The organism is Sphingomonas sp. Marseille-Q8236 (assembly GCF_965112005.1).
Genome location: NZ_CBCOPO010000002.1, coordinates 748,874 through 857,116 on the forward strand (window position 1 = coordinate 748,874; position 108,243 = coordinate 857,116).

At 65.5% G+C, this 108,243-nt stretch carries 134 protein-coding genes, 2 tRNA genes and 1 pseudogene (2 of these 137 only partly in view); 94 read left to right on the forward strand and 43 right to left on the reverse strand.

The genetic code is table 11. The features are described 5' to 3' along the window. The 9 genes from ACWPWT_RS15760 to ACWPWT_RS15800 form a co-directional block, all read right to left on the reverse strand. Positions 1–275, reverse strand: the 5' portion of a protein-coding gene (locus tag ACWPWT_RS15760; RefSeq protein ID WP_454280485.1) for a phage head closure protein. 70 nt of this gene lie to the left of the window's left edge; the window shows 275 of its 345 coding nt (coding positions 1–275); the start codon lies at positions 273–275; its stop codon lies off the left edge, out of view. After that, positions 275–835 (reverse strand): head-tail connector protein, encoded by a 561-nt coding sequence (locus ACWPWT_RS15765; protein ID WP_454280486.1) that lies wholly within the window; start codon positions 833–835, stop codon positions 275–277. The genes ACWPWT_RS15760 and ACWPWT_RS15765 overlap by 1 nt, the downstream gene beginning before the upstream one ends. A gap of 4 nt (positions 836–839) precedes the next feature. After that, positions 840–1,025, reverse strand: a complete 186-nt coding sequence (locus ACWPWT_RS15770; protein WP_454280487.1) for a hypothetical protein — start codon at positions 1,023–1,025, stop codon at positions 840–842. An 82-nt stretch (positions 1,026–1,107) separates the two neighbouring features. After that, a complete protein-coding gene (locus ACWPWT_RS15775; protein WP_454280488.1) occupies positions 1,108–2,418 on the reverse strand; it encodes a phage major capsid protein in 1,311 nt (436 codons plus the stop codon). Between the two features lie 26 nt (positions 2,419–2,444). Beyond that, positions 2,445–3,071 carry an HK97 family phage prohead protease gene (locus tag ACWPWT_RS15780; RefSeq protein ID WP_454280489.1) on the reverse strand — a complete coding sequence of 209 codons (627 nt, stop codon included), beginning with the start codon at positions 3,069–3,071 and terminating at the stop codon, positions 2,445–2,447. After that, positions 3,068–4,438, reverse strand: a complete 1,371-nt coding sequence (locus ACWPWT_RS15785) for a phage portal protein (RefSeq protein WP_454280490.1) — start codon at positions 4,436–4,438, stop codon at positions 3,068–3,070. The genes ACWPWT_RS15780 and ACWPWT_RS15785 overlap by 4 nt, the downstream gene beginning before the upstream one ends. Beyond that, positions 4,435–6,207, reverse strand: a complete 1,773-nt coding sequence (locus tag ACWPWT_RS15790) for a terminase large subunit (protein WP_454280491.1) — start codon at positions 6,205–6,207, stop codon at positions 4,435–4,437. Before ACWPWT_RS15790 ends, ACWPWT_RS15785 begins: the two co-directional genes overlap by 4 nt. Before the next feature lies 1 nt (position 6,208). Then, positions 6,209–6,565, reverse strand: coding sequence for a P27 family phage terminase small subunit (locus tag ACWPWT_RS15795; protein WP_454280492.1), 357 nt, complete (start codon positions 6,563–6,565; stop codon positions 6,209–6,211). Positions 6,566–6,784: 219 nt separating this feature from the next. Further along, positions 6,785–6,985: an HNH endonuclease signature motif containing protein gene (locus tag ACWPWT_RS15800; protein ID WP_454280493.1), complete on the reverse strand. Its 201-nt coding sequence runs from the start codon at positions 6,983–6,985 to the stop codon at positions 6,785–6,787. A 149-nt stretch (positions 6,986–7,134) separates the two neighbouring features. Here ACWPWT_RS15800 and ACWPWT_RS15805 point away from each other — a divergent pair, with 149 nt between their 5' ends. After that, positions 7,135–7,326, forward strand: coding sequence for a hypothetical protein (locus tag ACWPWT_RS15805; protein WP_454280494.1), 192 nt, complete (start codon positions 7,135–7,137; stop codon positions 7,324–7,326). A gap of 82 nt (positions 7,327–7,408) precedes the next feature. Here the strand turns inward: ACWPWT_RS15805 and ACWPWT_RS15810 are convergent, their stop codons facing one another. The 4 genes from ACWPWT_RS15810 to ACWPWT_RS15825 all read right to left on the reverse strand — a co-directional run bounded on the left by ACWPWT_RS15810 (position 7,409) and on the right by ACWPWT_RS15825 (position 10,623). Continuing rightward, positions 7,409–8,026 (reverse strand): hypothetical protein, encoded by a 618-nt coding sequence (locus ACWPWT_RS15810; protein WP_454280495.1) that lies wholly within the window; start codon positions 8,024–8,026, stop codon positions 7,409–7,411. 78 nt (positions 8,027–8,104) lie between these two features. Continuing rightward, entirely contained in the window at positions 8,105–8,644 is a 540-nt protein-coding gene (locus ACWPWT_RS15815) for a hypothetical protein (RefSeq protein ID WP_454280496.1), read from the reverse strand. A gap of 180 nt (positions 8,645–8,824) precedes the next feature. After that, positions 8,825–10,057, reverse strand: coding sequence for a DNA-methyltransferase (locus tag ACWPWT_RS15820; protein WP_454280497.1), 1,233 nt, complete (start codon positions 10,055–10,057; stop codon positions 8,825–8,827). After that, positions 10,054–10,623 (reverse strand): hypothetical protein, encoded by a 570-nt coding sequence (locus ACWPWT_RS15825; protein ID WP_454280498.1) that lies wholly within the window; start codon positions 10,621–10,623, stop codon positions 10,054–10,056. Before ACWPWT_RS15825 ends, ACWPWT_RS15820 begins: the two co-directional genes overlap by 4 nt. A 2,049-nt stretch (positions 10,624–12,672) precedes the next feature. Here ACWPWT_RS15825 and ACWPWT_RS15830 point away from each other — a divergent pair. The 52 genes from ACWPWT_RS15830 to ACWPWT_RS16085 all read left to right on the forward strand — a co-directional run bounded on the left by ACWPWT_RS15830 (position 12,673) and on the right by ACWPWT_RS16085 (position 49,468). Further along, positions 12,673–12,915 (forward strand): hypothetical protein, encoded by a 243-nt coding sequence (locus tag ACWPWT_RS15830; RefSeq protein WP_454280499.1) that lies wholly within the window; start codon positions 12,673–12,675, stop codon positions 12,913–12,915. Beyond that, complete coding sequence (locus ACWPWT_RS15835) at positions 12,912–13,277, forward strand: hypothetical protein (protein WP_454280500.1); 366 nt, start codon at positions 12,912–12,914, stop codon at positions 13,275–13,277. The genes ACWPWT_RS15830 and ACWPWT_RS15835 overlap by 4 nt, the downstream gene beginning before the upstream one ends. Positions 13,278–13,279: 2 nt before the next feature. Then, positions 13,280–14,221, forward strand: a complete 942-nt coding sequence (locus ACWPWT_RS15840) for a hypothetical protein (protein WP_454280501.1) — start codon at positions 13,280–13,282, stop codon at positions 14,219–14,221. Further along, positions 14,218–14,721, forward strand: coding sequence for a MarR family transcriptional regulator (locus tag ACWPWT_RS15845; RefSeq protein WP_454280502.1), 504 nt, complete (start codon positions 14,218–14,220; stop codon positions 14,719–14,721). Before ACWPWT_RS15840 ends, ACWPWT_RS15845 begins: the two co-directional genes overlap by 4 nt. Continuing rightward, the gene (locus tag ACWPWT_RS15850; RefSeq protein ID WP_454280503.1) at positions 14,718–14,975 is read left to right on the forward strand and encodes a hypothetical protein; all 258 of its coding nucleotides are present in this window, start codon (positions 14,718–14,720) and stop codon (positions 14,973–14,975) included. Before ACWPWT_RS15845 ends, ACWPWT_RS15850 begins: the two co-directional genes overlap by 4 nt. 11 nt (positions 14,976–14,986) lie before the next feature. Then, entirely contained in the window at positions 14,987–15,721 is a 735-nt protein-coding gene (locus ACWPWT_RS15855) for a hypothetical protein (RefSeq protein WP_454280504.1), read from the forward strand. Then, positions 15,721–15,993 carry a hypothetical protein gene (locus ACWPWT_RS15860; RefSeq protein WP_454278934.1) on the forward strand — a complete coding sequence of 91 codons (273 nt, stop codon included), beginning with the start codon at positions 15,721–15,723 and terminating at the stop codon, positions 15,991–15,993. The genes ACWPWT_RS15855 and ACWPWT_RS15860 overlap by 1 nt, the downstream gene beginning before the upstream one ends. Further along, positions 15,990–16,172: a hypothetical protein gene (locus ACWPWT_RS15865; protein ID WP_454278935.1), complete on the forward strand. Its 183-nt coding sequence runs from the start codon at positions 15,990–15,992 to the stop codon at positions 16,170–16,172. Before ACWPWT_RS15860 ends, ACWPWT_RS15865 begins: the two co-directional genes overlap by 4 nt. Next, positions 16,165–16,461: a hypothetical protein gene (locus ACWPWT_RS15870; protein WP_454278936.1), complete on the forward strand. Its 297-nt coding sequence runs from the start codon at positions 16,165–16,167 to the stop codon at positions 16,459–16,461. The genes ACWPWT_RS15865 and ACWPWT_RS15870 overlap by 8 nt, the downstream gene beginning before the upstream one ends. Beyond that, entirely contained in the window at positions 16,458–16,922 is a 465-nt protein-coding gene (locus ACWPWT_RS15875; protein ID WP_454278048.1) for a hypothetical protein, read from the forward strand. Before ACWPWT_RS15870 ends, ACWPWT_RS15875 begins: the two co-directional genes overlap by 4 nt. Next, positions 16,919–18,853 carry a transposase domain-containing protein gene (locus ACWPWT_RS15880; protein ID WP_454280505.1) on the forward strand — a complete coding sequence of 645 codons (1,935 nt, stop codon included), beginning with the start codon at positions 16,919–16,921 and terminating at the stop codon, positions 18,851–18,853. Before ACWPWT_RS15875 ends, ACWPWT_RS15880 begins: the two co-directional genes overlap by 4 nt. Before the next feature lie 38 nt (positions 18,854–18,891). Continuing rightward, on the forward strand, positions 18,892–19,074 hold the full coding sequence (locus ACWPWT_RS15885; RefSeq protein ID WP_205396630.1) for a hypothetical protein: 183 nt from the start codon (positions 18,892–18,894) through the stop codon (positions 19,072–19,074). A 13-nt stretch (positions 19,075–19,087) separates the two neighbouring features. Next, positions 19,088–19,372, forward strand: a complete 285-nt coding sequence (locus tag ACWPWT_RS15890; protein WP_454280506.1) for a hypothetical protein — start codon at positions 19,088–19,090, stop codon at positions 19,370–19,372. An 83-nt stretch (positions 19,373–19,455) separates the two neighbouring features. Continuing rightward, on the forward strand, positions 19,456–20,421 hold the full coding sequence (locus ACWPWT_RS15895; protein WP_454280507.1) for an AAA family ATPase: 966 nt from the start codon (positions 19,456–19,458) through the stop codon (positions 20,419–20,421). 4 nt (positions 20,422–20,425) lie between these two features. Beyond that, on the forward strand, positions 20,426–20,557 hold the full coding sequence (locus ACWPWT_RS15900; RefSeq protein ID WP_454278941.1) for a hypothetical protein: 132 nt from the start codon (positions 20,426–20,428) through the stop codon (positions 20,555–20,557). Further along, the gene (locus ACWPWT_RS15905; protein WP_454280508.1) at positions 20,554–20,730 is read left to right on the forward strand and encodes a hypothetical protein; all 177 of its coding nucleotides are present in this window, start codon (positions 20,554–20,556) and stop codon (positions 20,728–20,730) included. Before ACWPWT_RS15900 ends, ACWPWT_RS15905 begins: the two co-directional genes overlap by 4 nt. Next, positions 20,727–21,419 (forward strand): regulatory protein GemA, encoded by a 693-nt coding sequence (locus ACWPWT_RS15910; RefSeq protein WP_454278943.1) that lies wholly within the window; start codon positions 20,727–20,729, stop codon positions 21,417–21,419. Before ACWPWT_RS15905 ends, ACWPWT_RS15910 begins: the two co-directional genes overlap by 4 nt. Beyond that, positions 21,416–21,691 carry a hypothetical protein gene (locus ACWPWT_RS15915; protein WP_454278944.1) on the forward strand — a complete coding sequence of 92 codons (276 nt, stop codon included), beginning with the start codon at positions 21,416–21,418 and terminating at the stop codon, positions 21,689–21,691. The genes ACWPWT_RS15910 and ACWPWT_RS15915 overlap by 4 nt, the downstream gene beginning before the upstream one ends. Positions 21,692–21,717: 26 nt before the next feature. Beyond that, positions 21,718–22,047: a hypothetical protein gene (locus tag ACWPWT_RS15920; RefSeq protein WP_454278945.1), complete on the forward strand. Its 330-nt coding sequence runs from the start codon at positions 21,718–21,720 to the stop codon at positions 22,045–22,047. Between the two features lie 65 nt (positions 22,048–22,112). Continuing rightward, positions 22,113–22,700 (forward strand): glycoside hydrolase family 108 protein, encoded by a 588-nt coding sequence (locus ACWPWT_RS15925; protein WP_454280509.1) that lies wholly within the window; start codon positions 22,113–22,115, stop codon positions 22,698–22,700. Next, positions 22,697–22,984, forward strand: coding sequence for a hypothetical protein (locus tag ACWPWT_RS15930; protein ID WP_454278947.1), 288 nt, complete (start codon positions 22,697–22,699; stop codon positions 22,982–22,984). Before ACWPWT_RS15925 ends, ACWPWT_RS15930 begins: the two co-directional genes overlap by 4 nt. Before the next feature lie 7 nt (positions 22,985–22,991). Further along, on the forward strand, positions 22,992–23,363 hold the full coding sequence (locus tag ACWPWT_RS15935; RefSeq protein ID WP_454280510.1) for a hypothetical protein: 372 nt from the start codon (positions 22,992–22,994) through the stop codon (positions 23,361–23,363). Continuing rightward, entirely contained in the window at positions 23,360–23,581 is a 222-nt protein-coding gene (locus ACWPWT_RS15940) for a hypothetical protein (RefSeq protein WP_454280511.1), read from the forward strand. The genes ACWPWT_RS15935 and ACWPWT_RS15940 overlap by 4 nt, the downstream gene beginning before the upstream one ends. Further along, positions 23,578–23,925: a DUF2730 family protein gene (locus ACWPWT_RS15945; protein ID WP_454280512.1), complete on the forward strand. Its 348-nt coding sequence runs from the start codon at positions 23,578–23,580 to the stop codon at positions 23,923–23,925. Before ACWPWT_RS15940 ends, ACWPWT_RS15945 begins: the two co-directional genes overlap by 4 nt. Beyond that, on the forward strand, positions 23,922–24,227 hold the full coding sequence (locus ACWPWT_RS15950) for a VpaChn25_0724 family phage protein (RefSeq protein WP_454278951.1): 306 nt from the start codon (positions 23,922–23,924) through the stop codon (positions 24,225–24,227). Before ACWPWT_RS15945 ends, ACWPWT_RS15950 begins: the two co-directional genes overlap by 4 nt. Before the next feature lie 3 nt (positions 24,228–24,230). After that, a complete protein-coding gene (locus ACWPWT_RS15955; protein ID WP_454280513.1) occupies positions 24,231–24,515 on the forward strand; it encodes a hypothetical protein in 285 nt (94 codons plus the stop codon). A gap of 41 nt (positions 24,516–24,556) precedes the next feature. After that, complete coding sequence (locus ACWPWT_RS15960) at positions 24,557–24,685, forward strand: hypothetical protein (protein ID WP_454280514.1); 129 nt, start codon at positions 24,557–24,559, stop codon at positions 24,683–24,685. After that, the gene (locus ACWPWT_RS15965; protein ID WP_454280515.1) at positions 24,682–24,855 is read left to right on the forward strand and encodes a hypothetical protein; all 174 of its coding nucleotides are present in this window, start codon (positions 24,682–24,684) and stop codon (positions 24,853–24,855) included. The genes ACWPWT_RS15960 and ACWPWT_RS15965 overlap by 4 nt, the downstream gene beginning before the upstream one ends. Beyond that, positions 24,852–25,424: a DUF3486 family protein gene (locus ACWPWT_RS15970; protein ID WP_454280516.1), complete on the forward strand. Its 573-nt coding sequence runs from the start codon at positions 24,852–24,854 to the stop codon at positions 25,422–25,424. The genes ACWPWT_RS15965 and ACWPWT_RS15970 overlap by 4 nt, the downstream gene beginning before the upstream one ends. Continuing rightward, positions 25,421–27,103, forward strand: coding sequence for a hypothetical protein (locus tag ACWPWT_RS15975; RefSeq protein ID WP_454280517.1), 1,683 nt, complete (start codon positions 25,421–25,423; stop codon positions 27,101–27,103). The genes ACWPWT_RS15970 and ACWPWT_RS15975 overlap by 4 nt, the downstream gene beginning before the upstream one ends. A 105-nt stretch (positions 27,104–27,208) precedes the next feature. Further along, the gene (locus ACWPWT_RS15980) at positions 27,209–28,762 is read left to right on the forward strand and encodes a DUF935 domain-containing protein (RefSeq protein WP_454280518.1); all 1,554 of its coding nucleotides are present in this window, start codon (positions 27,209–27,211) and stop codon (positions 28,760–28,762) included. Then, entirely contained in the window at positions 28,755–30,014 is a 1,260-nt protein-coding gene (locus tag ACWPWT_RS15985; RefSeq protein ID WP_454280519.1) for a PBECR3 domain-containing polyvalent protein, read from the forward strand. The genes ACWPWT_RS15980 and ACWPWT_RS15985 overlap by 8 nt, the downstream gene beginning before the upstream one ends. An 82-nt stretch (positions 30,015–30,096) precedes the next feature. After that, the gene (locus tag ACWPWT_RS15990; RefSeq protein WP_454280520.1) at positions 30,097–30,588 is read left to right on the forward strand and encodes a phage virion morphogenesis protein; all 492 of its coding nucleotides are present in this window, start codon (positions 30,097–30,099) and stop codon (positions 30,586–30,588) included. 122 nt (positions 30,589–30,710) lie between these two features. Then, positions 30,711–31,766 (forward strand): phage protease, encoded by a 1,056-nt coding sequence (locus tag ACWPWT_RS15995; RefSeq protein WP_454280521.1) that lies wholly within the window; start codon positions 30,711–30,713, stop codon positions 31,764–31,766. Further along, positions 31,766–32,170, forward strand: coding sequence for a hypothetical protein (locus ACWPWT_RS16000; protein WP_454280522.1), 405 nt, complete (start codon positions 31,766–31,768; stop codon positions 32,168–32,170). Before ACWPWT_RS15995 ends, ACWPWT_RS16000 begins: the two co-directional genes overlap by 1 nt. A 14-nt stretch (positions 32,171–32,184) precedes the next feature. Further along, a complete protein-coding gene (locus ACWPWT_RS16005; RefSeq protein WP_454278962.1) occupies positions 32,185–33,078 on the forward strand; it encodes a Mu-like prophage major head subunit gpT family protein in 894 nt (297 codons plus the stop codon). Further along, positions 33,066–33,779: a hypothetical protein gene (locus tag ACWPWT_RS16010; protein WP_454280523.1), complete on the forward strand. Its 714-nt coding sequence runs from the start codon at positions 33,066–33,068 to the stop codon at positions 33,777–33,779. Before ACWPWT_RS16005 ends, ACWPWT_RS16010 begins: the two co-directional genes overlap by 13 nt. After that, positions 33,779–34,051, forward strand: coding sequence for a hypothetical protein (locus ACWPWT_RS16015; RefSeq protein WP_454280524.1), 273 nt, complete (start codon positions 33,779–33,781; stop codon positions 34,049–34,051). The genes ACWPWT_RS16010 and ACWPWT_RS16015 overlap by 1 nt, the downstream gene beginning before the upstream one ends. After that, on the forward strand, positions 34,048–34,470 hold the full coding sequence (locus ACWPWT_RS16020) for a gp436 family protein (RefSeq protein ID WP_454280525.1): 423 nt from the start codon (positions 34,048–34,050) through the stop codon (positions 34,468–34,470). The genes ACWPWT_RS16015 and ACWPWT_RS16020 overlap by 4 nt, the downstream gene beginning before the upstream one ends. Then, positions 34,470–34,919: a phage tail terminator protein gene (locus ACWPWT_RS16025; RefSeq protein ID WP_454280526.1), complete on the forward strand. Its 450-nt coding sequence runs from the start codon at positions 34,470–34,472 to the stop codon at positions 34,917–34,919. The genes ACWPWT_RS16020 and ACWPWT_RS16025 overlap by 1 nt, the downstream gene beginning before the upstream one ends. Next, positions 34,916–35,125, forward strand: a complete 210-nt coding sequence (locus tag ACWPWT_RS16030) for a hypothetical protein (RefSeq protein ID WP_454280527.1) — start codon at positions 34,916–34,918, stop codon at positions 35,123–35,125. Before ACWPWT_RS16025 ends, ACWPWT_RS16030 begins: the two co-directional genes overlap by 4 nt. A 1-nt stretch (position 35,126) precedes the next feature. Further along, on the forward strand, positions 35,127–36,065 hold the full coding sequence (locus ACWPWT_RS16035; protein ID WP_454280528.1) for a phage tail tube protein: 939 nt from the start codon (positions 35,127–35,129) through the stop codon (positions 36,063–36,065). A gap of 16 nt (positions 36,066–36,081) precedes the next feature. Continuing rightward, on the forward strand, positions 36,082–36,408 hold the full coding sequence (locus ACWPWT_RS16040; protein WP_454280529.1) for a hypothetical protein: 327 nt from the start codon (positions 36,082–36,084) through the stop codon (positions 36,406–36,408). Between the two features lie 86 nt (positions 36,409–36,494). After that, complete coding sequence (locus ACWPWT_RS16045) at positions 36,495–36,761, forward strand: DUF1799 domain-containing protein (RefSeq protein ID WP_197939271.1); 267 nt, start codon at positions 36,495–36,497, stop codon at positions 36,759–36,761. 359 nt (positions 36,762–37,120) lie between these two features. Next, positions 37,121–40,759 (forward strand): TIGR02594 family protein, encoded by a 3,639-nt coding sequence (locus tag ACWPWT_RS16050; protein WP_454280530.1) that lies wholly within the window; start codon positions 37,121–37,123, stop codon positions 40,757–40,759. A gap of 147 nt (positions 40,760–40,906) precedes the next feature. Further along, the gene (locus tag ACWPWT_RS16055) at positions 40,907–43,042 is read left to right on the forward strand and encodes a hypothetical protein (protein WP_454280531.1); all 2,136 of its coding nucleotides are present in this window, start codon (positions 40,907–40,909) and stop codon (positions 43,040–43,042) included. Continuing rightward, positions 43,042–43,623, forward strand: coding sequence for a hypothetical protein (locus ACWPWT_RS16060; protein WP_454280532.1), 582 nt, complete (start codon positions 43,042–43,044; stop codon positions 43,621–43,623). The genes ACWPWT_RS16055 and ACWPWT_RS16060 overlap by 1 nt, the downstream gene beginning before the upstream one ends. Beyond that, complete coding sequence (locus ACWPWT_RS16065) at positions 43,620–46,268, forward strand: hypothetical protein (protein WP_454280533.1); 2,649 nt, start codon at positions 43,620–43,622, stop codon at positions 46,266–46,268. The genes ACWPWT_RS16060 and ACWPWT_RS16065 overlap by 4 nt, the downstream gene beginning before the upstream one ends. Then, positions 46,265–46,642: a hypothetical protein gene (locus tag ACWPWT_RS16070; protein ID WP_454279940.1), complete on the forward strand. Its 378-nt coding sequence runs from the start codon at positions 46,265–46,267 to the stop codon at positions 46,640–46,642. Before ACWPWT_RS16065 ends, ACWPWT_RS16070 begins: the two co-directional genes overlap by 4 nt. After that, positions 46,639–47,406, forward strand: coding sequence for a hypothetical protein (locus ACWPWT_RS16075; protein ID WP_454280534.1), 768 nt, complete (start codon positions 46,639–46,641; stop codon positions 47,404–47,406). The genes ACWPWT_RS16070 and ACWPWT_RS16075 overlap by 4 nt, the downstream gene beginning before the upstream one ends. Positions 47,407–47,408: 2 nt before the next feature. Next, on the forward strand, positions 47,409–47,879 hold the full coding sequence (locus ACWPWT_RS16080; protein ID WP_454280535.1) for a hypothetical protein: 471 nt from the start codon (positions 47,409–47,411) through the stop codon (positions 47,877–47,879). Beyond that, positions 47,879–49,468 carry an SGNH/GDSL hydrolase family protein gene (locus tag ACWPWT_RS16085; protein WP_454280536.1) on the forward strand — a complete coding sequence of 530 codons (1,590 nt, stop codon included), beginning with the start codon at positions 47,879–47,881 and terminating at the stop codon, positions 49,466–49,468. The genes ACWPWT_RS16080 and ACWPWT_RS16085 overlap by 1 nt, the downstream gene beginning before the upstream one ends. Positions 49,469–49,823: 355 nt before the next feature. Here ACWPWT_RS16085 and ACWPWT_RS16090 read toward each other — a convergent pair whose 3' ends face one another. Genes ACWPWT_RS16090 through ACWPWT_RS16120 form a run of 7 tightly spaced genes read right to left on the reverse strand, consistent with a single transcriptional unit; the run spans position 49,824 to position 52,561 of the window. Further along, positions 49,824–50,837, reverse strand: a complete 1,014-nt coding sequence (locus tag ACWPWT_RS16090) for a PcfJ domain-containing protein (RefSeq protein WP_454280537.1) — start codon at positions 50,835–50,837, stop codon at positions 49,824–49,826. Next, positions 50,834–51,040 (reverse strand): hypothetical protein, encoded by a 207-nt coding sequence (locus ACWPWT_RS16095; protein ID WP_454280538.1) that lies wholly within the window; start codon positions 51,038–51,040, stop codon positions 50,834–50,836. Before ACWPWT_RS16095 ends, ACWPWT_RS16090 begins: the two co-directional genes overlap by 4 nt. Beyond that, positions 51,040–51,297: a DUF2312 domain-containing protein gene (locus tag ACWPWT_RS16100; protein WP_454280539.1), complete on the reverse strand. Its 258-nt coding sequence runs from the start codon at positions 51,295–51,297 to the stop codon at positions 51,040–51,042. The genes ACWPWT_RS16095 and ACWPWT_RS16100 overlap by 1 nt, the downstream gene beginning before the upstream one ends. A 13-nt stretch (positions 51,298–51,310) precedes the next feature. Next, positions 51,311–51,628: a hypothetical protein gene (locus tag ACWPWT_RS16105; RefSeq protein WP_454280540.1), complete on the reverse strand. Its 318-nt coding sequence runs from the start codon at positions 51,626–51,628 to the stop codon at positions 51,311–51,313. A gap of 35 nt (positions 51,629–51,663) precedes the next feature. After that, positions 51,664–51,861, reverse strand: coding sequence for a conjugal transfer protein TraR (locus ACWPWT_RS16110; RefSeq protein ID WP_397567759.1), 198 nt, complete (start codon positions 51,859–51,861; stop codon positions 51,664–51,666). After that, complete coding sequence (locus ACWPWT_RS16115) at positions 51,861–52,040, reverse strand: hypothetical protein (RefSeq protein WP_454280541.1); 180 nt, start codon at positions 52,038–52,040, stop codon at positions 51,861–51,863. The genes ACWPWT_RS16110 and ACWPWT_RS16115 overlap by 1 nt, the downstream gene beginning before the upstream one ends. 44 nt (positions 52,041–52,084) lie before the next feature. Beyond that, positions 52,085–52,561: a hypothetical protein gene (locus ACWPWT_RS16120; protein ID WP_454280542.1), complete on the reverse strand. Its 477-nt coding sequence runs from the start codon at positions 52,559–52,561 to the stop codon at positions 52,085–52,087. A gap of 286 nt (positions 52,562–52,847) precedes the next feature. Here ACWPWT_RS16120 and ACWPWT_RS16125 point away from each other — a divergent pair, with 286 nt between their 5' ends. Then, complete coding sequence (locus ACWPWT_RS16125; RefSeq protein ID WP_397567756.1) at positions 52,848–53,150, forward strand: hypothetical protein; 303 nt, start codon at positions 52,848–52,850, stop codon at positions 53,148–53,150. Positions 53,151–53,252: 102 nt separating this feature from the next. On the opposite strand, the gene ACWPWT_RS16130 is transcribed toward ACWPWT_RS16125, so the two are convergent. Next, complete coding sequence (locus ACWPWT_RS16130) at positions 53,253–53,492, reverse strand: carph-isopro domain-containing protein (RefSeq protein ID WP_454280543.1); 240 nt, start codon at positions 53,490–53,492, stop codon at positions 53,253–53,255. Positions 53,493–53,573: 81 nt separating this feature from the next. On the opposite strand from ACWPWT_RS16130, the gene ACWPWT_RS16135 reads away from it, so the two are divergent. The 12 genes from ACWPWT_RS16135 (at position 53,574) to ACWPWT_RS16190 (ending at position 60,571) form a co-directional block, all read left to right on the forward strand. Next, complete coding sequence (locus ACWPWT_RS16135) at positions 53,574–54,143, forward strand: LexA family protein (protein WP_454280544.1); 570 nt, start codon at positions 53,574–53,576, stop codon at positions 54,141–54,143. A gap of 386 nt (positions 54,144–54,529) precedes the next feature. Beyond that, positions 54,530–54,667 carry a hypothetical protein gene (locus ACWPWT_RS16140; RefSeq protein WP_454280545.1) on the forward strand — a complete coding sequence of 46 codons (138 nt, stop codon included), beginning with the start codon at positions 54,530–54,532 and terminating at the stop codon, positions 54,665–54,667. A gap of 406 nt (positions 54,668–55,073) precedes the next feature. Beyond that, entirely contained in the window at positions 55,074–55,556 is a 483-nt protein-coding gene (locus tag ACWPWT_RS16145; RefSeq protein ID WP_454280546.1) for a hypothetical protein, read from the forward strand. After that, complete coding sequence (locus tag ACWPWT_RS16150) at positions 55,549–56,046, forward strand: hypothetical protein (protein WP_454280547.1); 498 nt, start codon at positions 55,549–55,551, stop codon at positions 56,044–56,046. Before ACWPWT_RS16145 ends, ACWPWT_RS16150 begins: the two co-directional genes overlap by 8 nt. After that, entirely contained in the window at positions 56,043–56,327 is a 285-nt protein-coding gene (locus ACWPWT_RS16155; protein WP_454280548.1) for a hypothetical protein, read from the forward strand. The genes ACWPWT_RS16150 and ACWPWT_RS16155 overlap by 4 nt, the downstream gene beginning before the upstream one ends. Then, positions 56,327–57,112 (forward strand): 3'-5' exonuclease, encoded by a 786-nt coding sequence (locus ACWPWT_RS16160; protein WP_454280549.1) that lies wholly within the window; start codon positions 56,327–56,329, stop codon positions 57,110–57,112. The genes ACWPWT_RS16155 and ACWPWT_RS16160 overlap by 1 nt, the downstream gene beginning before the upstream one ends. Then, on the forward strand, positions 57,109–57,426 hold the full coding sequence (locus ACWPWT_RS16165; RefSeq protein ID WP_454280550.1) for a hypothetical protein: 318 nt from the start codon (positions 57,109–57,111) through the stop codon (positions 57,424–57,426). Before ACWPWT_RS16160 ends, ACWPWT_RS16165 begins: the two co-directional genes overlap by 4 nt. A gap of 101 nt (positions 57,427–57,527) precedes the next feature. Then, the gene (locus tag ACWPWT_RS16170) at positions 57,528–58,217 is read left to right on the forward strand and encodes a Lar family restriction alleviation protein (RefSeq protein WP_454280551.1); all 690 of its coding nucleotides are present in this window, start codon (positions 57,528–57,530) and stop codon (positions 58,215–58,217) included. Then, complete coding sequence (locus ACWPWT_RS16175; protein WP_454280552.1) at positions 58,214–58,711, forward strand: DNA N-6-adenine-methyltransferase; 498 nt, start codon at positions 58,214–58,216, stop codon at positions 58,709–58,711. The genes ACWPWT_RS16170 and ACWPWT_RS16175 overlap by 4 nt, the downstream gene beginning before the upstream one ends. Beyond that, positions 58,708–58,848 (forward strand): hypothetical protein, encoded by a 141-nt coding sequence (locus tag ACWPWT_RS16180; protein ID WP_454280553.1) that lies wholly within the window; start codon positions 58,708–58,710, stop codon positions 58,846–58,848. Before ACWPWT_RS16175 ends, ACWPWT_RS16180 begins: the two co-directional genes overlap by 4 nt. Continuing rightward, positions 58,845–59,354 carry a hypothetical protein gene (locus ACWPWT_RS16185; RefSeq protein WP_454280554.1) on the forward strand — a complete coding sequence of 170 codons (510 nt, stop codon included), beginning with the start codon at positions 58,845–58,847 and terminating at the stop codon, positions 59,352–59,354. The genes ACWPWT_RS16180 and ACWPWT_RS16185 overlap by 4 nt, the downstream gene beginning before the upstream one ends. Further along, complete coding sequence (locus tag ACWPWT_RS16190) at positions 59,351–60,571, forward strand: DNA cytosine methyltransferase (protein ID WP_454280555.1); 1,221 nt, start codon at positions 59,351–59,353, stop codon at positions 60,569–60,571. The genes ACWPWT_RS16185 and ACWPWT_RS16190 overlap by 4 nt, the downstream gene beginning before the upstream one ends. A gap of 73 nt (positions 60,572–60,644) precedes the next feature. On the opposite strand, the gene ACWPWT_RS16195 is transcribed toward ACWPWT_RS16190, so the two are convergent. Further along, entirely contained in the window at positions 60,645–60,836 is a 192-nt protein-coding gene (locus ACWPWT_RS16195; RefSeq protein WP_261270626.1) for a hypothetical protein, read from the reverse strand. A gap of 84 nt (positions 60,837–60,920) precedes the next feature. Here ACWPWT_RS16195 and ACWPWT_RS16200 point away from each other — a divergent pair, with 84 nt between their 5' ends. Both ACWPWT_RS16200 and ACWPWT_RS16205 read left to right on the forward strand, forming a co-directional pair. Then, positions 60,921–61,319 (forward strand): hypothetical protein, encoded by a 399-nt coding sequence (locus ACWPWT_RS16200; RefSeq protein WP_261270625.1) that lies wholly within the window; start codon positions 60,921–60,923, stop codon positions 61,317–61,319. Beyond that, positions 61,312–61,515: a helix-turn-helix transcriptional regulator gene (locus tag ACWPWT_RS16205; protein WP_261270624.1), complete on the forward strand. Its 204-nt coding sequence runs from the start codon at positions 61,312–61,314 to the stop codon at positions 61,513–61,515. Before ACWPWT_RS16200 ends, ACWPWT_RS16205 begins: the two co-directional genes overlap by 8 nt. Positions 61,516–61,531: 16 nt before the next feature. On the opposite strand, the gene ACWPWT_RS16210 is transcribed toward ACWPWT_RS16205, so the two are convergent. Then, positions 61,532–62,836: a tyrosine-type recombinase/integrase gene (locus tag ACWPWT_RS16210; protein ID WP_261270623.1), complete on the reverse strand. Its 1,305-nt coding sequence runs from the start codon at positions 62,834–62,836 to the stop codon at positions 61,532–61,534. Between the two features lie 190 nt (positions 62,837–63,026). Beyond that, a tRNA-Ser gene (locus ACWPWT_RS16215) sits at positions 63,027–63,116 on the reverse strand. A gap of 190 nt (positions 63,117–63,306) precedes the next feature. On the opposite strand from ACWPWT_RS16215, the gene ACWPWT_RS16220 reads away from it, so the two are divergent. The 4 genes from ACWPWT_RS16220 to ACWPWT_RS16235 are packed head-to-tail and all read left to right on the forward strand — an operon-like array spanning position 63,307 to position 67,170. Then, complete coding sequence (locus tag ACWPWT_RS16220; protein ID WP_454280986.1) at positions 63,307–64,326, forward strand: lytic murein transglycosylase; 1,020 nt, start codon at positions 63,307–63,309, stop codon at positions 64,324–64,326. Continuing rightward, a complete protein-coding gene (locus ACWPWT_RS16225; RefSeq protein WP_454280556.1) occupies positions 64,310–64,987 on the forward strand; it encodes a septal ring lytic transglycosylase RlpA family protein in 678 nt (225 codons plus the stop codon). Before ACWPWT_RS16220 ends, ACWPWT_RS16225 begins: the two co-directional genes overlap by 17 nt. 31 nt (positions 64,988–65,018) lie before the next feature. Further along, positions 65,019–66,191, forward strand: coding sequence for a D-alanyl-D-alanine carboxypeptidase family protein (locus tag ACWPWT_RS16230; protein WP_454280557.1), 1,173 nt, complete (start codon positions 65,019–65,021; stop codon positions 66,189–66,191). A 4-nt stretch (positions 66,192–66,195) separates the two neighbouring features. Then, entirely contained in the window at positions 66,196–67,170 is a 975-nt protein-coding gene (locus tag ACWPWT_RS16235) for an AAA family ATPase (RefSeq protein WP_454280558.1), read from the forward strand. A gap of 137 nt (positions 67,171–67,307) precedes the next feature. Here ACWPWT_RS16235 and ACWPWT_RS16240 read toward each other — a convergent pair whose 3' ends face one another. Together ACWPWT_RS16240 and purF are read right to left on the reverse strand one after the other, a co-directional pair. Next, positions 67,308–68,018: an SDR family NAD(P)-dependent oxidoreductase gene (locus ACWPWT_RS16240; protein ID WP_454280559.1), complete on the reverse strand. Its 711-nt coding sequence runs from the start codon at positions 68,016–68,018 to the stop codon at positions 67,308–67,310. Then, positions 68,018–69,469, reverse strand: coding sequence for an amidophosphoribosyltransferase (purF, locus tag ACWPWT_RS16245; RefSeq protein WP_261270617.1), 1,452 nt, complete (start codon positions 69,467–69,469; stop codon positions 68,018–68,020). The genes ACWPWT_RS16240 and purF overlap by 1 nt, the downstream gene beginning before the upstream one ends. Positions 69,470–69,613: 144 nt before the next feature. Between purF and ACWPWT_RS16250 the strand changes: the two genes are divergently transcribed. From ACWPWT_RS16250 to ACWPWT_RS16265, 4 genes are all read left to right on the forward strand, one after another. Beyond that, positions 69,614–69,865 (forward strand): DUF7218 family protein, encoded by a 252-nt coding sequence (locus ACWPWT_RS16250; RefSeq protein WP_454280560.1) that lies wholly within the window; start codon positions 69,614–69,616, stop codon positions 69,863–69,865. 66 nt (positions 69,866–69,931) lie between these two features. Beyond that, entirely contained in the window at positions 69,932–70,294 is a 363-nt protein-coding gene (gene hisI / locus ACWPWT_RS16255; protein ID WP_454280561.1) for a phosphoribosyl-AMP cyclohydrolase, read from the forward strand. Next, on the forward strand, positions 70,291–70,797 hold the full coding sequence (locus ACWPWT_RS16260; protein WP_261270614.1) for a hypothetical protein: 507 nt from the start codon (positions 70,291–70,293) through the stop codon (positions 70,795–70,797). The genes hisI and ACWPWT_RS16260 overlap by 4 nt, the downstream gene beginning before the upstream one ends. 44 nt (positions 70,798–70,841) lie before the next feature. Next, positions 70,842–71,252, forward strand: coding sequence for a MerR family transcriptional regulator (locus ACWPWT_RS16265; protein ID WP_261270613.1), 411 nt, complete (start codon positions 70,842–70,844; stop codon positions 71,250–71,252). Between the two features lie 11 nt (positions 71,253–71,263). On the opposite strand, the gene ACWPWT_RS16270 is transcribed toward ACWPWT_RS16265, so the two are convergent. Genes ACWPWT_RS16270 through ACWPWT_RS16280 form a run of 3 tightly spaced genes read right to left on the reverse strand, consistent with a single transcriptional unit; the run spans position 71,264 to position 74,810 of the window. After that, positions 71,264–72,544, reverse strand: coding sequence for a cell wall hydrolase (locus ACWPWT_RS16270; RefSeq protein WP_454280562.1), 1,281 nt, complete (start codon positions 72,542–72,544; stop codon positions 71,264–71,266). Continuing rightward, positions 72,541–73,461, reverse strand: a complete 921-nt coding sequence (gene cysK, locus ACWPWT_RS16275) for a cysteine synthase A (protein ID WP_454280563.1) — start codon at positions 73,459–73,461, stop codon at positions 72,541–72,543. The genes ACWPWT_RS16270 and cysK overlap by 4 nt, the downstream gene beginning before the upstream one ends. Further along, entirely contained in the window at positions 73,458–74,810 is a 1,353-nt protein-coding gene (locus ACWPWT_RS16280) for an MFS transporter (protein ID WP_454280564.1), read from the reverse strand. Before ACWPWT_RS16280 ends, cysK begins: the two co-directional genes overlap by 4 nt. Positions 74,811–74,981: 171 nt before the next feature. Between ACWPWT_RS16280 and pdhA the strand changes: the two genes are divergently transcribed. From pdhA to ACWPWT_RS16300, 4 genes are all read left to right on the forward strand, one after another. Further along, positions 74,982–76,025 (forward strand): pyruvate dehydrogenase (acetyl-transferring) E1 component subunit alpha, encoded by a 1,044-nt coding sequence (pdhA, locus tag ACWPWT_RS16285; protein WP_056432896.1) that lies wholly within the window; start codon positions 74,982–74,984, stop codon positions 76,023–76,025. Position 76,026: 1 nt separating this feature from the next. Further along, a complete protein-coding gene (locus ACWPWT_RS16290; RefSeq protein WP_261270609.1) occupies positions 76,027–77,457 on the forward strand; it encodes a pyruvate dehydrogenase complex E1 component subunit beta in 1,431 nt (476 codons plus the stop codon). An 88-nt stretch (positions 77,458–77,545) separates the two neighbouring features. Beyond that, on the forward strand, positions 77,546–78,238 hold the full coding sequence (locus ACWPWT_RS16295; protein WP_454280565.1) for a squalene/phytoene synthase family protein: 693 nt from the start codon (positions 77,546–77,548) through the stop codon (positions 78,236–78,238). 281 nt (positions 78,239–78,519) lie between these two features. Continuing rightward, positions 78,520–79,008: an EF-hand domain-containing protein gene (locus ACWPWT_RS16300; protein ID WP_454280566.1), complete on the forward strand. Its 489-nt coding sequence runs from the start codon at positions 78,520–78,522 to the stop codon at positions 79,006–79,008. Here the strand turns inward: ACWPWT_RS16300 and trmFO are convergent. After that, complete coding sequence (gene trmFO, locus ACWPWT_RS16305) at positions 78,920–80,311, reverse strand: methylenetetrahydrofolate--tRNA-(uracil(54)-C(5))-methyltransferase (FADH(2)-oxidizing) TrmFO (protein ID WP_454280567.1); 1,392 nt, start codon at positions 80,309–80,311, stop codon at positions 78,920–78,922. The genes ACWPWT_RS16300 and trmFO overlap by 89 nt on opposite strands. A 74-nt stretch (positions 80,312–80,385) precedes the next feature. On the opposite strand from trmFO, the gene ACWPWT_RS16310 reads away from it, so the two are divergent. Beyond that, positions 80,386–80,820, forward strand: a complete 435-nt coding sequence (locus ACWPWT_RS16310) for a DUF488 domain-containing protein (RefSeq protein WP_454280987.1) — start codon at positions 80,386–80,388, stop codon at positions 80,818–80,820. A gap of 3 nt (positions 80,821–80,823) precedes the next feature. Here ACWPWT_RS16310 and ACWPWT_RS16315 read toward each other — a convergent pair whose 3' ends face one another. From ACWPWT_RS16315 to yaaA, 5 genes are all read right to left on the reverse strand, one after another. Further along, on the reverse strand, positions 80,824–82,074 hold the full coding sequence (locus ACWPWT_RS16315; protein ID WP_454280568.1) for a methyl-accepting chemotaxis protein: 1,251 nt from the start codon (positions 82,072–82,074) through the stop codon (positions 80,824–80,826). A 116-nt stretch (positions 82,075–82,190) separates the two neighbouring features. Continuing rightward, a complete protein-coding gene (locus tag ACWPWT_RS16320) occupies positions 82,191–82,496 on the reverse strand; it encodes a DUF952 domain-containing protein (protein WP_454280988.1) in 306 nt (101 codons plus the stop codon). Positions 82,497–82,537: 41 nt separating this feature from the next. Next, positions 82,538–85,288, reverse strand: a complete 2,751-nt coding sequence (gyrA, locus tag ACWPWT_RS16325) for a DNA gyrase subunit A (RefSeq protein WP_454280569.1) — start codon at positions 85,286–85,288, stop codon at positions 82,538–82,540. A 323-nt stretch (positions 85,289–85,611) separates the two neighbouring features. Further along, positions 85,612–86,310, reverse strand: coding sequence for an SDR family NAD(P)-dependent oxidoreductase (locus ACWPWT_RS16330; protein WP_454280570.1), 699 nt, complete (start codon positions 86,308–86,310; stop codon positions 85,612–85,614). Then, the gene (gene yaaA / locus ACWPWT_RS16335) at positions 86,307–87,047 is read right to left on the reverse strand and encodes a peroxide stress protein YaaA (protein WP_454280571.1); all 741 of its coding nucleotides are present in this window, start codon (positions 87,045–87,047) and stop codon (positions 86,307–86,309) included. The genes ACWPWT_RS16330 and yaaA overlap by 4 nt, the downstream gene beginning before the upstream one ends. Before the next feature lie 170 nt (positions 87,048–87,217). Here yaaA and ACWPWT_RS16340 point away from each other — a divergent pair, with 170 nt between their 5' ends. Continuing rightward, on the forward strand, positions 87,218–88,507 hold the full coding sequence (locus ACWPWT_RS16340; protein ID WP_454280572.1) for a hypothetical protein: 1,290 nt from the start codon (positions 87,218–87,220) through the stop codon (positions 88,505–88,507). A gap of 239 nt (positions 88,508–88,746) precedes the next feature. Here ACWPWT_RS16340 and ACWPWT_RS16345 read toward each other — a convergent pair whose 3' ends face one another. Next, a complete protein-coding gene (locus ACWPWT_RS16345) occupies positions 88,747–89,214 on the reverse strand; it encodes an Lrp/AsnC family transcriptional regulator (RefSeq protein ID WP_230480815.1) in 468 nt (155 codons plus the stop codon). Between the two features lie 191 nt (positions 89,215–89,405). Here ACWPWT_RS16345 and ACWPWT_RS16350 point away from each other — a divergent pair, with 191 nt between their 5' ends. Both ACWPWT_RS16350 and ACWPWT_RS16355 read left to right on the forward strand, forming a co-directional pair. Further along, positions 89,406–91,247 carry a sensor histidine kinase gene (locus tag ACWPWT_RS16350; protein ID WP_454280573.1) on the forward strand — a complete coding sequence of 614 codons (1,842 nt, stop codon included), beginning with the start codon at positions 89,406–89,408 and terminating at the stop codon, positions 91,245–91,247. A gap of 8 nt (positions 91,248–91,255) precedes the next feature. Next, complete coding sequence (locus tag ACWPWT_RS16355) at positions 91,256–92,260, forward strand: polysaccharide deacetylase family protein (protein ID WP_454280574.1); 1,005 nt, start codon at positions 91,256–91,258, stop codon at positions 92,258–92,260. Between the two features lie 37 nt (positions 92,261–92,297). Here ACWPWT_RS16355 and ACWPWT_RS16360 read toward each other — a convergent pair whose 3' ends face one another. Further along, positions 92,298–93,341: a mannose-1-phosphate guanylyltransferase/mannose-6-phosphate isomerase gene (locus ACWPWT_RS16360; protein WP_454280575.1), complete on the reverse strand. Its 1,044-nt coding sequence runs from the start codon at positions 93,339–93,341 to the stop codon at positions 92,298–92,300. Between the two features lie 155 nt (positions 93,342–93,496). Here ACWPWT_RS16360 and ACWPWT_RS16365 point away from each other — a divergent pair, with 155 nt between their 5' ends. From ACWPWT_RS16365 to ACWPWT_RS16385, 5 genes are all read left to right on the forward strand, one after another. Beyond that, positions 93,497–94,885 (forward strand): TIGR03013 family XrtA/PEP-CTERM system glycosyltransferase, encoded by a 1,389-nt coding sequence (locus ACWPWT_RS16365; protein WP_454280576.1) that lies wholly within the window; start codon positions 93,497–93,499, stop codon positions 94,883–94,885. Between the two features lie 2 nt (positions 94,886–94,887). Next, positions 94,888–96,906, forward strand: a complete 2,019-nt coding sequence (locus tag ACWPWT_RS16370; RefSeq protein ID WP_454280577.1) for a tetratricopeptide repeat protein — start codon at positions 94,888–94,890, stop codon at positions 96,904–96,906. A 101-nt stretch (positions 96,907–97,007) separates the two neighbouring features. Further along, positions 97,008–97,826, forward strand: a complete 819-nt coding sequence (locus ACWPWT_RS16375) for an ATP-binding protein (protein ID WP_454280578.1) — start codon at positions 97,008–97,010, stop codon at positions 97,824–97,826. A 117-nt stretch (positions 97,827–97,943) separates the two neighbouring features. Further along, positions 97,944–98,020: transfer RNA gene (locus tag ACWPWT_RS16380), tRNA-Pro, on the forward strand. Between the two features lie 489 nt (positions 98,021–98,509). Next, the gene (locus ACWPWT_RS16385) at positions 98,510–98,902 is read left to right on the forward strand and encodes a hypothetical protein (protein ID WP_454280579.1); all 393 of its coding nucleotides are present in this window, start codon (positions 98,510–98,512) and stop codon (positions 98,900–98,902) included. A gap of 10 nt (positions 98,903–98,912) precedes the next feature. Here the strand turns inward: ACWPWT_RS16385 and ACWPWT_RS16390 are convergent, their stop codons facing one another. Continuing rightward, positions 98,913–99,431, reverse strand: coding sequence for a hypothetical protein (locus ACWPWT_RS16390; protein ID WP_454280580.1), 519 nt, complete (start codon positions 99,429–99,431; stop codon positions 98,913–98,915). 112 nt (positions 99,432–99,543) lie between these two features. On the opposite strand from ACWPWT_RS16390, the gene lepA reads away from it, so the two are divergent. The 4 genes and pseudogenes from lepA to ACWPWT_RS16410 all read left to right on the forward strand — a co-directional run bounded on the left by lepA (position 99,544) and on the right by ACWPWT_RS16410 (position 103,530). Further along, positions 99,544–101,355, forward strand: coding sequence for a translation elongation factor 4 (gene lepA / locus ACWPWT_RS16395; protein ID WP_454280581.1), 1,812 nt, complete (start codon positions 99,544–99,546; stop codon positions 101,353–101,355). Between the two features lie 131 nt (positions 101,356–101,486). After that, positions 101,487–102,239 (forward strand): molybdate ABC transporter substrate-binding protein, encoded by a 753-nt coding sequence (gene modA / locus ACWPWT_RS16400; protein WP_454280582.1) that lies wholly within the window; start codon positions 101,487–101,489, stop codon positions 102,237–102,239. A gap of 7 nt (positions 102,240–102,246) precedes the next feature. Continuing rightward, positions 102,247–102,936 (forward strand): molybdate ABC transporter permease subunit, encoded by a 690-nt coding sequence (gene modB / locus ACWPWT_RS16405; protein WP_454280583.1) that lies wholly within the window; start codon positions 102,247–102,249, stop codon positions 102,934–102,936. Beyond that, positions 102,926–103,530 (forward strand): annotated as a pseudogene (locus ACWPWT_RS16410) (ATP-binding cassette domain-containing protein). Before modB ends, ACWPWT_RS16410 begins: the two are co-directional and overlap by 11 nt. Positions 103,531–103,696: 166 nt before the next feature. On the opposite strand, the gene ACWPWT_RS16415 reads toward ACWPWT_RS16410, so the two are convergent. The 5 genes from ACWPWT_RS16415 to ACWPWT_RS16435 form a co-directional block, all read right to left on the reverse strand. Beyond that, positions 103,697–104,473 (reverse strand): hypothetical protein, encoded by a 777-nt coding sequence (locus ACWPWT_RS16415; RefSeq protein WP_454280584.1) that lies wholly within the window; start codon positions 104,471–104,473, stop codon positions 103,697–103,699. Positions 104,474–104,620: 147 nt separating this feature from the next. Continuing rightward, a complete protein-coding gene (locus ACWPWT_RS16420; protein ID WP_454280585.1) occupies positions 104,621–105,511 on the reverse strand; it encodes an EamA family transporter in 891 nt (296 codons plus the stop codon). 197 nt (positions 105,512–105,708) lie between these two features. Next, complete coding sequence (gene rpsI, locus ACWPWT_RS16425; RefSeq protein WP_261270590.1) at positions 105,709–106,251, reverse strand: 30S ribosomal protein S9; 543 nt, start codon at positions 106,249–106,251, stop codon at positions 105,709–105,711. Then, positions 106,251–106,730 (reverse strand): 50S ribosomal protein L13, encoded by a 480-nt coding sequence (gene rplM, locus ACWPWT_RS16430; RefSeq protein WP_037568175.1) that lies wholly within the window; start codon positions 106,728–106,730, stop codon positions 106,251–106,253. Before rplM ends, rpsI begins: the two co-directional genes overlap by 1 nt. A 123-nt stretch (positions 106,731–106,853) precedes the next feature. Further along, a complete protein-coding gene (locus tag ACWPWT_RS16435; protein WP_454280586.1) occupies positions 106,854–107,909 on the reverse strand; it encodes a COX15/CtaA family protein in 1,056 nt (351 codons plus the stop codon). 106 nt (positions 107,910–108,015) lie between these two features. On the opposite strand from ACWPWT_RS16435, the gene ACWPWT_RS16440 reads away from it, so the two are divergent. After that, positions 108,016–108,243, forward strand: partial view of a Fur family transcriptional regulator gene (locus ACWPWT_RS16440; protein WP_261270588.1) — the 5' end (the start) only. The gene runs 240 nt beyond the window's last position; only the first 228 of its 468 coding nucleotides appear in the window; it begins with the start codon at positions 108,016–108,018; its stop codon lies off the right edge, out of view.

Sequence of the window (108,243 nt, forward strand, 5' to 3'; positions counted from 1 at the left end):
TCGCTGCGAGCCGTGATCTGGTACAACCGCCCCTCGAAGCGAACGCGATCTTGAGGCCCCACGTCCGCAACCTTGCTCGACCAGCGTATCCAAAAAGCGGCAGGCTGGCTCGCCGACTGCATAGCCGCAGCAAAGCGCTCCGAACCCCTCCCAGGACGATATTGCGCCCATACCGTTGTAAGGGGCACCCACGCGCCCGCTCGGGTCTGATACCCATCGTCGACCGGCGTCGTCCGCTCAATGGTGATCCGCCGGTCGAGCGCCCCCGCATCCATCAGTCGAAGACCCGGAAGGGGGCCAAGAGGTTTTCGACGGTGGTTGACATCGGCACCTGCGTCATCGCGCCCGCGCTGACCGTCTCCCGGTTGCGGTACAGGTCGCCGACCATCAGCAGGATCGCCGCCTTGATCGGGGCGGGGATGGTCTCATACCCGGCACGGTAGCGGATTCGGACAGCCTCACGCCGGGTGGATCCGCCGAGCCAGGGCCATTCGGCACCGGATGCGACCAAGTCCCGGCCCATGACGTCGACGTCTTCCAGGTCGGCCATCTGCTCGACGCCTGCGGCATCGAGATACGACACGCTGACAAGCTCGATGACTGGGGGGAAGGGGAGGCGGATGCAATTGCCGCAGGTGAGGGTATCGCAGCGCGCCTCAAGGATCTGGATACCGATCGCGCGGCCGAGCCAGCCGTCCGGTCCATCGATATGGGCCGTGGCGGCAGCGACATAGGCCTGGATCAGCGTGTCCTCGTCATCACCTTCCACGCGCAGGTGAGCCTTCACCTCATCGAGTTCGAGCGGCTCGGGAGGGGTGATGACGAAGACGCGCATCGGATCAGGAGCCTGCGCCTTCGCCTTCCGGCTTACTGGATGCAGCCTTGGGCTTGGTGGGAGGCTTGTCTCCGAGCACCTTCAGTTCGACGAGATGCTTCACATCGTTCTCGTCGGCTTCGCGCTTGTCGCCCGGGTTATAGAGCTTGGTGCCGTCGAGGTGCGGCTCCTGCGCATAGAACGTCTTCATGAGGGTTCTCCTTGGTTCTCCGGAACCGTGGGATGAGCGCGGCTCCGGAGAACCGGGCTGGCGTGAACCAGCCCGGCAGGGGTTATGCGTTGGCGAAGGGACCCTTGATCAGGGCCGCAGGGCGCTTCACCGCGAGGCCAAGACGCTCCTCGCACCGCATGGTGAGGAGGTTCTTCTCGAAGTCATCGGCATTCTCCGACGAGATCAGAACCTCGGGCGCCAAGCGGTCGTACAGGGTGGCTGCGACGCGGAACGCGCCGACCAGGAAGGTGCCCTGGGCCATCGACACGGTTGACAGCACGCGCTTGCCCCACAGCACCGGCCCAGCAACACCGGTCGGATTGGCGAAGATGTACCGGCCGTTGCCGTCCTTCGTCAGCTCGATGTCGGTCCAGTCGGTTTCGTGCAGCACGATTGCATCGGCCGGATACAGGCCAAGCGAAGCCTGCAGCATGGCGAGGCGCAGCTTGTCCATCTTGTTCGGCGCGGCGATCGAAATGCCCGAGGGGGCCGAATAGGCGGTTGCCTGGGGGTAGAGGCCCAGCAGGTTCTCGCCGGTGCCGTCGCCCAGCAGGATCTGGCTTTCCTCGGCCAGAGCAAGACCATAGCGCATCTCGGCGTCGACCTCGGCTTGGAGACGCGGGGCGTCGTCGAGGGCCTGACGGGTCAGCTTCGCCAGGTGGGCGATGGTGCGGACAGGCGCGGTGGCGCGGGTCCAGCCGTAGTTGCTGTACGGCTTCGCGTTGCCCTCTGCGACCGGCGCGGCCGCATTGGTGCGGACCGACTGCTTGGGATAATCCACCGAGCCGGTATCGATCGGCATGACCGTGAGCAGGTCGCGCATGATCAGGTCGGGGCGACGCGGTAGGTTCACCGATTCCGTTTCGCGCTGGGAGACGATGAAGCCGCCAGCCGAATTGTTGGCGGTAGTGATCGCCTTCAACTCGATGCGGGCGTACGGGCGCTCCTTGCTGGCGAGCGACTTGATGGCATCGCTTTCGCTGACCTGCTGGCCGAAGCTCTTCACCTCTTCGCCCATGCCAGCGCCGCCCGGGCGGGTCATCTTCTGCTCGACATCGTCGAGGCGCGACTTCAGTTCGTCGACGACGTTCAGGCGGAGCAGCGCCTCGTCGGCCGTGCTCTTGGTCTCTTCGGTCATGGTGCCGAAGCGCTTCACCTCGCCCTCGGCCTTCTCGGCGACCTGGCGGACGGTGCTCAGCGAGCTTTCGAACCAGCCCTTCAGCTCGCGGCCGATGTCACCGGCCGACTTGCCTTCGAGGGTGGGGAAGGCGGGGTGATCAGGACCGCGCATGTAGCGCCCCTTCGAGCGCTCGGCAGCAGTCATCGCGCCGAGTGCGATGGTCGCACCGGCAAACAGCAGTTTCTTACTCATCATTTGCCCTTTCGGCAGTTTGGGGATCAGCCAGCCAGCCCGCGCAACAGGTCGGCTAGGTCGGTATCCGCCTTGACCTCGGGCTCCCCCCGAAGATGCGGCGTTGCCTTGGCGGCGATCGCCGCAGCCAAGGACTTCGAGAAGCCACCGGCGTCCCGCAGGAACTCCTCGAATTCGCGGACAGACGGCATCCCGCCGGCTTCCACGAGGGCCTTTACCTGCGTGATGACGGCGCGATCGTTCATACCGACCGGCACCAGCGACACCTCATGCAGGGATAATTCATGCAACTGTCGGGTCTTGCCCTCGAAGCTATGGCGCAAGGTCTTATACCCGATCGATAGGCCGCTGAGCGCGCGGGCCTCGACCAGTGCATGGGCCTCGCGCCCGGCCTCGCTTTTGATCGCGATCCGACCCTCGACATTGAGGCCGCCGTCAGTTTCATCGAACTTCGACCACGACCCAACGGGCCGCTTGTGATCGTGGAACAGCAGCATCGGCACCGATGCGCGCCCGGCAATCGCCTTGGTCAGCGCGCCCCGCATGATCATGTCGCCGCCGTGATCAACGTTGCCATACCCGGCCGCGATGCCCGAGATGTATCCCGCCTCGTCGATCGATTTGATCTCGAAGCCGAAGCCCAGTTCGTTCATTTGCCATTCTCCAGCCGGGGCCCGCCGTTGTGGCCGAGCAGGGCAGCTTTCACCCGCGCATCAATCATCGTCTCGACGTCCGGGCCGAGCATGCTCATCAGCGCCTTGCCCGCGTCGCGGCCTGTATCCTGAGCCCCAAGCTGGTCGAGGGGGATCAGGTTGGACTGGACCGTGAGCATGTCGGCGCCGGGACTGCTGTCAGGCGGCAGGTTTTCCTTCGCCCGCATCTCATTGCGCTTCATGACGCCGTTCTGGCCCAGCGAGGCGTAGAGCGCCGCGCGCGCCGCACTATCGGCGCGCAGCAGGCCCTCAACGATGTGCTCGGCATAGAACCGGTGCTGCTCTTGCGGCAGGATCAACTGGCAGCGGATCGCTTCCTCGATCCGGGTCAGCTCCGGCCCCAGGCTCAGCGTCAGCCACGCCAGCACCAGTTGCTCAATGCCCGATCCCCACATGGTCTGCCCCTCGGCAGCATGGCCGATCAGGATGGGGAACGTGCCGAACCACCGACAAATCTCTTCGACGGAGAACCGACGGCTTTCGAGCAACTGAGAATCGGCTAGGCTCATTGCCAGCGGCGTGAACTTCATACCGGCGTCGAGCGGCATGACCTTGCCTGCCCGCGACGATCCCGAGAATTTTTCGAACATCGCGATCAGCTGTTCGCGCTGCTCCGGCTTGAGCTGGACGCCAGTCGCCATCTCGACAAACCCGGCGACCTGAAGGCCATTCGCGAAGGTCGACCCGGCGACCTCCTCTGATGCCAGAGCAGTGCCGATGGTCTGGCGACCATAGCTGACCGGCGATAGGCCACTGTCACCGCCAGCGCCGAAGCCGCGCAGATGGAATATCTCGGACGCGGGCAGGTCGTCTTCACGCCGTCCGGTCGTCACGACATAGCGCCGCGATCCATCATCGGCGCGGTACGCGCGCACCGCATCAGGTGACAGCGGCCATAGCGCGACGACTTGCCCGTCCCCGCGCCGCCCAATCCGCGCATACGCGTTGCCGCGCAGGTTGAGGGCTGTGATCTGCCCCTCCCAAAACTCCATCGCGCCTTGGTCGGGATTCGGGCGGTCGTTCAGCACGCGGTACAGGGGGTGCTGATCCGCCACCGAACGGGTGAGGTTATTGCCGCGATCGTACAGTTTCAGCGGCAGCGAGCCGATCGTGCGGGCGTTCAAGCGAACGCATGCCCAAGCGGCCGATAGCTGCATGGTGCTGTCGGGCGTCACTGACTTTCGCGCAAAGGTCGGGCCCGTGCCCCAGCCGATGCTGACATTGTGCTCGCGGTCGGCGGGCGTTCCATCCAGCTTGGCTGGCGCCGTGCCCCCGATCCAACCGGATATGATCGAACGAATGCTCACGCGAGCATCGCTCCGGCAGCGAGGAATGCATCCATGTCCGGCCCCGCTTCCTGAGGTTGAATGGCGATGCCGAACGCGCTGATGAGCGCGACGGGATTGTCGATTTTGTCCTCTTCGCGCGGCTTGCGCGGATAGACGTTGTCCTTGGCGTCAAGCGTCGCGACGACGTTCGACATCTGCCATTCCATGACCGGGCATCCCCCGTGGCGGATCAGGCCCGCCTTGGTAGCCGCATCGAGCTCCTTCATCGGCTCGGAGAAATTCAGCACCGTCGGGCGATATTCGATCACCGGCACGCCCTGCTTTTGCAGCTTGGTTACCAGCATCGTCGCCTGGTGCGGATCGTATGCCAGCTGCTCAATCTGCAGCACATCCGACGCCTCGATAATCGCCTCGTAGATCTCGTCGTAATCGATGATGTTGCCCTCGGTGACGTCGAACAGCGCCTGAGCGTCCCACCCGCCATATGCCGCGACATTGGCGATCCGCTCGGACGGTACGAAATATCGGCCGATACGGATGTAGGGATCGTCCGGCGTGGCCTTGTCGCCCTCAGGGAGGATCAGCAGTTCGAACGCCGCGATGTCGATCTTCGACGCGAGGTCGAGACCGCCTATCGCCCGGCGCCCGCGATACCGCTCCAGCTCGAGCCCATCCGCGGTGCGGATCGGCACGTCATCGGACTTGCAGCGGCGCCACGCCTCGATGTCGAAATACGCCGACTTTGACGCGACCCACAGGTTAAGGTGCTTGGTCTTGAAGATGCCCCGCTTACGCGGGGTGGTGATCGCATCACGCTGCCGGGCGCGAAGATAGTCGCCTCCGACCGACACGTCGAAGTTGGGATTGGCCTTGCGGAGGGTGGCCTCCGCCTTCCAATCGTCGCCCTCGTCGGCCGCGTGCTCAAGGAAGAACGTCTCGTCCTCGATCGGCGGTCCGCCGTTGTGGCCGATCCCGGCGAGCTTCTTCCGCTCGTCCTGGATCATCGCGTAGCACGGACCGGCGAGGTTCTCGCCCGCGGTCGTGATTATCAGCTGCACCGGCTGATCCCGCGCCCCCATGCCGGTCTCCATGGTGGAGACCTGCCCGTCGTCGCGGTGCTCGTGATACTCGTCGTGGATCGCGCAGCTAGGCGACTGCCCGTCCCCAGGATCGCCGATCAGCGTCTCAAACTTGCCGCCGTCCGCCTCGATCGTCAGGTTCTTGGCGTTCACTGTGACGCCAAACTTGGCGCACAGCGCGGGCAGCTTCTGCGCCATCAGCCGCGCGGGCTTCAGCACCTCCCATGCCTGCCCTTCGGTGGTCGCACCCGAGTAGACCTCGGGCCCGGCCTCGCCGTCGGCGCAGAGCATATAGAGACCGATGCCGCCAGCAATCACCGACTTGCCGTTCTTGCGCGGCACAACGACGACGATCAGGCGGAAGCGGCGCAAGCCCTTGCGGTTGCCATCCTTGTGCACCCAGCCAAACGGCACGCCAATCGCAAAGATCTGCCAGGGCTGGAGCGCGATACGTTCGCGACCTGCCGCCCATTTGCCCTTCGTGTGAGGCAGCCGCTCGATGAAGCGGCACACGCGCGCCGCCTTTTCGACGTCGAAGCGGAATGGGAAGACCTTGCGCCGCTGCTCCTTCAGTTCGTCGAGGAAGCGCTGGCATTGGATGCGAACGAAGCGCCCAGCCGGGATGCGCCCCTTGACGACGTCGCGTGCATACTGGGTCGCGATCGCCGCATAGTCGCGCGCGGGCTGCGCTGGTCCTGGTCCGGCCACATCAGAAATCGTCGAACTCGCCCACCTTGGGCTTGTGGCCCTCGGCGATGCGGAGCGCGGCTGATGGATTGAGCATCAGCTCTCCCATCAGCGATTGCGCCTGGCGCATGGCGTCGGACAACATGGCTACCTCCGGTCGTGCACGGATCATTCGGCCGCCGGACGCGGTGACCGTCTCGTAGGTGTCGCCCTCCACCTCCAGCACCGACTGCCAACGCTGAATCTGTTCCAGGCGCTGAGCAAGCAGTGCGACGTGCTGCGCCCAATGCGGATTTGCGCGCTGCCCCTCCGCCAGCATGATCGCGATCTCACTGAACATCAGCTGCCCGAGGTCGGACAGGTGCAGTGGTGCGATCATGGCGCTGGGCAGGAGAGGGGGGGTGGCCAAGGCCAACTCAGAACGCTCCTTGGCAGTGGCCTTCAGCGCGGGGTCAGTGCGCTTCCGACCTGCGCCGGGGCGCGGTCCACCTCTCGCCATGCGGCCACCTTTTTACCCTTTGATTTCGCCCGCGTGAAAATTCGACTGGCCATCGGTCCTCAGCCATGCGGCTCCAGACTTTTGGCCCACCCCCCCCCCTCAGCTGCGCCGGCCGCGTGCCGCCTCCTCGGCGGTCTTGGCTCGGTGGCAGCGATCGCAGACCCCTTGATAGTTCGACCGGTCGTCGGTGCCGCCTTCGGCCTTCGGGGTGATGTGATCTGCGATGGTCGATGCAGCGATGCGCCCTGCGGCGGCGCAGATGCGGCACACCGGCTCCTCCACGAGAACGCGTGCGCGCATGAGCTCATGCGCTCGGCCATAGCCACGGGCCTGCCGGCTTTCGCGGCTGGTGCTCGCCCATCCCTTCGTGCGACGCTGCGGCGCGGCCCTGGGCCGGAATGTTGGCGGCTGGCTGGGCATAGCGCCCCCGAACAGAGGATGGATTGAACGTGAAGGTGATGATCTACGGTGATGACCATAGAGATGGTCATGAGGTCGACTGGCCTGCGTTGCCCCCGGTCGGCAGCTGGGTACGCTTTAGTCATAGGGGCGGAACGTCAAACCTGCAGGTTGAGCGGATTGACTTCGCGGTAACGACCGATGGGGCGTTCGTGCACGCTGAGGTGCATCTGACCTACTGACCTACAAACAATGAGAGCCGCAGACCCTGTCGGGCGCGGCTCTCACATCTATAGATTGGTATGGACGAAACGGACCCTGTCGTCAAGCGCCTGGCGCGTTGATCGCGACGGCCAAATGCTGGGCGGCCGAGGCGATGCGCGCGGCGAACCTGGCGCGCTGCTGGCCGTTGCGGAATGCGGGCATGGCGTCCTCGATCACGACCTGATCGAACAGCGTTGCCATATTGGTCGGGATTGCCGTCCGAGCATCTCGCAGGCGGCGGCGCGCATCCCACTGGCGAGCCGACAGCGGCTGCCCATAATTTTCTCGACCCGCGCCGCCACACCCCTCGCCATAGTCGGCGACCACGCGCGCCGCGCTGTGGGCGGCAGCGTGCAGGGTGGCGTACCAATCGCATGCGAACCACTGCGGATAGGTCAGCTGCTTGCGCGCAAGCATGCGGTCAATCCAGCGGTCCACGAACTGGCGAGTCAGCTTGGCCCGCTCTCCCGCCTTCTCGATCGTCGCGTCAACGATGCGGTCATATCGCACACCATCGGCGTCGCTGGCCCGCGCAATGCGCTCCGGCGTCGCGTCGACGTGCTCCTGCACCGGCTGGCGCGCGGGCTTGCTCACTGGCTTCGGAAGCTTGCGCACTGGTGCCGGCTTGCCCGCCAACACCGCCGCCGCCGCTGCCGCCCGAAACGCCGCGCTATTCATCTGCCGCCCCATAAAATCCGCCCTGCCAATCTGTTGAGAACATACCATAAACACCGTGGATCGCTCACCCCTTTGCGGTCAGCTGCCAGTCGACCTCGCCGATCCTCGCCACTTAGTCGCCACGCGCAGCAGCCAGTCCGGGAAGAAATGCGCGCCGGTCTGAAGTTTGATCGTGCCCGGCACTGCCGGACGAACTGGCATCACAGTCGCCAGGCGCGACATGGGAATGCGGTAGCTGCTGCTGACGACCTCGGCCGCGAGAACCGACACGGCTTTCGTCATCGCTTGATTGCCCGGATGGCAGGTGAACCTCACAACCTCGAACTGCGACGTTTGATAGAGGCGCCGGAAGCGAGACAGCAGGACCGCCATCACCTTCGGATGGGATGGTAGGACGAACGCGAAGTCTACCCAGACGGCCAATTCGTCCTCATCTTCGTGATAGTTCAGCGCGCCGACGCAGCGGTCGCCGTCCATTGCCACGATTGCAGGCCTGTCCCAGCAGACAGCAGGGAAGCGCATCCATCCCGCCTCTTGCAGGGACATGCTGGCACGGTACGCAGCGGTGATCGCCGACTGGTGCTGGCTCAAGCGCGGCAGCTCAATGAGCGTGATCATGGCGCTTTTCCTCGAGGCAGTTGCCATTCAATGATGTCGAAGTCGTAGTCCGGCGGATAAGCCGGATCGTTGAGCGTCCACCGCCACCACTTGGGGCTGATCCCCCGCACGACGACCTTGTTACGGAAGCATATGTCGACCGTTTCAAACGGTGGCGGGGCGCCGTGGTTTTTAGGCACCTCACGCTGCCGCCCCATCGAACATGTCGTATTGCGGGGCGGCCGCCTGGGCTTGCTCTGCCCGCGCCACAGCGGCGGCAATGCGCGCATTGGCGATCGGCAGATATTCCGCCGTCAGCTCGCAGCCCATGAAGTCGAAGCCCTCAAGCACCGCCGCTTTGCCGGTCGATCCGCTACCAGTGAACGGGTCGAGCACCCGGCCGCCGGGCGGCGTGATCAGGCGGACCAGCCAGCGCATCAGCGCCTCAGGCTTCACCGTCGGATGGGTGTTGCGATACACCGTGTCGCGGCCCGCGCTCAGGCTACTTGCATTGCCGCTCTCACCGTTGCCGGTCTGGAACTGCACGAAAGCCTGAGGTGCGAAAGCGCTTAGTCCTTCGTCGCGATCCGCCTTGCTGGCCTTGGCACAATAGAAGAAGCGCGCCGCCGTGCCGGTGTCACCTCGCGCCGCGTGGTCGAGAGCGGGCCGCATGCCACCGAAGATGCCATTCGGAGACTGGCGGCATTTGGCATGGCCGCGCAAGTCGCCCTGTTGGCCCGGAGCATCGGGGAATGCCGCCAGCACATCGTCACTGCCGTCATGCACGACATTGGCAGGCCACCGGCCCAGTGCATTTGGGCCAGACCGCTCTACCGTTTCACCATCCTGACCGGGTGCAGCATTGAGCCGTTTTGCAGGTCCACCCCAGCCGGGGGTGCCGATCTGGGGGGCAATTCCGCCCTCCCAGCCCACTCGGCAAGCATCAATGCTCAAAGCACCCGTGGCGAACGCGGCCTCATTCGCCGCCACGCTGCCGATCAGCGGCTTACGCGCCAGCACGATCGGCTCATGCGCCGGTTTCAGGCAGGTGCCCTTGCCGCCGCGGTTGCCGCCCTTCGGAAAGCCAGAACCATAAATCCACATGATCTGGTCGCGGATCTCGAACCCAGCGTCCTCGATCGCGCAGGCCATCCGGTGATAGGTGCGGGCCCCGCTGAATGCGACCAGCCAACCGCCAGGCTTGAGCACGCGCAGCGCCGCCGCCCAGGTCTCCGGATCGAACGCAACGCCACTGCCGTCCCACTCCATCCCCATGAACCCCTTCATCACCTTGCCCTGCGTGGCAGGCGAGCGGCCGCCGGGGCGGGCCGAGGTCAATTCATACGGCGGGTCGGTGACGACGGAGTCGACGCTGCAACCCTCCATCTCCGCCATCAGCGCGCGGCAGTCGCCGTGAAGCACCTCATAGGTCATGCTGCCTTGGCCTCCGCCGCCTGGTCGTCAGTCTTGAACCGCGCCGCGATCTTCGACACCTCGGCCGCCTCCTCGGCGCTCAGCGGTGCCGGATCGGGGCGCCACATGCGGTCATGCGTCGCGACCAGCGCGCGGATCTTGGACAGGCCCCACTTGCGCCGGGCCAGCATGCCGCACCGCTCGCGAATCTCGGCCGGGGTAGGGAAGAACCGGCTTTCGCGCAGCGCGGCGGCGCAGGCGGCGGCGAGCACGTCACCGGGCACGTCGTCGAGCGCATCGGCGTAAATCTCCAGCCGAGCTTCCGCCTCGATGTCGCTGACCTTTGCGGACGGATAGGCCATGGCCAGCTTGGCGATCGCGCGGCGGCAGCCCTGCCGGGACGCTGGCAACAGCGAAGCCTCGTACTGCGGCACCAGAGCGACCAGCGCGGTCCGCTCCTCAGGAGAGCAGACGTGGCTGAACGACGGCGCTTCCTTGACGAGCTTCTCGAGCTTCGGCGTTTCGGAGAGCCCGCACCATAGGGTTTTGGAGCTCGTCGGGGTCACGGTGGTGATGTCGTTGGCCATTGCGGGTGTCCGATTTTCGGGGGAGCCATTCGGGTTTAAAACTGAGCCAGACGCGCTGGACCATCTCGTCGACGATCGCCCCGGGCGGCCACTCGTCGGTGGCATGCTCGGCCAGGGCGGCGACCAGAAGCGTGTAGGCCCGCGCCGTCAGAGGCTTCCGGGCCTTCACCCGGTGGGCGATGTACCCGGCCCACTGGTCGTCCGAGACCTCGGGAGGCGGTGGCATGTCGGCAGGCCATGGGGCCTTGGTCGAGCGAGCCGCCTCACGTGTGGACGCGCGGGATACTACCCGGGTGGGGGTGTGTGAGGTGACAGGACAGTCTGGAGTAGACGGGGGGAACCGGATGTGCCCGCAACTCGGCGGGCGAACGGCTGATTTCTGCGGTTCTTTCGGCCTCTGATCCCGATTTGGCGGTGCCGGACTATGTCAAGAGTCAGAGGACAAATTGACAGGTCTTGGACAGGAGCGGCTGGAGTCAAGCGCGTCGGCAGCCGGGGCCTCTTAGAAACCTCTGATTGGCGGAAAAGCGGGCTTTCAGGGCCCTCTTAGACGGTCACGAGGCTACGGTCGGCGCCGGCGCGTCCACAAAGAAGTGGGACGTAGATGGTCCCACTTTCGGGAAACCTTGTGCCAAGTGGGTAACCATTGATATTACTAGGTTTTGTTGGCGCTAATCTGGTCCGTACCCAGATGTCTGGTTCAGCTAAGTGGGACCCGTTTTTGCGGCCTTGTGCATCACCGACCAGCATACTCGGGCGGTCTTGCAAGCGACGCCAGCATCTTCCGCCGCTTCGATCATAGCTATCGTCGGCTCGGCGATAGCGTCCAATGCTGCGACGGCTTCGGGCAAATAGCTGCACCACATGGCCCGCCCCTCGAACCGTACATCAGGAGGATTGCCAGCAGCCACGCACAGGGCACGCGCGATACGCTCAAGCGGGGGCTTAACCATTTTCACCGCGTAGTGCCCTTCGTCCGGGCTATAATCTGCCTGGTATAGGCCTTCATCTCGGCCATGCACTTCGTAGCAATGGGACCCGTCGAATTGAATTCGACTACCCCATTTTCCACGTGAAAGACCTCATATCCACTATATGCGGCGAAGCTATTTTTGCCATTATACTCGCCTCGCCAAACGGTACTGCCATCGCCACCGCACCTTTCGACGTTTCGGAACGTGACCGAGCTGGGGTCTTTCATATGGGCGCGAACGGTTTGTTCTACTTCTCGATCGCAGCCGGTCATAAGGACTGCGATTGGCAAAAGCGCAACAGCACATCTCTTCACCATGCCTTCTCCCCTCAAATGGGACGCATAAACGTACTAAGAATGCGACCGACTAGGCGGTAACCCTCATCTCCATCTGCAATTTGAGAGGACGAAATCACCAACTCCTGTGACGAATATTCGCTATCAAATGTGTTTGTGCGAATACGTGTCGCTGCCAAGGCGTCAGCGATGACTGAAAACCGGCCCGTGACGATCTTACCGTTATATCGCCATAGGCAAAGGTACCCTTCAGCTAGCTCTGATAAATCGATTGATCGGCACAAGACCGTCATATCCTCATATAATTCTGCCGCCCGATAATCGCTTATGAGGCGGGTCAACCATAGATTGCTAGTGACGCGGACAGTTGTGCTAAGCCAATCCCGGCGAACTGGCGTATGGAATTCGGGGTTCCCAAGGGAACTGTCGTCGACATTCCGCAAATTGTAAAACGGCAGCGCGACCCAGTCAGCGTCTTCGACAGCAGCGATTGTACGCCGGTCCCCTATAGGTCGATCGGCGCCGGTCATCAGCCATTCTACCGAACGATCCAATGCACGGCCAATCAGTACCGCATTCTGGGCGCTAGATATCCCAGACTCCACGTAACCACTTAGCGTCGAATCCGGGATTCCGGTTTCTCCGCTGAGCCATTTTAGACCTCGCCCTTCCAAAGCGGTGATAATTCGGATTCCGATCGGATTTTCGGAACTAAGGGGTTTACGCCGTCTTGTTGTGGCTGTATCCGAGATATCGGAACGAGATTTAGGATTGATCATGTGATGGCGTCGATCGATAAATTTGATGCGCAGGCGGCAATAAAGCGCCGATTTGGCTCCGTAGCGGCATTCGAGCGCGCTGCGGGGCTGCCGCGAAAGTCGGTGCATGACCTTCTGCGAGGCCGAAAAAGCGCAAAGGTGGAGAAGGCGGTCAAGAAGGTCCTCATAGAGAGCGGTTCCGAAAGATCGGATAATAGCGCCTCTGCGGTCATTCCGCATCGTCAAAGTGGGACGGTGAATTGAACATGGCCGCCGTCACTGTGCCCGTTCAGGCTACGGCGGAGATGATTGCCGCTGCGGCCCATCCCGATGCCGCACGCATCTGGTCCGCGATGATCGCGGCCCGCCCCCATGGAGGGGCAAAGATGGTCGCGCGCCTTCCGAAGGTGGGGGTCAATCATCGCAACCCGAAATTCTGGGGTGACGTCGAGGTGCGCAACCTAGTGATCGACAATCATCGCCAGATGTACCTTTCAGAGTTACGCGACCTGATCAGCAAAACCGTAGGTCCTGCCCGGACCCCTGGCCGTTCGTCCCTCCAGCGCGCCTGGGCGCGCCTGGATCAGGCCAAGGTCCGACCCGGCTTCGCGCAGGGAGCGCGTTGACCATGACGGAAACCGTTCTGCACGAAGAAGCGCTCGCCGACTTCGTTCTGGTTCGCACCGATGAGATCGATGTGGCGGACCGCCTGCGGCCAGTCGATCCCGTGTGGGCTGAAGCGCTGGGGCAAATCATGTCACGTGAGGGGCAGGATACCCCTATCCAGGTATGCCGCCTCCCAGGGAGGAATCGCTGGACGCTGGTCGTCGGGGGGCACCGGCTGGAGGGGGCAAGGCTTGCGGGCATCGCGTATCTGAAGGCCGAGGTCGTCAGCGCCGATCGCGACGACCGGCGGCTTCGTGAAGTGCGCGAAAACCTGTGGCGGTCAGACCTTGCGCCAGTCGATCGTGCGGCGTTCATCGCCGAAGCGGTAGCAATCCATAAGCGGCGTGCCGGCATCGACCCTACCGTAGATGGGCGGGTGGGATCGGCAGCAGCACGGTGGCAAAAAGCCGTGAAAGATGAGGCGGTTGATGCAACCCTCACCGTGAGGGGTGTATACGGCTTCGTCGAGGCAGTCGCGGCCGAACTGGGTTTCAGTCATCAGACGATTGAGCGCGACCTGATGCTGTATCGCCGCCTGGCCCCGTCCGTCGTGGACCGGCTACGCGAAGCCCGGCATCCGATCCTGAAGAACGCGACCCAGTTGCGCACGCTTGCGAAGATGGAGGCATCGGAACAGGCCAAGACGCTCAACGCACTGGTCGGCGACGCGGGCGAGGAACCGTGCAAGACGGTAGCGGACGCGATCAAGCGGACGAGTCCCGCGCGCGAAGCGACACGCCCCGATCAAAAGCGATTCAACACCGTGCTGGATACGCTGGCGCGGATGAGCGCGGCGGAACGGCTGGCGCTGTTCCAGAGCCCGCAATTCCACGACGCCATCCCGGCGGAAGCCCAGCGCTTGCTGGCTCCGATGCGGCGCGGGCCGATGAGGGACGCCGCATGACGCCGCTTCATGCCCGTGTCCTCGACAACGTGCGCGAGGCGATCGCGGTCGGCGGTCTGTCGCCGACCATTGCGGATGTCGCGAAGCTGACCGGCACGCCCTACGGCACTGCCACCTATGCGGTGAAGGCGCTGATCGACGCCGGGCTTCTGGCTAAGGAAAAGTCGGGTCATGGCCTGCGCCTGCCCGATGCCATCGACCTGCGCGGCGTGGCGACCGGCGAATTGACCGCCGAGCTGGCCCGGCGCGGCGTGACGCTGGCGAGCCTGGACCGGAATGCGCCGCGCGCGCTGGGACGGGTCGTCACCTGCGCAGCCGATTGCTGCGCGACGCCGGTCGAGCGCGGGCACCTGATGTGTCGCCACCATTGGTTCGCGCTTCCCCCGGCGCTGCGGGAACGGATCACCCGCAGCAATTCCCGCCGGGACACCGTCGCGTTCGAGCGCGCGGTGACCGAGGCGCGCGACCTGATCGATTCCGGGAAGTGGAGGAAGTCATGACCAAACAGCGTCGCGCGGACGGCGAGAATTTCGGCCTGTCCGCCAAGGAAGAGCAGATCATGGATGCGCTGGACGCGGGAGAGCGTGCCGAGTCGGTCGCCCTCTGCTTCGGCACCGGCCTGTCCACCGTCCTGACGATGGAGCGCCGCTACACCATCACCACCGGCATGCTGACCGACTTCGACCGGCGGACGCGGGCGAGCGATGCGCGGTACCGCGCGGCGCTGGCCGCCAGCGGCGGAGCCTATGCGTGATGGGTGCCGAGGTGGTCCCGTTCCCGGCGCGCCGCCCGGCCCCCGCCAACCTGCGCGATGCGAAGCTGCCCTGCGGGGCCGATCAGCTCGCGACTCTGTTCAACAGCCTGCCCAAGGGGCGTTCCATGACCGATATCGCCGACGACGCCAGCACCAATCAGGACCAGCATCTGGCGGCGAGCCTGTCGCGGATCGACCCGACGATGGCCAAGGGTGTCGCGGGTGAATGCGACAATTGCGGCGACGAGTCCGAGCGTCTGGTTGGCGGGCTGTGCGGCTTCTGCCGCGACGGTCGCCGCCCGACCTTCCGTGGCCGCGCCCCGGCTCCATCACCGATCGCCCGCGACCCCGAACCGGTCGCGGTGCCTGCCCCGACGCCGCTGCCGAGCGTCATTCCACAAGAGGAGGAAGCGTTGCCCAATCCCAAACCGTCCGACGATTTCCGCAATGTCTCCATATTGGCACGGGGACCGCTGCTGAAGGCGATCATGGCGCGCGCCGATGAGCGCGATCTGTCGCTCAACAAGGCCGCCGCCAGCCTGATCGAGGACGCCCTGTGCGACCGCGCCGAACAGACGCTCCTCGACCTGTCCGCACTGCCCGTCACGGACCTGCTGGAGGAAATCGGCGCGCGCCTGGCGCAGCCGGCATCGACGGCGGAACTGGTTGCGATGACGGCGCGCGCAGAGGCTGCGGAGGCACGGCTGGCGATGGTGCATGCTGCGATCGGCGGGAGTGCGTCGTGATGGCAGGCGCTGCCAATGTTTTCAGCGGGCCCGTCATCGTCGCGTCGGTCGCGGTGTCTTCTGAAAAGCAGCCCAATATGGGCATCGCGGTCAATGTGCAGCCGGTATCGGTGCTTGGCGACCGCATTACCGTCACGACGGTCTGCCCCAAGGGGGCTTTCCTCTGCGCGCTCGATGCGCGGCAGGCGCAGATGCTGATCGATGACATCACCAAGGGGATCGCGGTCTTGCATCGACTCGAGTCCGGCGCGCCTTCGGGGATGGTGCAGTGATCGCGGCCGCTCTTCCCGCCGCCCCGGCGCTGCGTGGGTATCGACCGCTGTATCAGGCGGGCAGCGTCTGCCCGGCTTGCGGCTCGACCAGCTGGCATATCGGTCGCCAATCCGCTGAATGCGCCCGGTGTGCGACCGCGCTGCCGCTCGCACCGATCGTCGAGGTGCATCATGGCTGATCGCTTCGTCGTCGATGCGGCGGTGGCCGCGCTGCTGCCGCGCGAAGACGCCGCCCGGCTTGGCGGTGATTTCGTACTCGAAAGCACGAAGTCGGCACCCGTAACGGACCGCCTCTGCCAAGTGAAAGACTGCAACGTCGCGATGCGGGTCGGTCAGCGCGTGTGCGATGCCCATTGGGCCGCACTGCCGGGCAAGGACCGTTCGCGGCTGTCCATGTCACGGCACGGCCGGGTTGCCGACGAGATGTGGGCCAAGGCGGTTGCTCGCCTGGAGGGGGCGGTCGCGTGACCAAGCGCAAGATACGCACCTCCGAGACGATCCAGCTGGGCTTTTCGTTCGATCCGCCCGCGCCTGCGCGCGCCGAGGCCGATCTGGCGGGGCTCGACCGGGTGGTGTCGGGGTGCGTGTCGATCATGCTGAAGGGCGATGACCGCTCGCGCCATGAGATCGCGGGCGCGATGTCGGCGCTGCTGGATGAGCGCGTCAGCAAGGACATGCTCGATGCCTATGCGTCGGAGGCGCGGGCCGAACACAACATCTCGGCGGCGCGACTGCTGGCGCTGATCGCGGTGACCGAACGCTACGACCTGCTGGACAGCCTGGTGCGACGCATCGGCGGCGCGCTGCTGGTGGGCGAGGAAATTTTGGCGGCGCGGCTGGGCAGCCTGAAGGCGCAGCGCGCCCGGCTGGATGAGGAAATCAAGGCGCTGCGCCCGAGGGTGCAGCCGATCGCGCGGGAGGCGATGTGAAACTGCACGGGGGAAAAGAGTGGTTCACGGCGGCCGAACTGGCCGAGCTGGCATTGGCCGGCCTGCCGACCACCAAGCGCAAGATCAACGAGCGTGCGGCGGAAGAACGCTGGGCGATCGCGGTCGATGCCAAGGGCATGCCGCTGGCCCGGCCGCGCCAGGCGCGCGGTGGTGGCCTGGAATATCACCTGACGGTGTTGCCGCCGGCGACGCGCAGCGCGCTGGCCGCCATGGGCGTGGCGGTGGTCGCGAACGTGTCGGATGAGCCGCCCGTCCAGGCCTCCCAGCTGTGGCGCTGGTATGAGGGCGCGGGCGAACGCGTCCAGTCCGAGGCGCATCGCCGGCTGGCGGTCGTGCAGCTGGTCGATACGCTGGTGGCGGCGGGCATGACGCGGTCGGCGGCGGTGCCGGCGGCCGCCAAGGATCAGGGCGTGGGCATATCGACGCTTTGGGGCTGGCTGGGCCTGGTCGATGGCGTGGCGCTGGCCGATCGTCTCGCGCACCTGGCCCCGCGCCGTCAGGGCGGTGGCGTCGAGGCGACGGTGTCGCTCGACGCCTGGCAATTCCTCATCTCGGATTTCATGCGTCCCGAACAGCCCACCTTCAGCGCCTGCTACGGGCGCATGACGCGGGCGTTTCCTGGGCACATCTTCCCGACCGAGCGGACCCTGCGGCGCAAGTTCGATCGCGAGATCGACCAGCGCCTGGTCACGCTCAAGCGCCAGGGCAGCGAGGCCCTGCGCCAGACACTTCCCTCCCAAGAAAGGTCTGTCATGGAGCTGCACGCCCTGGAGGCCGTCAATATTGACGGCCACAAGTTCGACGTTTTCTGCCGCTGGCCGGACGGCCGGATCGGTCGCCCGATGATGGTGACGATCCAGGACATCTACAGCCGCAAGATTCTCGCCTGGCGCGTGGACGAGAGCGAGTCCGCGCTGTCGACCCGGCTGGTCTTTGCCGACCTGTTCACCACCTGGGGCATCCCCAAGGCCTGCCTGATGGACAATGGCCGGGCGTTCGCGTCGAAGACGATCACGGGCGGCGCCAAGACCCGGTTCCGGTTCAAGATCAAGGATGAGGAGCCGACCGGCGTCCTGACGGCGCTGGGGATCGCGATCCACTGGGCAACGCCCTATCGCGGCCAGTCCAAGCCGATCGAGCGCGCGTTCCGCGATCTCTGCGATACCATCGCCAAGCATCCGGCGCTGGCAGGCGCGTACACTGGCAACAAGCCTGATGCGAAGCCCGAGAATTACGGTTCGCGCGCGATCCCGATCGAGGAATTCCGCGCGCTGGTGGATGCCGGGATCGCCGCGCACAACGCCAAGCCAAACCGGCGGACCGAAACCGCGCAAGGGCGGCATAGCTTCGACGATGTCTTCATGGCGTCCTATGCGGTCGCCCCGATCGGCAAGGCGACGCCCGAACAACAGCGCCTGGCGCTGCTGACCGCCGAGGACCGGTTCACCGATCGCAAGACGGGCGAGCTGACGCTGGAGGGCAATCGCTACTGGGCACCCGAACTGGCGGACCATAGCGGCAAGCGCGTGACGGTGCGGTTCGACCCGGACAATCTGCACGGCGAAGTCCATGTCTATGAGCGGTCGGGTGCGTTCATCTGCACCGCGCCAGCGATCGAGAAGACCGGGTTCTTCGACAAGGCCAGTGCCGGCAAGCGCCGCGCCCAGGAAGCCGACCTGCGTCGCCAGGTGCGCGACGTGGAGAAGGCGACCGGCCTGATCGAGGCGGCCAAGCTCGCCGCGATGATGCCCGAGCATCCCGACGAAGCGGATGCGCCGTCCCCGTCGGTGGTGCGGCCGGTCCGCCACCGGGGCCAGACGGCGGCCGCGCTCAAACCCGTTTCAGAGGCCGTTCAAGCGCCTCTCAACCCCGTCCTCGACCGCCTGTCGCACCTGCGACTGGTCGGCTGACGCGACGCCCGGCGCTATCCGGGCCTGGAAAAAAGACGATGACGAAAAGGACCATCAGGAACTGGAGCGCGACCCGGTCGGGCGCGAACATCCGCATCCGGGGCTTCGACGCCAACGGCGATGCCATCACGATCAAGTGTGCCGTCATCCACTCGCCGGATCACCACAACACCCATCCGACCGCCTGTTGCGAAAACGGCCTCTACCACGACCTGATCTGACCAGGAGAACATGATGACGCATACCACCACCCCGCCGACGAACGCCGAGCGCTGGCTTGCCACTTACGTCGATAAGCACGGCAAGCTGCGGGCGGCGGTCATCACCGCGCCTGAAGGAAAGGCAGTGTTGGAGGGCTGGCCGACGTTCGGCCTGATCGATGAGGAGACCTTGGGTCTCGACGATTTCGATGGCGAGCCTGTCACGCTCAGTTCGCTGCCGGCCGACGAGGATTTCCGTCCGGTGATCATCGACATCGACCTGATCCGCGAAGTCCCGCTCCAGTTCATCGACCTCTGACCGAATGGCCGCGCGGGGGGTGCCACCCCCGCGCGACCCGCTCTGCACGAAGAACCCCACACAAAGCGAAAGCGCCGACTATCATGAACGACCCCCAGAACCTACCGATCGATATCGAGGAACAGCAGAAGTGGCTGATCGAGCATAAGACGGCCACCGGCCAGAGCTGGACCGAGCTCGCGCCCAAGATCGGCGTGAAGTACGGCACGATCAGCCAGTTCCCCAACGGCGGCTACAAGGGCGACCTGAAGAAGATCGCCGAGGCCGTCTTCCGCTATCGCCAGATGCTGACCTCGCAGGCGGCGATCGCCGTCGAGATGCCCGAGCCCCCGTCGTTCTTCCGCACCGACACCACCCGCCAGATGGAGACGATCCTGTCGATCGGGCACCGGGGCCGCATGGTCGTGATCGCCGGTGGCCCCGGCACGTCGAAGACCTCGACCTGCCGCAACTACCAGGCCGCTGTGTCGAACGTCTGGATCGCCACCATGAAGCCGTCGTCGGGCGGGATCAGCACGATGCAGTACAAGGTGCTGGAGGCGCTGGGCGTCGAGGAGGAAAAGCGCAAAGGCACGCCGATCGCGCTAACCAGCCGGATCGAGGCGCTGATGGCGAACCGTAGCGGTCTGCTGATCCTGGACGAAGCGCAGCACCTGGGCGAGAAGGCGCTGGAGGAAATCCGGGGCTGGCACGACAGCACGGGGGCCGGGATCGCGCTGGTCGGCAACACCGACGTGCTGACCCGCCTGACGCTCGGCAACCGCACCCATGCCTTTGCGCGGCTTGCCAGCCGGATCGCCCAGCGCATGATCTTCGACGGGCCGCGCGAGTCCGACGCGCTGGCGCTCGCGGATGCCTGGGGGATCGGGGACGAGGCGATGCGCGCCTTCATCGTCCAGATCGCGCGCCAGCCGGGCGGCCTGCGGACCTGCACGATGATGCTGGAGACGGCCGGCATGTTGATGTCCGCCGACCGGGCCCCCGCGATCGAGCTGGCGCATATGCAGGACGCGTGGAGCCAGCTTTCCACCCGTCAGCTGGCGGCCTGATCCAATGTGGCGGGCCTATGCGGCGGAGCGCCGCGCCAATCCGATGTTCTACCGCCTGGTCGAGTTGAGCGCCTGCGGGACTCTCGGCCTGGCGCTGCCGGACATCCTCGATCTGATCCGGGGCATCGTGTCGTGAAGCGCATGTACCCCAACCTGCAATTTGATCGTCGCGGTTCGCCCGCGACGATCGCCGAGATGATCTCGATCGCGGCGTGGAAGGCGGACGGCGACTCGATCGCGATCATCGCCCATCGCTGCCGCCGCCCGCGCCCGGAAATCCGCGCCATCATGGAGGATCGCGTTATATGACCGCTACCGCACGCAAGGCGACTTTCGACGCCAGCGACCAGCATCGCCGGTCCCTGCTGGCCAAGGTCCATATCGCCAAGAAGCAATTGCGTCTGAGCGATGACGACTATGTCGCCATCCTGATCGATATCGTGAAATGCGACAGCGCCGCCAAATGCAGCCAGGCGCAACTCGAAAAGCTGGTGCGCGCGTTCGAGGCCAAGGGCTTCAAGGCGACCGCCCGCGCGTCCGGCCGTCGCGGCAACCCGGCGGTGGCGGATCATCCCGCCGCCCGCAAGGCGCGCGCGATGTGGATATCGCTCTACCTCCTGAAGGCGATCGAGGACCCGAGCGAACGAGCACTGGAGGCGTTCGCGCGCCGCCAACTGGGGTGTGACAAACTGCAATGGGCGAACCAGTCGCTGGTCTACCGGCTGGTCGAGGGGCTCAAGGCGATCGCCGAGCGCCACGGCTGGGACCAGTCGGTCGCGGGCCTGCCGTCCAATGCGGTGGCGATCAACCTGAAGCGCCGTTTGTGCATCGCGATCCTCGCCAAGCTCAAGGCGGCGGACTTGATCCCCCAGCATTGGGACGTGGACACGGCTGCATTCTCGCTGGCCGGTGTCGAGGTGCAGCTGATCTTCGCATCGGCCGAGACGCTGGACCTGGTCGCCCGGTCACTGGGTGCCGTCCTGGCGGGGCGCAAGTGAAGCCGCGCGAAACCCTGTCGATCGGCCCGCGCGTCAGCGATCACGCGCTGCTGCGCTTCCTCCAGCGGGCCGGGATGGACGTGGAGGCGGTCCGCGCTTCGCTGTCGGCGCAACTCGCCACCGCCCACGGCGCGATCGCCAGGATGGGCGGTGGCGAAGCGCTGATCGTCATCGACGGTCTGACCTATGTCGTGCGCGACGGCGTGGTGACGACGGTGCTGCCGACCGCCCACCCGGCCGACAACGCCCGCGCGCTCCGGCATCGCCGCTGATGCGCACGCGCCATGCCCCCGACCTGGTGGAGCTGATCGGCGAGGCGGCGTTCGTCCGCCTCGCCGAAGCCTTCGGCGGCACGCGCCTGTATATCCCGACCAAGCTGGACCCCGATCATGAGATCGTCCAGGCGGTCGGCAAGGACGCCGCGATCCTGCTGGTCGAGCGCCTGGCTCCCGACGTGATCAAGGTTCCGCTTGCGCGCGAAATCCGCGCGAAGCACTATCGCGCCCGTGGCTGGAGCAACGCGCGCGTTGCCAGGGCCCTGCAAATTACAGAGGGCGGCGTCGAAAAGCTCTTCCGTCGCGTCCCCGACGATGCCAAGAGCAGCCCCCAGCTGGATATGTTCCGCTAAACTAACCATGATGCCTTCTCGGGAAGGCATGGGTCGTGCCCGCATCAGCGGGCATGGCTTCCCCCATGGGGACGATTCTCAACACCACCGACTCCGTCCTTGCTATGATCGACGATCTGATCGGTCGCGAGGGCGGGTATAGCAATCACCCCGCCGACAAGGGCGGCGCGACGCGCTGGGGCGTGACCGAACAGGTCGCGCGCGCCTATGGCTATACCGGCGACATGCGCGCCTATCCGCGCGGTGATGCCATCGACACCTATCGGAGTGCCTATTGGATGGGCCCCGGCATCGCCACGGTGGCGATGCGCTACCCGGCGGTCGGCGTCGAGTTGTTCGACATCGCCGTCAACCAAGGCGTGTCGGTTGCCTGCACCTTCCTCCAGCGCTGCCTCAACGTCTTCAACCAGGACGGCGCGCATTATGCCGACCTGATCGTGGACGCGCGCCTGGGGCCGGTGTCGATGCTGGCGCTCGACGCCTTCCGGCAGCGGCGTGGTGAGGAGGGCGGCGAGCGGCTCCTGGCCGCGATCCGTTCGCTGAAGGGCGCGCGCTATATCGAGATCAGTGAAGCGCGCCCCGCCAACGAGGCATTCACCTATGGCTGGTTCGGCCGGATGGTCGAGATGGCGAAGAAGGTGATCGCGCGATGACCTTCTGGGAATTCCTCCATCGCCTGGGCCCCGGCTATCCCAGTGCGCGCGGCTGGTACGCGGTGGGTCTGTTCACGCTGACCCTCGTGATTCTGGGCATGATCGCGGCGTTCCCCGAGCTGCGGCGCGACGAGTTCTTCAAGTCGATTTCGACCGCGATCGTCGTCACCGGCTATATCGGCTTTGCCGTGGGCCTGCGCGATCCGGCGAAGGATCGCGAGCAGATGGGCGCGCTGCTGTCGGGGCTCAACGCCGCTGTCGATCGCATTCCCCCGAGAGGATAGCACGCCGATGCATACGCTGTTCCCCATCATCATCTGCGCGCTGACGCTGCTGGCCGGTTGCGCGCCCATGCCCGCTCTGCATGCGGTGCCGGGGCCTGCCGTTGTCGCCGACCGGACCGTCCTGGACGAACGTGCCGCGATCGCGATCGAGGCGTCCTGGCGTGTCGCCGGCCGCGCGATCGAGCGCGCGGTGGACCGGGGCGACCTGGTCGGCGAGCGCGCCGCGCGGGCCGAACGCCTGGACGCGGCGGCCGGCATATGGGTCGCGCGGGCGCGCGCCGCCTATGACACCTTCAATGCCGCCTCGATGGCGGACGCGATCGCGCACGCCAAGCCGCTGATCGCCGAGATGCGCAGTCTGGTCGGGGTGCGGCCATGAAGGTCGATATCGATGAACTGTTCGCAGCGATGGAGCGCGCGACCGACGCCTTCGAGATCGTCCAGGATCTGGGCGAAGCGATCGCCGAGACACTGGCGGCCGGCGGTCAGTCGGAATTGCTCGACCGGCTGATGGCGATGCGCGCGCAGAACGATGCCGACCGCGCGCGTCGTAAGGAAAAGCTCGCCCAGGCGGCCGGGCTTCAGGGGGAACAATGAACATCACTATCGTGTGGCAGCTGGTCGCGATCGCGTCGGCGCTACTGGGCATCGCCAACCTCATCTGGATGTGGCTCGCCCAGATGCGCCAGCCCGGCGAGAAGGCGATCCAGGAGCTTCAGAAACTCTGCCAGGGCCTCGACTCCGAGGGCGAGGCCGTGTCGCGCCGGGTCGATCGCATCGAGTCCGAGATGAAGCATGTGCCGACCAAGGATGACCTCCACGACGTGAAGAACAGCATCACCGCCATGATCGGGCAGATGCGGGTCGTGGAGACCGAGGTGGCGGCGGCGACGCGCACGATGCGGCGGATCGAGGATCACATGCGGGAGGAAAAGGCGTGAGCGGGGTAAGCTATGAGGACCGGGTCAAGGCCGATGCGCGGCTGATCATCCTCAAGGAATTGTGCCAGCAGTCGGACGGTCGATTAAATGAAGTATCGATCCAACACGTCCTGGACGCCTTCGCCATTTCGCGCACCCGCGAATGGATCAGGACCCAGCTGACCCGCATGGCCGAACTGGAGGTCATCCGCGTGACCGAGATCGGCACGGTCATGGTCGCCCAGTTGCGCCAGGCGGGGCGGCATCATGTCGAGCGCCGGGCGTTCGTCGACGGGATCGCGCACCCGTCCGAGGTCGATTGAGCCGTGGCACGCCAGGCACGCCGCCCTCGCTGGCGGACCATCCGGCCCGATCCCGCCCAGATCGGGCCGATCTTGCGAGAGCTGGGCTTTGTCGGGGCAGAAGGCGACCCGTGCCGGGTGTCCGCCAGCCATGACGACACCGGACGCTGGCGGCGCATCCATGCGCATTATCCGGACGGCTGGTCGTGCGTGGTCAACCTGCGCGCCGATGGCTCCTACAGCATGAGCCAGTCGCTCCGCATGCAGGTGCGCGGTGGGCGTAAGCCCGATCAGCAGGTGGCATCTTGAGCGATCCGGCGGACCTCGCAGGCGAGATCATGGAGCGCGCCATGACGCGCCCGATCGCCACCAGGCCGATGCCGGAGGGTGTCGCCGGTGAATGTGACGATTGCGGCCGCTATTCCAAGCGGCTGGTGGGCGGCCGGTGTGCACCGTGCCGCGACGGGAGGACGCTGTGAGAGATCACGGGTATCTTGACGACGAGGAAGGTGCTGCCGTTCTGGGCGAACGGGTCCAGGCGATGATCGAAAAGCTGGAGCTGGTCCCGGCCGGCATGATCGCTGCCACGGAATTCGAGATCGACGGCGTCGGCTATGAGATCAAGCTGACTAAGGTGACGGCCAAGTGAGCGTCATCCAGCGCCAGGGGCGCGGGCGGCTGTCGTCGATCGATCAGCTGCCCGAGGATGCCGAGCCCGATATCCTTTGGGCGCTCGAAGAGCTGCGCAAGCGGGAGATGCCCGCCAACGCGATTCTGGACGAGTTCAACGGTCGCCTCGCCGATCGCGGCATCGCCAAGATATCGAAGTCGGCCTTCAGCCGCTGGTCGATCCGCAAGGCGATCCAGCTGCGCCGCCTGGACGAGGTCCGCGCGATCACCACGGACGTGGTCAGCGGCTTGGGCGCGGACGGCGCCGACGACGTGACGGTGACGATCGCCGAGATGCTGAAGGTCGCGATCTATGAGTCGCTGGAAGGCACGCTCGACCCCAAGGGGATCATGGCGTTGAGCCGCGCGCTCAATTCGGCGGTCGCGGCGCAAAAGACATCGGCCGAGCATCGCCGCAAGCTGGAAGAAAAGGTCACGGCGCAGGTCGAGCAGGCCGCCGATCGTGCGGCCGACGCCGGTCGCCAGGCCGGGCTTAGCGCTGACCGGGTGGCGCAGCTGCGCCGCGACGTGCTGGGCGTGCGGGCATGACCGCGTCGCGCATCGCCATGGCCGCCGCGCTGGCGGCATCGTCCGTGTCGGCCGCTCCCCCGCAACTGCCCCGATCGCCCGAGGCGTTGCCGGTCGAGCTGCCGCGCGGCTCCGAGTTGCCCGCCGATCACGATCCGTTGGCGGACGGCATCCTGATGCGTCACCAGGCCGAATGGCTTGAGGACAAGTCGGACCTGAAGCTGGGCGAGAAAGGGCGGCGTACCGGCATCACCTATGCAGAGGCGCTGGACGATACCCTGATCGCGGCATCGTCGCGCGACGCCGGCGGCGACAACGTCTTCTACATCGGCGACACGAAGGACAAGGGCCGGGAATTCATCGGCTATGTAGCGCACTTCGCCCGGCGGCTTGGTGAGCAGCTGGTCGAGATCGAGGAGTTCCTGTTCGAGGATCTGCGCGAGGATGGCAGCTCGGCGCAAATTTCGGCCTACCGCATCCGCTTCGCGTCGGGCTTCCGTGTCGAGGCGCTGTCGAGCCGCCCCGAGAATATCCGTGGTCTTCAGGGCGTCGTCGTCATCGACGAGGCGGCGTTTCACAAAGACGTTCGCGCCGTCCTGGACGCCGTCAACGCACTGCTGATCTGGGGCGGCAAGATCAGGATCATCTCGACGCACAACGGCGTCCTGAACCCGTTCAACGAGCTGATCCGCGAAGCCAAGGCAGGCAAGGTCCCGTACAGCCTGCACTTCATCCCCTTCAGCAAGGCGGTCGAGAACGGACTGTACAAGCGGGTGTGCTTGTTGCGCGGCAAGGAATGGTCGCAAGAGGCGCAGGACGAGTGGGAAGCCAAGATACGCGGGGCGTATGGCGTTCGCACCGCGCAAATGCGCCAGGAGCTGGACGCGATCCCGGCCGATGCCGAGGGAGCCGCGCTGTCCAGCGTCGCGATCGAGGCGTGCGCCGTCCAAGGCGTGCCCGTCGTCCGTTGGACGCTGCCCGACGAAGTGAAGTCCGCGCCCCCGGCGACGCGCCTGAAGGTCGTCGAGGCATTCTGCGAACAGAAGCTGAAGCCGGTCTTGGACGCGCTCGATGTCGATCGGCGGCACGATCTGGGCTGGGACTTCGCGCGATCGGGCGACGGGTCGGCGTGCGTCATCACCGAATTGGGCCGCGACCTGATCCGTCGCCAGCGCGCGGTAATCGAGCTGCGCAACGTGCCGTTCGAGATGCAGCGCGACATCGCCTTCTACATCGGCGATCGCCTGCCGCGCTTCGGGCACGGCGCGTTCGACGCCACCGGCAACGGCGCGTACCTGGGCGAAGTCTGTCGCCAGCGCTGGGGCGAGCGGATCAGCGAGATCAAGCTGTCGGTCGAATGGTACCGGGTAAACGGCGCGCCCTATGTCGAGGCGTTCGGCGATCGCACCATCCTGATCGCGGCCGACAAGGACGTGACGCGCGACCACCAGGCGCTTTCCTATGTCGGCGGGGTCATCAAGGTGCCCGACGACATGCGCTACAAGGGCGAGGACGGCCAGACCCGGCACGGCGACGTGGCGATCGCGGGGATGCTGGGGTGGTATGCGTCGCGGCAGAACGCGGCGGAATATGGCTACACGCCGGTCGGACGCACCGCCGATGGTTTCGGCCTCGACGGCGGCCTGGATCGGCCATGGTGGCGGCCGCCGGCGGGCGCGCGCCTCCGGTCCGGATTTTAACGGCCCGGCAAGCCCCGTGGAGGGCTTGGGAGCCATGGTGATGCCCCGGACGGTCCAAACAGGCCTCTTAGACCCTCTTAAAACCTCTTATCCGTGGATTTGTACATGAGCGTCATACTCGATCATCGCGGGATGCCGATGCGCCGGGAGGTGCTGACGCGTGAGATCGCCGCGCCGACCCTGACCGGGGTTCGCTCGCCGATCGCGGGCTACCCGGCCGATGGCATGAACCCGATCCGCCTGGCCAACGTGCTGCGCGCGGCCGACCAGGGCGATCCGCTGGCCTATTTCGAGCTGGCCGAACAGATCGAGGAACGCGACCTGCACTATCTGGGCGTGCTCGGCACCCGCAAGCGCAAGGTTGCCCAGATCGAGGTGACGGTGGAGGCCGCCAGCGATGCGGCCGAAGACGTGGCGATGGCCGACATGGTGCGCGAGTGGATCGCGCGCGACGAGCTGGCGGACGAGACCTTCGATATCCTCGACGCGATCGGCAAGGGCATCAGCTTCACCGAAATCGTGTGGGACATGAGCGAAGGCCAGTACCGTCCGGCGCGGCTCGAATGGTGCGACCCCCGGTTCTTCACCTTCGACCGCGACGGCCGCACGCCGCTGTTACGCGGTGGCGAGGGCGGCAATGGCGTGGACGAGCCGCTGCCGCCGTTCAAGTTCATCTACCACAAGGTGAAGGCTAAGTCCGGCCTGCCGGTGCGGTCGGGGATCGCGCGTGCGGTCACCTGGGCGTGGATGTTCAAGGCGTTCACCCAGCGGGACTGGGCGATCTTCGTCCAGACCTATGGCCAGCCGGTTCGCCTGGGTCGCTACAACAGCAGCGCCAGCGCGGAGGACCGCGCCACCCTGTGGCGCGCGGTCGCCAACATCGCCGGCGACTGCGCGGCGATCGTGCCCGAGGGGATGAACATCGAGTTCATCGAGTCCAAGAATGTCGGGGCCGGTGCCGACCTGTTCGAGAACCGGGCGGACTGGCTCGATCGCCAGGTGTCCAAGGCGGTGACGGGCCAGACCGGCACGACGGACGGCAAGAAGGGTGGTCTCGGCGACGGCGGTAACAAGGTTCACGGCGAGATCGCCGAGGACATCAAGAATTCCGACAGCCGCTCGCTTGCCGCCACGTTCAACCGGGACATCGTGCGGCCGTGGGTCGATCTGGAGCGCGGGCCGCAGAAAGCCTACCCCCGCGCGGTCATCCAGGAGCGCAAGCCCGAGGATCTGTCGCAGATGTCCGAAGCGCTGGAACGCCTGGTGCCGCTGGGTCTGCGCGTCGAGCAGTCGGCGGTGCGCGACAAGATGGGCTTCGCCGATCCGCCCAAGGGGGCCGAGGTTCTGATGCCACCTGCCCAGCCGCAGACGATCGAGCGCATCACCTCGCCGTCACTGCAATCGCGCCAGATGCCCGCCGCCACCCCGGCCAGCCTCATGACCGACCGACTGGCGGCCGAGACGGAAGACGACATGCGCGATATGCTCGCGACGCTGTCGCTGATGATGCAGCGCGCCTCCAGCATGGGCGAACTGCGCGAGATGGTCCTGTCGGCTTATCCCGCGCTGGACGCCGAAGGGCTGATCGATAAGCTGTCGGGTGGCCTGCTGGCGGTGCGGGCAGCGGGGATGAGCGATGCCGGACAAAAAAGTGCCTGATCAGCCCAGTGTCGTGGAGGGCGTGCTGCGCCGTCCGTTTGCCGAACAGGTCGCCTATTTCCGGGGCAAGCTCGGCGATTTGGTGCCGACTGAGCGTTGGGACGATCTGGAGCGCGAGGCGCACGATACCGCCTTCATGGTGGCGGGCGCGCAAAAGGCAGACCTGCTGGCCGACCTGGCGGCCGCTGTCGATCGCGCGATCACCGAGGGCAAGAGCCTGGACTCGTTCCGCAAGGACTTCGATGCAGCCGTCGAGCGCCACGACTGGCACGGTTGGACGGGCGAAGACACCAAGGCCGGGCGCGCCTGGCGTGTGCGAACGATTTACAAGACCAACGCGGCGGTCAGCTATGCAGCGGGTCGTCTGGCGCAATTGAAGGACGGCAATTACAAATATTGGGTCTACTTCCACGGCGGCTCGGAGGACCCCCGGCCCGAGCATCTGGCATGGAACGGGATCGCGCTGCCGCCGGATCACCCGTTTTGGGAGACGCATTATCCGCCTTCCGACTGGGGGTGCAGCTGCTACGTCATCGGTGCGCGGACGGCCGCCGGCATTCGTCGCCTGGGCGGCGATCCGGACAAAAAGCTCCCCGAGAACTGGAATACGATCGACCCGCGCACCGGCGCGCCCATCGGCATCGGCAAGGGATGGGACTATGCACCGGGAGCGAGTGTCACCGATACGGTCCAGGCGTTCGCGGGCAAGGTGCGCCAATGGGACTATCAGGTGGCCAAGGCCTTCATGGGGGAGCTTCCCCAGGCAAGTCGCGACGCGCTGGCCGCCGCCTATCGTCGTCTCCCATCGGTTGCCGACGATGCCAGGCGTTATGCCAGGCGCGTCCTGGGCCAGGGCGGCGACGCCGTCATCCAGCCGGTATGGACGCTGGGCGGCGTTACCAGCGACCAGGTGCGCGCGATCGAGGACGCTCTGCCGGGGCTCGATGCCAAGTTGGGGGCCATGGATTTCTCGATCGCGCGATCGGATATCCTCCACGTCCAGAACGCGCACGGCGATGCGGCAACCGAAGCGGCGCGCGGCCAGATCGCGGTGACGATGGATGACTATCGGTATCTGCCCGACATCGTCAGTGCGCCCGATACCGTGGAAGAAGCCGGCACGTCCGACGCCGGCGAACCGCTGGTCCGCTTCATCAAGGCGATCGACGGGAGGGTATATCTGGCGGTGTTCGCCGTCCGGCGCGGCCGCAAGACGCTGGGCCTGAAGACGTTCTACATTCGCAAGGGGTAGGCGCGCCCCGCAGCTGAACGTCCCGAACGGCTCCGGGTTATGGGCCCGGCGACCGCGATGCGCGCGAACACAGGAGATACGCATGATCCGCATCATGTTCAATATCGAGGAGTTGACCCAGCGGCTGGGCCTTGCCGCGACAAAGCTCGGCGACATGACACCGGTGTATAAGGACATCGGCGACTACATGACTCGCCAGACCAAGGCCCGGTTTGTCAGTGGGACTGCACCTGACGGCACGAAATGGCGGCCCAAGACGGCGGCTACGATCGCCAGCTACAAGGCCAAGCGCCACGGCAATAAGACCCGCCCGCTTATTGGGCCTACGGGTCGCTTGGGCAAAGAGATCAACGAGGTGGCCACGCGCGACCAGGTCGAGATCGGCTCGGCACTGGAATATTCGGCTGTGATGCAAAACGGTGCGAAGAAGGGCGCATTCGGCAATACCAGGACGAACCTTCCCATTCCGTTCGGCGACATCCCGGCCCGTGTGTTTATCGGCATCTCCGACACCGAAGAGCGATCGATCCTCGACCTCGTGGACGAACACCTGGCCGAGGCGATCGGCGAATAGCCCCTTGCCGATCCGCGTCCCCATCGCTTAGGTGAGAGGACGCCAAGGCGCTTGTCAGACGCCTCTCATGCCCGCCTCAGCGGGCATGTTTTTGCCCTCTCCCCATCCGCATAACGCCGGTCATGACGGGGACGGCCATCGCGCTCTGCGCGGCACTCAACATCGACGCGACCGAAGGCAAGGTGCCCGAATGGGTACATCTGTTGCCCGCCGGCCCCGTGCGCACCGCTGACGGTCGCGGCCCCTACCGTGTCAACGATATCCCTTCGATTGTCTCCGCCTCGATGGCGGGCGGCAAGCTGGTCCTGGACGAATGCCATGCGACCGATCTTGCCGCCCCGCGCGGTGAGTCCGCACCGGCGCGCGGCTGGATCGTTGAGCTTCAGGCACGCGCGGACGGCGTATGGGGCAAGGTCGACTGGACGCCCGAGGGGCGGTCCTTGGTTCTTGGCTATCGCGGCATCTCGCCCGCCATTGTGCACCGCAAGGACGGCACTGTCCTGGCGATCGCGCGCGCCAGCCTGACCAACACCCCCAATTTCCAGGGACTCACGTCCCTTCACAGTGAGGAAAAGAGCATGGACTTTCGTGCCTGGCTGATCGAGACCCTGGGTCTCGCAGCCGACGCCACCGATGATGCGATCACGGCGGCGATCAAGGAGAAGTTGGACGCAAAGCCCGACGACGCGGCGGTGAAGACCGCGCTTCAGTCGGCGCTGGGCCCGATCGCCCAGGCCGCTGGCCTGGCGGCGACCGCCGATGTGGCGGCCGTGCTGGCGGGCGTCCAGCAGCTGCGCTCGGGCGGCGACGATCGCATCACCGCGCTTCAGTCGGAGCTGACGACCGTTACCACGCTTCTCAACACCACGGTCGAGGCCGCGTCCCGCAAGGCGGCCGAGGTGTTCGTGGACGGCGCGATCGCGGCGGGCCGGGTCGGCGTCAAGCCGCTGCGTGACGAGTACATCTCCATGCACATGGAAGATGCCACGCGGGCGCAGAAGATGGTCGGCGCGCTCCCGATCCTGAAGGCCGGCACCACCATCACCGGCGAGCCGGCCGCCACCGCCAAGGATGGCATCGGCGAGGCCGATGCCGCCGTCATCGCCCTGATGGGCATCGATCGCGCGGAGTACGCCAAGGAACTGGCGGCAAGCTCCGGTAGCAAGGAGAGCTTCTGATGGTTGCGCTGACCGTAGATCGCAACACGCCCCGGCGTGAAAACCACGACATCGAGGGCCACCCCGTCAAGGGCGGTGCCAACATCTTCGCGGGCGCGCTGGTGATGCTCGATGCCGCCGGCTGGGCCATCCCGGGCGGTCTTGGCGCAGGGCTGGCCGTCGTCGGCCGCGCCGATGCACCCGCCAAGGCCATCGTCAACGGCGATGCCATCGTCACCACCCGGCGCGGCGTCTTCCGCTTCGCCAACAGCGCGGGCGGCGATGCCATCACGCGGGCCGATATCGGCAAGTCGGCCTACGTGGTCGATGACCAGACGCTGGCCAAGACCGACAACGCCGGCACGCGCAGTGCGGCCGGGATCATTCGCGACGTGGACGCCCAAGGCGTCTGGGTTCGCATTTAAGGGCACCGAGAACCATGATCATCAATGGCGCCAACCTGGCCGCGCTGCGCACCGGCTTCAGCACCCTGTTCAAGAAGGGGCTGGGGCAGACTTCGTCGCAGTACAAGAAGTTCGCCACCGTGGTCCCCGCGACCACCAAGGAGCAAAAGTACGGCTGGCTCGGCAAAATCCCGAGCGTGCGCGAGTGGATCGGCGCGCGCGTCGTCCAGAACCTCAGCCAGTCGGACTATGCGATCAAGGAAAAGAAGTGGGAGCTGACCATCGGTGTCGATCGCGACGACATCGAGACCGACAATATCGGCGTCTACTCGCCGATGTTCGAGGAAATGGGCCAGTCCACCGGCGCGAAGTGGGATGAGCTGGTCTTCTCGATGTACAAGCTCGGCTTCGAGCTGCTGTGCTATGATGGCCAGTTCTTTTTCGACACCGACCATCCCGTCCTGGCGGCCGATGGCACGGTCCTGTCGATCGCCAATACCGATGGCGGTAACGGCCCCGCCTGGTTCCTGATCGACAATAGCCGCACGATCAAGCCGGTGATCCTCCAGCAGCGCAAGGACTTCAAGTTCGTCTCGAAGGATGCCGAGACCGACGACAACGTCTTCGGGCTCAACGAGTATCTGTACGGTGCCGACGCCCGCGCCAATGCCGGCTACGGCTTCTGGCAGTTCGCCTGGGGTTCGCGCCAGCCGCTGACGCCCGACAACTATGAGAAGGCGCGTGTCGCCCTCATGGAGATGAAGGGCGACTATGGCCGCCCCCTCGGCATCCGCCCGGACACGCTCCTGGTGCCGCCGCGCCTGGAACGCGCCGCCAACAAGATCCTGAAGAACGAGAAGGGTCCGAACGGCGAGGACAACGAGTTCCAGGGCACTGCAACCGTGGAGGTGATCCCGTGGCTGGCGTAAACGATACCCCGCGCGGCAATCGCCGCCCCCGCCCCGAGGCGGCCGTGACCCGTGACACGGTCGCCGCCACCCCGGCGACGGCCACCGCGCCCCTGGGCGACACGCCGCCGCCCAGCGACGTGCTGCCAGTGGCGACGGAAGACACGACGATCTCGACCGGCGCAGCTGCGCTGCCCGACCCGACGATAGTCGCCGAGCCGGGTGAGCCCCAGCCGGTCGTGACGGCCTCGCCGCCCATCGCGGCCGAGGCGACCGTCCTGGACGTGCTGAAGGGCGCGGAAGCCGGAGCGTCGGTACTGGAACCCGGCGCGGTCGAGCAGGAGAAGCCGGCGGTCGCGGCACAGCCGATGATCGCGATCGAGGCCGGCGCTGACGAAGCGCAGCGCCAGTCGCTCCTCGACAGCGCGGCCGCCGCTACCCTCTCTGGTGCCACGCCACCTGCGGCACCGCCCGCTGCCGCCACCGATCGCGACCCGGCATTCCCTGGCACCAAGGTCACGGTCGTCACCGTCGTCGGTCCCGTCCAGGGCCGCCGGCGTGCCGGCTTCGCCTTCGGGCCGGAGCCGCGCCACTTCCTCTCGACCCAGCTGACGCCCGAACAGGCTGAAGCGATCGCGGGCGATCCGATGCTGGCGGTCGGCGTGCGCGAGCTCGACGAGGAATCGGACGAGGTCCGCGCCATCCGCTGGGGCATGCTCTGATGCGGATGATCCGCAACCTGGGGCTGGCGGGCGCGATGATGATGGGGGTGGTGATGAGCCTCCCCGCATCGTCCGCGATCCATCACGCGATCGCCCCCGACACGAGCAGCCGGACGGCGGGTAGCGCCCGTCGCGCCAGGCGCGCGCTGGCCAGCACGCCCGCGCGTTACCGTCGCAGCCGCAACGCGCCCCACCGGCGTAGCTTGCGCGCCAACCGGCTGTACGTGTCCAGGCGTACGCGTCGGCGTCACCGGCGGGCGCGCGCGGCATGACCTATGCCACGCTCGACATGCTCAAGGGGGCCTTTGGCGAGGCCAACCTGATCAGCGCTACCGATCGTTCGGGCACCGGCTCGATCGATGTGTCGGCGGTCGAGCGGGCCTTGGCCGGTGCCGACGCGACGATCGATGCGGCGCTGGCGGTTCGCTACCGCCTGCCGCTGGTGGCGGTGCCGACCATCGTCAGCGAGATCGCCGTGTCGATCGCGCTCTATAAGCTGCACGTGTTCGCGCCCGACCAGAAGGTGAAGGACGATCACGACCAGGCGCTGAAAGACCTGGACCGGATCGCCAGCGGCGCGCGCAAGCTCGATGTCGCCGGCATCGAGCCGCAGGGCTCGGGCTCTGGCGGCGTGATCGCCACCGACCGGGTGCGGCCGCTGACGCCCGAGACCATGCGGGGCTTTATCTGATGGCGTCCGCCCCGGAGCCGCTTAGTCCGCTGGTCGCGCCGTTGAAGACGATCGCCGCCTTGCAGGGGCGTATCTATGGTGCGGCCAAGCTGGAGGAGCTGGCGCGGACCGGTGGCCTCGCTCAGGTGACGCCCGCCGCCTACACGTTGGGGCTCGGCGTCGTGGGTGGCGAGCCGGACGCGGCGAGCGGGCTCTATCGCCAGTCCGTCGTCTGGCTGGAAGGGGTCGTGCTGGTCGTGCGCTCCGCCGGCGACGCGACCGGGGCCGCCGGCCTCCAGCAACTCCGCCCCCTGATCCACGCCACGATCGAGGCGATCGCCGGGCTCGACCCGCCCGACAGCCCAGGCGTCTGGCGGCTGGTGAAGGGTGAGCTGTTTTCCCTCCAGGCCGGGTGCCTGACCTACCAACTCGATTTTGCGATCGATGACCAATTGAGGATTGCGCGATGAAGAAAGACCCCGCCGACCAGCCGCAGGATAGCTCGCCCGAGGCGACCACCGTCACTCCGACTAGCGACGATACGGCAGTCCAGGCGACGCCGGCCGATGCTGTCGATGAGCCCGCCGCCCCGGCCTTCGATCTCGCCGTCGAGTGGCCCGCCACTGGCGGCACCTATGTCCGCCAGGCGGACGGCACCCTGACCAAGGAAGGCTGATATGCCAGGGCCAATCTATTGGAAGTCCAAGACCATCCTCGTGAAGCCCGAGGGGGCTTATGCGGTGGACCCGAACCCGACCGGGGCGCTCAACGCGGTGCTGCTGACCGACGTGCAGTTCCAGCCGATGGAAGGCGAGGATGTCAGCCGCAATCTGGAGCAGCCCTATATGGGCGGGCAGGAACAGGTGCCGGTCGGCCTTCGCGGCATCCTGACGGGGTCGTTCGAGCTTCAGGGCTCGGGAACGCCTGGCAAGGTCCCCGCCTGGGGTCCGCTGTTGCGGTCGTGCGGCGTCGCCCAGATCGTCACCGCCGATACCTCGGTCGAATATGTGCCGATCAGCGAGGGCCATGAGAGCTTTGCGGCCTACTTCCACCTGGGGCCGTCGCGCCATGTCCTGCTGGGCTCGCGCAGCACGGGCGTGATCACCATGAACGCGCAGGGCATCCCGGTGTGTCGGGTGACCATGACCGGGCTGTTCACGATGCCGTCCGACACCGCGCGGCCTAATCCGACGCTGACCGACTGGCAGCGCCCCGATGTCGTGACCAAGGCCAATACGCCTGTCTTCACGATCGGGGGCAAGACGTTCAAGCTGCGCAGCTACGAACTGAACCTGGGCGTCGATGTGCAGCCGCGTATGCTGGCGAACGACGAGTCCATCCTGATCGTCGATCGCGCGGAATCGCTGACCACGACCGTCGAGGCGGTGCCCTATGCCCAATTCAACCCGTACGACGTGGCGAACAAGGGCCTGCGCCAGGAGATCGTGATCCAGCACGGCAAGACGGCGGGCAAGATCGTCACGATCACCACGCCCACCTCGACGCTGCGCCGGCCCTCGGGCGTCCAGAACCAGCAAGGCGTGGTGGAATGGCCGCTCGCCTTCAATCCGTTACCGAACGCCGGCAACGACCAGTTCAAGATTAAGCTGACCTGAAGGGGGCACCTGACCAATGTTCAAGATGATCCAGAACCCGGAATTCGATGCCACGATCGAGGGCGCAATGCCGGGCGACGAGGCGGACGAATTCACCTTCAAGGCCCGCTTCGTCGCGATGAGCAGCGAGGAGCGCAAGGCGTTCGACATGGCGACGGTGGATGGGACGACGGCGTTCCTCCAGAAGGTCTTCATCGGCTTCAGCGACGTGACCGACGCCGCCGACAAGCCGGTGCCGTATAGCGAACAATCGCGCGACTGGCTGATCCAGCAGGACTGGACGCGTGGGCCGCTGCTGCGCTCCTATTTCAAGGCGATCGTCGGGGCTGCGTTGGGAAACTGAAGGCGGCGGCGCGCTACTGGGCATCGGGTGGCGCGCCCGATCTGGAGGAAGCGGCGCGCGACGCCGACGAATGGGGTCTGTCCGACATGGCCGCCGAATTGGCGGCCGAGGAGCCCGAGGACTTCGGCATATGGCCCGAGAACATGGGCGTCGCCGATGCCTGGCTGGTGGTCTGCACCCAGTGGAACACCACCGCGCTGCCGACCGGCCAGGTCCTCTACCACGGCCTGCGCTACACCGATGTGCAGGCCGGGCTCGGCGGGGCGGCGATCGACCTGTCGCCCGAGGACTGGTCGAAACTACGGTTAATGGAACGGGTCGCGGCAGCGATCCAAAATGGACGGCGAGGCTGACCTGACGTGACGATGAAAACCAGCATTGTCATCGGCGGTGACAGCAAGGGCGCGGTCCAGGCCGTCGAGGAACTGAAGGGCGGTGTTGTCGAGGCCGGCAATGCCGCCCGCGCCGCATCCGCACCGATCCAGCAACTCGACGCCGCCCAGCGCCAGGCGGCGACCAGCGCGCGCGGCGTCGCCCAGGCGGCTGGCAGTGCGGCATCGGCGGTGGGCGCTTCGACCGGAGCGACGCGGGCCGCGACCACCGCTGCCCAGGCGCAGGCCACCCCGCGCAGGCCGAGCAACCCCGCCAGCGGCGCGCCCAGCAGGAAGAGATCGCCCGGCTTATCACCGCCAATGAGGCGGCCGCGCAGTCTATGGCGCAGATGGCCGACCGGATCGGTACGCTGGAAGAGCGGCTGGCCGGCTCGAAGAAGGGCCATGTCGAGGCGGCGAACGGCGCGGCCGCGCACAAGGCCGCGATGCAGAACCTGTCGTTCCAGATCCAGGACGTGGGCGCGCAGCTTTCCACCGTGTCCGGACCTGAAGGCCTGATGCGCATCTTCGCGCAGCAGGGCGGCCAGATCTTCTCGGCGCTGGGCGCGATGTCGCAGGCCGGTGGCGGGGCTGCGAGGAGCCTCGGCGAAGTCGGCAAGGCCAGCGAGGATGCGGGCAAGGATGCCGCCGACCTCGGGCAGTCGGTGGTCGATGTCGCCGACAAGGTGGAGAACACGGGAAGCAAGTTCGGCGCGGTCGCGGGCTTCCTGGCGGGGCCATGGGGTGCCGCGATCCTGGTGGCGGTGTCCGTCCTGACGCCGCTGGTCGGCAAGCTGTTCGAGGCGGACGATGCCGCCGAGAAGGCCGCCAAGGGCGGGATGGAACTGGTCGATGCGCTCGACAAGCAGAAATACGCCACCGATGCCGCGCGTGAGGCGATCAAGGCCTATAACGAGCAGCAGGAAAAGTCGCGCAAGCAGCAGCAGCTGACCACCCAGGCGACGATCGATCAGGCCACTGCCAACATCAAGGAGGCGGAGACCAAGCGCCAGGTCACGGCAGCGCTAATTGCTGATCGCATCGCGCAAAGCCGTGATCCCAACCGTGCGGTGAGCGGGTCGGCTGCCGGCGTCAGCACGACGTTCCTCAACAACATCGACCTCGCCGGCCTCCAAGCTGACATGAAGGTACAGGATGAGGCGCTCAAGCAGCTCCGACAAGCGCGTCGCGAACTGATCGGCGATTTTGCCAGCGCCGAGGCCAAGGCGGCGGGCGATGCGCTGGCGGGGATCAACCGCAAATATGACCTACTGGCGCAAAAGGCGCGTGAGGCCGCCGCCAGCAACGACCGGCTGACGGTCAGCCTCACGAACACCCTGAAGGCCAACGAGAAGGCGCGCCAGGCGGAACTGGAAGAGGAGCGGAAGCGGCAGCGAGACGCGAACCGCAAGCCCGAAAAGGTATCGCTCGGCGACCAGCTCCAGCGCGAACAGTCGGCCAATCTGCTGGCCTATGCCCAGCGTTACACCGGGCGCAGCGAGAACAACGCTGGCGACCGCAACGTCCTGAACGACCTGTTCAAGCAGGCCAATGTCGCGATCGATCCCAAGATCACGGCGTGGTGCGCGGCGTTCGTCAACAGCGTGCTGGCGGCCAACGGCTTGCAGGGCACGGTGACCGCCAAGGGCGCAGCCGACCTGTCGGCGCGGTCGTTCCTCAACTACGGCCAGTCCACCGACGATCCCAACAAGGGCGACATCGTCGTCTCCCGGCGCGGCAAGAATGAGGCGCAGGGCCATGTCGGCTTCTACCAGGGGACCGACGCCAAGGGGAACATCCTGGTCCTGGGCGGCAACACCAGCGACAAGGTCGGCACCTCGACGATCGCACGCAAGGATGTGCTGGGCTTCCGTCGCGCGCCCACGGCGGCCGAGGCGTACAAGGATGCCGAAAAGAGCGCGCAGGATGCGCTGAAGGATTTCCAGAAGGACCTCGAACAGGTCACCTCTCTATATCTGCCCGCGACCGCCGAGGCGAAGAAATACGCCGACGAGCTGGCGCGGATCGACAAGCTGGCCAAGTCCTACGACCCCAAGAAGGCCGATAGCGGGCTCTCGGCCGAGGATGCCGAGGCGGCGCGCAAGGCGCTGGCGACCGCGCATGAAAAGCGGCTGAAGGAGATCAACGCCACGCCCGAGCAGAAGGCCGCCGAGGACGCCAAGAAGGCGATCGACGGCGTCATTGCGTCGCTCGGCGAGGAGCTGACCGCGCGCAAGGCGCTCGATCCGGTCACCAAGGCGATGGCCAAGCACCAGGACGAATTGAACAAGCTGTCCGGGGAAGCGCGGGTCAAGAAGGAAGCCGAGCTGCGCGCCGGCTATGCCCAGGTCGAGGCGTATAAGGAGATCGAGGAGGCGACCCGCGCCGCCGCGCAGGCGCAGCGCCAGTTCCAGGACTTGGCGCTGGACGCCTTCGACGCGATCGTCGTCGGGGGCGAGAAGGCCGGCGATGTGATCGACCGCCTGGCGCAGACCATCGCGTCGGCCGCGATCGAAGCGACGGTGTTCGGCACCGGGCCGCTGGCGGCGCTGCTGAAGGCCCCCGGCGCTGGCGGCAAGGGCACGACTGCGCCCGCCGCGTCGGGTGTCACTGGCGTCGCCGGCCAGCTGGTCGCCGACCAGATCGGCAAGACGACGGGCAAGTCTGTCGGTGACCGGCTGGACAAGCTGTTCGGTGACAAGACGAGCAAGGCCCAGCTGCTGCAAAATGCGGGCTATGGCTATACCGCTGCCAGCGTCACCGGCGGCAACGGCATCGGTGGTGCACTGGGCGGCGCGCTCGGCGGCAAGGCGGCCAGTGCCTTGCTGGGCAACCTTGGCGGCTTTGCCGGGCCGATCGGGTCGGTCGTCGGTGGCATCCTGGGTGGGATCGTCGGCAATTTGTTCAACAAGCCGAAATCGGGCAGCGCGGTCATCACCTCGGTGGATACCGGCGCGACGCTGGGGGGCAACAAGGAGATCACCGCCGCGCTGTCGGGCAGCGCCAAGTCGATCCAGTCGGGCATCCAGAAGATCGCCGACCAGCTGGGCGGCGGGGTGGGCGCGTTCAGCGTCTCGATCGGCAAGCGGGAGGATTACTACCGCGTCGACGGCAACGGATCCACGCGGGTATCGGACAAGCATCCGGGCTCGGGGCTTCTCTACAACGGCAAGGATGAGGCGGAAGCGATCACGATCGCGATCGCCAATGCGATCGCGGACGGGGCGGTGACGGGGCTTTCGCCAAGGGTGCAGCGTGCCATCCAATCGACGCCGGACATCGACAAGGCGCTGGCCGAGGCGGTGAAGGTCCAGGACCTCGAACTGACGATGGGCGGCATCACCGCCCAGATCGACAAGGCGTTTGCCGATTTCGAGCGCCAGGCGAAAGACCGTGTCCGGATCGCGCAGGCCTACGGCTTCGACGTGGTTGCGATCGAGAAGAAGAATGGCGAGGACCGAGCCAAGCTGGCCGAGCAGCTGACCAAACAGCAGGTCGGCAGCCTGCAAAAACTGATCGAGGAAATGACGACCGGGTCGCTGGCCGAGGGTACGGCGATGGACAAGATCGCGGCCGTCAACACCTCGATTGCCAAGGCGAAGGCCGATCTGGACGCCGGCGTCGAGGGGGCGGGCGACACGCTCGCCTCGCTCTACCAGCAGCGCCTGGCGCTTTCCAAGGAGGCCTACGGCACCACCTCGGGCTATGCTGCCGATCGCGCCGCCACGCTCGATGAGGCGCGGACCGCGATCGCCAAGGCCAATGCGCGGATCGTGGCAGCGTCGGGCGGCACCAGCAGTGACCCGGCGCTCAAGACCACCAACTCCGCGCTGGCAGCTGCCAACACCACGCTCGATGAGATGGCCGACCAGAATGCGCGGATGGTTGCGGCGCTGGAGCGTAGCAACGAGTTGCTGGCGTCGATGGCGAGCAGCAGCGGCCCTTATTATGGCAACCTCAAGCAGCTGGCTGTCGTCTGACACTGGCGCAAGGTCACGCGATCGGCTAAGCTGTCAACGCGCGACCAATTCCTCTGCCTACCTCATGCCCGCCTAGGCGGGCATATTTTTTGCGGTGGTACTGGGGCACTCGCATGGGGTGTCCAATCACCCGCCCCTTTTCGTCTGATGGCCGCCAACGTCGTACTGGTGGAGGCGCGACCGCGTAGCGCCGGTGACGGGGCGGCCGTACTGGTTCGCCTGGCCGGGTGCGGCGGGTCATATCCCTATTTCTATGACAATGCGCATTGGAGGGCCGGCATTGCCGGATTGCCGCGCACCATTGCGTCACTTGATTTCGATGGTGAGCAGCTGGGCGGCGGTGGCGTGCCCCAGGCTATGGAACTTGGCTGGTCGCCGGCAACTCGTGCAGCGCTGGCCGAGATCGCCGCGCTTTACTGGGCGGATGCCCCCATCACGGTGCGGATCGGTCCGGAGGGCGAAGCGCTGCCCCCGATCGCGGCATCCGGCCTTGTCCTGGACGATGCGGTCGAAGGCGGTAGTTTGCGCATCGCGCTGTCGGACGCGGCGGCCGAGCTGAAGAAGCCGCTGCTGGCCGATCGCTTCCTGGGCACGGGCGGGATCGAAGGCCCGGTCGAGCTTGAGAATATCATCAAGTCGCGCAGCTGGGGCCGGTGTTTCAATGTGCCGGGGCAGCTCATCGAGCGCGCGAACAACATCTGGTGTTTCGGTGATCCGCGTCGCGCCTGGCAGCGGTTCGTCCAGGTGCGTGACCGGGGCGTGGCGGCGACGGAAGTTCTGTTGCTCGCGTGGCAGGGTACGCCCGAGGCCACCTTCGCGGCGCTGAAGGGCGCGGCTGCACCCGAGGGCGGGTGTGTGGTCTGCCCCTCGATCGCTTGCGTGAAGTGGTGGTCCGAGCCCGCCGGTGACCTGAAGGCCGACATTGAGGGCGAGACGGCGGGCGGTTATGTCGAGACCTCCCCGGAGATCGTGGCGCGTCTGGTGGCGGTCCGCTCCGCGATCCCGATCGCGGCCGGCGCGGTAGCGGAGGCCCGCGCCTGGCGTCCTGCACCTTATGGCTGGCGCGTCGATAACGAGTCGACCACCGCCGCCGACGCGATCAGCGAGGTTCTGAGCGACGTGTCGCTTTCCTGGCTGCTGATCGGTGGCGCGATCCGTTTCCGGCGCTGGGAATGGACGGCATCGACGCGGGTGGCGCGTAGCCATCGGGTGTCGAGGCGCTCGACGGTGAAACCGGTTGCCACACGCAAGCTGGGCTATCGGCGCAATTGGTCGCCGATGGCGCGTGGTGACCTGGCGGCGATCGTGCTGGCCACGGACGTTGCCTATGAGGATGGCACGCCCGTCGAGGCGTTGAAGCCTGCCCAGCCCGGCGCGGACAAGACCGCCGACCATCCCGAGGCATATGAGAAGTGGACGGGTCGCAAGGCGGTCGATGTGGTCGCCGACCTCAATCTGAATATCATCAACGTCGCCAAAGAAATGATGGTGAACGGCACCTGGCGCGCCAACACGGACGACATCATCTTCGTCGATGGCAAGCCTGTCCGTCAGGTGGTCGAGCAGTTGGGTGTGACAAATGAAGATCACACTCTGTTCATCACGAAATTGCAGGAGGTGGACAGCAGCACGGGCACGGCCAAGTTCGTGAATGCGGCCAACGCGGACGGCCATATCGTCGGCATGACGGCAATCGCCGGGGGCGAGATCAACCAGCTTAGCTTCGTTGCTGAACGCTTCCTGTTCGTGGACAATGGCGGGGGCAATGCCATCGTCGCCATGTCCTATGACACGACGGACAAGACCTGGCGGCTAGGTGCGATCGAAGCGACCCGCGTCAAGGCTGACACGATCGTCACCAAGCACCTGGTCACGTCCTCGATCAGCCAGACGCGAGTGGCCCCGGTCAGCGGCAATATCTCGATCGCCCGCAACGCCAGCGCCACCATCGTGAGCGTGCCGATGACCAAGCAGGAGCCGGACAGCGTCATGAAGGTGACGTTCTTCGGCATGTTCGAGTCCGACGACGATATCCAGATGACGTGCACGGTCGAGGTGGACGGCACCACGACCTATCCCGGTGGGATCATTAACAACGTGTACGACGGCGCGCAGAGTAAAGCGAAATCGTCACTTACGCCGTTCGTCTACATCCCGGACCTACCGGCGGGCGATCACACCTTTGTGTTCAAGGTGGTCAATCAGGAAGTCGATAACATCGCGCTGATCGTCAAGATGGGGTCGGCCATGGAAGTCCTCGAACTGAAAAGGCCGCTTCTCTGATGGCTGACCAGACGCTCAACCCCCAGAACGTCGCGGACTTCATCGCCGTGTGGCAGGCATGGGGCGCAAGCGTTGACCAGTTCAACGCATGGATGATGGGCACCGCGACCGGTGGGCCGAACGGGGACGGTCGTTACCCGCTGACCAACCGGAGCAACGAGACGGCACTGGTCATGTGCCCGGCCAAGATCGCGACGCTCGTGCCGACCGGACAGCCCTTCGACTGGCTGTTCGATTGCTACGGCGCTCGTGAGATGGTCCGGGTCGCCACCGGCCTGTCGGCGCTGCGCGCGCCGCGCGTCCTGATCCTGTCGGACATTCGCGCGTTCGTGGACGTGGCCGACATGTCGCCATCACAGTCCTATGGGATCAGGATGAACGTCCGGGTGGGCGGCGTGTCGATCCTGTCCGCACCGCTGCGCATCCTGCCCGGCCAGCTATCGAGCAAGGCGGACGGCGCGCCGCAACCGGTCATCGCGACGCCGCGCATCCCCGACGACGCGCTGGTCAGCATTGATGTCGAGGCGGAGGGCTCGGGCGCGCGCGGCCTGAAGGTCTATCTGAAGGGGAATTACGAATGATCCTCCAGAGCCGAAAGCCGCGCGTCATCCTGCGGGCGGATTTCCTGACCGGCGACTATCAGGCGAACAACGCCGCGTTCGCGTCCGCCATGGCGATGAAGGAGTTCGAGATCGCGGGGCCGGGCGGCGTGTCGGCGGCATCGTCCGGCGCACTGTATATCGCCCCGGTCGGGCAACCCCGGATCGTCCCCGGCCTCGGTTTCCTGCGCGAGCCTGCGGCGAAGAACCTGCTGTTCATGCGCAACGCCGCGCCGGTGTCGACCGAGGGGTGGACGCTGCTCAACAGCCGACCCAGCGGCGCGTCGGCCGCCCTTGTCGATGATACCGACAGCCTGCGATTTGCCCGCACGCCAGACGGCAGCGAGTACATCTTCGCGGCGCTGCTGGATGCCGGCGTCATGAACGGCAAGGTGGTCGAGTTCTACAATCCAAGCACGACGACCGACTTTGCCATTCCGTTCTTCAGCGCCGGGGCGGGCGCGCGGGTGGCATCGAGCGTCTATGTCAAGTCCATCACCGGGGCCTGCTATCTGACCGTCACGGGCGGCGGGGGATCGACGGCCGACTATTTCGGCGGCCAGTGGGCGCGGATCGGCCGCGTGCACACCGCGACCACCACCGGCGGGCAGGGCCGCCTTGTGGTGCGGCCGGGCGGCCGGGTCCGCGTCATCCTGGCGCAAGTCGAGATGGAGGTGATCACCAGCCCGATCGTCACGGTCGGCCAGCCGGTCGCGCGCGGTGGCGACATATTGGAGGTGCGCGGGCGCAACCTGTTCGATCGACCGCATACGATCGTCATCGAGGCGGAGATCGAGCAGCAGAACAATATCGAGCGCACGTTCATGCAGCTCGGCAATCCGAACGGCGAGGTCATGACGGTGGCGCGCACCACCGACCATGCGCTGACCGGCACGCAGTGGAACAGCCATAAGCGGCCCTGCCTTCCCCGGCTCTACGGACCCGGCAAGGTCCGCCTGGCCCACCGGATCGGCACGCGGGGCCAGACGATCGCGGCGGCCGGGCTGTGTGCCCATGCGCCGTTCCTGGAGCCGCCCGCCCGACTGGACCGGCTGGCGGTCGGCGCGCGGCTGGACGGCACCTTGCCGATGTCGGGATGGGTGCGCTCGATCGAGATCGTCGAAGAGGTCGGCGACGATGACCTTGAGGCGCTGACCGCCGACCGGAACGATGCCTTCCTGGCCGAGACGCGGCGTTATGTCAGCCCGACCGGCGACGACAGCAAGGACGGGCGGACGCCGGCGACCGCGTGGAAGACGCTCGCCAAGGCGGCGGACGGCACGCAGTTCTGGCCGGGGACGCACTTCTTTCTCGAACGCGGCGGCTCCTGGAACGAGACGCTCCTGCCCGGCAACCGCTGCACGTACCGCGCATACGGCTCCGGGGCCGCACCCAGGGTCGGCATCGGCCAGCTCTTCGCGCTCGATGAGAACAGCGCCAGCGACTTCCGCGTCATGGGGCTGCATCTGACCGGCGCTCGGCAGCGCGGCGTCAACAGCTATGGCGGCTACGGCATCATGCTGGTGGACTGCGAGGTGTCGGGCAACGGCTCGCGTACCGATGACAATTCGATCGGGATCGCGATACGCGGCAACACCCGCAAGGCCGAGGCGGCGCTGGGCGCGGTCCCGCCGTCCGTCACAATGCAGGCCTATGCGACCACCGAAGCGGGGCTGACCGGCATCTTCCGGGTGGAATGCACGACAGGCGGCAGCGGATCGGCGACCCGGTGGCGGGTGCGGCGACCCGATGGCTCCCTGGTCACGGGCACGGCCAGCGGCGGGGTCGCATTCTCGGGCGGTGGCGTGTCCTTCACCCTGACCGGCACGGCGTCGGTCGGCGACGTGGTGGAGATCCGCAACAAGCCGTTCAGCGAGATCGCGCTGCCCACGACCGCTGTGGCCGAAGACGTGTGGATCGAGCGCTGCTACGTCCACGACAATATCGGCAAGGCGGCGGGCGATGCCGTCTACATCGAGGGCATTGGCGGCCTGGTCGCCGTCATTGGCTGCGACATTCCGCCGCCCGAGGGCGTCCAGGCCGACTGTATCCAGATCGGCCGGAACAGCGCACTCTACGTCTCCAACCCTGCCCATGCGATCGTGCGGGGCAACCGCGTCGCGGCCTTCACGGGTGGCGGCAAGGGCGCGATCGTGGTGCGGTCGGAAACCTGCCTGATCGAAGGCAACCGGGTCCGGGGGCATAACTTCTGCATCGCCGTCATGGCGCGGGGCGTCATCCGCTGGAATTATTGCGAGAACGCCGATCTCTACAATTATTCCTGGGGGATCGGGCCCGGCGAGGACAATGATGTCGTCGGCCAGGAGATTTACGAGAACGTCATCGTCGGTTGTCGGCGTGGCCTGTCCTTCTCGGGCAACGGCGGTTCGACCATGACCCTGGGCGGGCGCATCCCGCGCCTGCAATACCGATCCGGCATCGCCGCCTGGTCCAATGACATCCGCAATGCCGATGCGGGCGTTTTCATCGATCGGCCGACCGGCGGGCGCATTCAGTTCAACACCGCGCAGAACGTGAAGACGCTGCTCGATCGCCGGACCCAGGCGCTGCCGCCGGGGCAAACCGAATTGCGCACGACGCTGGCCTTCGTGGCAGCCGCCGCATGAGTGTCGATCCCCTCTTCGCGCAATGGCTGCAAGCCCAGGCCGATTACGTCGTGGTGTCGGACGCCGCCGGTCTGGCGAGGTGGGCTGCGACGGCCGTTACCGCCTCGCGCACGACATCGATCGCGACGAAAGAAGCCGCACAGGCGGAAGCGGCGCGCCAGCTCGCGTTCTTCTCACGTGGGCCGTTCGCCATCGACGTACACGAGTTTGCCTCGACCGATTGGCTGGAGACGATCGGGCTGGTCGTGACGATCAGCAATGACGACCTTGGCTATGCTGACGGCATCGACGTGTTCGTCCTGGGGGTCGAGAGCGATGCCCAGACCGGGATCAGCGCGGTAACTGTTCTGCGCCCTCTGAAGGGTGTCTCATGAGCCGCTTAGTCATCGTCCAACCGCTTCTGGTTAGCGCCGCCGCCTCGACGCGTGGGACGGGTGCGGAAAACCTTCGCTCCGCCAATCCCAAAGAGGTCTGGATGGGCGATGCGACTGGGGGCGATGTGTCGATCATCATCGACCTGGGCGTAGGCGCTACGATCGACACGATCTGCCTCGGCTATATCCGGGGGAGCGTGGCGGGCACCACATGGTCGATCACCGGCGGTCTGGTTTCGGCGGACCAGGTGGCGATCCAGGCCGCCACGTCTCTGCGCGTGCCGGACGCGGCCGACAGCTTCGAGCCGGTCAGCCACGGGCTTTGGTCGGGTGCAGCACTGACGATCCGCTATCTGAAGATCACGTTGAGCCACCCCGGTCCCAACCGCCTTAGCGCAGGCGTCCTGGTGGTCGGCAAGGCCTTCCGCCCCGTGCTCGGACAGGATTGGGGTGGTGGTCGCCAGCCGATCGACACGGGAACCGCGACTCCGCTGCCAGATGGTGGGTTCGCCACGGTCGAAGGCGTGATCAAGAGCGGTTTCAGTTGCACGTTGAGCGACCTTTCAGAGGCCGAGACCCTGCAACTGGAGCGGATCGCCAAGGCGTTGGGCACAGTCCGCCCCGGTCTCTTGATCGAGGACGACACCCGGTCGGCCGGGCTGATCACTCGCATGCATTACGGCCTGTTCGGCAAATGGAAGCCGTTCGAGCGCCGCAACCGTGCCCAGACGCGCTGGGACATCTCAATCGAGCAATGGGTGTGACTATGATGATGTCGAAAAGACTGTTGTGCGCGGTTGTCGCTTTGGCGGCTGTTGCCGCGCCAGCGATCGCGCAGGTCAAGCGCGCGGGCGAGGTGGTCAACTCGCCGGCCGTGGTGGCCCTGACGTTGCCGAACGGTACCTACATCACGCCAGGCGCATTGGTCCAAATCGACCAAAGGGGCGATATCGTCGTGCAGCGTGAGGCGTTCCAGCTGGTCAACGCGAACACGTCCAGCGCGCCCGTCACCATCTACGGGGGCGACTATATCCTGTCACAGCTCTGCGGTTCTTACGGCACGCTACGGCTGGAAGTGCGCGGCGCAGACGGGCTGACCTGGTTGCCGCTGGTGACCAAGACCGCGTCTGACGCCGGTTCGGGCACGGGTGTCGCGCTGGGCTCGTACGCCGTCGTTCGCGTGACGGTCAGCGGTACGGCAGGCTGCTATGCCAGCTTGTCGCGGGTGCCCGCATAATGGTGCGCTTCCTCGATCGCATCGGCTTGGGCGGCGGACAGGTGCCGGGGTTCGTGCCGCCGTCATGGGTGCCGACGCCGGTGACCGATGCCGCCCGCTATATGTTCTGGGCGACCCGCGCGCGGTTCCCATCCGGCACGCTGGTGACGGCCGCGACGGGCACGAACTATGTCATGACCCGGATCGTGCTGGCCTCGACCGTCCACGCCGTCACCAATCCGCGCTTCCACTTTTCCGGCTTCGCCTCGACTGAGGGCGGTAGCAGCCCGCAGGAAACCGTGCTGCCCGGCAACGCCACGGTTATCGATGGCGTGTGGATCAGCGTGAACGGCGCGGCCCCGGTGCCGCTGACCTTCGGCGGGCAGTCGGGCGTCTCGATCGCCAGCGGCAACATCGGGGCCTGGACCGACGAGCCGACCATCACGATCCCGCCCGAGGCCAGTGTGGCGATCTATACGCTCTACCATACCGCGTCCGGCGAGAAGCAGATTCCGGTCTATCGCATCCAGACCGCACGCGGCGAACGGGTCTGGGGCGCGGCGGATGCCACGACGCTGACGCCGATGCTCAATGCGCCGACGACGGCATCGACCGCGTCGCTCGATACCGGCTTCGGCCAGTCCATGCCGGCCTATTACGGCCCGGACATGACGGTCGCACGCGGCTGGGACGGTCGCCCGGTGGCGCTGGGCATCGTGGACAGCATCGGCGAGGCGCGGCAGGAATATGCTGCGGAGGCCGACGCGCGGGGCAATCTGGGCTGGCTTCGCCGTTGGCTCGACAAGGACGATCAGGCGTACCGGCGGGTGCCCTTCATGATGATGGGTATGCCGGGGGCCGGGTCGGCGCGGGAACTGGGCACCAACGCGACGCTTCGCTGGCAGGTGCTCGACCAAGCGGCGGCCTTCAACGCCGGTTCGGCGCTGCCCTTCACTATCGCGCTCAACCAGCTCGGCCAGAACGACGCCAATTCGAACTACTCGACCATGCAGGGCAACTGGACCGGCTTTGTCGATCGGTTCAAGCAGCGCTACGCGAGCATCAAGATGGTGGCGACCGGCGTGCTGCCTCGCACCACCTCGACCAACGGCTGGACCAGCCGCGACGGACAGACGGCATCCCAGTACAACGAGTGGGCCTCGACCACGAACGGCTGGGGCAACGGCTTCAAGTGGCAACTGGAAGCCTTCAAGGAAGCGGGCGGCGGTGGTCGACTTGCCGCTTACATCGATACCAAGCCCTATTGGTATGATGCGGCGGCTCCGGGGACGTGGCCCATCGTGGCGGATACCTACACGCTGACCTCCCAGGCGGGGACGGACGGCACCGCCACCTATACGACGATCCAGACGGCGACCGCTCCGCGTATCGGGGACGTGCTTGTAGGGGGTGGTTCATCGCTGACGGTGCAGGCGGTCACGGGTGACGGCCCCTACACGGTGACGACATCCGCCCGCGCCACGGTCATCCCGATCGGAACCGCCATGCGCCCCCAGGCCAGTGCCGAGGGGACCCATCCTTTGCCGTCAGCGGTGCAGGCGATCGTCGCCGCCATTCCCCAGACACAGAAGGCGCTGCTGGCGGCATGACGCAGGATGCGACGGCAGGGATTATCAGAATTGAAATGCTCTAGGTTGTCTTGTCAAAGACTCCAGAAGCTCTTGTCCCGCTTCAGGGTGGGGGCGTGGGGTTGGTTGGGGGTGCAGGGGGAAGGAAGGGGAGAGGGGGAGGGGGCGGTAATGTCACGGTCATTGGCCGTGACTGTCGCGTGACTGTCGCGTGACATGTCACGCTCGCGCTCCCGTTGCTTCCGCTTCCGATCCCGCGCAGCGGCGCGCGGCGCATCGGCGGCGACCTGGGCGCGCTCGATTGCCTCCACGGCAATGGCGATTGCCTCAGGCGTCGCGCCAGCAGCGGCCATGTCACGGATGAGCGCCGCAAGACTCACGCGCGGGCTTTCCGCTGTTCGGCTGCATAGTCGCGCGCCGCGGACCATACGTGCGGCGGAACCTGTGCATTGAACCGGCCCTTCAACTGCCGGATTTGCCCGTCGACCAGTTCCATTGTGGCAATGCGGCGTTCGTCCTGCCGGATCGACACGATATGGCAGAAGCCGCCCAGAACGCTGCTCACATAGGAACTGACGCAGTGATGCATGCTGACGCCCTCCGCATGGATCGCGAGCGGCGTCCGGAGAGCGATGAACTCAAGGTCGCTGATGACGGCATGATTAGGATGATTGCCGAGGTCGATGACTTGGTCGGCCATGATGCCGAACTTCGTCTTGGCGTCGCCAGCGGACATGCGGTCGTGCCAGTCTTCCGCCGCCGCGACGGCGCGCGGCCATTCCCAGCACGGATTGATTTTGACGTCACCGCGCAGGTGGAAATCCGCCACTTCATCGACGGCGGCGGGGCGGATGCCGTGCTTGGCAATTTGGACGATAGCCCACGGCGGGCAGGGAAATACGCCCTGGTTGCGCCACCGCGCGCGGTACCGCCAAGCGCCGATCGCGCTCAGCCAGATCCGCTGCTTCGCCACGCTCGACGGGATAATCTGGCTGATCGTTGATGGGTTGAGCGCTGCGATGTCGCGGATTGCGGCTTCGTCATCGAGGCAAAGTGCCTTCGCCTTCAATTTGCGCAGCACCGTCGGAAGGCCGTACGCTGCCATGACATCGCGCAGCTTGGCACCATCCCGACACAGCCCGCCGAGCTTATGAGCGGCATAGGCGCGGTTGCGCTGCCCGCCGTTGAGCTTGCCGCCTCCTGCGAGCACGGCGAGCGCAAGGACTGGGGCCTGCTCCAGATAATCGACTGCTCGCTCATGAACGCCCGCGGCGAACTTCGCGGCGTCTTTCATCCCTTGCTGTTTGAACAGCCAGGCCGCGCGAACGACAGCAGCCTGATATTGCTCAGGGCTGTCGATCTGAGGAATCTGGTCTGAGATGACGATCATCCGTGTGACACCTGCTGATCGGCGAGCGAGCGCCGCAGTTCTTCGACCTTGGGACGCGCCAGTTCGAACCGACGCGTCTCCAAGCGGGGGGAGGTGGGCCGCTGCATCCGACGTTCCGCCAACGACGCGTCGAGGGCGGCGCGCAGCGGGGCGAGGCGGTCAACGGCAGCGGGGCGGAAGATGGAGAGCAGCGACCCAAGCATCAGATCATCCCGAGCGCTTGCATGTAGGTCTCGAGGATCGCTTCCTCCTCTTGGTATTCCTCCCGCTTCTTTTTGCGGATCTTGATGATCTCGCGGATGGCCTTGGGCTCGTACCCGCGCGCCTTGGCCTCGGCGAAAACATCCTTGATGTCCTCGCTGATGCCCTTCTTCTCTTCCTCCAGGCGCTCGGCGCGCTCGATCGGGAGGCGAAGCTCGTCGGCGGTGACGTTGCCGGTGGTCTCATCGTGATCTGCCATGGTTGTTCTCCTGTCAGAGGCTGGCGCTGGCGACGCCGCCAAGGGTGAAATCAGGTGCGGGCTTGCGCAGCGGACGCACGGTGATGATGGCGGCCCCTGCGGCCACGCGGGCCAGCTTTTCCTCGAAGGACAGAGGCGGGCGGGGCGGCTTGCGTACCGGCACAGGCATCGTGCCCTGCGGCTCGCGACGGCGGGCACGCTGGGGTTGCGATTGAAGGAAGTCCGTGCGGGCCTGCTTGATCGCGTTGAAGCTGGGCACATCGCCCGATACGCTCCGCTGCATCAGTGCCAGGACGGTCCCCGGTGTGTGCTCCTGCACGAGCGTCTGCATCAGCGCCCAGGAGCTATCGCTGCACCCGCGTCCCATCAGCGCGGCTTCCGCCGACCGTCACGGCAATAGCCGCAGCGTAGACCCTTGTGATCGCGGACCAGCCGATCGAAGTGATCGCCGCACTGGTCGCATTCACCAGCCTGGCCGACCGGGATGGGCTGGCGCGCAGCGGCGATGTGACGGGCCGTCTCGGCAGCGGCGAGGTCGTTCGCCATGTCGATATGGTCGGCCATTACGCCGCCACCTTGAACAGCGGGAGCACAGCCCGGCCCGGATCGCTGATCGGCAGGAAGCGATAGGCCTGCCCGCTGGAGACGATCACCGCCGCCGCAGGCTGCACCATCGCAAGACGCAATTCTTCGGTCGCGAAAGCAGCGCCAGCCGCTCCCGCGTCGTCATTGGCAATCGTCATTGTCGTCACTCCAAGCCGCGTTCAGCGGCGTTCAATTCCTCGTGTCAGGCCACCTCACGCGGTCGCCGGATGGCGGAACAGCGCTCCAGCCACCGACCCGTCACCGCATGCAATTCGCGAATGATCTTCTCGCCGCCGAGATATTCCTGCGGGACGATCGTCCGGCCGCCAGGCCCCTCGGGGTGCTCGGCTTCCTGGATCATCACCATGACGCGGGCGATGAGCAGGCTCATGTCGTCCACGTCACAGGTCGCGTCCTGGTCGACGAGGCGCTTTCCGCGCGCCGCCAGCCAGTCGTCGAGAATGGTCGGCTCGGCGGCGAGGGCTCGGTCCAGCGTCTCAAGCGACGGCATCGACCCGGCCAGCTGCTTGTCCAGCGCCTGGGCGCTGCATTCGATCGCGTCAGCAAAGGCACCCTTGCCCATGCGGTCGATTGCCCGCGCCCAGCCGCGCATGATCTTCGCGTGCAACCGGGGTTTGGAAATCTGTTCCGATTTCGCAACGACAGTTGGGCCGGTCATCGGGCAACTCCAGCGGTATGAACAGGGATAGCCTCTCCACCGCACCGCACGCCGTCCGCATCGCGATCGCTCGCGCGCTGGTCGACCAACTCACCGGCGGCGCAGGGAAGCGACGCGCCGCCGGTGGGGTCACAGCTGCCAGCAGTAGGGAGTACGGGGGCAGCCGTAAGGGAGAGGAAGTGAATGTCGGCGCAGGCCATGTCAGCACCCTCCAGCCGGAGCACTGGACGCGCTCCGGCCTTCGGCTATCGTGCGGTTGTCGAGACCTACACGGAGACGAAAATATATGGACGACGCATTCGAGACAAAGGCCGAATTGCTCATGTTGCGCCACGTCACAGAAGCGATGTGGGCTAACTTCCTCGCAAACAGCGGCGGCGATACGATCGCCACAACCAAGCGCGTGGCCGAAGAGTCACTGCAATCCGTCGAAGGAATGTACGCCCGAACGGACAATCCATCAGAGAATTTGCACGCGATCATTCAGCGGCTCCTTCATCACGAGGAGAGTTTCTGGAAATCGGTGCTATTCCAAGTCGAGGTTCGCGCTGGAGTTCGCCCTCCATATGTGCCGGGCTCACCGGAATAGCACCGAAGACATCGAGGCGATCCGTCGATCGACGTTCATCGACGATCTGGCGGATGCGCTCTTCCTGCGCCGCCGTGAACGGCTGCTCGGGGTGGCAGGCCATTATGCTGCTACCTGCTCAGAGGGCGCCGCCGCCGTGGAGGCCAAAAGCGCGTCGATATCGACCTTCAGTCGCTTTGCACGGGAGGCCAGCCGCAGATGATGCAAACGGCTAGTTGGGATGCCGTTCTTCCGCCAGCTATGGACGGTCGAAACCGGCGCTTCCACCAGGCGGGCCACGGCGGTCGTACCTCCGAAGGCGTCGATCACTCTGCTTGCGGGCGTTTCCATGACCAGCAACATCCGATAATCGGAACATTAAAGCAAGCGAAAACTTCCGATAATAGTAATTGCGATTATCGGAATGGGGGTCTTTATGGTCCTATGGACGTGCAGGACATCAAACGGCTCATGCGGGAGCGCGGCTACAAGCAGGTGGATCTTGCCAATCTGCTCGACGTCATGCCGAATAAAATCTCGAAGTCGTTCTCCGGTGAACGCCGGTTCACCGTCGAGGAGATGGACAAGATTCGTGACTGGCTCGGTGCCGCACCGGTGGCGACAGGCGAAGGCGTCCGTATGCTTCCAATCATCGGGCAGGTGGCCGCAGGTCACTGGTCGGAGGCTATCAAGACGACGGCGAACAGAATGCCAGCGCCTGACCCCTCCCTTCATTCGGATGCGTTCGTGCTGGAAGTACAGGGCGATTCGATGGACAAGCTTGTCGAAGACGGGGGCGTTGTAGTCGTGGACCCTAGTGATAAAGCGCTATTCCCCGGTCGCTTTTATGTAATCCAGGACTCGTCAGGTGATGCGACGTTCAAGCAGTTTGCGGACGCGCCCGCGCGACTGGTCCCCTGCTCGAACAACCCGGCGCATAAGGACATCACGATCGGCAGCGGGGAGGGCTTTACGGTGATCGGCCGGGTGGTTTGGCGCGCGGCGCGCATGTGAATTTGCGCTCCATTCGTCAAAGTCCATCCAGACGCTGTCTGTTTCGAAGCCGCCGGGTACGGTGACGAAAAACCATCCCCACTCATCGTAGGAGCCAAGGCCGAGGCTGATTAAATCCTCACGCGCTTGCCTCAGCGAATCACGCCAGATGCCAACCGGCTGGCCGAACGATGTAGCCCGATAATACCTGACCAACTTTCTCCCGGACATGGACTCGCTCTCGTTTTGTCGTCATAAAGCTGGAACATAAAGAGAACGCCATCAAGAGTGATTTTTGTATATTCCGAAAATCGCATCTTTGTTCTTGACGATATAATCCGAATATCGGAATATGCCCTCACCGCTGATCGCCGCCTGATGCGAGCGAAGCGGTCGAGGAGATCGCTATGTCCTGCATCGCGGGCATTCCCCAGCATAGGAACGATGACCGTCGGCAGCTGACGCTTTCGGCGCTGCGGGCCCGGTATCAGTCGCTGCCGGTCTCGAAGCAGGTCGACATGCTGCAGCAGATGGCGCGCGGCTGATGCGCCGGTCGTCCATTTTGCCGAGATCAGCGTTTCAGCGTCGCAAGCCGCCTCGTGCTGGCCGCCCGGCGTGGAAATGCTGCGAAGAATTTAAGCGCTGGCTCCGCGGCTTACCGTGCGCTTGTCAGGGTAAGAATCCGTGCTGCTCGGGCCCCATTCAGGCCGCGCACGTCGATCACGCGGGAAAGGGGACCACAGACGCCAAGGGGCTGAGCAGCAAGGTCGCAGACCGGTATTGCGTGCCCCTGTCGATGGGCTGTCATCAACATCAGACCGACGTAATCGGCTGGTCGGAATTTGAAATGACTCTTCCGGGTGGATCGGCCGAGGCTCTCGCCAATGAATATTGGGAGGGCTGGGACGGCCGCGAGAAGTGGGAGCGCCAGTTCGCTCGTGGGGAGGTCGCATGAGCGCCGCCGCCCGCCGCCCCGGTCCCGTCACGCTGGCCGAGATAGACCCCGATTTCGAACAGGCGTTTCGCGACTTGCGCGAGAAGGTGGGCCGCTATCGGCGGCTGGCACCGCTGATCGCCGAGGCGCGGTTCAACCCGAAGAAATACCAGGATCTCGGCGCAATGAAGGCTGAGAGGTCGGCGATATACGGCGATCTCCATTCCAAAGCCGAGACGATGCAAATCGGTTCAGCATACGCATTGATGATGCTGATCGAGGTGACGGATTCCCTCGTGAGGCAAGTACGTGGCCGGGAGAAGATGCCACCGGTGCACGCCGTCTTGGCCAAGCTGGCCGACTATCAAGCGTGGGCCGAGCAGGCCGCACACGAAGCGGAAGCGGAAGCTGTCATTGCCGAACGCTTTTCGAACCAAGCCGCCGAAAAGGTGTCATGGATAGGCCAGGTCCGCCAGTATGTGGAGGCGAGCCTTGGCTGATCCCAATCTCCCGCCGATTGGGCGGCAGCCGATGGTTCGCCGGAAAGCGCCTTCGGTGCGGACACCATGGTACGGCGACATCGCAGGATACCAGATTGTCGACGGCGCTCAAGTTGGCGGAGAGCGGTGGACCACTGAGCAGCAGGCCGCACTGATCGAACGGGGCATGGACCTGCTGACCTGCCCCGCCATGTTCGTCCGGCGCCAGTCGGTCGGCGAAGAGGTCTGCCCGACGCTTGGCGATCTGCCTGCTGTCTATGAGTTCGAATGCCCCGTTATCGGTAAGGGGCAGCGAGGCAAGGCTAAATCCAAGATCAAGGTCATCGCCCCTGATGGCCAACCATCGCTCGTCCATGCGGACGGGTGGGCTCATTTCCCGCGCCGCCGCCCCGCCGGACCTGACGACGGTTATTACCAGGACCGAGTCTTCGGCGGTGGCGGTGCCTTCTCCCGACCTTCCTATCCCACCACTCGGAGGCCCATCCGATGACCTTCATCGATCACGCCGCCTATGCGCTCGGCGTCTTGTGCGGCTGCATTTTCGCCGTCGCTGGCATGTGCGCCCTGGCGTCTCTGTATCACGATATCACGACCCATTGGGATCGCATCGCCGAGGTGTGGTGCGCCATGGTCGAGCGTGCCGCCGAGCGCTGGCACGCCATCGCCACCCTTTTCCCCGTCTCCAATGCCGCCTCGGCCGATCCCCACCCGGCTGGCTCAACGCTCGATACCGCCGAGGCCGGTGTCCAGCAGACCGTTGAGGCCCGATAATGGCCAATCGTATCATGATCGACCTGGAAACGGTCGGAAGCACCCCGGGCTGCGGCATCTTGTCGATCGGTGCCGTCGCGTTTCATGTCGATGGCTGGGTCGTCGACGAACTGTATGTCGTCGTGTCTCGCATCAGCTGCAGAGAGCACGGCCTGTTCGAAGAGCAGGACACGCTGGACTGGTGGGCAAAGCAGACGGACGAGGCGCGCCAAATCCTCCTGCTGGCCGAGGACCCGGACGGTACGCTTTCGCTACCCGCAGCGCTGGACGAACTGAACCGGTTCGTCGCGCGCCACCCCGGTTGCACGGTTTACGGCAACGGCTCCGATTTCGACAACGCGATCCTTGCCGCCGCCGCCCGCGCTGCCGGTTGCAAGCTGGCGTGGCCGTTCTGGCAGAACCGATGCTATCGGACCATGAAGGCTCGCACGCCACAGGTGAAGCTGGCCCGCGTCGGGACGCATCACAATGCGCTGGATGACGCGCGGACGCAGGCGCAGCACCTGGGGCAGATCGAGAGATCACTGGCGCTGACCAGCGCCAAGGTGGACGCGGCTCAGCGATTCATCGAATGGATGGCCGATTGGTATCAACGCCGTACATCGCGCCGCATTCTCTGCTTCCGCTGGAACACCCTGAGCCGAGCCGTCGCCCTAGAAAGCGCGCGGGCCACATTCGACGCGATCGATCTTGACGAGCCATTCGGATGCCCCGGTATTGACTGGGACGAAGACGATGCGCGGGCGCTGGTCGACGAAGACCTTCGTCACTGGGAAGCGGCATGACCCCCGCCGAGATCAACGCGATTGGCGTCATGCTGGCGAGCCTGCGCGACGATGGGGAGGCTGCTGTAGTCGTCGCTGTGGCTGCGCACGGTCCGTCGATCGACATGCCGGAGGGCTGCGTATCGGCAACCATGGTCGCCCGCACCGTCGAGAATGGCTGTTCGATCATGCGGACCCGCACCGCTCGCCAGGACGCGCCGCACAGCGGAACCGCCGCCGCGAAGTATCTGGCGGACGCCATCGGCCTCGCCCGGGCTGACCTGCGCCGCCAGCAGGCCCGCCGCGAAAAATCCCAGGAGAACGCCAATGCGTAAGCCTAGCCGCGCCCTATCGGCGCTCGCCTTCATCGTCGGGGTCGCAATGGTGTGCTGCCTCGCGATCGAATTTTTCCCCTTTGCCCTGGGGGAGGCCGCCCGTGGCTGACATACCCGAAAGCACGAAGCTGCTGCCGTGCCCGTTTTGTGGGGGTAAGGCATACCCAGGTCGAACCACATATTCGCGTCCGCTGGATGACGCCCGCTGGGCCGATGGTTCGCCAATCATGGAAACCCACAGCATCAACTGCGCATCTTGCGGAGGTACGAACAGAGGTGGGACGATTGGCGGTTATCAGACGGTAGAACGCGCCATCGCCGCCTGGAACACCCGCGCCGCCCCGCCCGCGATGGATCGGGAGGCGGTGAAAGAGGCGCTGTTCCTGCTTGATCGGCTGGCGGAGTTCGAGCGAGAGATCACGGACGAAGAGGTGTTCACGCACTTCAACGGTCACGTATCGCCGTCTGCCGCTCGCCTCCGCGTGTGCCTCTCCACCCTCTCCGCAGACGCGATCCGCCAGGGGGAGGGGATTACTCAGTTCGGCGCGGTAGTTTTCCAACAGGTCTGGGATTCGTTCATTGATGGCGGCTGGGATATCGAGGTCAACGATCTGATCACGAAAGACGCTCTCAAGGCCGGTTTGGTAAGTGTCGAGCCCTTCGACCCGAAAGGCCACGTAGATCAATCTGGCGCGGCTCAACCGGGCGATGATTTCTACCAGTTGACTGACGCTGGCCGCGCCGCTCTCGCCACCCCCGCCTCTCACGCCAGCGATGGGGGGAAGGCATGAGCCATTGGGAAACGCCAGGCGCATCCGACGAATGGTACACGCCGGGCTACGTCTTTGACGCGCTAGGCGAGCGGTTCGACATCGACGTTGCCGCTCCGAATGACGGGCCGATGCACGTGCCGACTGGCCGCTGGCTCTCGGCACCGAATGGGCTGGTGCACGACTGGACTGGCTTTGTCTGGATGAACTCGCCGTTTGGTGGGCGCGGTGCCCTCGTGCCGTGGCTGGAAAAGTTCTTCGCGCACGGACACGGCATCGCTCTGACGCCCGATCGGACCAGCGCGCCTTGGTTCTGGGATGCCTGGTCCAAGGCTGACCGAGTCCTATTCACGCGCAAGATCCGCTTCCTCCGGCCTGATGGCACGGAAGGCGTATCGCCATCGAACGGCACCTGTCTTTGGGCTGCTGGCGACCGTGCTGTCGTCGCGCTGGAACGCGCCGCCACCGCTGGCCTTGGCATCCTTGGCCAACCCCTTCGGAGTATTGCAGCATGACCACCCAGACGCCGGATGCTGTGCGCGAGGCGGAAGGGCGGGGCGGTTTCGCTTGCCCGATTTGCGGTCAGGAAACGCCGCATCACCACACGCCAAAAGTCGTGGACGCCTACCAGAACAAGCGGAGCCGGAAATGAGCAACGCAGAATTAGTCGCCGCCATTGCGCACATTCTGGACCCGTGGGCCTTCGAGACGAAGAGCTACAACGCGACCATTGCCCGCGATGACGCCACCGATAAGGCGACACAGATTGTGGAAGCCCTCGCCGCCCTCGACAGCCGCGCGGGCGATGCGGGGGAGGTGAGGGATTGGCGACAAAGCACTATGACGTGCCAGACGCGGAATGAAGCAGCACAAGAGTTGAGCGCATTGGCGAACCTGATCGAACGTCCGCCATTAGATGATGTGCAAATGTCTCAAGATATAGCTCGCCGTATGGCGGGGGCTATCAGGATTATCCTTGCTGATATGAATGAGCGCGACCTGAACATCAAAAAGGCTGAAAGCGGCATTGCTGATGCGCTGCTTTGGCTGAATGTCGATTACGCATCAGGCACGGGTTACGTCACGCGGATATGGGAAGCTCGTAAGGCGCTGGGGAAAGTATCCGCCGCCCTCTCGCACGGGGAGGGGCCGAAGTGAGGTACCTCGACGTATGCGCAGGCATCAGCGCCTCCACTGTCGCTTGGCTTCCGCTGGGCTGGCAGGCCGCGGCTTATAGCGAGATCGAAGCGGCTCCGCGCGCGATCCTCGCCCACCACTATCCCGACACGCCGCTGCACGGCGACTTCACGACCATTCAGGGCGACGAATATGGACCAATTGACCTTCTTGTCGGAGGCACCCCCTGCCAGGACTTCAGTGTCGCAGGCCTCCGAGCGGGACTGGACGGAGACCGTGGCAACCTCTCGCTTGAGTTTCTCCGGCTTGCTGATCGCACACGGCCCCGCTGGGTGGTGTGGGAGAACGTCCCCGGTGTCCTGTCGATCGACGGAGGAAGGGCGTTTGGAGCCATCCTCGGGGCGCTGGGCGAACTCGGGTATGGGGTCGCTTACCGAGTTCTCGACGCTCAGCACTTCGGAGTTCCACAGCGGCGCCGTCGCGTCTTCGTTGTCGGACATCTTGGAGACTGGCGACGTGCCGCAGCGGTACTTTCTGAGCGCCACAGCCTGTCGGGGAATCCTGCGCCGCGCCGAGAAGCGGGGCAAGACATTGCCATCAGCCCTTCGCTCCGCGCTCAATCAAACAGCAGCCACCGAGCCGACAGTCAAGCGTTCGCCCCCGCCCTCAGCCACTGCTTGAACGCTGGTGGCATGGGCCGACAGGACTACGAGACCGAGACCGTGATCGCGCACGCGCTGCGCGGGGAGGGCTTTGACGCCAGTGAGGATGGTACAGGGCGCGGCACGCCATTGGTCTCGGTGCCGTTCGACACCACGCAGATCACCAGCGCCGCGAATTACAGCAACCCCAAGGCGGGCGATCCCTGTCATCCCCTTGCCGCCGGAATGCATCCGCCAGCCATCGCCTTCGATTGCAAGGGCACGCAGGTCCAATTCGAGGAGGGGGGCACCCACCCGACGTTGCGGAGCATGGGCCACGCCAATAGCCACAGCAACGCTGGTGGCCATGCCGCCGCATTGGTGAACTCGGCCGTCCGCCGCCTGACCCCGCGCGAGTGCGAACGGCTCCAGGGCTTCCCTGACGATTACACCCTCGTCCCGCACCGCGGAAAGCCGATGGCAGACGGCCCGCGCTACAAGGCGCTCGGCAACAGCATGGCCGTCCCCGTCATGCGGTGGATCGGTGAGCGTATTGCCGCCGTGGACGTACTCATGACCGAAAGGGCCGCCGCATGACCTCCTCCGGTTTCGCGATGAGCGAGCGGGCGCGGGTCGGTGCCCCGGCCATTGGGCGGCCGGGGCGCGCGGGTCACTTGATCGGCTTCGCGCCTGGCGTCCCGCACTTTGCGAACTTGCCGTTCGCTGCCTTGCAGCGGGTCGACGCTGAGGCGGCCTTCTCGGGGCATTTGATGAATTTTCCCTTCGCATCTCGGCACGGGGCGGCCAGCGCGGGCGTGGCGAACAGGGCGGCAGCGGTCAGTGCAGCAGCGAAGATCTTCATGTCGAACCTCTCCATGGGCCGACTCGCGTGTCGGCCAGGGGATGGTGCCCCCGCGCGCGCCGCGGCGCCAGTGAGCATTGCGTCATGACCGGGACCGGCTTCGCGATGAGCGAGAGCGCCTACAGCTGGCAAAATCAGCCGGAGGTGTGGAAGCTGATGGAGGAGGGGCGTGCGGCGTCGTTCGGGGCGTGGTGCGTGATCCTGATCGGTCGGTTGTCGATCCTGCGGAAGCGGGACCGGGAGGATTGGACGCCCGAGAAGTCCGATGCGGTCCACTTCGCGATCGACAGCCGGCTGGACGTTCACGGCGAGCCGCCGCCGCCGTTCGCGCGGTGCTGGATCCTCGACCAGGTCGATCACCATAAATTCTTCGCGCGCAAGGGCGCGACCCAGGCGAAGCGCCAAGATGCCACGGCATGGCTCGACGCTCTTAGGGCGCTCTGGCGGCGATATGTTCCTGAGGAGGTAAAGAGCAATGCCTGACCGTCAGCATGATACTCTGCTGCGGCTGCCCGACGTCCGCGCTCGGACGAAGCTGTCGCGGGCGACGATTTACCGCAAGATGGCCGCCGGAGCGTTCCCGCCCGCCACACCAATCAGCACGCGCATGGTCGCGTGGTATGAGGCGGACATCAACGCGTGGGTCGCCAATCCGATCGGCTGGCGGGCCGCGGCCTGAACGATAGGCGGGGCGCTCAGCCGCCCCGCCGTCGCCCGCCGAGCACATCATTGGCCGGAGCCAGCCCCTTCATGAGCATGTCGGCCCACTCTTGGGATAGCTCGCGCCGCCGCTCCATGTGTCCCGCCCGGTCATAGGCCGCCTTCACTTTATTGGCCGGGACATGGGCCAGCATCAGCTCGATCACGTCATCATCGCCGACTCGGCGCTGGCGCTTGGCGATCGCGTTCATCGTCGTCGAGAATGCGGCGCGCCAGCCGTGCGGGACGTGGCGCCCGTGATACCCGACGCGGTTATACAGATAGCCGATCGCATTCTCGGACAGCGGGCGGTGGCTATGCCGCTGGCTTGGAAAGACCAAGCGGCCACGGCCGGACAGTCGCCGCACCGCGAGCAGAGTGTCGACCGCTTGCCAGGGCAGCGGGATCAGGTGCTCGAAAGCTTCCTCGGCCTTCAGGTCGCTGACCAGCTTCATGCGCGCCGCCGGGACGCGCCACAGCGGCATGAATGGGCCATACTGCTCCCCGGTCCAGTCAATACCCTCGAATTCCTCCCATTCGGCCCCACGGATCATGCCAGGCCGCGATTGGGTCAGCGCTAGCAGGCGCGAAGCCAGCTTGGTCACCGGCGATGCCCCGGAAGCCTCGGCCGCGATCAGCACGCCGCGCGCTTCGTCGACATCGGTCAGCGCGGGCTGCCGACCTTTCTTCGGCAGCGGACGCAGCGCCTTTCCGACCGCCGCCGCCGGATCGACTGCGACGACCCCCTCAGAGATATACATCGCGAAGACCGCCGAGATTCGCTGGCGCAGTCGCTTCGCCGTCTCGATCGAGCCGCGATCCTCCACCGCGCGAAGCGCCTTCAGCACGGTCGGGGCGTCAATCTCGGTCAACGCGCGGGCACCGAAGGCCGGAAAGACGTCACGCTCCAAGCTGGTGATGACGTCGTCCGCGTGGACCGGCGCCCATCGCCCTTTTTGCAGACCGAACCAGGCCCGCGCCGCCGTCTCAAAGGACACCGCCCGTGCCTCGTCGAGCGCCTTCCGGTCGCGCTCCTCACGCGACCGCCGCCGCGCACCGGACGGGTCGATATGATCACGGATCTGTCGGCGCGCTTCATCGCGGCGTTCGCGCGCCTCGGATAGCTTGACCTCGGGGTACGGCCCAAACGTCAGCAGCTTTTCCTTGCCGTCGAAGCGGAATTTCATCCGCCAGGACTTCGACCCGGTAGGTGCAACATGCAGATATAGGCCTCCGGAATCGGCCATCTTGTACGGCTTGTCCCGTCGCTCCGCCTTTTTCACCGCCGTGTCGGTCAGCATGTCCATACCCCGCTATCGGCCTGCCGGTCGGGGTATCGCGGGACGCGTCGACGGCGATACCCCGTCCGATACCCCCGATACCCCCGCGCTTTTGCGGAACAAACCGAGACAACCTGAGACATCGAATATCAAAATTTCCCCGCGTTTACGAGGGGATTGAGACGTTGTGAGGCGTATTGATGCAGGGTTCTGGCGGAAGAGGTGGGATTCGAACCCACGGATGGCTTGCACCATCGCCGGTTTTCAAGACCGGTGCCTTAAACCGCTCGGCCACTCTTCCGGGATCGGCGCGGGAGGTGCGTGTACGTCAAGCGCGCCGGCAAATCCACCATGGATTGTGCGAGTTTCTGCGGAATGCAGCCGGCGGCTCCGCGCGGTTGATCGTGCCATGGCTGCGGTGATGCGAGGTTCCTGCAAACGCCCCGCTATGGCAAACAGGCGTCATGTGGGGGACGATTACCCGGCGTGTGATGCGCCTCGCCTTATTCTCGGGTCTGGCGCTGCTGACGCTCGGTGGCACCGGCGCGCAGGCGCAGGATGAAGCCGGCTTCCAAAGCTATCTTCAACAGTTTCGCGGTACCGCGTTAGGGCAGGGGGTCAGCCGCGCCACGCTGGATTCGGTGCTGCCGACGCTGACGCTCAATTCGCGCGTGATCGAACTGGATCGGCAACAGCCGGGCGGCCCGGCCAATAGCGGTTTTAGTCCCTTTGCACCCTATAAGGCCGCGCATGTCGATGCGGCGCGGATCGGTCGCGGTCGGAGCAAATATCTCGCGCAGCGGCCGCGCCTGTCGCGGATCGAGCGCGAGACGGGCGTGCCCGAATCGATCATGGTCGCAATCTGGGGGCATGAGACCAATTACGGTTCCTATACGGGCAATTTCGATCTGATCCGCTCGCTGGCGAGCCTGGCCTATGAGGGGCGCCGTCGCCCGCTGTTCGAGGGCGAGTTCATCGCCGCACTCAAGATGATGGACCGGGGCGTCACCCGCGATCAGCTGAAGGGCAGTTGGGCCGGGGCGACCGGCAATCCCCAATTCCTGCCCTCCATCTATCTGCGCCTGGGCCGCGATGGCGACGGTGATGGTCGCGTGGACATTTGGAATAGCGAGGCGGATACGCTGGCCTCGATTGGCAATTACTTCGTCAATGCCGGATGGCGTGCGGGGCAGCCCTGGGGCTTTGCGGTCACCGTTCCGGCCGGGTTCGACCAGTCGATGGTCCGCAACCGGCTGGTCAGCCCACGCTGCCCCCGCGTGTTCGAACGGCATAGCGGATGGCGGACCATGGCGGAGTGGCGCGCGATGGGCATCGTGCCGCAGGGTGCCGCCTGGCCCGACGACCGGGTGCTCGCGACGCTGATGGAGCCGGACGGGCAGGGGGCGACCGCCTATCTGCTGACCGGCAATTACCGGGTCATCCTGGATTACAACTGCTCCAATTTCTACGCGTTGTCGGTGGGGTTGCTGGCCGATGCGATTGCGGGTTGAGGCGATCGCCCTGATCGTCGCGGCCCTGACCGCGACCCCGGTAGCGGCGAAGACCGAAGAGCCGACCGCGCCGCGTTATGGCCGTTATGACGCCACCGGGCGGGCAAGCTGGTATGGCCATGAACTGGCGGGGCGGCGGACCGCGACGGGGCGGCGTTTCGATCCCGACGACGTGATGATCGCGCATCGCACCCTGCCGCTCGAATCGATGGTCGAGGTGACCGATGTGGATACCGGGCGCACCATCGTCGCACGGGTCGGGGATCGTGGCCCGGGGCGAGCGGATCGGGTGGCCGACCTGTCGCTGGGTGCGGCCCGGCTGCTGGGTACCAATAAGCGGGCGGTGGCGCATATCAGGCTGCGGGCCCTCACGCCCGGCGGCGACGCCCCCGGCCTGATCCTGGCCGGAGCCAGTGCGGTGGCGCCGGTCGCTCGCCCTATCGCGCTCGATCCGCATGCTCAATACCGCGTAAAAATTGCCAGCTTCGCCAGTCAGGACCGTGCCAAGGCCCTGGCGCGGCGCTTCGACGCGCAACTTCGCCCGGCTGGGCGGCTATGGCGGGTGGAACGCAGTGGAATGACGCCTGAATCCGCCAAAGCGCTGCGTGACGCGGCGTCACGGGCAGGTTATGACGACGCCCGCATCCTGCTTCAGGATTGACCTCTCCCCGCCCTTTGGTCACGGAACACGCATGAAGACCCTGTTCGCATCCTTCGCCGCCCCGCTCGCACTCGTCGCGCTGGCCCACCCCTCGATCGCGGCCGCTCCGCAGTTCGAGACGACCGCCCCCGTCGCCTTCATGAAGGACCTGTCCTCGGGTGCGATCCTGTTTCAGCGTGATGCAGACCGCCGGATGCCGCCCGCATCGATGGCGAAGATGATGACGGTCTATGTCGCCTTTGACCTGGTGAAGAAGGGCCAGTTGAAGCTGAACGACATGGTCACCGTCCAGCCGGAGACCTGGGCCAAGTGGCATGGGCCCCAGGCGGGGTCGACCATGTTCCTGTCGCCCGGCGAGCAGGTCAGCGTCGCCAACCTGTTGTACGGCATCGTCACCCTGTCGGGCAATGACGCCTGTGTCGTTCTGGCCGAGCACATTGCGGGAACCGAGCCGAACTTCGTCGAGCGGATGAACCGCACCGCCAAGCAGATCGGCCTGAACAACAGCCATTTCGGCACGTCGAACGGCTGGCCGGACGGCGGCGTCACCTATGTCACCGCGCGCGACCTGGCCGATCTGGCCGAGCATACGATCCAGGACTTCCCGCAGCTCTACAAGCAATTCTACTCGCGCCGGGATTTCACCTGGGGCAAGACGATGGGCGGGAATGCCATCACCCAGGCCAATCGCGATCCGTTGCTGGGCCGCGTCGCCGGGGCCGATGGCCTGAAGACGGGCCATACCGAGGAGGCCGGGTTCGGCTTCACCGGTTCCGCCGAGCAGAATGGCCGCCGACTGGTGATGGTCGTGGCGGGGCTGAACAGCTTCAACGCGCGGTCGGAAGAGTCGGTCAAGTTCATGAACTGGGGTTTCCGCGCATGGCAGGCCAAGCCGGTCGTGGCAAAGGGCAAGAAGGTCGCCGATGCCGAGGTCCAGATGGGATCGTCGAGCAGCGTCGGCCTGATCGCGCCGCAGCAGCTGACCGTGACCCTGCCCGCCGGGCTTGATCCGCAATTGAGCGCGAAGGTCGTCTATCAAGGCCCGATCAAGGCTCCGATCAAGGCGGGCCAGCATATCGCCGACCTCGTCATCAGTTCGCCCGACATGCCGGCGCAGCGGCTGGCGCTGGTCGCGGACAAGGATGTCAGCGAAGCGGGCTTTTTCGGTCGCGCCTGGGCCGGGCTGACCTCGATCTTCGGCTGAGCCGATGACCCTGCCGGTCGGCAATGACGCGGGCCAGGCCGCCTTTGCCGCCGCGCTGGGCGGCGCCAAGCTTCACCATGCCTGGCTGATCGCCGGGCCGGAAGGTGTCGGTAAGGCGAGCTTCGCGCGGGCGGCGGCGACGCGTCTGCTCGCGCGGGGCGGCGGGGCGGGGGACTTGCCCCCCGGCCTGGCCGTGCCCGAGGATCACCCCACGGCCAAGTTGATGGCGGCGGGCTCGCATCCCGACTTTCGCGTCCTGTCGCGGCTGCCCAAGGATGCGGACAAGCCCGATCAGGATCTCGCGCGCTCGATCAGCATCGCGCAGGTCCGCACGCTGCAACCCATGTTCGCGACCGCGCCCGCCATGGGACCGGCGCGTGTCGTCCTGATCGATGCGATCGACGATTTGGAACGTGGCGGGGCCAATGCGCTGCTCAAGAATTTGGAGGAGCCGCCCGCGGGCACGGTGTTCCTGCTGGTCAGCCATGCGCCGGGGCGGTTGCTCCCCACCATACGGTCGCGTTGTCGTTTGTTGCGTTTCGAACGGCTGAGCGATGCCGACGTCGCGCGGGTGTTGCGGATGCAGCTCCCCGAGGCGGATGACGGCGAGATCGCCGCCCTGGTGGCGGTGGCGGATGGTGCGCCGGGGCGGGCGCTGCGCTTTGCCGGGCTGAATATCGCCGGGCTGGACAGCGCGATCGCACGGATCGCGGAAACGGGTGATCCCGGCAATGCGGAGCGGGTGAAGCTGGCCAAGGCATTGGCGGGCAAAGCCGCGCAGGCGCGCTATGAGGCGTTTCTTGACCGAGTGCCTGCCTTCATCGCAGAGCGCGCACGCGGGCGGTCGGGGCCGGGGTTGAAGGTGGCGCTGGACGCCTATGCCGCCGCGCAGGACCTTTCGGGGGCGGCGCGAGGCCTGTCACTGGATGCGCAGGGCACGGTGTTCGAGATGGCGGGGATCGTCGCGACGTTGCGGTAAGGGCTTTCGGCGAGATTGGGGCGTGGGCTTCGACGTCGCCAAGCCTGAAAGGCCTGGGTGGGGCAGGTCCGATTTCCTAACCCCGCTCAGCCTGAGCGAAGTCGAAGGCCACGCCCCACCGCCAACCAAACAGCCCCTTACAGACCCACCCGCTCGAAATGCCCGGGCGGGAAGCCCTCGATCGCCAGGGCGGCAATCCTTTCGGCCACCACTTCCGGCGTTTTCACCGAGGCAGGGTCCTCACCCGGATAAGCCTTAGCACGCATCTGAGTCCGGGTCGCGCCGGGGTCGACGATGGCGGTACGGATCGCGCTAATTTCGGACGTTTCGTCGCCATAGGCGCCGAGCAGCGTCTCGAACGCCGCCTTGGACGCGCCGTAAGCACCCCAATAAGCGCGCGGTTTGCGCCCGACCGAGGAGGTGACGCCGATTACCCGTGCGGCGCTCGAGCGGCGCAGCATTGGATCAAATGCGGAAATCATCGCTGCCTGCGCGCTGACGTTCAGGGTCAGGACGCGTGCGAACTCCTTGGGATCGATCGCGGGCACGGCGGCCAGTGAGCCCAGCATCGCGGCATTCAGGACCATCACGTCCAGTGCCTGCCAGCGCTCTCCGATCGCGGCGGCCAGGCGTCCGATCGAGTCATTTTCCGCCAGGTCGAGCGGAGCGATCGTTGCCGAACCACCGGCGTCGAAGATCCTCTCCTCGACCTCCTCCAATCCCTTGGGCGTTCGGGCGGTCAGGACGACATGGGCCCCTTCCGCTGCCAGCGCGATGGCGGTGGCCGCACCGATGCCCCGGCTGGCCCCGGTGACCAGGGCCAGCTTACCCGACAGCGCACCGGCCATCAGGCGACCCGCTCGGCCAGCAGCTGAAACTGATCGACCGGCGCGGTTTCGTCGTGGTCGGTCAGGGTGGTGGGGTAGTCGCCGGTGAAACAGGCGTCGCAATAGCTGGGGGTTTCACCGCGTGCGGCGTTCAGCGCCTTGTAGAGTCCTTCGATCGACACGAAGGACAGGCTGTCGGCATGGATGAAGTCGGTCATCCCGCCCAGATCCAGCTTGGCCGCGAGCAGCTTGGCGCGTTCGGGCGTGTCGACGCCGTAGAAGCAGCTATGCCGGGTGGGCGGGCTGGCGATGCGCATATGCACTTCGGCCGCGCCCGCTTCGCGCATCATCTGCACGATCTTGAGGCTGGTGGTGCCGCGCACGATCGAATCGTCGATCAGCACGACCTTCTTGCCCTGGATCAGCGCACGGTTCGCGTTGTGCTTCAACTTGACGCCCAGATGACGGACCTTGTCGCCGGGCTGAATGAAGGTGCGGCCGACATAGTGCGAGCGGATGATGCCCAGTTCGAACGGAATGCCCGACTGCTGGGCATAGCCGATCGCGGCGGGGACCCCCGAGTCAGGAACCGGGATGACCAGATCCGCATCGACCGGTGCCTCGATCGCCAACTGCGCGCCGATTTCCTTGCGCACCGAATAGACAGACTGATCGCCCGCGATCGAATCGGGGCGGCTGAAATAGACCCATTCGAAGATGCAGGGGCGCGGGGCCACGGACTGGAAGGGGTGGATCGAGCGGATTTCGGTGCCCTGCACGATGACCAGTTCGCCCGGCTCGACCGCACGCTCGAAGGTCGCACCGCACACGTCCAGCGCCACGGTCTCGGACGCGAAGATCACCGAACCGTCCAGGCGACCCATGACTAGCGGCCGGATGCCCAGCGGATCGCGGCAGGCGATCATGCCCTCCGGCGTCATCACGATCAGCGAATAGGCGCCCTCGACCTGCTTCAGTGCGTCGATGAACCGATCGAGCAATGTGCGATAGTTCGAGGTCGCGACCAGATGGATGATCGTCTCGGTATCGCTAGTCGACTGGAAGATCGAACCGCGACGCACTAGTTCGCGACGCAGCTTCATCGCATTGGAGATATTGCCGTTATGCGCGATGGCGAAGCCGCCGGTCGACAGATCGGCATAAAGCGGCTGGACGTTGCGCAGCGCGGTTTCGCCCGTGGTCGAGTAGCGAACATGACCGCAGGCGACATCGCCCGGCAGGCCACGGATCACATCGTCACGATCGAAATTGCCCGCGACATGACCCATGGCGCGGTGCGTATGGAACAGCGTGCCATCGAAGCTTGTGATGCCCGCGGCTTCCTGCCCGCGATGCTGGAGCGCGTGAAGGCCCAGCGCGGTCAGTGCCGCCGCGCCGGTGGCGCCGGACACGCCGAAAATACCGCATTCCTCACGGAGTTTGTCGTCGTCGAAGGGGTTGGTGGTCAGCATGGGAGAGGCGCTCGCAACGTTCGCAACTAAGGGGCAGACGGGGCGCATATAGGAATGTGATCTGCGTTTGTCGCCTGTTTGTCATCATGCACGGGATCATTTTCGCAGACCCTGCGTTTCGGGCCCCGATATAGGAGAAGCCATATGGCGCGCGATCATGGGGCCCAGATCAAGGATGACGGGCTGTACGAGGAACTGCGCAAGCAGGGCCAATCCAAGGAAAAGGCCGCTCGCATCGCCAACGCGAAAGCCAAGGGCAGTCTGGATCACCGCTCGACCCATCTGGAGGATCGCACCAAGGACGACCTGATGAAGGAGGCTCGAAAGATCGGTGTCGAAGGCCGATCGAAGATGAGCAAGGACGATCTTATTAAGGCGATTCGCGATCATGGCTAATTGGCGGCCTGGCCTGGACCGTGCGCAAAGATGACTTGCGCCCGATAGCCGGTTAAAGGCGGGTCTATGGCAGATCACCGCGACACCGGGCTGATGCTCGACCCGAAATTCGATGCAAATGGCTTACTCACCGCAATCGCTACCGACCGGGCGAGCGGCGAAATCCTCATGGTCGCGCACATGAATCAAGAAGCGCTGTCGGCGACACGGGACACCGGAGAAGCGCATTTCTGGTCGCGCAGTCGCGGGCGTTTATGGAAGAAGGGCGAAAGCTCGAACAATGTCCTGCGCGTCGTGGAGATGCGGATCGATTGCGATCAGGATGCGATCTGGCTGATCTGCGAACCGGCGGGCCCGGCTTGTCATACCGGGCGGCGCAGTTGCTTTTATCGGCGGATCGACGGCGACGGCCTGGCCCCGGTGGCGTGATCAGGCGCTGGGGGATCGTCCTGCTGGCGGGATGGACGGCGGCCTGTAGTCAGGGCGTCGGAAGCGGCGACAATGCGGCGGGCGAACGGTTGGAGGCGGCGGGCATTGCTGCCGGTCTCGTGGCCGACCCCGCTGCCGCGCCGCTCGACGGCATCTGGTCGCGCGACACCGACCGGATGTGCATCCTGCCCAAGTCCGGCGGGGCGGCGGCGGATCGACAGATCGGCGTGATGCTCGATTATGGTGAGGGGCAGGGGTGTACCGCGCGTGGTACGCTCCACCGGTCCGGCCCCGCCCTGGAGATCGCCTTGGGGGCGTGCCGCTTCACCGCCCGCTTCGATGGCGAAACCATTCAGTTCCCGGCGGCTTTGCCCAATGCGTGCAATGCCTTGTGCACCGGCAGGGCCAGCCTGTCGGCCCTCGCCGTCGAACGGATCAGCGCCTCGATGGCCGAAGCGCAGGCGCTTCACGGCGTGGACGGCGACCGTCTGTGCGATAGCTGAGCGGGTCGATTGACGTTCACGTAAACGGCATATAGCGTCGCGCCATGTCGACCCCCGTTGCTCCTGCAGCCATTCCCCCCCGTGGCGATCGCGACGATTATTCCATTACACAGCTCTGCACGGAATTCGGCGTCACGGCGCGGGCACTTCGCTTTTATGAGGATGAAGGGCTGATCGCGCCCGAGCGGCGGGGGACGCAGCGTATCTATTCGCAGCGCGATCGCGCCCGCCTTGCCTGGATATTGCGGGGCAAGCGAGTGGGGTTCAGTCTGGCGGATATTCGCGAGATGATCGACCTCTATGACCTGGGCGATGACCGCCGCCAGCAGCGTGAAGTCACGATCGCTCGCTGCACCGCCAAGATCGAGGCCTTGCAGGCGCAGAAGCGGGACATCGACGCGGCAATCGCTGAGTTGACCGAGTTCGTCGCGGTCGTCGAATCGCACCGCGACTGACGAACCGCGAATCAGGGCTGTTTGGACTCGGCGGGCGGCGCGCTGGCCCGGCGGACGCCGCCCAGTTCACCCGGGGCGGTGGGGGTGGCAGTTGCCTGTGGCGTGGGGGTGGGCAGGGGATTGGGCGGCATGACCGTCATCACCTGCCGCTTCATGCAACGCGGCCCGCGCATCGCGGGGTAGAGCGTACAATTCCACAGCGTGCGTTCGAGACCGGCCACCGTATCGCGCAGATAGCTGAAGGCCATCATGTCCATCTGCCCCGTCGTCAGCGGCACCGAGTTGGGCTTCACGCCTCCTTCTCGCCAGGCCATGACGGTGCAATGCTTGCGCTCCGCGCACAGTTTCAGCGCAAAAGCGGCAAACCCCTCGGGCAACAGTCCGGCAGGAAGCGTCACGAGGAACATGTCCGGGTCGCTCGCCAGCGGTCCGGTCGTGCCCGCCGCCACGGCACCTTCGGCAAGCGCAGCGCCGGCCTCGTCGCTGGCCTCTGCTCCGGCCCTGTGCGCCGGCGAGAAGGGGGCGATTGAAGGGATGATCGGCTCGTCGGCCAGTTGATGGCGGTTGAAGGCCGGCGGCGTTCCCCACCAGCCTGACCACCGGAAGAACAAATGGCTGCCGACCCGCGCCACCTTGTCCAGGCTCGCCTGCCAATAGGGGACGACCCAATCGGTATGGTAATGGGTGGCGTGTCCGACGGGCCGGAAGACCTTGCCGTTCAAGGCCATGGCGGCGATTTCGCGCGCGCGGGTCCAGGCGGCTTCGGGCGGCTGCCACTTGGTCAGCGCGCCGTCGCAACTAAAGGTGAACTGGCACCCGGTCGAGCGTTCCTGCCCCTCGAACACCACGCCGCATACCGTCTTGGGGAAGGCGGGATGGCGCAGCCGGTTCAGGATGACCTGGGCCACCGCCTGTTCGCCCTTCGCATCATCACCCGCCTCGTACAGCACCCCGGCGGCGAGGCAGTCTAGCGCGCGCGCCTTGTCCTCCGCCGTTCCGCGAAAGACGAAAGGACGCGCCGCCGGATTGGGGTCGGTCGAAAAGGGCACGCCTTCGTTATAGGCGCGCGCCTCGTCCGGGGTCATGTCGATAAAGGCGACGGGCTCGACCGGGGGAAGTTCGGCCGGCGGGACCACGCGCTGCGCGTGTGCCGCCCGGTGGGACGACACGCGAGAGGCATGGGGAATGGCGGGCGCGTTCGCCACGAGCAAAGCCGGTACGACGCTGGCCGTACCGGCGATGGCGAACAGGGCCGCGCGGATGCCGCCGCGCGGCTTGGCAAGATCGCTCACTGTTCGGGCAGGAAGTCCGGCACCGACAGATAACGCTCGCCCGTGTCATAGTTGAAGCCGAGCACGCGGACACCTTCGGGCAGGTCGGGCAGCTTCTGCAGGATCGCGGCAAGCGTCGCGCCGGACGAGATGCCGACGAGGATGCCTTCCTCGGTGGCGGAACGACGCGCCATGTCCTTGGCGACATTGGCATCGACCTCGATCACACCGTCGATCGCCTGGGTGTGGAGATTGGCGGGGATGAAGCCTGCGCCGATCCCCTGGATCGGGTGCGGGCCGGGGGCGCCGCCCTGGATGACCGGCGAGGCGGCGGGCTCGACCGCATAGACCTTCAGTTGCGGCCATTCCTTCTTCAGCGTTTCGGCGACGCCGGTGATGTGGCCGCCGGTGCCTACCCCGGTGATGATGACGTCAATCGGCGAATCGCGGAAGTCGTTCAGGATTTCCTGCGCCGTGGTGCGGACGTGCACGTCGATGTTCGCCGGGTTCTCGAACTGTTGGGGCATCCACGCGCCGGGCGTGTCGCGCACCAGTTCCAGCGCCCGCTCGATCGCGCCCTTCATGCCTTTCTCACGCGGGGTCAGGTCGAAGGTCGCGCCATAGGCCAGCATCAGGCGGCGGCGCTCGATCGACATGGATTCGGGCATGACGAGGATCAGCTTATAGCCCTTTACCGCTGCGACCATCGCCAGGCCGACGCCCGTATTGCCGCTGGTCGGCTCGACGATGGTCCCGCCGGGCTTCAATTCGCCCCTGGCCTCGGCCGCCTCGATCATCGCGAGGGCGATTCGGTCCTTGATCGATCCGCCGGGGTTGGAGCGTTCGGACTTGATCCAGACTTCCGATCCGGGGAACAGCCGCTGGAGCTTGATATGTGGCGTGTTGCCGATCGTTTCCAGGATGGTGTTGGCCTTCATGGCTTGGCTTCTCCGTGGGTTGGTTCGGTTGCAAGGATTTCAGGCGGATCAAAGGTTCGCGCGCGTCGGAGTTCCGGGAACAGCCGCGACCAGAGCAGCGTGACGCCGATCGCCCCCAGTCCGCCGAACACCACCGCGCCGACGGGGCCAAGGATCGAGGCCATCACCCCGCTCTCGAACTCGCCCAACTCGTTGGAGGCGGAAATGGTGAGTTGCGACACCGCGCTCACCCGCCCGCGCATCGCGTCGGGGGTATGGAGCTGGATCAGCGACTGGCGGACATAGACCGACACCATGTCCGCGCCGCCCGCGCAGATCAGCGCGACGAGGCTGAGCAGGAAGGCGGGGTGGACGAACAGATTCAGCCCGCCCAGCGCCACCGTGCCGCTCTCGAGCCCCAAGGCGCCGGTCACATAGCTGGCGATGCCGAAGGTCAGGATCGACAGGCCGAAGACCACGACCGCAACCAGCATCTTGACCCCGACATTGCGGGTCATCGGCTTGAACGAAAACCAGATCGCTGTGGTCGCCGCGCCGATGCCCATGCCCGCCGCCAGCACGCCCAGTCCCTGCGATCCGACATGCAATATGTCGCGCGCATAGACCGGCAGCAGCGATGTCGCGCCCGCCAGCAGCACCGCGAACAGGTCGAGCGTGATCGCCGCCTGCACCAGCCGATTGCGACGGACATAGCTGAACCCCTCGACGATTCGGGTCAGCGGGCGGCGGTCGGTCTGCGCGGGCGGCTGGGGAACCGGGCCGATCAGAAAGATGCAAAACAGCGCGACCGCGAACAGCAAGGTGGCGATGCCGTAAGCAAATTCCGGATGGATCGCATAGAGAAGCCCGCCGACGCTCGGACCGGCGATGGTGCCCACCTGCCACGCGATCGAGCTGACCGCGATGGCGGTCGGCAGGCTTTCACGCGGGACCAGATTGGGGGCCAGCGCCGAATAGGCGGGCCCCGAAAAGGCACGCGCGATGCCGAAGGCCACGGCGGCGGTGAATAGCGCCCCCAGGGTCAGATGCCCGGACCAAGTCAGGAACCAGAGGCTTGCAGCGGCCAGGACCAACAGCGCCGTCGTCGCCCGCACGATCCACCGCCGGTCGACGCTGTCGGCGACCAGACCGGTGATCGGGGTCAGCAGGAACAGCGGCACGAACTGTGCGAAACCGATCATGCCGAGCATGAAGGCGGCCTGCCGCACGTCCATGGTTTCGCGCGCCAGGTTGTAAACCTGCCACCCGATGACGATCGACATCGCCGATACCGCGATGGTCCCGCTGAACCGCGACAGCCAATAGCTGCGGAAATTGGCGATGCGAAACGGGTGTTTGGGTCTATCCATAATCGACGGGCGTTGTAGGCTGCGGTGCGCCGACAAGGCAACCGATGCAAAGCTATTCACCCCTAAATTCCACCTGTCCGAATGGGAATTAAGAGGGGGAATTGAGTTTCGTGACAAAGCACGCCAATAGGCGTCCATCCTTCCCTAACGGAAACAAAGGTGTTCCCGACTGTGGCAAAAGCTCCAAGCCGTACCAGCGAGCCCCCCATTCCCAATCGGGAGCGTCCCGCCGAACCGCAACCGTTCCAGGCTACCAAGGAACAGTTGCTGGATTTCTACAAGCAGATGCTCCTGATCCGCCGCTTCGAAGAAAAGGCGGGCCAGCTTTATGGCCTCGGCCTGATCGGCGGTTTCTGCCACCTGTATATCGGCCAGGAGGCCGTGGCGGTGGGTCTCCAGTCGGCGCTCGACGGCGACAAGGATTCGGTCATCACCGGTTACCGCGACCATGGCCACATGCTGGCTTACGGCATTGATCCCAAGGTCATCATGGCCGAGCTTACGGGACGTGCCGCCGGCATCTCCAAGGGCAAGGGCGGGTCGATGCACATGTTCTCGACCGAGCATAAGTTCTACGGCGGCCACGGTATCGTGGGCGCGCAGGTGTCGCTGGGCACCGGCCTGGCGTTCGGGCACAAGTACAGCAATGACGGCGGCGTCTGCCTCGCCTATTTCGGCGATGGCGCTGCCAATCAGGGCCAGGTGTACGAGAGCTTCAACATGGCCGAGCTGTGGAAGCTCCCGATCATCTTCGTGATCGAGAACAACCAATATGCCATGGGCACGGCGGTCAACCGCGCCTCGTCCGAGGACCAGCTCTATCGCCGTGGCGAGAGCTTCCGCATCCCCGGCATCCAGGTCGACGGCATGGACGTGCTGGCGTGCCGCGGTGCCGCCGAAGAGGCGCTGGCCTGGGTCCGTGCGGGCAAGGGTCCGGTCATCCTCGAGATGAAGACCTATCGCTATCGCGGTCACTCCATGTCCGACCCCGCCAAGTATCGCAGCCGCGAGGAAGTGCAGGGCGTGCGCGACAAGTCCGATCCGATCGATCATGTGAAGCGTCTGCTCGAAGAGCAGGGCGTCACCGAGGCCGATCTGAAGGTCCTGGAGCAGGACATTCGCAAGCAGGTCAACGAAGCGGCCGATTTCGCCGAACAGACCCCCGAGCCCGATGTGGCTGAACTCTACACTGAAGTGCTGGTGGAGCGTTACTAAGATGGCGATCGAGATCAAGATGCCGGCCCTTTCGCCGACCATGGAAGAGGGCACGCTCGCCAAGTGGCTCGTGAAGGAAGGCGATACGGTCAAGTCCGGCGACATCATGGCCGAGATCGAGACCGACAAGGCGACGATGGAGTTCGAGGCCGTCGATGAGGGCGTGATCGCCAAGATCATCGTCGCCGAGGGCACCGACAATGTGAAGGTCGGCACCGCCATCGCGCTGCTGGCCGAAGAGGGCGAGGACGTCGCGTCCGCCGCCGCGTCGGGCAGCCGTTCGGGCGAGGCCGCCAATGCCGCGCCGAAGAACGAGGCGACCGATTCGAACGCGCCGCCGATGCCGGAAGGTGCGGCTGCGGCCGAGCAGGAGAGCGGCACGCAGAAGCTGGTCGCCGCCGCCGAGCAGGAAGCGCCCGCCTCGCCGGAAATCCCCGAAGGCACCGAGATGGTGAAGCTCACCGTCCGCGAAGCGCTGCGCGATGCGATGGCCGAGGAAATGCGCGCCGACGACCGCGTCTTCGTAATGGGCGAGGAAGTCGCCCAGTATCAGGGCGCGTACAAGGTGACGCAGGGCCTGCTGGACGAGTTCGGCGACCGTCGCGTCATCGACACGCCGATCACCGAGTATGGCTTTGCCGGTGTCGGCACCGGTGCCGCGATGGGCGGCCTGCGTCCGGTCATCGAGTTCATGACGTTCAACTTCGCCATGCAGGCGATCGACCACATCATCAACTCGGCCGCCAAGACCAACTATATGTCCGGTGGCCAGATGCGCTGCCCGATCGTGTTCCGTGGTCCCAACGGTGCCGCCAGCCGCGTCGGCGCGCAGCACTCGCAGAATTACGGCCCGTGGTATGCGTCGGTCCCCGGCCTGATCGTGATCGCGCCCTATGACGCGGCCGATGCCAAGGGCCTGCTGAAGGCGGCGATTCGTTCGGAAGACCCGGTCGTGTTCCTTGAGAACGAGCTGATGTACGGTCGTTCGTTCGACGTGCCCAAGCTCGACGATTTCGTCCTGCCGATCGGCAAGGCGCGGATCATGCGCGAGGGCAAGGACGTCACGCTCGTCTCTTACTCGATCGGCGTGGGCGTCGCGCTCGAAGCCGCCGAGAAGCTGGCCGCCGAGGGCATCGATGCGGAGGTCATCGACCTGCGCACGCTGCGTCCGCTCGACACCAAGACGGTGCTGAAGTCGCTCGCCAAGACCAACCGCTTGGTCGTGGTCGAGGAAGGCTGGCCCACCTGCTCGATCGCGTCGGAAATCACCGCCGTCGTGATGGAAGAAGGGTTCGACGACCTCGACGCGCCCGTGCTGCGCGTGACCAACGAGGACGTGCCGCTGCCTTACGCCGCCAACCTCGAAAAGCTGGCGCTGGTCGATGCGGACAAGGTCGTCGCGGCGGTCAAGAAGGTCACCTATCGCGGCTAAGCGGCGGGTTATCTCATGATTTGAAGGGGGCCTTCCGGGAAACCGGGAGGCCCTTTTTCATGGGGTTCATTCGTGCAAAGGGCAGGGGATGACTGATATTCCCGCCACCCCGACGCCCCCGCCCGCGATAGAAGCGGTGATGCGCGAACAGGCACTGGCGGTGGGCTATTCGCCCGCATCAGCGCGCGAGGGGTTCGCGGCGCTGCTCGATCTCGACCATCAGCTCGCCTCGATCCTGCAAAGCACGACAGAGCCGATGATCGGCCAGATGCGGCTCACCTGGTGGTATGAGGCGCTGGAGAAGCTCGACCGCGAGGCGGCTCCTGCGCATCCCGTGTTGCAGCGGCTGGCGGCGTCGGTGCTCCCCGGTGGCGTGCGGGGGGTGGATCTGGCGCCGATGATCGAGGGGTGGGAAGCGCTGCTCGATGATGACGAGCCGTTGGACGATGAACGCGTCGCCCGCCATGCGCAGGCGCGCGGGGGCGTGTTGTTCGCCTCGATCGGGCGGTTGCTGGTTGGCGATGGGTGGGAACCTCTCGGGACAGCCTGGGCCAAGGCCGATCTGGCCGGGCATATCAGCGACAAGCCGCTGGCGGATCGAATCGGTGCACAGGCTTTAAGCAAATTGGACACAGCGCTGTCGCCGAAGCGGCCGCGAGGGACGCGGGGGTTGAGCGGCCTGGGCGTCCTGGCCCGTGAAGGTTTGCGCCACCCGGACCGCCTGCCGGGCCATCCCCTCCGTGCGGCGCGACTGGCGTGGCATGGTTTGACGGGGCGCTGAAGCCGTTCGCATCAGGACGGAGCCATACCCCGGCGAAGGCCGGGGTCCAGTTGTAATGCTCTATCGACGGCGCAGGTCCTTTGCCTCCCCCGCCGATCCGAGGCGCTCCACAGGCTGCGCAGAACTGGACCCCGGCCTTCGCCGGGGTACACCTAGAGTGGGGAGCGGCTCACCAAAACCACGTTCAGCCTGAGCGAAGTCGAAGGCCACGGGAATCACCTTGCCGCTCCCATATAACGCCGGTTAACCATAACCCCGTCTGACGGGGGGAGACGGGACCGATGTGGCGCTATCTGGCCGGTGGGTTGGGCACGCTCGTGCTGGTGGGGGCGGGGCTGTTCCTGTGGGGCAGCCGACCCGACACGCCATCCCCACTCCCAGCCGCGAGCGCGGCGACCGCCTCGCCCCCGCAAACTGCCGAGGACGATGGGCCGCTTCCCGAAGCGTCCGCCCGCACCCGCGAGCAAAAACGCTTCGACCGCTACGATAAGGACCGCGACGGCACGATCACTCGCGAGGAATATCTCGCCGCGCGGCGCAAGGCTTACGCCAAGCTGGACCGCGACGGCGACGGCAGGCTGTCCTTCGACGAGTGGGCGATCAAGGCCACGACCAAATTCGCCACCGCAGACCATGACAAGTCAGGCACGATGAACGCGGCCGAGTTCGCCACCACCGCCGTTAAGCGTCGACCGGCTCGGCGGGACTGTCCTCCGGCACGAACGGGACCGGCTGAGGCACCGGAGGCGGCCCAGGCGGAAGAGAGTTGAGCCAGCCGGGCAGCGCCTCGCGCGCGCGGTCGGTGTACATCTTTTTGCGATCGGCCTTCTTGGTCCGGCCGGGGATGGGCGGGAACAGGCCGAAATTGACGTTCATCGGCTGATAGGTCTCGGCCTCGGCCAGCCCGGTGATGTGACCCAGCAGCGCGCCCAGCGCCGTCTCGACCGGCGGCGCCGCGATGGTCTTGCCGGTCAGCTCGGCGGCGGCGAAACGCCCGGCGAGCAGCCCGATCGCCGCGCTCTCGATATAGCCCTCGCACCCCGTGATCTGGCCCGCGAAGCGCAGATTGGGCCGCGACTTCAGGCGCAGCGTCGCATCGAGCAGTTCGGGCGAGCGGATGAAGGTGTTGCGGTGAAGCCCGCCCAATCGCGCGAACTCGGCCTTTTCCAACCCCGGAATGGTGCGGAAGATGCGGATTTGCTCGGCATATTTCAGCTTGGTCTGGAAACCGACGATGTTCCACAGCGTGCCCGCCGCATTGTCCTGGCGTAGCTGGACGACGGCATAGGGCCAGCGTCCGGTGCGCGGATCGTCCAGGCCGACGCCCTTCATCGGCCCGAAGCGCAACGTATCGACCCCGCGCTCGGCCATGACCTCGACCGGCATGCAGCCATCGAAATAGGGGGTGTTTTTCTCCCACTCGCGGAACTCGGTCTTCTCGCCGTCGAGCAGCGCCTGATGGAAGGCCAGATACTGGTCCTTGTCCATCGGGCAGTTGATGTAATCCTTGCCCGTGCCCTTGTTCCATCGGCTTTGGAACCAGGCGACGTCCATGTCGATCGATTCGCGGTGGACGATGGGGGCGATCGCGTCGAAGAAGGCCAGCGCCTCCGCGCCGGTCGCCTCGCCGATGCCGCCCGCCAGCGATGGCGCGGTCAGCGGGCCGGTGGCGATGATCGCGGGCCCCTCCGGCAGCGCATCGATCCGCTCGCGAACGATGGTGATGTTGGGATGCGCCGCGAGCGCGGCCGTGACCCCGGCCGAAAAGCCGTCGCGGTCCACCGCCAGCGCCGAACCGGCGGGCACGGCATGGACATCGCCCTTCGCCATGATGATCGAGCCGAGCGCGCGCATCTCCTGATGGAGCAGGCCGACCGCGTTGGATGTCGCATCGTCCGAGCGGAAGGAGTTGGAACAGACCAACTCGGCCAAATCCCCGCCATGATGGGCGGGCGTGGTGTCTGCCCCGCCGCGCATTTCGGACAGGCGCACCTTCAGCCCCGCCTCGGCCAACTGCCACGCCGCTTCGGAACCCGCCAGCCCGCCGCCGATCACATGAATGTCATAAGTCATCGCCCGGCTTTAGACCCGTAAGCCGTCAGGTGGAAGCACTTGGCAGCCTGCCGGCCAACCCCCACCTGCTGTTCATGACCACCATTTTCACCATCGGTTACGAAGGCGCGACCGTCGACGGCTTTCTGGCGACGTTGAGGCAGGCCGGGGTCGAGCGGTTGATCGACGTTCGCGCGCTGCCGTTGTCGCGACGTCCGGGCTTTTCCAAATCCCCGCTCGCGGCGGCGTTGCGAGAGGTTGGGATCGATTATGTCCATCTGAAGGATCTGGGCACGCCGAAACGCGGGCGCGACGCGGCGAAGAAGGGCGACGTCACGACCCTGCGCGAGGTCTATGACGACCAGCTTGCCCTACCCGAGGCGCAGGCCGCAGCGGCGCGGATGCTCGATCTGTCGCGGGAAAAGCCCAGCGCCTTGCTCTGTTTCGAGCGCGATCCCTGTCACTGCCACCGGACCTTGTTGCTGGAGGCGGTGGGCGAGGGGGTGACGGTGGTCGACCTCTACGTCTGACGATCAGGCGGCGACCGTATCGACGAAACCGGCGGTGCGATCGCGCAACCGGGTGACGGTGCGGCCCAATGTCCGGGCCAAGCCAAGCAGCGATCCGGCATCGCGGTCGATCCGCGTGGCGTCTTCCTGTATCTGACGGACCTGCGCGCCGATCTGGCGAGCGGCCGAAGCGGTCTGGTCGACATTGGCGGCGATGGAGGCGGTCGCCATGCCCTGCGCGGCGACAGCCGTGTCGATCGAGTGGGAGATGCCGCTGATCGCCTCGACCGCTTCATCGAGATGCTTTTGTTCGGCGACCAGCGCGTGAAGGTCCGACTTGACCTGTGCGACGTTGCGGGTCGCATCCTGCGCCGCCTCGCGCGTCTGGCGGGCAAGCGCCTTCACCTCATGCGCGACGACCGCGAAGCCCCGCCCGGTCTCGCCCGCACGGGCGGCTTCGATGGCGGCATTCAGTGCCAGCAAATTGGTGCGGGTCGCCACGCCCTCGATTACGGCCAGCAGCGCGTCGATGGTGGTGGCGCCGTTCGCCAGGGCATAGGCATGGCGGCCGGTGCTGGCGATCCGGTGGCGCACTTCCTCGCGGATCTTTCGCGCCTGATCCATATCGCGCGTAATCGCGCCAAAGGCCTCGGTCAGGCCATGCCCCTGCTTGGCGATGTCGCCGAGCGCGCTGCCCGCGTCGCCCATTGCGCCGGTCATACGGTCCGCACCACCATGCGTTTGCGCGGCATAGCGGGCAAGGGCATCAGCCATCTGGTCCATCTCGCGGGTCGCCGCCAGCAATTGTTCGGACGAGGCGCCGATGTCTACCATGAAGTCGCGCGCGGCCTCGTCGATCTGGTGCGCTCGTGTGATCCTCTCCTTCGCGAGCGAAATCTGCACATCGGCGGCCTGCCGGGCCAGCGTAGCGGCGTCGAGCGTTCCGGCGAAAATGCCCTCGCGGGTCAGGATCAGCATGTCCGGCGCTCCCCAGTTGGCATGGAGCACCAGCTTTTCGGCTAGTGGTGCTTCCACCTCGCAAATGGGATGGGCGCGGACATAGGCGTTCAGCGTGGTGCCGAAATCGGGATTTTGAAGCAGGGCATGGCCAAAGGGATTGAACAGCAATCCGCGCAAGTCCCGTTCACGGACCGCGCCGACGGGGCGCTGCCCGGCGTCGAGGACGGGCAGCAGGCGCATGTCGGGATGCTGGCGGAAGAGGCCGATGGCCTCAGCCAGCGAAGCGTCGGCCCCGATCACCAAGTCATCGGCCACTGGTGGGCCATTAGAGAAGACAGACGGCTTCATCGCCGTCTTTGCTATGCGCGACCGGTAAAGGTGGCGTTAGGATTTGATGACGTTTCGATGACGAAACGTCATCATCATGGGTCTTAACCGGTGATGGGCAGCCGAATGGTGCCGTCGTCATCGCGCTGCATCGGGCCATAGGCGACGACCGCCGTCAAGCTCAACGGGGCATAGAGATGCGGGAAGAGCTGGCCGCCCCGGCTCTCCTCCCACTTCACCGCCTCGCCCATCGCCTCCAGATCGACCGCCGCAATGTGCAGGTCGGTCTGGCCAGCGAAATGCTTGTCCACCGTCTCGGTCAACTGGGCGGCGGTGGAGAGGTGGATATAGCCATCGGCCATATCCACCGGCGCGCCCCTGAAGACGCCCTCCTGTTCCAGCAGCGCCATTTGGTCGGCGGTCAGCACCTTATAGGCGGTCGCTGGCCGGCTCACTCGCCATCCTCCGGGCCGGCGGCCAGATTCTCACCGACTTCCGCATCCGGTTCGGGCGCGATCTCGGGAGTGCCGTCGGCCAGGTTCATCTCGGCATCCTCCTCGGTCTCCTCGATGCGTGCGGCCGAGACGACATGTTCGCCAGCCGCGACGTTGAAGAGCCGCAGCCCCGCCGAGCCGCGCCCGATGACGCGAAGCGAAGCCAGCGACATGCGGATCAGCTTGGCCTGATCGGTCACGAGCATCAGCTGATGCCCCTTGGATGCGGGGAAGCTGGCGACGACATCACCATTGCGGGCGATATTGTCGATATTGGTGATGCCCTGACCACCGCGACCCGTGCGGCGATATTCATAGGCCGAGGACAGCTTGCCATAGCCGTTGGCGCAGACGGTCAGGATGAACTGCTCGTTTTCACGCAGTTCCTCATACCGCTCGACCGACAGCTCGGGCTCGCCTTCCTTCTCGCCCTTCCAGGGGGCGAAGCGCAAATAAGCCTCGCGCTCTTCCTGGGTGGTGCCGACGCGGTGCAGGACCGAGAGCGAGATGACCTCGTCCTCCCCCTTGAGCGCGATACCGCGCACGCCGGTCGAGGTCCGGCTCTGGAACTCGCGCACATCGTCGGCGGCAAAGCGGATCGCCCGACCGCAACGGGTGGCGAGCAGCACGTCGTCCTCCGCGCCGAGCAGCGCGACGCCGATCAACCGGTCCTCGCTGCCCTCTTCGAAGCGCATCGCGATCTTGCCGTTCGAGGGCACGTTGGTGAACGCGTCCATCGAGTTGCGGCGCACGGCACCCTTGGCCGTAGCGAACATGACGTGGAGCTTGCCCCACTCCGCCTCGTCCTCGGGCAGCGGTAGGACGGTCGAGATGACCTCGCCCGGTGCCAGCGGCAGCAGGTTGACCATCGGCCGCCCGCGCGTGGCCGGGCCGCCCTCGGGCAGGCGCCAGACCTTGTAGCGATAGACCTTGCCATGGTTGGAGAAGAACAGGACCGGCGTGTGCGTGCTGGTCACGAACAGCTCGGTGACGACGTCCTCGTCCTTGGTCGCCATGCCCGAGCGGCCCTTGCCGCCCCGGTTCTGCGCGCGGAAGGCATCGAGCGGGGTGCGCTTGATATAGCCCTGCATGGTCACGGTGACGACCATGTCCTCGCGCTCGATCAGGTCCTCGTCGTCGATGCCGTCGGCGGCGGCGGCGATTTCCGAGCGGCGCGGGGTGGCGAACTGGTCGCGGATCGCCACCAACTCGCCGCGCATGACCTCGTACAGCTTCACGCGGTTGGCGAGGATTTCCAGCAGCTCGGTGATCGAGTCCGCCAGACCCTTCAGCTCGTCGCCGATCTCATCGCGGCCGAGCGCGGTCAGGCGGTGCAGGCGCAGGTCGAGGATCGCACGAACCTGCGTCTCCGACAGGCGATAGGTGTCGCCAAAGCCTTCGCTCTCGACCGCTTCGACCAGGCGGATGTACGGCGCGATCTCGGCGATCGGCCATTCGCGGGCGAGCAGGGCCTCACGCGCGGCAACCGGCGAGGCCGAGCCGCGAATGATCCGCACCACCTCGTCCAGGTTCGTCACCGCGATGACGAGGCCCAGCAAGATGTGCGCCCGCTCGCGCGCCTTGGCCAGCTCGAACTTGGAGCGGCGGGTGATGACCTGCTCGCGGAACTGGACGAAGGCCTGGATGATGTCGCGCAGGTTGAGCAGCTCGGGCCGACCGCCGCGAATGGCGAGCATGTTGGCCGGGAAGCTGGTCTGGGCGGGGGTGTGCCGCCACAGCTGGTTGAGCACGACCTCGGGGGTCGCATCGCGCTTCAGGTCGATGACGATGCGAACGCCTTCGCGGTTCGATTCGTCACGAATGTCGCTGATCCCCTCGATCCGCTTTTCCTTGGCGGCCTCGGCGATCTTTTCGACCAGCGCATTCTTGCCCTGCTGGAAGGGGATTTCGGTGAGGACGATCGCCCGGCGGTCGCCGCGCATCTCCTCGATCTCGTGGCGCGAGCGCACGATGATCGAACCGCGTCCGGTCTGATAGGCCGAGCGCGCGCCCGATCGGCCCAGGATCAGCGCGCCGGTGGGGAAGTCGGGGGCGGGGACGATCTCGTTGAGTTCCTCGACCGTGATCGCGCCATTTTCCATATAGGCGAGACAGGCATTGACCACCTCGCCCAGATTGTGCGGCGGGATGTTGGTCGCCATGCCGACCGCGATACCGCCGGCGCCGTTGACCAGCAGGTTCGGGTATTGCGCGGGCAGGACCGAGGGTTCGCGCTCCGAGCCGTCATAGTTGGGCTGGAAGTCGACCGTGTCCTTGTCGAGATCGTCGAGCAGCGAGTTGGCGACCTTGGCCAGACGCGCTTCGGTGTAACGCATCGCGGCGGGCGGATCGGGGTCCATCGAGCCGAAGTTGCCCTGACCGTCGATCAGCGGCACGCGCATCGACCAGTCCTGCGCCATGCGGGCCAGCGCGTCATAGATCGCGCTGTCGCCGTGCGGGTGGTATTTACCCATGACGTCGCCGACGATGCGCGCCGACTTGCGGTACGGTTTGCCTGCGACGAAGCCGCTCTCGGCGGCCGAATAGAGGATACGGCGATGGACGGGCTTCAGGCCGTCACGCACGTCGGGCAGCGCACGCGCCACGATCACGCTCATCGCATAGTCGAGATAGCTCGACTTCATCTCGTCGACGATGGAGATCGTCGAAATATCGGAAGGTTCCGCGAGGGTCGTCTCGTCGGCCAAAGTCTGTTGCTTTCCGGGTTGGTTGTCAGATGGGAAGCGTCGTTCCTAGCCCAGCAGAAGCCGCCTGACCACCCCTTCGCCATCCCCGCGCGCCGGCATTCGCATGAGCGGTTCGGGAAGCGACCGATGCGTGAAAACCGGGCGCGGGGACGGGGCCCTGCGGCAATGCTACCCCCTCGGCAGCGGATCGCGGGACTTGGTAGGCGCTGGCCGCCGACGGGAGTGGAGCGGCGACCAGCCCGCTCCTTATCGGGGACGGGTGGTTTCGCGCGAATGTCGCCGACGTTACGATACTGTAATGCAAGTGATAATCAGGGGGGTGGTCAAGGCTGTACCTCCTTGCCCTCCCAATCGAACAGCTTGCCACTGTCCGGCGCGCGCAGTCCGTCGAGCACGTCGAGAAGCTGGACGGCGGCGCGTGACGGATCGAACAAGCCGCCGGGCCTGACATTGCCCTGGAACGGCTTGGACAAAGCCGTATCGACCGTGCCGGGATGCAGCGCGATCACGATGGAGCGGTCGTTGCGCCGCTTATGTTCGATAGCGAGCGTGCGGATGAACTGGTTCAACGCGGCCTTGGACGCGCGATAGCCATACCAGCCGCCCATGCGATTGTCCGAGATCGACCCGACCCGCGCCGACAAGGCGGCGAAGATCGTCTTGCCGGTGCGCGGCATCAGCGGCAGCAGATGCTTGGCGACCAGCGCTGGGCCAATCGCATTCACCGCGAAATTGCGCGCGAGCCATTCGGGCGAAAGCTGGTCGATCGCCTTTTCGGGCCCCTGGGCACCGTCATGCAGCAGGCCGGTGGCGACGATCACCAGATCGGGGGCGGGGCCCTTTGCGATCCGGTCCGCGGCTGCCGCGATGCTCGCTTCGTCCTCGATGTCGATATGCGCATCGCCGCTCATCGAACGACCGAAGCGGGCGACACTTACGCCTTCCTCCTCAAGCGCATCGGCGATAGCGCCGCCAATACCGCCGGAAGCGCCGATGACGATCGCCTGCTTCCATTCGCTCATCGCACGAATCTCCACTGTGTCGGCGTGCTGTTCTCCGCATCGAAGCCATAGCCGTCGCTGTCGAAGCCGCGCATCGCATCGTTATCGGTGATGGCATGTTCGACCATCCAGCGTGCCATCGCACCGCGCGCCTTTTTGGCATGGAAGCTGATGAAGCGATCGCCCTCCCGGAAATCGACCGCGATCACCCGGACCGCGGCGGGAAGCTTGCCGTCGACCGCGTGCCAATATTCCTGGCTGGCGAGGTTCAGGATCGTGCCCGAGCCCTCCGCCTCGACCTCGTCGGACAGCCGCTTGGCGATGCGGTCGCCCCACCAGTCGGTCAACTTGTCGCCGCGCGGCGCCCAGCGCGTGCCCATTTCCAGCCGATAGGGCCGCATCGCGTCGAGCGGGCGGAGCAGGCCGTAAAGCCCCGACAGCATCCGCAGATGATCCTGGGCGAACAGCACCGCCGGTTCGTCCAGCGTCTTGGCCTCGAGCCCGGTATAGACGTCGCCCGCAAAGGCGAACATCGCGGGCCGCTCCGTCGCGGTCGCGAAGTCGCGGAAGCGTTCGGCGTTGAGTTTGGCGAGCGCGGGCGAGATGCGCATCAGCGAGGAAAGCTTGTCCTCGCCCAGACCGGCAGCGGCCTGCGCCAGGGTGCAGGCTTCGGCGGCGAAATGCGGCTCGGTTGGGGCAAGGTCGGGGAGGGGGCTCTTGTAATCGAGCGTTTTGGCGGGGGAGATGACGGCAATCATGATCCTGCCGCGCTAGCGCTCGGAGCGTTCGCGTTCAATCCGCGTTCAGCGGTTGAGGGGTAAGGGAGGATCGCATCATCGCATCGCTTGAACGGGACGCGCGCTGTCCTTATCAAGCCCGTCAGATACGGTTCTGGACCCGACAGGCTCTATTCTTGGAGAAAATTCGCATGAAGATCATTCCGAAGCTCGCGCTTGCGGCCGTGCTGGCGACGAGTGTGAGTGGGGTTGCCCTGACGGTCCCGGCCGTGGCGCAGAAAAAGAAGGCCGAGGAGGCCGGCGGCCTGAAGCTGAGCCCCGAGGCGCTGAAGGCGGCGCAGGCGGCACAGCTCGTGTTGCAGCAGAAGAATTACGCTGCGGCCGATCCGCTGGTCGCGGCGGTAGAGGCTGCGGCGAAGACCGAGGACGACAAATATATCGCGGCGGCGCTGCGCTACGAACTCGAATCGGGCAAGCTCTATGCGGCGCAGCAGGCCAATCCGAACGCGCCGGTCGACGAAGCGTCGTTGGCCAAGCCGCTCGACGCGCTGATCGCCAGCCCGTCGACCCCGGCCGCGGACAAGCCGCGCTACGTCTTCCGCCGTGGTGCGCTGGCCTATAACGGCAAGCAGTATCCGATCGCGCTGCAATATTTCAACCAGGCCAAGCAGCTCGGTTACAACGATCCGAACCTGCCGATGCTGATCGTCAAGGCGAAGATGGATTCGGGCGACGTCGCCGGTGCCAATGCCGAACTGTCGAGCGCGATCGACCAGATGACCGCCTCGGGCCAGAAGGCGCCTGAGGACTATTACAAGTACGCGATCGGCCGGGCCAACAAGGCGAAGATGGTTCCGGAAACGCTGAGCTGGATGCGCAAGTGGATCACGGCCTATCCGACCGCGCAGAACTGGCGTAACTCGCTGGTGATTTACGGTCTGCAGCCGGGTTCGCTGGCGACGCTGGACAAGAATCAGCGGCTCGACCTGTTCCGCCTGATGCGCGCCACCAAGTCGCTCGCCGATCAGAACGACTATATGGAATATGCGCAATATGCGACCGACAAGGGCCTGCCCGCCGAAGCGGAGACGGTGCTGAAAGAAGGCATTGCCACTGGCAAGATCCCGGCGGGTAACGCGACGGCAAAGGCCATGCTGGCCGCCGCCGCCGCCAAGAGCCGCCAGGAAGGCTCGCTGGCGCCGACCGAGGCCCGCGCCAAGTCGGCCGCCGACGGCAAGCTCGCCGCGCTGACCGCCGAGGCCTATTATGGTCAGGGCAACTACGCCAAGGCCGCCGAACTGTACCGCGCCGCGCTGCAAAAGGGCGGTGTCGATGCCAATGAAGTGAACACTCGCCTCGGCATCGCGCTCGCGGCGCAGGGCGACAAGGCTGGGGCGAAGGCCGCATTCGACGCGGTCCAGGGCCAGCCGCGCGCCGATCTGGCTGGCTTCTGGAAGACCTATCTGGACGCCCAGGCCTGATGCCTATGCCCCCGCGCCATATGGGCGCGGGGGTAACCGGGCGGGCCGCTTTGTCCGCGACCTGCCCGAACATTATTCCGACCCTGGTTCAGCCGGAATTACTGGATATTCGGTCCAAGTTTGTTCGAAGCGAACCGAGGGCGGGGTCGGGGTAGTGAACTCTGGTTGAACGGTCCGTAAAAAAGCCGACCATCCTCGTGGATGGTCGGCTTTTTGATGTACGGGAATGACGCGCTCGGTCAGTCCGCTTCGATCGGAATACCCGACACCTGCTTGGCGGTACGGATCGTCAGCGAGGTCTTGACGCTCGCGACATTGGGAGCGGGCGTCAGGTGGGTGGTCAGGATTTCCTGAAAGCTCTTGAGATCCGACGCGACGATCTTCAGGATGAAATCGATCTCGCCGTTCAGCATATGGCATTCGCGAACTTCGGGGATGCCAGCGACATGCTGTTCGAACGTCGCCAGATCATGCTCGGCCTGGCTGCGGAGCGATACCATGGCAAAGACGGTGATCGGAAAGCCCAGGCGCGCGGCGTCCAGATCGGCGTGATAGCCCCGGATCGCGCCCGCTTCTTCCAACGCGCGAACGCGCCGAAGACAGGGGGGGGCGGTCAATCCCACCCGTTCGGCCAGTTCGACGTTGGTCATACGGCCATCGGCCTGCAACAGCGCCAAGATTTGCCGATCGATGCGATCGAGCGCCATTACACGATACTCCACATAAAATGCCGATTCCCTATGCTCTGATACGGCGGACTATAAGAAAATTACGCACTATCGCAATTCTCCGATATTGCAACGGCACGCATATGGATATTTGCAGGTTACCAGTTGGAAGGATATGGACGTTACGTCAGGTTGATCGGGGCGGTGCAGCCATGTGTGAAGGGAGCTAAGTGCGGTTCGACGATAGCCTGGCGACGATTCTGTCGGCCGATATGGGCTCGCCTTTTGGCGCGCAGACGGCCTGGCGGCAGCTTGTCGACCTGATGGCGCGTGGCCGCGTTCCGGCCGATCCGCCGATGCTGTCCCGGTTGCACCAGTTGCGCGAGTCGGTACCTGAAGATGTCCGTACCGCCAGCGCGCGCGCCCTGATCGCCGGGCGTCCGCCCGCCGCACTGGTATCCTTCTTCGTGCAGGACGACTTGTCCGTCGCGGCCCCCATTTTGCGCGGCGTGGCGCTGACCGATGATGAATGGCTGGCGATCCTGCCGCTGCTGTCGCCGGGCGCGCGGTCGGTGCTGCGTCACCGGCGCGATCTGTCCGATACGGTGCAGCGCGGGCTGGTCAATTTCGGCGCGGTCGATTTCGTTCTCCCCAATCTCACCGAGCCGGTGTCTGCCCCGGCGATCGAATTCGATGCCCCAGACGATCATTCGCTCCTCCCGCCCGAGCCGACGCAGCAGGGGCGGGCGGATCCCGACGATCGGGTGCCCGAGCAGTTGGCCGATGACGCGTTCGAAGAGGATGAGGCTCTGCCGCTTTCCGTCCTGCTCGATCCGGTCCCGACCCAGGCGGCCACGCCCTTCGTCGCGCTGGGCCAAGTGGCGCGTGGATTGCCGTTCATGGCGGAGGCGCTCCGCCATGCCGAGGTGCCAACCGCCCCGCCGCGTTACGAAATCGCCGATCTGGTCGCCCGGATCGATGCCTTCAACCAGCGGCGCGAAGAAGCCTCCGGTGCCCCCCGTGGCGACGCAGGGCCAGCACATTTCGATTTCGAGACCGATGCCCATGGCCTGATCCTGGGCGTGGCCGGTGTCGCGCGGGGCCCGCTGGTGGGGGTCAGTATCGCGGATACCGCTATGCAGGGGCTGGCCCGCTTCGATGGCGTGGCGATGGGGGCGTTTCGTCGACGTTCGCCGTTCCGAGACGCGCGACTGGAGATTGGCGGCATCTCCGAAGCATCGGGATCATGGCGAGTGTCGGCCATGCCCTATTTCGATCCGGCATCGGGCGTTTTCCTCGGCTATCGCGGAAGTGGGCGACGGCCACGCCGCGATGAGATCGCCAATGTTCGCGAGGCGGCGAGCGAAGCGGAGGCCTCTTCTTCGGATTCGCTTCGCCAACTGGTCCATGAACTGCGGACCCCGGCCAATGCGGTGGCGGGCTTCGCCGAATTGATCGAAAGCGAGTTGCTGGGTCCGGTCGCGCCCGTCTATCGCGACCGTGCGAGTGCGATCCGGTCGATGGCGGCCGATCTTCTCGCCTCGGTCGAGGATCTTGATACGGCGGCACGGATCGAGGGGCGGGTTCTGGAACTGCGCGCTACATCGGTACCGCTTGCTCCACTGATCCAGCGCGTACTGGCCGAGCTTCGGCCGCTGGCTGAGCTTCGTCGTGCCGAAATCCGCTTTGAACCGCCCGCCATTTCCATCGTCGCCATGGCGGACGACCGGGCCAGCGAACGCTTGGTCACGCGGCTCTTTTCCGTTCTGCTGTCCAACTGCGTGGTCGGTGAGCGTCTGGCCGCCAGCCTGTCGGTGGAACAGGGCATGGCGACTCTGCGGATCGATCGCCCGCTCTCGTTGACGGTGGAGACTGAGGCGGCCCTGCTCAGCGAGGCGGGCGATGACGAACAGCGGGACGGCGCGCCGTTGTTGGGCACGGGCTTTTCGCTACGACTGATCGACAAGCTGGGGGCCGAAATGGGCGGTGGCCTGACCATCGGCTTGCACCGGGTCGTCCTGGCGTTGCCGCTGGGCGACGATCAGCGAGCGGGGCAGGCGGCGACCCGGTGAGCATGGGGGTGGCCGCTCGTCCCTGGCGGCCCGACGCGGTCGACGCGGCCGAGCGGATCGACTGGCCCGAGAGCTTCGGTCGCCGCTTTCTTGTCTCGGTCGATGTCGAGGAGGAGTTCGACTGGTCCGCCCCGCTCGATCCCCGTCACCGTTCGACAAGCGCGATGCGCGCCTTCGGCCCCGCGCACCGACGCTTTGCCGCCGCCGGGGTCGGGCTCCATTGCCTGGTCGATTATCCGGTGGTGGTCGATCCGGCGGCAGTCGCCATCCTGTCCGAATGTCTCGAGGACGGGCGGTCCGAGATCGGGGCGCAACTTCACGCCTGGGTCACGCCCCCACATCAGGAGGTCGTGGATCCCTTTACCAGCCACGCGGGCAATCTGCCCTGCACGCTGGAGGCGGCGAAGCTCGATTGCCTGACCGATGCCATCGCCCACGCGTTCGGACAGCGACCGCGCATGTTCCGCTCGGGGCGTTATGGCCTGGGTCCCTCGTCATTGTCGCTGTTGGCCGCGCGGGGTTATCGTGTCGATAGTTCGATGCGTGCCCTGCACGATTATGGCGAGGGCGGCGGCATGGATTTCAGCGCCATCGACTCGCATGGCTTTCGCCGCGACGGAATGATCGAATTGCCGCTAACCAGCGTCTATGCCGGGCTTCTCCGTCGTCGGGGTGCGACGCTTTATCCGAAAGCGGGTCGGGTGCCGCATGGACGGGGGATGTTGGCCCGGCTGGGGTTGCTGTCTCGCATCCCCCTCACGCCGGAGGGCGTGGGTATCAGGGATGCCCTGGCGGCGATCGACCAAGCGGTGGAGAATGGCATACGCCTGCTGACCTTTTCCTTTCATTCGCCGACGCTGGAGCCGGGGCACACGCCCTATGTTCGCGATGCGCGCGATAGGGCGATGTTCGACCGCTGGTGGGATTCGGTGTTCGAGCGGCTGGTCCGGCATGGCATAGAGCCGACCACGATCGCTGAAATCCTGGCGCTGCTCGACCAGCAAATCGGCTGAGCCGGGTGGGATCGGGCCCGCCCGGCTCTTGCTTGGCTTAGCGTTTCATCGCCTCGATCAGCTTCTTGACATCCTGGCTGCGACCGCGCGGCAGGATCAGCACATCGTCGCCGCTCGCCACCACGATCAGATCCTCGACATCGACGGCCGCCACCCGGACGCGGTCGGTGCGGATCAGGCAGTTGCGCGTGTCGATCGCCAGAACCTCGCCCCGATGGGTGTTGCCGAACATGTCGAGTTCGCTGATCGCGTGAAGCGCATCCCAGCTTCCGACGTCGTTCCACCCCATGGCGACGGGGACGACCGCTACGCGCTCCGCTCGCTCCATCACCGCATAGTCGATCGAGTCCGACGGGCAGGCGGCGAATTCGCCCTCGTCGGGGAACAGGCGCTTGCCCTCATGTCGCGCGGCGCGCATCGCCTTTTCGGCGGCGACCAGCATTTCCGGTGCATGCTGACCCAGTTCTTCCAGATAGCGATCGGCGCGAAACAGGAAGATTCCGCCATTCCAGGCATAATCGCCACGCGCCAGCATGGCTTCGGCCCGCTCCAGCCGGGGCTTTTCGACGAAGCGGGCGACTTGGTGCACGCCCTTTGCGATTTCCCGACCCACCTGGATATAGCCATAGCCGGTCTCTGGCTTGTCCGGCGCAATGCCGAACGTCGCAAGCCAGCCTTGCGACACCATGGGCAGGGCCGATCGGATCGCGGCATGGAAGGCGTCGAGATCGGCGATCACATGGTCCGAGGGCATGACCAGCAGCACCTCTTCGGGCTTCGCGGCCAATGCGGCGAGGGCGATGGCGGGTGCCGTGTTCCGGGCCATGGGTTCTAGGATCAGCACTTGCGGGGCGGTTCCGGCGTCCACCAGTTGCTGCTCGACCAGATCGGCATGACGCTGCCCGGCGACAACGATGGGCGCGGCGAAGTCATTGGAGTTGGTCCGCTGCGCCGTTAGCTGCAACATGGTTTCGTCGGACGTGAGCGAGAGAAGCTGCTTGGGCATCTCTGGCTTGGACATCGGCCAGAGACGGGTGCCGGACCCGCCAGAAAGGATCACCGGCACGATCTGATTATTCATGAATGCCCCTTCAAAATGCCATAAGACCCCCGCAAGCGGGTCGTACGGTCGCCTTATTACATGCCACAACGTGTTTCTTCACGTTTCGTTTGTCATTTGTTGCAAAAATTATGGACGGTTGCGCGAAGCGACGCATGGGGACGATCGCCAGATAGATGATCCGCCTGTTCAAACATTATGTCCCCCATGCGGCCCTGTTGCTCGGGCTCGTCGATTTCGTGCTGCTGATGGCGGCGGCGGAACTGGGTTGGCTGATCCGGGCACGACAGATCGGATATCCTCCGGGATCGCTGGCCGAACGGTTGCCTCAGGTGTTGAGCTTCGCCATCCCCTTGCAGATCGCGTTGCTGGCGGTGGGGGGCTATGCGGCGGCGTCCTTCCTGTCCCTGCGTTTCGCCGCGGCCCGGCTGATGGTCGCGGTGTCGATGGGGGTCATCTTCTTGTCGCTCATATTCTTTTTCTTCCCCAGCCTGTCCTATTGGCGGTCCAGCCTGTTCTTTTCGATGATCCTAGCGGTCGTACTGCTGGTCTTGGAGCGGGCGCTGATGGGGCGGATCCTGGGGGGGGATCGGTTCAAGCGTCGGGTGATCCTGATGGGCGCGGGCGAGCGTGCCGCTGCGATCATGACATTGGCGGGGCAGCCGGGGACCAACTTCCTGGTGGCGGGGGCTATCGCGATGAACGCGGCGGAGACGGCGGTCGCGGGTGCCATTCCCCGCGCTGACATTCCCAACTTGCGACAGTTTGTCCTCGACCGGGAAGCAAGCGAGGTCGTGCTCGCCCTGCAGGAGCGGCGCAACGCCTTGCCCTATCAGGATTTGCTGCGCGTTCGCACGACCGGCGTGCAAGTCTGTGAGCTATCGAGCTTTCTGGAGCGGCAGACGGGGCGGATCGATCTCGCCTCGGTCAGCCATAGCTGGCTGATCTTTTCCGAAGGCTTTGCCTCGGGCCGGATGTGGTCGGCGATGTTCAAGCGCGCCTTCGACATCTCGGTCAGCCTGATCCTGCTGGTCTTCGCGCTGCCCGTCATCCTGATCACCGCGATTGCGATCCGGCTCGAATCGCGCGGGCCGGCCTTTTACCGGCAGCGTCGGATCGGCCTTTTCAACGAGCCCTTCGACATTCTAAAGCTTCGGTCGATGCGGCAGGATGCGGAAGTGGCGGGACATGCCGTCTGGGCGGAAAAGGATGATCCCCGCATCACCCGGATCGGCCGGTTCATCCGAAAGGTGCGGATCGATGAATTGCCGCAGATCTGGTCGGTGCTGATGGGGGAGATGAGCTTCGTCGGCCCGCGCCCCGAACGCCCCCAGTTCGTCGAGCAATTGGAGCGGGACATTCCCTTTTACGCAGAACGGCATATGGTGAAGCCGGGGATCACCGGCTGGGCGCAGCTCAACTATCCCTATGGCGCATCGATCGACGATGCGCGGCACAAGCTGGAATATGACCTGTATTACGCCAAGAATTATTCGCCCTTTCTGGACGCGTTGATCCTGTTGCAGACGCTGCGCGTGATCCTTTGGCCGACGGGTGCGCGCTAGGCGTGCCGGATAGCGCGAAGGAGCCCTATACCGGGCGCGAACGGCGGCGATCGCATCCCTATCCGATGCTGCGCCGCAAACGTCGTATCTGGCGTCGGCGCTCGATTCGGCGGCGGATCAGGATCGTCGCGGTGCTGGCGGTTATCGCATTGGCGATCGCGGGGCTGCTGACCCTATTGTATAGCGGCAGCCCGAGCGTCGACCCCGTTGTGGCGCTGCGACGTGCGACGATCGCGCTTGAGGCGGGGAATTATCACGCCGCCCATGACCAGGCGCGGGAAGCCGCCAAGGCCGCCCCGCAATCGGGTCAGGCGCAGATGATGCTCGCCAGGACCAGCCTATTGCTGGGTCAGGGGGTGACGGCGGAGGCCGCGCTCGACCGTGCGCTGGCCGATGGCGTGCCACAGATTGATACGCTGGCCTATCGCGCCGAGGCGAGGCTGCTGCTCGGCAATGTGGCGGGCGCGCAGGATGCGATCGGTCATATGCCGCGCGAACGCGACGCCGCGATGATGCGGGTTGCCGCGCAACTTCGTGCGGTCCAGGGCAGTGGAGGCGGCGCGCTACGCTCCAGCCTGGAGCAACTGGTCGCTCGCTTTCCTCGGGATGCTCGGGGCTGGACCGATTTGGGGCGTAGCCGCTTCGGAGCGGGCGATATGGAGGGCGCGACGCAGGCAGCAACTCGGGCGGTGGCGCTGGTTCCGGCCGATCCCGCCGCGCTGACCTTGCAAGGGGAGGTCGTCCGGGCTCGCTACGGCCTGTCGGCGGCTTTGCCATGGTTCGAGGCAGCCTTGGCGCGTGACGCCTATTATCACCCCGCTTTGATCCAATATGCCGCGACGCTGGGTGATCTGGGCCGCGCCTCGGACGCGCTGGCCGCGACGCGGATGGCCTTGGTCTCGGAGCCCGGCAGCCCCGAAGCACTCTATCTCCAGGCGGTGATCGCCGCTCGAGTGGGCCTCTACGCACTGGCGCAGCAGGCGCTCCAACTCACCGACGGAGCGCTGGCGGCCCGGCCGTCGGTCGTGCTGCTGGAGGGCGCATTGGCCTATGCCCAGGGCCGACCACAGCGAGCCGTTCGCGCCTGGGCGCGGCTGGTCGCTATGCAGCCGATGAACGTCACCGCGCGGCGATTGCTGGCTTTGGCGCAGATCGGGTCCGGCGACCGGGCGGCGGCGCTGGCGACGCTGCGCCCGATTTTGTCACGGGCTGATGCGGACGGTTATGCGCTTCGCCTCGCCGCCATTGCGCAGCCGGGGGAGGCCGCAGGACTGAACGATCGCATCGCCAGCGCTCAGCGGGGCGATGCCGCCATCTTCCGCGCCGATCGCCCCGTCGGCGACCTCGCGCTGGCGGCCGCCGAGTCTCCGACCGATCCGACCTATGTGCTCGGCCTGATCCGGGGGCTGGCCAGCCAGGGCGATCGGGCCGCAGCCATCCGGACGGCGCAGGCCCTTGTCCGCGCCAGTCCCGGTGCACCGGTCGCGCAGATCGCCTATGGTGACATGCTCGCCGTGACGGGACGTATGATCGAAGCGGTCGGTCCCTATGCCCGTGCGGCCAATCTCACCTTCGACGAACCCGCGATGCTTCGGCTGATCGACGGCTATCAGCGGATCGGCCAGCCGCGCGCGGCGGCCACGGCCTTGGGCTTGTACCTTTCGCAGAATCCGCAAAGCGTACCTGCCCGACGCTTGTTGGCCACTTGGCAGATGGCGGCGGGACAATGGGACGATGCGATCGAAACGCTGGAGGCGCTGCGGACCCGGCTTGGTCCGGCCGACGTCGCGCTGCTGCACGATCTGGCCATCGCCTATGCCGAAAGTGGGGACGGTGTAGTGGCGCGTCGTTACGCGACGGCCGCCTACCGGTTGGCGCCGATGAACGCGGCGGTGGCGGATGCCTATGGCATGGCGTTGGCCGCCGATGGTGAAGAGGCGGGGGCGCGACAGTTGTTCGACAAGGCGCTGGCCCTGGCACCCGGCGATCCCGTGATCCTGAAGCACCGCGCCGCGCTTTAAACCGCTTTCCGCCCGAGGGAAGACGGCGACGCAATCCGGGCCGGAAATGCTACGGACCGGTGGTGCTTGGCAGGCGCTGGGGCGCGCCTTACAGCCACGCCATGATCGACCCCGCCCCCCATGCGCTGGAGCGCATCGCCGCCGCGCTCGAACGCCTTGCTCCCCCGCCGCAGCCCTCTGCCGATCCGCTCGCGCACCCGGCCTATTTGTGGCGGGGCGGCGTGCTGCACGCCGCGCGCAGCTTTTCGCCGGTGCCCTTGGCGCTGCTTCAGGGACTGGACCGGCAGAGGGAGGCCCTGATCGCCAATCTGGAGCGGCTAGCCGAGGGTCACGCGGCGCAGGACGTGCTGCTCTGGGGGGCGAGGGGCACCGGCAAATCGGCGCTGGTCAAGGCCAGCGTGGCGGCCGTTCAGGAACAGAGGGCCGGAAGGCTCGCGCTGGTATCGGTCGACATGCTCGACAGCCTGCCGGACCTGTTCGCCATGCTGGAGGGGGTGAAGCGCGCTTTCGCCGTCTTCATCGACGATCTGGGCTTCGATGGGGCCAGCGAGGCGCGGACGCTGCGCTCATTGCTCGATGGCGGGGCGGAGGCGCGGCCCGCGCATGTCCGCCTGCTGGTCACGTCGAACCGTCGCCATCTCCTGCCCCGCGACCTCAGCGAGCAGGACAGCGCGATCAATCCGCGCGATGTTATCGACGATCAGATGGCGCTGTCCGATCGCTTTGGTCTGAGCCTGGGTTTCCATATGCTGGACCAGGACGGCTATCTGGCGATCGTGCGGGCCTATGCCGAACGCTACGACCTGCCGTTCGATGGCGCGGAAGCGGTCAACTGGGCGACGCGGCGGGGCAGCCGTTCGGGGCGGGTTGCGTGGCAATATGTGGTCGATCTGGCGGGGCGGATGGGGCGCAATCTGTAATAATTAAACCGACAGATAAAAAACTGCTTGCGCCTGTCCGAACCGCTGGCTATTGGCGCGCCTCCAGCACGGATCGGCCTTCCCGAAAGGCTTCGAAAACGGTCCGTACTCTCTAGTCGGGGAGTAGCTCAGCCTGGTAGAGCACTGCCTTCGGGAGGCAGGGGCCGGAGGTTCGAATCCTCTCTCCCCGACCATTTACATGTACTTGTAATCATCTCCGAAAGGAGGTCCCGCAACGGCAGCCGCCGTGTTGCTTATTCCGGTGTCAGTCCGGTGTGTCGAAAAGCGTACCACCGTTCGTCCACGGTTTGTTCAGTCGGCGCCAAGTCCTGCATTGAACTAGTCTCCTCGTATTTTCGCTCTGGCTACAACCCCCTCCGCGATGCAGGATTAGTGATCGTAATCGAACGGGGGCGGCATGGGAGTTGACTGGCCAACAGCGTTGGCGTTCTCGAAGGTCGGGGTTGACGCGCTTAAGGCGTGGCTTGGCCTGGGGCCGCGTTCGGCATTGCCTTACTGTTCCGGGAAGCGATGTGGGGCGTCATCGGCAGGGTGAATAAGGTGTCGATGTGGGGAGCTGAGGTGGAGCTTCCGGCGATCGATCAGCCGACCGCTGGCGGGGAGAGCGGCCGAATTCTCACTGTACCCCCCTATACCTCCCTACGACCCTCTTCTGCTTCCTGGTGAAGCGGTTTCTCGAGGCTGTTGACGAGCAAGCCCTGTCGATCGAACAAAAATTAGCGTGGGCGCTTCGCCTTGCGGCGATGTTCCAGATGGTCGTCCGCCATGAACAGCACTATCGTTGGATTTTCGGCTCACAGATCGCCCTACTAAAGCAGCTCAATCTGGTGGCACGCATGACCAAAGCTCAGGTGATATCTTTCTGGAAAGAGCATGCTGTCTCTCCGGCGCCGGCACCGTCCTATACATTTGACAATTGGCTCGCCTTTTTGACTGCCGAAGACGTCACCGTCGAGAGAGAAGGAGACGATGCCAGCTTGGCCATGACGCCTGTGGGCAAAGCGTTTTTGGTTTGGATGACCCAGCAATCCGCGCCGGACATGAAACCGCTCTAAGGGCACCCGATTAACAGTCGAGTGGAAACGGCAGTTTTCTGCATCGCCATCCCCTGCCGAAGGAGGAACAGCCCCGACAGGGGGCGACCTCTCCCTGGGGCGCAAACCTCTTGGCGGGCGCTGCCTCTGCCGTACCCGCGGCACCCAAGGTGACGAGACCCACACCGCTCACCAGCTTCGAATAAGCCTGGATGGGCGACAGGGTCACGATCCGGCCGATATCGGTGTTGTCATAGCTGCGACCCACCGCGCCAGCGACCGCAAAGAAACCCCCGCAGCCCGAACGTTGCACAGGGACCTTGAGCAGCTTCGACGGTGGCGCGAGGTTCCACGCACCGGTCACGCTGGATGTGTCAGCATCGACGATCGAAAGCGTACCCGGTTTGCGGGCGCAATCGGGTACGTCGCTGGCGGTGGCTTCCTCAAGGCGCTGGCCGCTGGTCGGTTTCGCGAAGTTCTGGGCGCCGACAGGGTTCGCGGCGATTGGGCTGGGGCTCGCGACGGTGGCGACAAAGACGAATTTGGACATGGTATGCCCCCCGGCAGACCATATGTTCAGCGGGATGTGGGCTTGATGTATCTGCATCCTCGCCGCTGGCGTCTAGCACTCCGGCTCAGGACAGGCTAGGCGCTGCGGGACTATGACCACGCCGCTCGACAAGATTCGCAATTTCTCTATCATCGCGCATATCGACCATGGCAAGTCGACACTTGCCGATCGCCTGATCCAGTTCACCGGCGGCCTGACCGACCGGGAGATGAGCGAACAGGTTCTCGACAATATGGAGATCGAGAAGGAACGCGGCATCACCATCAAGGCGCAGACCGTGCGCCTGGCGTATAAGGCGCAGGACGGCGAAACCTATACGCTGAACCTGATGGACACGCCGGGCCATGTCGACTTCGCCTATGAGGTCAGCCGGTCGCTGGCGGCGTGCGAAGGCGCGCTGCTGGTCGTCGACGCCGCTCAGGGTGTCGAGGCGCAGACGCTGGCCAACGTCTATCAGTCGATCGAGCATGACCATGAAATCGTGCCCGTCATCAACAAGATCGACCTGCCCGCCGCCGAACCCGAAAAGGTCCGCGCCGAGATCGAGGATGTGATCGGCATCGACGCGTCGGGTGCGGTGCTGGCCAGCGCCAAGTCTGGCATCGGCATCGGCGACATTCTGGAAGCGATCGTCAAGAACATCCCTGCGCCCAAGGGGGACGCGACCGCGCCATTGAAGGCGATGCTGGTCGATAGCTGGTACGATCCCTATCTGGGCGTTGTCATCTTGGTCCGCGTGATGGAAGGCACGCTGAAAAGGGGCCAGCAGATCAAGTTCATGCAGGCGGGCACCACCCACCTGATCGACCGCGTCGGTTGTTTCCGCCCGAAGATCGAGCAGCTGACCGAGCTGGGCGTCGGCGAGATCGGCTTCATCACCGCGCAGATCAAGGACGTGGCGCAGGCGCGCGTCGGCGACACGCTGACCGACGCCAAGAAGCCGACCGAGCAGGCGCTGCCGGGCTTCAAGGAAGTTCAGCCGGTCGTGTTCTGCGGCCTCTTCCCGGTCGACGCCAACGATTTCGAGAAGCTGCGCGAGTCGATCAGCAAGCTGCGTCTCAACGATGCGTCGTTCAGCTTTGAGATGGAGACGTCGGCGGCGCTCGGCTTCGGCTTCCGCTGCGGCTTCCTTGGGCTTCTCCATCTGGAGATCATCCAAGAGCGGCTGACGCGTGAATATGATCTCGACCTCATCACCACCGCGCCGTCGGTGGTGTACCAGATCGAGCTAACCCATGGCGGCGGGCAGATCGACCTGCACAACCCCGCCGATATGCCCGATCCGAACAAGATCGAGTCGATCAGCGAGCCATGGATCGAGGCGACCATCTATGTCCCCGATGAATATCTCGGTTCGATCCTGAAGCTGTGCCAGGACCGGCGTGGTATCCAGAAGAACCTGACCTATGTAGGCGGCCGTGCGCAGGCGACCTATGAACTGCCGCTCAATGAAGTCGTGTTCGACTTCTATGATCGGCTGAAGTCGCTGTCGAAGGGCTATGCCAGCTTCGACTATCACCAGATCGGCTATCGGGAGGGCGACCTCGTCAAAATGAGCATCCTCGTCAACGAGGAGCCGGTCGACGCGCTGTCGATGATCGTCCACCGTGGGACCGCCGAGACGCGCGGGCGCGGCATGTGCGAGCGGCTAAAGGAACTCATCCCGCGCCATCTGTTCAAGATCCCGATCCAGGCCGCGATCGGCGGCAAGGTGATCGCGCGCGAGACGATTTCCGCCATGCGCAAGGACGTGACCGCGAAATGCTATGGCGGCGACGCAACTCGTAAGCGTAAGCTGCTGGAAAAGCAGAAAAAGGGTAAGGCGAAGATGCGCGAGTACGGCTCGGTCAGCATCCCGCAGGAAGCCTTTATCGCGGCGCTGCGCATGGGCGATGAGGCCTGACCTCAAATCCTCCCCAGGCTTGGCTGGGGAGGATCGAAGAAAGCCGGCTTTCGGCTTCGTGCGACGGGAAAGAATCGTTCCTTGTGCGTTACAGCCTTATATGGCCATCAAGGCACAATAAGGGGACGCCAATGATGGTATTTCGATCCGTCGCGCTGGTCGGCGCTTTGCTCCTGTCGGCGTCAGCCGCCGCTCAGGATCGCGCTCCGCTGGTTCTCGCCGCGGCCAGCTTGCAGGAATCGATGACTGCCGCTGCCGATGCCTGGGCGAAGCGCGGCCATCCGCGTCCGGTCATCTCTTTCGCCGCCTCTTCCGCGCTGGCGCGACAAGTGCAGGCGGGCGGCAAGGCCGATCTGTTCGCCTCCGCCGACGAAGAATGGATGGACGTCCTCCAGAAGGACGGTCTGCTTGCGGACAGGACCCGCAGTGCCTTTCTGGGCAATCGCCTCGTCGTCATCGCGCCGGTCGGCAAGGGCGGGCAGGTGACGACGCGGACGCTGGGCAGGACCTTGTCCGCCGGACCGCTGGCCATGGCCGACACCGACAGCGTTCCGGCAGGCAAATATGGCAAGGCCGCCCTCGAAAAGCTTGGCGCGTGGAATGCGGTCGCCTCGCATGTCGTGCGCGCGGAAAATGTCCGTGCCGCGCTCGCGCTGGTCGAGCGGGGGGCAGCCCCGTACGGCATCGTCTATTCGACCGATGCCAAGGCGTCGCCGCGCGTCCATGTCGTCGGTCTGTTCCCGGCGGCGAGCCATCCTCCGATCACCTATCCGCTCGCCCGGTTGAAGGCGTCGAGTAACCCCGAAGCCGAGGGGTTTCGCCGGTTCCTGCTGTCGGCGAACGGCAAGGCGATCTTCCGCCGCTATGGCTTTTCGACGCGATGACGGCTTGATGCTGTCGGCGGAGGAATGGGGGATCGTTCGGTTGTCGCTGCTGGTCGGCGGCAGCGCGATGCTGGTTACCCTGCCGATCGCCTTTGCCCTGGCGTGGCTGCTGGCACGGGGACGGTTTCCGGGGCGCGTTCTTCTTGACGGGATCGTCCATCTTCCTCTGGTCGTGCCACCGGTCGTCACGGGCTGGGTGTTGCTGCTCGCCTTTGGCCCGGACGGGCCGATCGGTCGTTGGCTGAGCGAGTGGTTCGGGGTCAGCGTGTTGTTCCGCTGGACCGGGGCCGCGATCGCTGCCGCGGTGATGGCGCTGCCGCTGGTCGTGCGCGCGATACGGCTATCGATCGAAGCGGTTGATCCCCGTCTGGAGCAGGCCGCACGGACGCTGGGGGCGGGGCGTGCCCGTGTCTTTGCCACCATCACGCTGCCGCTCTGTGCGCCAGGCCTGTTGGCGGGACTGGTCCTGGGTTTTGCGCGATCGATCGGCGAGTTTGGCGCGACGATCACCTTCGTGTCCAATGTGCCCGGCGAAACGGCCACACTGCCGCTCGCCATCTACTCCGCCCTGCAACGCCCCGGCGGAGAGGCGATGGTCTGGCGTCTGGCCACCGTGTCAGTCCTGCTGTCGCTGATCGCGCTGGTGACATCCGAATGGCTGGCACGCCGGATGGGACGGGGGCTGCATGTCCTTTGACGTCGATGTCACGGTACGGCGTGGGGACAGCCGGATCGGGGGCAGCTTCGTCACCGGCCCCGGTGCGACGATATTGTTCGGGCCGTCGGGTGTGGGCAAGACCAGCATTCTTCAAATGGTCGCGGGGTTGCTGCGCCCCGAGGCGGGTCATGTCCGCGTCGCTGGCGAGACGCTGTTCGACGCTGATGCCCGTATCGACGTCAAGCCCGAGCGCCGCCGTATCGGCTATGTCTTTCAGGAGCCGCGCCTGTTTCCGCATATGCGGGTTGCGGCCAATCTGCGTTCCCGCATGCAGGGGGGCGGCGGGGATTGGGGGGGCATCATCGCGATGCTGGGCATCGGCCATCTGCTCGATCGCTGGCCGCGCAGCCTGTCGGGGGCGAAGCGCGGCGGGTGGCGATCGGCCGCGCCCTGCTCAGCAACCCCCGTGTCCTGTTGCTCGACGAGCCTCTATCGTCGCTCGACCGCGCGCGGCGGGGCGAAATACTCGATGCGCTGGTGGCGGTGCGTGACCGGACCGGCATCCCGATCCTGATGGTCACGCACGATCCCGAGGAAGCCGAACGGATCGCCACGGCCATCGTCCGGCTCTGATCGGTCGGGCCAGTCCGAAGCCCCGGTCGGTCCCTGCCCGTCCGCCCCGGGGAACGTCCCACCGGCTTTCAGTCATTGGCGACGATCGACGTTGGGGGCATGGTGCGCTCCCCTGCGACAGGTGGCTTTGTCGCTTCGCTACTGTCGAGACGCGGACGGGGTAAGGTCAAGTGGCACCGCACCAAAGCGCTCCCTTGACCAAGTGAGGCGTGCGGCAATGGTCGGGGTGGGGCGGCGGTGTGCCGGGCTTCCAAAGGTCCAGCCGACGCAAAAGCTCGGGCATATCCGAATCGATCGCGGGCAATGGATTACCGTCGCCATAACGGGTCGCGCTGCGATACCGTAATATCGGAGCATAGCGGCCCGAATGGGCCAGGCGGTTCAGTGTGATCCAGAAGCCGAAGGGCGCATTGGACGTCGGCTGGGCGGAAATGATCGCACCGCGCAACGGCCCGCTTTCCATGTAGCGGACCTCCTGATTGTTGTTGCGGCCGGTGTTGAAGGCATAGACGGGCACGAACCGCTGGCCCGCACGGTCATAGGCCAGTGCCATCGTCCCGATCACCTGATCGCCATTGCCGCCGCGCAGGCTTGCGGCCTGCACCCACAGCAGGGGGCGATCGGCGCGCGGACGTACGATGCGCGCGTCGTCGAGATAATGAATGGTTTCGTAAAGCGCATTTAGCCCCGGCCGAGCCAATATGGCGTCTAGCGAAGGGCGGCAGCTTTTCCCGTCATCGCGGGTGATGCAGAGATGGATCTTGCCCGGTGCCTTGGCGGTCGCATCGCCGAACGGGTCCGGAACGTCCGGCCCCTGCGCCACCAGAAGTTGCCATCCCGGCTTGAGGCCGAAGGGGCGAGACAGTGCGATGGGCCGCGGGGGCGAAGCGGCGGCGGTCGCAGCCAGCAAAGGGAGCAAGCAGATTAGCCGACGAGCGGGCATGGCACGAAACTCCTCCGACATACGCCGTTGCCGTCGCGAGGACTGACAGGGTTCGGCGAATGCGAAGCGTAGCTTGCGATAGTCTGGATGGCTTGGCCGTGAAGGGCGCGTGACATCCCGGCCAAACCGAATGCCGGTCGCTTAGCGTCAGAGAAGCGTCGTCAGCAACACGCCCCCGACGATCGCCAGACCCGACAGAGTTTGCCGAACGCCCAAGGCCTCGCGGAAAAGCCGATGTCCCGCCATGGCGGCGATCGGGGCCTCGATGATTCCCAGTGCCCTGACCGGCGCGGCCGGGGAGAGGGCGAGCGCCACGAACCAGCCTGCCGAGGCACAGGCCCCGCACAGTCCCGCCCCGAGCGAGGGCCGCCAGCGGCGCAGCACCTCGACCAGCGTAGCCGGATCACGCCAGGCGAGGATCAGGCTGAGCCCCAAGGTCTGCATCGCCTGCACGACGGCAACGCAAACGAGCGCGGCGAAGACCGGATGTGTGGGCTCCAGCGCCAGCGCCGCATGGCGGAACGCGTTGAGCGAGAAGCCGAAGAATAGACCGGAGGTCAACCCCATCGCCGCACCGACCAGCGAGGCGCGACGCTGATCGGCCGGGGGCCAGGATAACGCGACCAGCCCGACGGTGGTGATGGCGACACCGACCCATGCCATCGCGCTAATCCGGTCGTGGTAGACGAGCAGGCCGAGCAACGCGGCAAGCGGCAAGGAACTTTGCTGGAGCGCCGTGCCGACCGCAAAGCCCGACCGGCGCATGGCATCGAGCAGCGCCGCCGTCGCCAATACCTGCGCCGTCGCGCCTACGATCGCCGACAGCCAGAAGACGCCGGTCCATCGAAGCCCGGCGCCCGGCGTGAAGATATGGGCGATGGCGACGAACATTAGGGAGAAGGGCAGGCCGAACAGGAAACGGACCAGCGTCGCACCCCATGGTCCCGATGACGACATGACCCCACGCTGCAGGGCATTGCGGCCAACCTGAAAGGTTGCGGCTGCCACCGTGGCGGGGATCCATAGCGGGTTGGACATGGCAGCTCTCGCCTATTGGTTGACCGGGCCTGGGGTGAAGGGTGGGACGCTGAAACGAAAAGAGCGGCCCGTTGCCGGACCGCCCTTTCGGCAAAAAGGCCGAGCGCCACGCCGTCGGAGATGAACGGCGTTGCCGTTCCTGCCGCCCGACGTGGCGAATGCTGGGACGGCCATGGCCATCCCAGCACGCCCGCATCTTAGCGCTTCGAGAACTGGAAGCTGCGACGCGCCTTGGCGCGGCCATACTTCTTACGCTCGACGGCGCGGCTGTCGCGGGTCAGGAAGCCAGCGGCCTTGACCGGAGCGCGCAGAACGGGCTCATACTTGGTCAGCGCCTGGCTGATGCCGTGCTTGACCGCACCGGCCTGACCCGACAGACCGCCGCCCTTGACGGTGCAGATCACGTCATACTGACCTTCGCGCTCGGTGATGCCGAACACCTGGTTGATGACGAGACGCAGCGTCGGACGCGCGAAATAGACTTCCTGGTCACGACCGTTGATCGTGATCTTGCCCGAACCCGGCTTCAGCCAGACGCGAGCGACGGCGTCCTTACGACGGCCGGTCGCATAGGCGCGGCCAAACTTGTCCAGTTCCTGCTGACGCAGCGGGGTGGTGCTGACGCGCTCGGCGGGAGCGGCGGGGGCTTCACCGGCGGCGGCGGTCTGCGCCGGAGCGGCAGCGGCCTGCTGGTTCAGGGCGGCGCCGAGATCGGCGAGCGACTGGCGGTTATCGGACATTATGCGCCCACCTTGTTCTTGCGGTTCATGCTCGCAATGTCGAGCACTTCGGGGTTCTGCGCGGCATGCGGATGCTCGGTGCCGGCGAAGATGCGCAGGTTGCGCATCTGCTGACGGCCCAGCGGACCACGGGGGATCATGCGCTCGACGGCCTTTTCCAGGACGCGCTCGGGGAAGCGGCCTTCCAGGACCTTGGCGGCGGTGATGCCCTTGATACCACCGGCATAACCGGTGTGCTTGTAATACACCTTCTGGCCCAGCTTGTTGCCGGTGAAGCGCACCTTGTCCGCGTTGATGACGATGACATTGTCACCGCAATCGACATGCGGGGTGAACGACGGCTTGTGCTTGCCGCGCAGGATGTTCGCGATGATGGTGGCGGCGCGGCCGACAACCAGGCCGTCGGCGTCGACGATATGCCACTTCTTCTCCACCTCGTGCGGCTTGGCCGCCTTGGTGGTCTTCATGAGCGCCTTCATGGGCGTGAGACCTTTCGGTTTGAAATGCAGCACGCCGCCCTTTGAACCGGGGCGGCGCGAACGAGGGTCCAATGCGGAAGGTGGCTCAAAATGTCAAGCAAAGTGCGGCTTTGCTGACGGGTATTATGATGCCTTAAGGGCGCGCGTGCTGCTTCCGAGCCGGTGTGCGGCGGCGGTCGCGGCGATCAGCAGCAGGGCGGCATTGGCCTGGTGCGCGACCGCGATGTCGATCTGCACGCCGCTGAGCAAGGTCGCGATGCCCAGTCCGATCTGGGTGACGACCAGCGCGACCACCAGCCAACCGGCGTGCAAGCCCCCCGCCCGGATCGCGCGGACGGCCAGCCACAACAGTCCCGCCGCCGCCGCGAAGGCGAACCAGCGATGGATGAACTGCACAACCACGGGATTGTCGAAAGCGTTGGCGATGGCGGGGCTCATCATCGGCGTGCCCGCCGGGAACCAGGCGTCCCCCATCAGCGGCCAGCTCGAAAAGGCATAGCCCGCGTCCAGTCCGGCGGTCAGCGCGCCGAACATCAACTGCACGAACAGCAGCAGGAGCGCGGCGGACCCCGGTGCGGTCAACCTGGCGGGGGCCGACAGCCGATCGCGGTGAAGGGCCTTCAGGTCCAGCCCGGTCCATATGATCCCGGCAAGGATGAGCAACGCGGTAAGCAGATGGACCGTCAGGCGGATATGGCTGACATCGGTACGCTCGACGAGGCCGGAGGCGACCATCCACCAGCCGATCGCTCCTTGTAGTCCGCCCAGCGCGAGCAGCGCGACGAGGCGCGGCTTGTAGCCGACGGGAATGGCCTTTCGGGCCCAGAACCAGATCAGCGGCAGGGCGAAGGCCATGCCGATCACCCGCCCCAGCACCCGGTGGAGATATTCCCAGAAGAAGATCGCCTTGAACCCGCCCAGCGTCATGTCGCGGTTGAAGGTCCAATATTCGGGGATGCGCTTGTAATTGTCGAACTCGGCCTGCCACTGCGCCTCGGTCAGCGGGGGCACGATGCCGGTGATCGGCTTCCACTCTGTGATCGACAGGCCGCTATTGGTCAGGCGGGTGATCCCGCCGACCACGACCATGGCAACGATCAGACCGGCCACCGCGAACAGCCAGCGGGCGAGGGCTCGGGGACGGGCGGTGATCATGAAAGCGGGGCTCGGTTGCAGCATCGCATCGTCATAATGGCCTGAGCGTCGCGGCGATAGTGGACCGAATGCCCCGTCGCGACGCGCCGGGGACCTTGCTCCACCGACCGGCAAAGCCTAAATCTCGATCATGGCGCACATGCATAACCATCACGAGCCCGTCGGGGCCGATCTTGCCGACGCGGCGAAGGCGACGCTGGAGCGGGCTGGCGAACAATGGACGGCCATGCGCGCCAGCGTCTTCACAGCGCTGGCCGGCTTCGAAAAGCCCGCCTCCGCCTATGACATCGCCGATGCCATGTCGAAGACGCAAGGTCGGCGCGTCGCCGCAAACAGCGTCTATCGCATCCTCGACCTG

Coding starts and splice junctions, on each gene's coding strand:
- ACWPWT_RS15765 (WP_454280486.1), bottom strand. CDS start 835: ATGCGCGTCTTCGTCATCACCCCTCCCGAGCCGCTCGAACTCGATGAG.
- ACWPWT_RS15770 (WP_454280487.1), bottom strand. CDS start 1,025: ATGAAGACGTTCTATGCGCAGGAGCCGCACCTCGACGGCACCAAGCTC.
- ACWPWT_RS15775 (WP_454280488.1), bottom strand. CDS start 2,418: ATGAGTAAGAAACTGCTGTTTGCCGGTGCGACCATCGCACTCGGCGCG.
- ACWPWT_RS15780 (WP_454280489.1), bottom strand. CDS start 3,071: ATGAACGAACTGGGCTTCGGCTTCGAGATCAAATCGATCGACGAGGCG.
- ACWPWT_RS15795 (WP_454280492.1), bottom strand. CDS start 6,565: ATGATCGCACCACTGCACCTGTCCGACCTCGGGCAGCTGATGTTCAGT.
- ACWPWT_RS15800 (WP_454280493.1), bottom strand. CDS start 6,985: ATGCGCGCACGCGTTCTCGTGGAGGAGCCGGTGTGCCGCATCTGCGCC.
- ACWPWT_RS15810 (WP_454280495.1), bottom strand. CDS start 8,026: ATGAATAGCGCGGCGTTTCGGGCGGCAGCGGCGGCGGCGGTGTTGGCG.
- ACWPWT_RS15815 (WP_454280496.1), bottom strand. CDS start 8,644: ATGATCACGCTCATTGAGCTGCCGCGCTTGAGCCAGCACCAGTCGGCG.
- ACWPWT_RS15820 (WP_454280497.1), bottom strand. CDS start 10,057: ATGACCTATGAGGTGCTTCACGGCGACTGCCGCGCGCTGATGGCGGAG.
- ACWPWT_RS15825 (WP_454280498.1), bottom strand. CDS start 10,623: ATGGCCAACGACATCACCACCGTGACCCCGACGAGCTCCAAAACCCTA.
- ACWPWT_RS15840 (WP_454280501.1), top strand. CDS start 13,280: ATGACGGAAACCGTTCTGCACGAAGAAGCGCTCGCCGACTTCGTTCTG.
- ACWPWT_RS15845 (WP_454280502.1), top strand. CDS start 14,218: ATGACGCCGCTTCATGCCCGTGTCCTCGACAACGTGCGCGAGGCGATC.
- ACWPWT_RS15850 (WP_454280503.1), top strand. CDS start 14,718: ATGACCAAACAGCGTCGCGCGGACGGCGAGAATTTCGGCCTGTCCGCC.
- ACWPWT_RS15860 (WP_454278934.1), top strand. CDS start 15,721: ATGGCAGGCGCTGCCAATGTTTTCAGCGGGCCCGTCATCGTCGCGTCG.
- ACWPWT_RS15870 (WP_454278936.1), top strand. CDS start 16,165: ATGGCTGATCGCTTCGTCGTCGATGCGGCGGTGGCCGCGCTGCTGCCG.
- ACWPWT_RS15885 (WP_205396630.1), top strand. CDS start 18,892: ATGACGAAAAGGACCATCAGGAACTGGAGCGCGACCCGGTCGGGCGCG.
- ACWPWT_RS15890 (WP_454280506.1), top strand. CDS start 19,088: ATGACGCATACCACCACCCCGCCGACGAACGCCGAGCGCTGGCTTGCC.
- ACWPWT_RS15895 (WP_454280507.1), top strand. CDS start 19,456: ATGAACGACCCCCAGAACCTACCGATCGATATCGAGGAACAGCAGAAG.
- ACWPWT_RS15900 (WP_454278941.1), top strand. CDS start 20,426: ATGTGGCGGGCCTATGCGGCGGAGCGCCGCGCCAATCCGATGTTCTAC.
- ACWPWT_RS15910 (WP_454278943.1), top strand. CDS start 20,727: ATGACCGCTACCGCACGCAAGGCGACTTTCGACGCCAGCGACCAGCAT.
- ACWPWT_RS15925 (WP_454280509.1), top strand. CDS start 22,113: ATGGGGACGATTCTCAACACCACCGACTCCGTCCTTGCTATGATCGAC.
- ACWPWT_RS15930 (WP_454278947.1), top strand. CDS start 22,697: ATGACCTTCTGGGAATTCCTCCATCGCCTGGGCCCCGGCTATCCCAGT.
- ACWPWT_RS15935 (WP_454280510.1), top strand. CDS start 22,992: ATGCATACGCTGTTCCCCATCATCATCTGCGCGCTGACGCTGCTGGCC.
- ACWPWT_RS15940 (WP_454280511.1), top strand. CDS start 23,360: ATGAAGGTCGATATCGATGAACTGTTCGCAGCGATGGAGCGCGCGACC.
- ACWPWT_RS15945 (WP_454280512.1), top strand. CDS start 23,578: ATGAACATCACTATCGTGTGGCAGCTGGTCGCGATCGCGTCGGCGCTA.
- ACWPWT_RS15960 (WP_454280514.1), top strand. CDS start 24,557: ATGACGCGCCCGATCGCCACCAGGCCGATGCCGGAGGGTGTCGCCGGT.
- ACWPWT_RS15975 (WP_454280517.1), top strand. CDS start 25,421: ATGACCGCGTCGCGCATCGCCATGGCCGCCGCGCTGGCGGCATCGTCC.
- ACWPWT_RS15980 (WP_454280518.1), top strand. CDS start 27,209: ATGAGCGTCATACTCGATCATCGCGGGATGCCGATGCGCCGGGAGGTG.
- ACWPWT_RS15990 (WP_454280520.1), top strand. CDS start 30,097: ATGATCCGCATCATGTTCAATATCGAGGAGTTGACCCAGCGGCTGGGC.
- ACWPWT_RS15995 (WP_454280521.1), top strand. CDS start 30,711: ATGACGGGGACGGCCATCGCGCTCTGCGCGGCACTCAACATCGACGCG.
- ACWPWT_RS16000 (WP_454280522.1), top strand. CDS start 31,766: ATGGTTGCGCTGACCGTAGATCGCAACACGCCCCGGCGTGAAAACCAC.
- ACWPWT_RS16005 (WP_454278962.1), top strand. CDS start 32,185: ATGATCATCAATGGCGCCAACCTGGCCGCGCTGCGCACCGGCTTCAGC.
- ACWPWT_RS16015 (WP_454280524.1), top strand. CDS start 33,779: ATGCGGATGATCCGCAACCTGGGGCTGGCGGGCGCGATGATGATGGGG.
- ACWPWT_RS16020 (WP_454280525.1), top strand. CDS start 34,048: ATGACCTATGCCACGCTCGACATGCTCAAGGGGGCCTTTGGCGAGGCC.
- ACWPWT_RS16025 (WP_454280526.1), top strand. CDS start 34,470: ATGGCGTCCGCCCCGGAGCCGCTTAGTCCGCTGGTCGCGCCGTTGAAG.
- ACWPWT_RS16030 (WP_454280527.1), top strand. CDS start 34,916: ATGAAGAAAGACCCCGCCGACCAGCCGCAGGATAGCTCGCCCGAGGCG.
- ACWPWT_RS16035 (WP_454280528.1), top strand. CDS start 35,127: ATGCCAGGGCCAATCTATTGGAAGTCCAAGACCATCCTCGTGAAGCCC.
- ACWPWT_RS16040 (WP_454280529.1), top strand. CDS start 36,082: ATGTTCAAGATGATCCAGAACCCGGAATTCGATGCCACGATCGAGGGC.
- ACWPWT_RS16045 (WP_197939271.1), top strand. CDS start 36,495: ATGGCCGCCGAATTGGCGGCCGAGGAGCCCGAGGACTTCGGCATATGG.
- ACWPWT_RS16050 (WP_454280530.1), top strand. CDS start 37,121: ATGGCGCAGATGGCCGACCGGATCGGTACGCTGGAAGAGCGGCTGGCC.
- ACWPWT_RS16055 (WP_454280531.1), top strand. CDS start 40,907: ATGGCCGCCAACGTCGTACTGGTGGAGGCGCGACCGCGTAGCGCCGGT.
- ACWPWT_RS16060 (WP_454280532.1), top strand. CDS start 43,042: ATGGCTGACCAGACGCTCAACCCCCAGAACGTCGCGGACTTCATCGCC.
- ACWPWT_RS16065 (WP_454280533.1), top strand. CDS start 43,620: ATGATCCTCCAGAGCCGAAAGCCGCGCGTCATCCTGCGGGCGGATTTC.
- ACWPWT_RS16070 (WP_454279940.1), top strand. CDS start 46,265: ATGAGTGTCGATCCCCTCTTCGCGCAATGGCTGCAAGCCCAGGCCGAT.
- ACWPWT_RS16075 (WP_454280534.1), top strand. CDS start 46,639: ATGAGCCGCTTAGTCATCGTCCAACCGCTTCTGGTTAGCGCCGCCGCC.
- ACWPWT_RS16080 (WP_454280535.1), top strand. CDS start 47,409: ATGATGATGTCGAAAAGACTGTTGTGCGCGGTTGTCGCTTTGGCGGCT.
- ACWPWT_RS16085 (WP_454280536.1), top strand. CDS start 47,879: ATGGTGCGCTTCCTCGATCGCATCGGCTTGGGCGGCGGACAGGTGCCG.
- ACWPWT_RS16090 (WP_454280537.1), bottom strand. CDS start 50,837: ATGATCGTCATCTCAGACCAGATTCCTCAGATCGACAGCCCTGAGCAA.
- ACWPWT_RS16095 (WP_454280538.1), bottom strand. CDS start 51,040: ATGCTTGGGTCGCTGCTCTCCATCTTCCGCCCCGCTGCCGTTGACCGC.
- ACWPWT_RS16100 (WP_454280539.1), bottom strand. CDS start 51,297: ATGGCAGATCACGATGAGACCACCGGCAACGTCACCGCCGACGAGCTT.
- ACWPWT_RS16105 (WP_454280540.1), bottom strand. CDS start 51,628: ATGCAGACGCTCGTGCAGGAGCACACACCGGGGACCGTCCTGGCACTG.
- ACWPWT_RS16110 (WP_397567759.1), bottom strand. CDS start 51,861: ATGGCCGACCATATCGACATGGCGAACGACCTCGCCGCTGCCGAGACG.
- ACWPWT_RS16115 (WP_454280541.1), bottom strand. CDS start 52,040: ATGACGATTGCCAATGACGACGCGGGAGCGGCTGGCGCTGCTTTCGCG.
- ACWPWT_RS16120 (WP_454280542.1), bottom strand. CDS start 52,561: ATGACCGGCCCAACTGTCGTTGCGAAATCGGAACAGATTTCCAAACCC.
- ACWPWT_RS16125 (WP_397567756.1), top strand. CDS start 52,848: ATGGACGACGCATTCGAGACAAAGGCCGAATTGCTCATGTTGCGCCAC.
- ACWPWT_RS16130 (WP_454280543.1), bottom strand. CDS start 53,492: ATGTTGCTGGTCATGGAAACGCCCGCAAGCAGAGTGATCGACGCCTTC.
- ACWPWT_RS16135 (WP_454280544.1), top strand. CDS start 53,574: ATGGACGTGCAGGACATCAAACGGCTCATGCGGGAGCGCGGCTACAAG.
- ACWPWT_RS16140 (WP_454280545.1), top strand. CDS start 54,530: ATGTCCTGCATCGCGGGCATTCCCCAGCATAGGAACGATGACCGTCGG.
- ACWPWT_RS16145 (WP_454280546.1), top strand. CDS start 55,074: ATGAGCGCCGCCGCCCGCCGCCCCGGTCCCGTCACGCTGGCCGAGATA.
- ACWPWT_RS16155 (WP_454280548.1), top strand. CDS start 56,043: ATGACCTTCATCGATCACGCCGCCTATGCGCTCGGCGTCTTGTGCGGC.
- ACWPWT_RS16160 (WP_454280549.1), top strand. CDS start 56,327: ATGGCCAATCGTATCATGATCGACCTGGAAACGGTCGGAAGCACCCCG.
- ACWPWT_RS16165 (WP_454280550.1), top strand. CDS start 57,109: ATGACCCCCGCCGAGATCAACGCGATTGGCGTCATGCTGGCGAGCCTG.
- ACWPWT_RS16175 (WP_454280552.1), top strand. CDS start 58,214: ATGAGCCATTGGGAAACGCCAGGCGCATCCGACGAATGGTACACGCCG.
- ACWPWT_RS16180 (WP_454280553.1), top strand. CDS start 58,708: ATGACCACCCAGACGCCGGATGCTGTGCGCGAGGCGGAAGGGCGGGGC.
- ACWPWT_RS16185 (WP_454280554.1), top strand. CDS start 58,845: ATGAGCAACGCAGAATTAGTCGCCGCCATTGCGCACATTCTGGACCCG.
- ACWPWT_RS16195 (WP_261270626.1), bottom strand. CDS start 60,836: ATGAAGATCTTCGCTGCTGCACTGACCGCTGCCGCCCTGTTCGCCACG.
- ACWPWT_RS16200 (WP_261270625.1), top strand. CDS start 60,921: ATGACCGGGACCGGCTTCGCGATGAGCGAGAGCGCCTACAGCTGGCAA.
- ACWPWT_RS16205 (WP_261270624.1), top strand. CDS start 61,312: ATGCCTGACCGTCAGCATGATACTCTGCTGCGGCTGCCCGACGTCCGC.
- ACWPWT_RS16210 (WP_261270623.1), bottom strand. CDS start 62,836: ATGCTGACCGACACGGCGGTGAAAAAGGCGGAGCGACGGGACAAGCCG.
- ACWPWT_RS16220 (WP_454280986.1), top strand. CDS start 63,307: ATGCGCCTCGCCTTATTCTCGGGTCTGGCGCTGCTGACGCTCGGTGGC.
- ACWPWT_RS16225 (WP_454280556.1), top strand. CDS start 64,310: ATGCGATTGCGGGTTGAGGCGATCGCCCTGATCGTCGCGGCCCTGACC.
- ACWPWT_RS16230 (WP_454280557.1), top strand. CDS start 65,019: ATGAAGACCCTGTTCGCATCCTTCGCCGCCCCGCTCGCACTCGTCGCG.
- ACWPWT_RS16235 (WP_454280558.1), top strand. CDS start 66,196: ATGACCCTGCCGGTCGGCAATGACGCGGGCCAGGCCGCCTTTGCCGCC.
- ACWPWT_RS16240 (WP_454280559.1), bottom strand. CDS start 68,018: ATGGCCGGTGCGCTGTCGGGTAAGCTGGCCCTGGTCACCGGGGCCAGC.
- purF (WP_261270617.1), bottom strand. CDS start 69,469: ATGCTGACCACCAACCCCTTCGACGACGACAAACTCCGTGAGGAATGC.
- ACWPWT_RS16250 (WP_454280560.1), top strand. CDS start 69,614: ATGGCGCGCGATCATGGGGCCCAGATCAAGGATGACGGGCTGTACGAG.
- hisI (WP_454280561.1), top strand. CDS start 69,932: ATGGCAGATCACCGCGACACCGGGCTGATGCTCGACCCGAAATTCGAT.
- ACWPWT_RS16265 (WP_261270613.1), top strand. CDS start 70,842: ATGTCGACCCCCGTTGCTCCTGCAGCCATTCCCCCCCGTGGCGATCGC.
- cysK (WP_454280563.1), bottom strand. CDS start 73,461: ATGAAGGCCAACACCATCCTGGAAACGATCGGCAACACGCCACATATC.
- ACWPWT_RS16280 (WP_454280564.1), bottom strand. CDS start 74,810: ATGGATAGACCCAAACACCCGTTTCGCATCGCCAATTTCCGCAGCTAT.
- ACWPWT_RS16290 (WP_261270609.1), top strand. CDS start 76,027: ATGGCGATCGAGATCAAGATGCCGGCCCTTTCGCCGACCATGGAAGAG.
- ACWPWT_RS16295 (WP_454280565.1), top strand. CDS start 77,546: ATGACTGATATTCCCGCCACCCCGACGCCCCCGCCCGCGATAGAAGCG.
- ACWPWT_RS16300 (WP_454280566.1), top strand. CDS start 78,520: ATGTGGCGCTATCTGGCCGGTGGGTTGGGCACGCTCGTGCTGGTGGGG.
- trmFO (WP_454280567.1), bottom strand. CDS start 80,311: ATGACTTATGACATTCATGTGATCGGCGGCGGGCTGGCGGGTTCCGAA.
- ACWPWT_RS16310 (WP_454280987.1), top strand. CDS start 80,386: ATGACCACCATTTTCACCATCGGTTACGAAGGCGCGACCGTCGACGGC.
- ACWPWT_RS16320 (WP_454280988.1), bottom strand. CDS start 82,496: ATGGCGCTGCTGGAACAGGAGGGCGTCTTCAGGGGCGCGCCGGTGGAT.
- ACWPWT_RS16330 (WP_454280570.1), bottom strand. CDS start 86,310: ATGAGCGAATGGAAGCAGGCGATCGTCATCGGCGCTTCCGGCGGTATT.
- yaaA (WP_454280571.1), bottom strand. CDS start 87,047: ATGATTGCCGTCATCTCCCCCGCCAAAACGCTCGATTACAAGAGCCCC.
- ACWPWT_RS16340 (WP_454280572.1), top strand. CDS start 87,218: ATGAAGATCATTCCGAAGCTCGCGCTTGCGGCCGTGCTGGCGACGAGT.
- ACWPWT_RS16345 (WP_230480815.1), bottom strand. CDS start 89,214: ATGGCGCTCGATCGCATCGATCGGCAAATCTTGGCGCTGTTGCAGGCC.
- ACWPWT_RS16360 (WP_454280575.1), bottom strand. CDS start 93,341: ATGAATAATCAGATCGTGCCGGTGATCCTTTCTGGCGGGTCCGGCACC.
- ACWPWT_RS16365 (WP_454280576.1), top strand. CDS start 93,497: ATGATCCGCCTGTTCAAACATTATGTCCCCCATGCGGCCCTGTTGCTC.
- ACWPWT_RS16375 (WP_454280578.1), top strand. CDS start 97,008: ATGATCGACCCCGCCCCCCATGCGCTGGAGCGCATCGCCGCCGCGCTC.
- ACWPWT_RS16390 (WP_454280580.1), bottom strand. CDS start 99,431: ATGTCCAAATTCGTCTTTGTCGCCACCGTCGCGAGCCCCAGCCCAATC.
- lepA (WP_454280581.1), top strand. CDS start 99,544: ATGACCACGCCGCTCGACAAGATTCGCAATTTCTCTATCATCGCGCAT.
- modA (WP_454280582.1), top strand. CDS start 101,487: ATGATGGTATTTCGATCCGTCGCGCTGGTCGGCGCTTTGCTCCTGTCG.
- modB (WP_454280583.1), top strand. CDS start 102,247: ATGCTGTCGGCGGAGGAATGGGGGATCGTTCGGTTGTCGCTGCTGGTC.
- ACWPWT_RS16415 (WP_454280584.1), bottom strand. CDS start 104,473: ATGCCCGCTCGTCGGCTAATCTGCTTGCTCCCTTTGCTGGCTGCGACC.
- ACWPWT_RS16420 (WP_454280585.1), bottom strand. CDS start 105,511: ATGTCCAACCCGCTATGGATCCCCGCCACGGTGGCAGCCGCAACCTTT.
- rpsI (WP_261270590.1), bottom strand. CDS start 106,251: ATGTCCGATAACCGCCAGTCGCTCGCCGATCTCGGCGCCGCCCTGAAC.
- rplM (WP_037568175.1), bottom strand. CDS start 106,730: ATGAAGGCGCTCATGAAGACCACCAAGGCGGCCAAGCCGCACGAGGTG.
- ACWPWT_RS16435 (WP_454280586.1), bottom strand. CDS start 107,909: ATGCTGCAACCGAGCCCCGCTTTCATGATCACCGCCCGTCCCCGAGCC.